The sequence below is a fragment of the Bradyrhizobium sp. 35 genome, from assembly GCF_023073215.1.
GTDB classification, from domain to species: Bacteria; Pseudomonadota; Alphaproteobacteria; order Rhizobiales; family Xanthobacteraceae; genus Bradyrhizobium; species Bradyrhizobium canariense_D.
Map to the genome: position 1 here is coordinate 1 of NZ_JADPJC010000108.1, position 109,618 is coordinate 109,618.

121 protein-coding genes, 2 tRNA genes and 2 pseudogenes (1 of these 125 cut by a window edge) are annotated in these 109,618 nt (G+C 62.5%); 94 read left to right on the plus strand and 31 right to left on the minus strand.

Features of this window, described 5'->3' with window-relative positions; translation table 11 throughout:
- Nucleotides 1-480: 480 nt before the first annotated feature.
- On the minus strand, nt 481-1,266 hold the full coding sequence (locus IVB36_RS21290; RefSeq protein WP_018456438.1) for an SDR family oxidoreductase: 786 nt from the start codon (nt 1,264-1,266) through the stop codon (nt 481-483).
- Nucleotides 1,267-1,400: 134 nt separating this feature from the next.
- Here IVB36_RS21290 and IVB36_RS21295 point away from each other — a divergent pair, with 134 nt between their 5' ends.
- On the plus strand, nt 1,401-2,099 hold the full coding sequence (locus IVB36_RS21295; RefSeq protein WP_018456439.1) for a histidine phosphatase family protein: 699 nt from the start codon (nt 1,401-1,403) through the stop codon (nt 2,097-2,099).
- 67 nt (nt 2,100-2,166) lie between these two features.
- The gene (locus IVB36_RS21300; RefSeq protein WP_018456440.1) at nt 2,167-2,934 is read left to right on the plus strand and encodes an SDR family oxidoreductase; all 768 of its coding nucleotides are present in this window, start codon (nt 2,167-2,169) and stop codon (nt 2,932-2,934) included.
- Between the two features lie 165 nt (nt 2,935-3,099).
- Here IVB36_RS21300 and IVB36_RS21305 read toward each other — a convergent pair whose 3' ends face one another.
- The gene (locus tag IVB36_RS21305; protein WP_018456441.1) at nt 3,100-4,335 is read right to left on the minus strand and encodes a serine hydrolase domain-containing protein; all 1,236 of its coding nucleotides are present in this window, start codon (nt 4,333-4,335) and stop codon (nt 3,100-3,102) included.
- 162 nt (nt 4,336-4,497) lie between these two features.
- Here IVB36_RS21305 and IVB36_RS21310 point away from each other — a divergent pair.
- The 13 genes from IVB36_RS21310 to IVB36_RS21370 all read left to right on the plus strand — a co-directional run bounded on the left by IVB36_RS21310 (nt 4,498) and on the right by IVB36_RS21370 (nt 23,550).
- Nucleotides 4,498-4,573, plus strand: a tRNA-Trp gene (locus IVB36_RS21310).
- A 233-nt stretch (nt 4,574-4,806) separates the two neighbouring features.
- Nucleotides 4,807-5,034 (plus strand): hypothetical protein, encoded by a 228-nt coding sequence (locus tag IVB36_RS21315; protein WP_198293367.1) that lies wholly within the window; start codon nt 4,807-4,809, stop codon nt 5,032-5,034.
- A 617-nt stretch (nt 5,035-5,651) separates the two neighbouring features.
- Complete coding sequence (gene secE / locus IVB36_RS21320; RefSeq protein ID WP_007602984.1) at nt 5,652-5,843, plus strand: preprotein translocase subunit SecE; 192 nt, start codon at nt 5,652-5,654, stop codon at nt 5,841-5,843.
- Entirely contained in the window at nt 5,843-6,397 is a 555-nt protein-coding gene (nusG, locus tag IVB36_RS21325) for a transcription termination/antitermination protein NusG (protein ID WP_007602985.1), read from the plus strand. The genes secE and nusG overlap by 1 nt, the downstream gene beginning before the upstream one ends.
- Before the next feature lie 130 nt (nt 6,398-6,527).
- A complete protein-coding gene (rplK, locus tag IVB36_RS21330) occupies nt 6,528-6,956 on the plus strand; it encodes a 50S ribosomal protein L11 (protein WP_018456444.1) in 429 nt (142 codons plus the stop codon).
- Between the two features lie 6 nt (nt 6,957-6,962).
- Nucleotides 6,963-7,655 carry a 50S ribosomal protein L1 gene (rplA, locus tag IVB36_RS21335; RefSeq protein WP_007602988.1) on the plus strand — a complete coding sequence of 231 codons (693 nt, stop codon included), beginning with the start codon at nt 6,963-6,965 and terminating at the stop codon, nt 7,653-7,655.
- A gap of 90 nt (nt 7,656-7,745) precedes the next feature.
- Complete coding sequence (locus IVB36_RS21340; protein ID WP_018456445.1) at nt 7,746-8,693, plus strand: 2-hydroxyacid dehydrogenase; 948 nt, start codon at nt 7,746-7,748, stop codon at nt 8,691-8,693.
- Nucleotides 8,694-9,270: 577 nt separating this feature from the next.
- A complete protein-coding gene (gene rplJ / locus IVB36_RS21345) occupies nt 9,271-9,789 on the plus strand; it encodes a 50S ribosomal protein L10 (RefSeq protein ID WP_026233178.1) in 519 nt (172 codons plus the stop codon).
- Nucleotides 9,790-9,843: 54 nt separating this feature from the next.
- Nucleotides 9,844-10,221: a 50S ribosomal protein L7/L12 gene (gene rplL / locus IVB36_RS21350; protein WP_007602994.1), complete on the plus strand. Its 378-nt coding sequence runs from the start codon at nt 9,844-9,846 to the stop codon at nt 10,219-10,221.
- Between the two features lie 482 nt (nt 10,222-10,703).
- The gene (gene rpoB / locus IVB36_RS21355) at nt 10,704-14,819 is read left to right on the plus strand and encodes a DNA-directed RNA polymerase subunit beta (protein ID WP_018456447.1); all 4,116 of its coding nucleotides are present in this window, start codon (nt 10,704-10,706) and stop codon (nt 14,817-14,819) included.
- Between the two features lie 128 nt (nt 14,820-14,947).
- Entirely contained in the window at nt 14,948-19,144 is a 4,197-nt protein-coding gene (gene rpoC, locus IVB36_RS21360; protein ID WP_247392940.1) for a DNA-directed RNA polymerase subunit beta', read from the plus strand.
- Nucleotides 19,145-19,335: 191 nt separating this feature from the next.
- On the plus strand, nt 19,336-21,396 hold the full coding sequence (locus IVB36_RS21365) for an FAD-dependent oxidoreductase (protein ID WP_018456449.1): 2,061 nt from the start codon (nt 19,336-19,338) through the stop codon (nt 21,394-21,396).
- A gap of 132 nt (nt 21,397-21,528) precedes the next feature.
- Complete coding sequence (locus IVB36_RS21370; protein ID WP_018456450.1) at nt 21,529-23,550, plus strand: ABC transporter ATP-binding protein; 2,022 nt, start codon at nt 21,529-21,531, stop codon at nt 23,548-23,550.
- Here IVB36_RS21370 and IVB36_RS21375 read toward each other — a convergent pair.
- Nucleotides 23,478-24,716 carry an NAD(P)/FAD-dependent oxidoreductase gene (locus tag IVB36_RS21375; protein ID WP_085351283.1) on the minus strand — a complete coding sequence of 413 codons (1,239 nt, stop codon included), beginning with the start codon at nt 24,714-24,716 and terminating at the stop codon, nt 23,478-23,480. The two genes, IVB36_RS21370 and IVB36_RS21375, sit on opposite strands and share 73 nt — an antisense overlap.
- Before the next feature lie 640 nt (nt 24,717-25,356).
- Between IVB36_RS21375 and rpsL the strand changes: the two genes are divergently transcribed.
- From rpsL to IVB36_RS21540, 33 genes are all read left to right on the plus strand, one after another.
- Nucleotides 25,357-25,728, plus strand: coding sequence for a 30S ribosomal protein S12 (gene rpsL, locus IVB36_RS21380; protein WP_007603006.1), 372 nt, complete (start codon nt 25,357-25,359; stop codon nt 25,726-25,728).
- A 15-nt stretch (nt 25,729-25,743) separates the two neighbouring features.
- Entirely contained in the window at nt 25,744-26,214 is a 471-nt protein-coding gene (gene rpsG, locus IVB36_RS21385; protein ID WP_007603009.1) for a 30S ribosomal protein S7, read from the plus strand.
- 30 nt (nt 26,215-26,244) lie between these two features.
- A complete protein-coding gene (fusA, locus tag IVB36_RS21390) occupies nt 26,245-28,317 on the plus strand; it encodes an elongation factor G (RefSeq protein ID WP_026233180.1) in 2,073 nt (690 codons plus the stop codon).
- Between the two features lie 40 nt (nt 28,318-28,357).
- A complete protein-coding gene (tuf, locus tag IVB36_RS21395; RefSeq protein ID WP_018456453.1) occupies nt 28,358-29,548 on the plus strand; it encodes an elongation factor Tu in 1,191 nt (396 codons plus the stop codon).
- A gap of 82 nt (nt 29,549-29,630) precedes the next feature.
- Nucleotides 29,631-29,939 (plus strand): 30S ribosomal protein S10, encoded by a 309-nt coding sequence (gene rpsJ, locus IVB36_RS21400; RefSeq protein WP_002712302.1) that lies wholly within the window; start codon nt 29,631-29,633, stop codon nt 29,937-29,939.
- 51 nt (nt 29,940-29,990) lie between these two features.
- Nucleotides 29,991-30,704: a 50S ribosomal protein L3 gene (gene rplC, locus IVB36_RS21405; RefSeq protein WP_007603016.1), complete on the plus strand. Its 714-nt coding sequence runs from the start codon at nt 29,991-29,993 to the stop codon at nt 30,702-30,704.
- Nucleotide 30,705: 1 nt separating this feature from the next.
- Nucleotides 30,706-31,326, plus strand: a complete 621-nt coding sequence (gene rplD / locus IVB36_RS21410; protein ID WP_247336076.1) for a 50S ribosomal protein L4 — start codon at nt 30,706-30,708, stop codon at nt 31,324-31,326.
- The gene (locus IVB36_RS21415; protein ID WP_007603019.1) at nt 31,323-31,625 is read left to right on the plus strand and encodes a 50S ribosomal protein L23; all 303 of its coding nucleotides are present in this window, start codon (nt 31,323-31,325) and stop codon (nt 31,623-31,625) included. Before rplD ends, IVB36_RS21415 begins: the two co-directional genes overlap by 4 nt.
- Before the next feature lie 12 nt (nt 31,626-31,637).
- Nucleotides 31,638-32,471, plus strand: coding sequence for a 50S ribosomal protein L2 (rplB, locus tag IVB36_RS21420; protein ID WP_007611609.1), 834 nt, complete (start codon nt 31,638-31,640; stop codon nt 32,469-32,471).
- Nucleotides 32,472-32,483: 12 nt separating this feature from the next.
- Nucleotides 32,484-32,762, plus strand: coding sequence for a 30S ribosomal protein S19 (rpsS, locus tag IVB36_RS21425; RefSeq protein ID WP_007603021.1), 279 nt, complete (start codon nt 32,484-32,486; stop codon nt 32,760-32,762).
- 10 nt (nt 32,763-32,772) lie between these two features.
- Entirely contained in the window at nt 32,773-33,159 is a 387-nt protein-coding gene (gene rplV / locus IVB36_RS21430; RefSeq protein WP_007603022.1) for a 50S ribosomal protein L22, read from the plus strand.
- A gap of 18 nt (nt 33,160-33,177) precedes the next feature.
- Entirely contained in the window at nt 33,178-33,903 is a 726-nt protein-coding gene (rpsC, locus tag IVB36_RS21435) for a 30S ribosomal protein S3 (RefSeq protein ID WP_007603023.1), read from the plus strand.
- A gap of 32 nt (nt 33,904-33,935) precedes the next feature.
- Complete coding sequence (gene rplP / locus IVB36_RS21440) at nt 33,936-34,349, plus strand: 50S ribosomal protein L16 (protein WP_007603024.1); 414 nt, start codon at nt 33,936-33,938, stop codon at nt 34,347-34,349.
- Nucleotides 34,350-34,354: 5 nt separating this feature from the next.
- On the plus strand, nt 34,355-34,561 hold the full coding sequence (gene rpmC / locus IVB36_RS21445) for a 50S ribosomal protein L29 (RefSeq protein ID WP_007603026.1): 207 nt from the start codon (nt 34,355-34,357) through the stop codon (nt 34,559-34,561).
- A gap of 13 nt (nt 34,562-34,574) precedes the next feature.
- Nucleotides 34,575-34,823 carry a 30S ribosomal protein S17 gene (gene rpsQ / locus IVB36_RS21450; protein WP_007603028.1) on the plus strand — a complete coding sequence of 83 codons (249 nt, stop codon included), beginning with the start codon at nt 34,575-34,577 and terminating at the stop codon, nt 34,821-34,823.
- Nucleotides 34,824-34,906: 83 nt separating this feature from the next.
- Nucleotides 34,907-35,275: a 50S ribosomal protein L14 gene (gene rplN, locus IVB36_RS21455; protein WP_007603030.1), complete on the plus strand. Its 369-nt coding sequence runs from the start codon at nt 34,907-34,909 to the stop codon at nt 35,273-35,275.
- Nucleotides 35,275-35,589, plus strand: coding sequence for a 50S ribosomal protein L24 (gene rplX / locus IVB36_RS21460; RefSeq protein WP_007603031.1), 315 nt, complete (start codon nt 35,275-35,277; stop codon nt 35,587-35,589). The genes rplN and rplX overlap by 1 nt, the downstream gene beginning before the upstream one ends.
- Nucleotides 35,582-36,139 carry a 50S ribosomal protein L5 gene (rplE, locus tag IVB36_RS21465; RefSeq protein WP_007603032.1) on the plus strand — a complete coding sequence of 186 codons (558 nt, stop codon included), beginning with the start codon at nt 35,582-35,584 and terminating at the stop codon, nt 36,137-36,139. Before rplX ends, rplE begins: the two co-directional genes overlap by 8 nt.
- 46 nt (nt 36,140-36,185) lie before the next feature.
- Nucleotides 36,186-36,491, plus strand: coding sequence for a 30S ribosomal protein S14 (rpsN, locus tag IVB36_RS21470; RefSeq protein WP_007611604.1), 306 nt, complete (start codon nt 36,186-36,188; stop codon nt 36,489-36,491).
- Nucleotides 36,492-36,505: 14 nt separating this feature from the next.
- Entirely contained in the window at nt 36,506-36,904 is a 399-nt protein-coding gene (gene rpsH / locus IVB36_RS21475) for a 30S ribosomal protein S8 (RefSeq protein WP_007603034.1), read from the plus strand.
- 16 nt (nt 36,905-36,920) lie between these two features.
- Nucleotides 36,921-37,454: a 50S ribosomal protein L6 gene (gene rplF / locus IVB36_RS21480; RefSeq protein WP_007603035.1), complete on the plus strand. Its 534-nt coding sequence runs from the start codon at nt 36,921-36,923 to the stop codon at nt 37,452-37,454.
- A gap of 11 nt (nt 37,455-37,465) precedes the next feature.
- The gene (gene rplR, locus IVB36_RS21485; protein ID WP_007603036.1) at nt 37,466-37,828 is read left to right on the plus strand and encodes a 50S ribosomal protein L18; all 363 of its coding nucleotides are present in this window, start codon (nt 37,466-37,468) and stop codon (nt 37,826-37,828) included.
- A 47-nt stretch (nt 37,829-37,875) separates the two neighbouring features.
- Nucleotides 37,876-38,463, plus strand: a complete 588-nt coding sequence (gene rpsE, locus IVB36_RS21490; protein WP_007603037.1) for a 30S ribosomal protein S5 — start codon at nt 37,876-37,878, stop codon at nt 38,461-38,463.
- A gap of 25 nt (nt 38,464-38,488) precedes the next feature.
- Nucleotides 38,489-38,695 (plus strand): 50S ribosomal protein L30, encoded by a 207-nt coding sequence (gene rpmD, locus IVB36_RS21495; protein ID WP_018456457.1) that lies wholly within the window; start codon nt 38,489-38,491, stop codon nt 38,693-38,695.
- A gap of 72 nt (nt 38,696-38,767) precedes the next feature.
- A complete protein-coding gene (gene rplO / locus IVB36_RS21500; protein ID WP_027518586.1) occupies nt 38,768-39,253 on the plus strand; it encodes a 50S ribosomal protein L15 in 486 nt (161 codons plus the stop codon).
- 152 nt (nt 39,254-39,405) lie between these two features.
- Nucleotides 39,406-40,737 (plus strand): preprotein translocase subunit SecY, encoded by a 1,332-nt coding sequence (gene secY, locus IVB36_RS21505; protein ID WP_007611601.1) that lies wholly within the window; start codon nt 39,406-39,408, stop codon nt 40,735-40,737.
- Between the two features lie 264 nt (nt 40,738-41,001).
- Nucleotides 41,002-41,895: an adenylate kinase gene (locus IVB36_RS21510; protein ID WP_204511513.1), complete on the plus strand. Its 894-nt coding sequence runs from the start codon at nt 41,002-41,004 to the stop codon at nt 41,893-41,895.
- Nucleotides 41,896-42,080: 185 nt separating this feature from the next.
- The gene (rpsM, locus tag IVB36_RS21515) at nt 42,081-42,449 is read left to right on the plus strand and encodes a 30S ribosomal protein S13 (RefSeq protein WP_018456460.1); all 369 of its coding nucleotides are present in this window, start codon (nt 42,081-42,083) and stop codon (nt 42,447-42,449) included.
- Nucleotides 42,450-42,571: 122 nt separating this feature from the next.
- On the plus strand, nt 42,572-42,961 hold the full coding sequence (rpsK, locus tag IVB36_RS21520) for a 30S ribosomal protein S11 (RefSeq protein WP_007603045.1): 390 nt from the start codon (nt 42,572-42,574) through the stop codon (nt 42,959-42,961).
- Nucleotides 42,962-43,072: 111 nt separating this feature from the next.
- On the plus strand, nt 43,073-44,104 hold the full coding sequence (locus IVB36_RS21525; protein ID WP_007603046.1) for a DNA-directed RNA polymerase subunit alpha: 1,032 nt from the start codon (nt 43,073-43,075) through the stop codon (nt 44,102-44,104).
- A gap of 135 nt (nt 44,105-44,239) precedes the next feature.
- Nucleotides 44,240-44,656, plus strand: a complete 417-nt coding sequence (gene rplQ, locus IVB36_RS21530) for a 50S ribosomal protein L17 (RefSeq protein ID WP_247362361.1) — start codon at nt 44,240-44,242, stop codon at nt 44,654-44,656.
- Nucleotides 44,657-44,815: 159 nt separating this feature from the next.
- Nucleotides 44,816-45,604: an SDR family oxidoreductase gene (locus tag IVB36_RS21535; RefSeq protein WP_247297052.1), complete on the plus strand. Its 789-nt coding sequence runs from the start codon at nt 44,816-44,818 to the stop codon at nt 45,602-45,604.
- A 9-nt stretch (nt 45,605-45,613) separates the two neighbouring features.
- A complete protein-coding gene (locus IVB36_RS21540; protein ID WP_247392941.1) occupies nt 45,614-45,907 on the plus strand; it encodes a DUF1330 domain-containing protein in 294 nt (97 codons plus the stop codon).
- A gap of 31 nt (nt 45,908-45,938) precedes the next feature.
- On the opposite strand, the gene IVB36_RS21545 is transcribed toward IVB36_RS21540, so the two are convergent.
- On the minus strand, nt 45,939-46,952 hold the full coding sequence (locus IVB36_RS21545; RefSeq protein WP_247377504.1) for a zinc-binding alcohol dehydrogenase family protein: 1,014 nt from the start codon (nt 46,950-46,952) through the stop codon (nt 45,939-45,941).
- Between the two features lie 81 nt (nt 46,953-47,033).
- The gene (locus IVB36_RS21550; protein WP_247377506.1) at nt 47,034-48,647 is read right to left on the minus strand and encodes an OprO/OprP family phosphate-selective porin; all 1,614 of its coding nucleotides are present in this window, start codon (nt 48,645-48,647) and stop codon (nt 47,034-47,036) included.
- A gap of 310 nt (nt 48,648-48,957) precedes the next feature.
- Here IVB36_RS21550 and IVB36_RS21555 point away from each other — a divergent pair, with 310 nt between their 5' ends.
- The 7 genes and pseudogenes from IVB36_RS21555 (at nt 48,958) to IVB36_RS21580 (ending at nt 53,754) form a co-directional block, all read left to right on the plus strand.
- Nucleotides 48,958-50,364: a DegQ family serine endoprotease gene (locus IVB36_RS21555; RefSeq protein ID WP_247362368.1), complete on the plus strand. Its 1,407-nt coding sequence runs from the start codon at nt 48,958-48,960 to the stop codon at nt 50,362-50,364.
- The gene (locus IVB36_RS21560) at nt 50,361-51,695 is read left to right on the plus strand and encodes a replication-associated recombination protein A (RefSeq protein WP_247362371.1); all 1,335 of its coding nucleotides are present in this window, start codon (nt 50,361-50,363) and stop codon (nt 51,693-51,695) included. Before IVB36_RS21555 ends, IVB36_RS21560 begins: the two co-directional genes overlap by 4 nt.
- Nucleotides 51,696-51,758: 63 nt before the next feature.
- Nucleotides 51,759-51,899: pseudogene (locus IVB36_RS40510) on the plus strand (type II toxin-antitoxin system RelE/ParE family toxin); the annotation flags it as partial.
- Nucleotides 51,900-51,957: 58 nt separating this feature from the next.
- On the plus strand, nt 51,958-52,107 hold the full coding sequence (locus tag IVB36_RS40515) for a type II toxin-antitoxin system RelE/ParE family toxin (RefSeq protein ID WP_345946252.1): 150 nt from the start codon (nt 51,958-51,960) through the stop codon (nt 52,105-52,107).
- Nucleotides 52,107-52,397, plus strand: coding sequence for a helix-turn-helix domain-containing protein (locus tag IVB36_RS21570; RefSeq protein WP_018456469.1), 291 nt, complete (start codon nt 52,107-52,109; stop codon nt 52,395-52,397). The genes IVB36_RS40515 and IVB36_RS21570 overlap by 1 nt, the downstream gene beginning before the upstream one ends.
- Nucleotides 52,394-52,543, plus strand: coding sequence for a hypothetical protein (locus tag IVB36_RS21575; RefSeq protein WP_247392942.1), 150 nt, complete (start codon nt 52,394-52,396; stop codon nt 52,541-52,543). Before IVB36_RS21570 ends, IVB36_RS21575 begins: the two co-directional genes overlap by 4 nt.
- Nucleotides 52,540-53,754, plus strand: a complete 1,215-nt coding sequence (locus IVB36_RS21580; protein WP_247362374.1) for an RluA family pseudouridine synthase — start codon at nt 52,540-52,542, stop codon at nt 53,752-53,754. The genes IVB36_RS21575 and IVB36_RS21580 overlap by 4 nt, the downstream gene beginning before the upstream one ends.
- Nucleotides 53,755-53,804: 50 nt before the next feature.
- Here IVB36_RS21580 and IVB36_RS21585 read toward each other — a convergent pair whose 3' ends face one another.
- Entirely contained in the window at nt 53,805-54,251 is a 447-nt protein-coding gene (locus tag IVB36_RS21585; protein WP_247392943.1) for a hypothetical protein, read from the minus strand.
- A 74-nt stretch (nt 54,252-54,325) separates the two neighbouring features.
- Between IVB36_RS21585 and IVB36_RS21590 the strand changes: the two genes are divergently transcribed.
- From IVB36_RS21590 to IVB36_RS21610, 5 genes are all read left to right on the plus strand, one after another.
- On the plus strand, nt 54,326-55,120 hold the full coding sequence (locus IVB36_RS21590; protein ID WP_247362379.1) for an ATP12 family protein: 795 nt from the start codon (nt 54,326-54,328) through the stop codon (nt 55,118-55,120).
- A 57-nt stretch (nt 55,121-55,177) separates the two neighbouring features.
- Nucleotides 55,178-56,776: a flagellar hook-length control protein FliK gene (locus IVB36_RS21595; RefSeq protein ID WP_247392944.1), complete on the plus strand. Its 1,599-nt coding sequence runs from the start codon at nt 55,178-55,180 to the stop codon at nt 56,774-56,776.
- Complete coding sequence (locus IVB36_RS21600) at nt 56,773-57,033, plus strand: EscU/YscU/HrcU family type III secretion system export apparatus switch protein (RefSeq protein WP_085351295.1); 261 nt, start codon at nt 56,773-56,775, stop codon at nt 57,031-57,033. Before IVB36_RS21595 ends, IVB36_RS21600 begins: the two co-directional genes overlap by 4 nt.
- Before the next feature lie 69 nt (nt 57,034-57,102).
- On the plus strand, nt 57,103-57,921 hold the full coding sequence (locus tag IVB36_RS21605; protein ID WP_085364670.1) for a penicillin-binding transpeptidase domain-containing protein: 819 nt from the start codon (nt 57,103-57,105) through the stop codon (nt 57,919-57,921).
- Nucleotides 57,922-57,983: 62 nt separating this feature from the next.
- Nucleotides 57,984-58,640, plus strand: coding sequence for a carboxymuconolactone decarboxylase family protein (locus IVB36_RS21610; protein WP_247362381.1), 657 nt, complete (start codon nt 57,984-57,986; stop codon nt 58,638-58,640).
- A gap of 146 nt (nt 58,641-58,786) precedes the next feature.
- On the opposite strand, the gene IVB36_RS21615 is transcribed toward IVB36_RS21610, so the two are convergent.
- The 3 genes from IVB36_RS21615 to IVB36_RS21625 all read right to left on the minus strand — a co-directional run bounded on the left by IVB36_RS21615 (nt 58,787) and on the right by IVB36_RS21625 (nt 61,000).
- The gene (locus IVB36_RS21615; protein WP_247392945.1) at nt 58,787-59,782 is read right to left on the minus strand and encodes a dienelactone hydrolase family protein; all 996 of its coding nucleotides are present in this window, start codon (nt 59,780-59,782) and stop codon (nt 58,787-58,789) included.
- 79 nt (nt 59,783-59,861) lie between these two features.
- Entirely contained in the window at nt 59,862-60,455 is a 594-nt protein-coding gene (locus tag IVB36_RS21620) for a hypothetical protein (protein WP_247392992.1), read from the minus strand.
- 140 nt (nt 60,456-60,595) lie between these two features.
- Nucleotides 60,596-61,000: a DUF4260 domain-containing protein gene (locus IVB36_RS21625; protein ID WP_247362385.1), complete on the minus strand. Its 405-nt coding sequence runs from the start codon at nt 60,998-61,000 to the stop codon at nt 60,596-60,598.
- A 149-nt stretch (nt 61,001-61,149) separates the two neighbouring features.
- Here IVB36_RS21625 and IVB36_RS21630 point away from each other — a divergent pair, with 149 nt between their 5' ends.
- Both IVB36_RS21630 and IVB36_RS21635 read left to right on the plus strand, forming a co-directional pair.
- Nucleotides 61,150-62,682: an acyl-CoA carboxylase subunit beta gene (locus IVB36_RS21630; protein WP_007603066.1), complete on the plus strand. Its 1,533-nt coding sequence runs from the start codon at nt 61,150-61,152 to the stop codon at nt 62,680-62,682.
- A gap of 124 nt (nt 62,683-62,806) precedes the next feature.
- A complete protein-coding gene (locus IVB36_RS21635; protein WP_247336092.1) occupies nt 62,807-63,154 on the plus strand; it encodes a hypothetical protein in 348 nt (115 codons plus the stop codon).
- A 10-nt stretch (nt 63,155-63,164) separates the two neighbouring features.
- Here IVB36_RS21635 and IVB36_RS21640 read toward each other — a convergent pair whose 3' ends face one another.
- Nucleotides 63,165-63,317, minus strand: coding sequence for a hypothetical protein (locus IVB36_RS21640; protein WP_018456483.1), 153 nt, complete (start codon nt 63,315-63,317; stop codon nt 63,165-63,167).
- Nucleotides 63,318-63,413: 96 nt separating this feature from the next.
- A complete protein-coding gene (locus IVB36_RS21645; RefSeq protein WP_247362387.1) occupies nt 63,414-64,061 on the minus strand; it encodes a glutathione S-transferase family protein in 648 nt (215 codons plus the stop codon).
- A gap of 128 nt (nt 64,062-64,189) precedes the next feature.
- Here IVB36_RS21645 and IVB36_RS21650 point away from each other — a divergent pair, with 128 nt between their 5' ends.
- Together IVB36_RS21650 and IVB36_RS21655 are read left to right on the plus strand one after the other, a co-directional pair.
- A complete protein-coding gene (locus IVB36_RS21650) occupies nt 64,190-64,504 on the plus strand; it encodes a hypothetical protein (protein WP_247362390.1) in 315 nt (104 codons plus the stop codon).
- Nucleotides 64,505-64,633: 129 nt separating this feature from the next.
- The gene (locus IVB36_RS21655) at nt 64,634-64,912 is read left to right on the plus strand and encodes a twin-arginine translocation signal domain-containing protein (protein WP_018456486.1); all 279 of its coding nucleotides are present in this window, start codon (nt 64,634-64,636) and stop codon (nt 64,910-64,912) included.
- 147 nt (nt 64,913-65,059) lie between these two features.
- Here IVB36_RS21655 and IVB36_RS21660 read toward each other — a convergent pair whose 3' ends face one another.
- From IVB36_RS21660 to IVB36_RS21670, 3 genes are all read right to left on the minus strand, one after another.
- Nucleotides 65,060-65,311: a hypothetical protein gene (locus tag IVB36_RS21660; RefSeq protein WP_247362394.1), complete on the minus strand. Its 252-nt coding sequence runs from the start codon at nt 65,309-65,311 to the stop codon at nt 65,060-65,062.
- 203 nt (nt 65,312-65,514) lie between these two features.
- Nucleotides 65,515-66,522, minus strand: a complete 1,008-nt coding sequence (locus IVB36_RS21665) for an alpha/beta hydrolase (RefSeq protein ID WP_275995258.1) — start codon at nt 66,520-66,522, stop codon at nt 65,515-65,517.
- 198 nt (nt 66,523-66,720) lie between these two features.
- On the minus strand, nt 66,721-67,419 hold the full coding sequence (locus IVB36_RS21670; RefSeq protein ID WP_018456488.1) for a winged helix-turn-helix domain-containing protein: 699 nt from the start codon (nt 67,417-67,419) through the stop codon (nt 66,721-66,723).
- A gap of 193 nt (nt 67,420-67,612) precedes the next feature.
- On the opposite strand from IVB36_RS21670, the gene IVB36_RS21675 reads away from it, so the two are divergent.
- Genes IVB36_RS21675 through IVB36_RS21685 form a run of 3 tightly spaced genes read left to right on the plus strand, consistent with a single transcriptional unit; the run spans nt 67,613 to nt 69,170 of the window.
- Nucleotides 67,613-67,921: an NIPSNAP family protein gene (locus IVB36_RS21675; RefSeq protein ID WP_007603076.1), complete on the plus strand. Its 309-nt coding sequence runs from the start codon at nt 67,613-67,615 to the stop codon at nt 67,919-67,921.
- Between the two features lie 37 nt (nt 67,922-67,958).
- Nucleotides 67,959-68,309 (plus strand): antibiotic biosynthesis monooxygenase, encoded by a 351-nt coding sequence (locus IVB36_RS21680; RefSeq protein ID WP_007603077.1) that lies wholly within the window; start codon nt 67,959-67,961, stop codon nt 68,307-68,309.
- A gap of 51 nt (nt 68,310-68,360) precedes the next feature.
- On the plus strand, nt 68,361-69,170 hold the full coding sequence (locus tag IVB36_RS21685; protein WP_247392946.1) for an isocitrate lyase/phosphoenolpyruvate mutase family protein: 810 nt from the start codon (nt 68,361-68,363) through the stop codon (nt 69,168-69,170).
- 57 nt (nt 69,171-69,227) lie between these two features.
- On the opposite strand, the gene IVB36_RS21690 is transcribed toward IVB36_RS21685, so the two are convergent.
- Nucleotides 69,228-69,620, minus strand: a complete 393-nt coding sequence (locus tag IVB36_RS21690; RefSeq protein ID WP_247392947.1) for a hypothetical protein — start codon at nt 69,618-69,620, stop codon at nt 69,228-69,230.
- A 163-nt stretch (nt 69,621-69,783) separates the two neighbouring features.
- Between IVB36_RS21690 and IVB36_RS21695 the strand changes: the two genes are divergently transcribed.
- Nucleotides 69,784-70,434 (plus strand): trimeric intracellular cation channel family protein, encoded by a 651-nt coding sequence (locus tag IVB36_RS21695; RefSeq protein ID WP_247362400.1) that lies wholly within the window; start codon nt 69,784-69,786, stop codon nt 70,432-70,434.
- Between the two features lies 1 nt (nt 70,435).
- Here IVB36_RS21695 and IVB36_RS21700 read toward each other — a convergent pair whose 3' ends face one another.
- Complete coding sequence (locus tag IVB36_RS21700) at nt 70,436-71,662, minus strand: c-type cytochrome (RefSeq protein ID WP_247362403.1); 1,227 nt, start codon at nt 71,660-71,662, stop codon at nt 70,436-70,438.
- Nucleotides 71,663-71,941: 279 nt separating this feature from the next.
- On the opposite strand from IVB36_RS21700, the gene IVB36_RS21705 reads away from it, so the two are divergent.
- The 9 genes from IVB36_RS21705 to IVB36_RS21745 all read left to right on the plus strand — a co-directional run bounded on the left by IVB36_RS21705 (nt 71,942) and on the right by IVB36_RS21745 (nt 85,102).
- Nucleotides 71,942-75,433 (plus strand): indolepyruvate ferredoxin oxidoreductase family protein, encoded by a 3,492-nt coding sequence (locus tag IVB36_RS21705; protein ID WP_247392948.1) that lies wholly within the window; start codon nt 71,942-71,944, stop codon nt 75,431-75,433.
- 404 nt (nt 75,434-75,837) lie between these two features.
- The gene (locus tag IVB36_RS21710; protein ID WP_247392949.1) at nt 75,838-76,995 is read left to right on the plus strand and encodes a thiolase domain-containing protein; all 1,158 of its coding nucleotides are present in this window, start codon (nt 75,838-75,840) and stop codon (nt 76,993-76,995) included.
- Nucleotides 76,995-77,384: an OB-fold domain-containing protein gene (locus IVB36_RS21715; RefSeq protein WP_018456495.1), complete on the plus strand. Its 390-nt coding sequence runs from the start codon at nt 76,995-76,997 to the stop codon at nt 77,382-77,384. Before IVB36_RS21710 ends, IVB36_RS21715 begins: the two co-directional genes overlap by 1 nt.
- Before the next feature lie 207 nt (nt 77,385-77,591).
- Entirely contained in the window at nt 77,592-78,452 is an 861-nt protein-coding gene (locus tag IVB36_RS21720) for a MaoC family dehydratase (protein WP_247362408.1), read from the plus strand.
- Nucleotides 78,453-78,602: 150 nt separating this feature from the next.
- Nucleotides 78,603-79,481 (plus strand): SDR family oxidoreductase, encoded by an 879-nt coding sequence (locus IVB36_RS21725; protein WP_018455294.1) that lies wholly within the window; start codon nt 78,603-78,605, stop codon nt 79,479-79,481.
- Between the two features lie 28 nt (nt 79,482-79,509).
- Nucleotides 79,510-80,463, plus strand: a complete 954-nt coding sequence (locus IVB36_RS21730) for a dihydrodipicolinate synthase family protein (protein ID WP_247392950.1) — start codon at nt 79,510-79,512, stop codon at nt 80,461-80,463.
- Between the two features lie 4 nt (nt 80,464-80,467).
- Entirely contained in the window at nt 80,468-81,283 is an 816-nt protein-coding gene (locus IVB36_RS21735) for an NUDIX hydrolase (RefSeq protein WP_247392951.1), read from the plus strand.
- 80 nt (nt 81,284-81,363) lie between these two features.
- On the plus strand, nt 81,364-82,290 hold the full coding sequence (locus tag IVB36_RS21740) for a DMT family transporter (RefSeq protein ID WP_247392952.1): 927 nt from the start codon (nt 81,364-81,366) through the stop codon (nt 82,288-82,290).
- Nucleotides 82,291-82,414: 124 nt separating this feature from the next.
- The gene (locus IVB36_RS21745; RefSeq protein WP_018455290.1) at nt 82,415-85,102 is read left to right on the plus strand and encodes a PAS domain S-box protein; all 2,688 of its coding nucleotides are present in this window, start codon (nt 82,415-82,417) and stop codon (nt 85,100-85,102) included.
- Nucleotides 85,103-85,198: 96 nt separating this feature from the next.
- Here the strand turns inward: IVB36_RS21745 and IVB36_RS21750 are convergent, their stop codons facing one another.
- Nucleotides 85,199-85,549, minus strand: coding sequence for a GrlR family regulatory protein (locus IVB36_RS21750; protein ID WP_018455289.1), 351 nt, complete (start codon nt 85,547-85,549; stop codon nt 85,199-85,201).
- Between the two features lie 255 nt (nt 85,550-85,804).
- Between IVB36_RS21750 and IVB36_RS21755 the strand changes: the two are divergent.
- Nucleotides 85,805-86,153: pseudogene (locus IVB36_RS21755) on the plus strand (hypothetical protein).
- A 73-nt stretch (nt 86,154-86,226) separates the two neighbouring features.
- On the opposite strand, the gene IVB36_RS21760 reads toward IVB36_RS21755, so the two are convergent.
- On the minus strand, nt 86,227-86,610 hold the full coding sequence (locus tag IVB36_RS21760; RefSeq protein WP_085351313.1) for a VOC family protein: 384 nt from the start codon (nt 86,608-86,610) through the stop codon (nt 86,227-86,229).
- Nucleotides 86,611-86,788: 178 nt separating this feature from the next.
- On the opposite strand from IVB36_RS21760, the gene IVB36_RS21765 reads away from it, so the two are divergent.
- The 4 genes from IVB36_RS21765 (at nt 86,789) to IVB36_RS21780 (ending at nt 89,757) form a co-directional block, all read left to right on the plus strand.
- A complete protein-coding gene (locus tag IVB36_RS21765) occupies nt 86,789-87,358 on the plus strand; it encodes a hypothetical protein (protein ID WP_247362418.1) in 570 nt (189 codons plus the stop codon).
- Between the two features lie 158 nt (nt 87,359-87,516).
- Nucleotides 87,517-88,062, plus strand: coding sequence for a hypothetical protein (locus tag IVB36_RS21770; RefSeq protein WP_247362420.1), 546 nt, complete (start codon nt 87,517-87,519; stop codon nt 88,060-88,062).
- A 150-nt stretch (nt 88,063-88,212) separates the two neighbouring features.
- Nucleotides 88,213-88,289: transfer RNA gene (locus IVB36_RS21775), tRNA-Arg, on the plus strand.
- A gap of 223 nt (nt 88,290-88,512) precedes the next feature.
- Nucleotides 88,513-89,757: a site-specific integrase gene (locus tag IVB36_RS21780; RefSeq protein WP_247392953.1), complete on the plus strand. Its 1,245-nt coding sequence runs from the start codon at nt 88,513-88,515 to the stop codon at nt 89,755-89,757.
- Nucleotides 89,758-89,776: 19 nt separating this feature from the next.
- On the opposite strand, the gene IVB36_RS21785 is transcribed toward IVB36_RS21780, so the two are convergent.
- Nucleotides 89,777-89,992, minus strand: coding sequence for a helix-turn-helix domain-containing protein (locus tag IVB36_RS21785; protein WP_247392954.1), 216 nt, complete (start codon nt 89,990-89,992; stop codon nt 89,777-89,779).
- Complete coding sequence (locus IVB36_RS21790; RefSeq protein WP_247392955.1) at nt 89,952-90,185, minus strand: hypothetical protein; 234 nt, start codon at nt 90,183-90,185, stop codon at nt 89,952-89,954. Before IVB36_RS21790 ends, IVB36_RS21785 begins: the two co-directional genes overlap by 41 nt.
- Here IVB36_RS21790 and IVB36_RS21795 point away from each other — a divergent pair.
- From IVB36_RS21795 to IVB36_RS21825, 7 genes are all read left to right on the plus strand, one after another.
- Nucleotides 90,169-90,813, plus strand: a complete 645-nt coding sequence (locus IVB36_RS21795) for a hypothetical protein (RefSeq protein ID WP_247392956.1) — start codon at nt 90,169-90,171, stop codon at nt 90,811-90,813. The genes IVB36_RS21790 and IVB36_RS21795 overlap by 17 nt on opposite strands.
- A 170-nt stretch (nt 90,814-90,983) precedes the next feature.
- Nucleotides 90,984-91,274: a hypothetical protein gene (locus IVB36_RS21800; protein ID WP_247392957.1), complete on the plus strand. Its 291-nt coding sequence runs from the start codon at nt 90,984-90,986 to the stop codon at nt 91,272-91,274.
- Nucleotides 91,275-91,276: 2 nt separating this feature from the next.
- A complete protein-coding gene (locus IVB36_RS21805; protein WP_247392958.1) occupies nt 91,277-93,718 on the plus strand; it encodes a primase-helicase family protein in 2,442 nt (813 codons plus the stop codon).
- The gene (locus IVB36_RS21810; protein WP_247392959.1) at nt 93,696-94,235 is read left to right on the plus strand and encodes a hypothetical protein; all 540 of its coding nucleotides are present in this window, start codon (nt 93,696-93,698) and stop codon (nt 94,233-94,235) included. The genes IVB36_RS21805 and IVB36_RS21810 overlap by 23 nt, the downstream gene beginning before the upstream one ends.
- Nucleotides 94,236-94,346: 111 nt before the next feature.
- Nucleotides 94,347-94,589: a hypothetical protein gene (locus IVB36_RS21815; protein ID WP_247392960.1), complete on the plus strand. Its 243-nt coding sequence runs from the start codon at nt 94,347-94,349 to the stop codon at nt 94,587-94,589.
- Nucleotides 94,590-94,640: 51 nt separating this feature from the next.
- On the plus strand, nt 94,641-94,907 hold the full coding sequence (locus IVB36_RS21820) for a hypothetical protein (RefSeq protein ID WP_247392961.1): 267 nt from the start codon (nt 94,641-94,643) through the stop codon (nt 94,905-94,907).
- 335 nt (nt 94,908-95,242) lie between these two features.
- Entirely contained in the window at nt 95,243-95,473 is a 231-nt protein-coding gene (locus tag IVB36_RS21825; RefSeq protein WP_247392962.1) for a hypothetical protein, read from the plus strand.
- 72 nt (nt 95,474-95,545) lie between these two features.
- On the opposite strand, the gene IVB36_RS21830 is transcribed toward IVB36_RS21825, so the two are convergent.
- On the minus strand, nt 95,546-95,782 hold the full coding sequence (locus IVB36_RS21830; RefSeq protein ID WP_247392963.1) for a hypothetical protein: 237 nt from the start codon (nt 95,780-95,782) through the stop codon (nt 95,546-95,548).
- 415 nt (nt 95,783-96,197) lie between these two features.
- On the opposite strand from IVB36_RS21830, the gene IVB36_RS21835 reads away from it, so the two are divergent.
- A complete protein-coding gene (locus IVB36_RS21835) occupies nt 96,198-97,175 on the plus strand; it encodes an ABC transporter substrate-binding protein (protein WP_247392964.1) in 978 nt (325 codons plus the stop codon).
- Nucleotides 97,176-97,628: 453 nt separating this feature from the next.
- Here the strand turns inward: IVB36_RS21835 and IVB36_RS21845 are convergent, their stop codons facing one another.
- Entirely contained in the window at nt 97,629-97,799 is a 171-nt protein-coding gene (locus tag IVB36_RS21845; RefSeq protein ID WP_198288278.1) for a hypothetical protein, read from the minus strand.
- A 175-nt stretch (nt 97,800-97,974) separates the two neighbouring features.
- On the minus strand, nt 97,975-98,343 hold the full coding sequence (locus tag IVB36_RS21850; RefSeq protein ID WP_247392965.1) for a response regulator: 369 nt from the start codon (nt 98,341-98,343) through the stop codon (nt 97,975-97,977).
- Between the two features lie 897 nt (nt 98,344-99,240).
- On the opposite strand from IVB36_RS21850, the gene IVB36_RS21855 reads away from it, so the two are divergent.
- The gene (locus IVB36_RS21855; RefSeq protein ID WP_247392966.1) at nt 99,241-99,642 is read left to right on the plus strand and encodes a hypothetical protein; all 402 of its coding nucleotides are present in this window, start codon (nt 99,241-99,243) and stop codon (nt 99,640-99,642) included.
- Between the two features lie 171 nt (nt 99,643-99,813).
- The gene (locus IVB36_RS21860; protein ID WP_247392967.1) at nt 99,814-99,984 is read left to right on the plus strand and encodes a hypothetical protein; all 171 of its coding nucleotides are present in this window, start codon (nt 99,814-99,816) and stop codon (nt 99,982-99,984) included.
- 2,110 nt (nt 99,985-102,094) lie between these two features.
- Here IVB36_RS21860 and IVB36_RS21865 read toward each other — a convergent pair.
- Both IVB36_RS21865 and IVB36_RS40520 read right to left on the minus strand, forming a co-directional pair.
- Nucleotides 102,095-102,304 (minus strand): hypothetical protein, encoded by a 210-nt coding sequence (locus IVB36_RS21865; protein ID WP_247392968.1) that lies wholly within the window; start codon nt 102,302-102,304, stop codon nt 102,095-102,097.
- Nucleotides 102,305-102,628: 324 nt separating this feature from the next.
- Nucleotides 102,629-104,515: an AAA family ATPase gene (locus tag IVB36_RS40520; RefSeq protein WP_247392969.1), complete on the minus strand. Its 1,887-nt coding sequence runs from the start codon at nt 104,513-104,515 to the stop codon at nt 102,629-102,631.
- Between the two features lie 316 nt (nt 104,516-104,831).
- Here IVB36_RS40520 and IVB36_RS21875 point away from each other — a divergent pair, with 316 nt between their 5' ends.
- Both IVB36_RS21875 and IVB36_RS21880 read left to right on the plus strand, forming a co-directional pair.
- On the plus strand, nt 104,832-105,485 hold the full coding sequence (locus IVB36_RS21875; RefSeq protein ID WP_247392970.1) for a hypothetical protein: 654 nt from the start codon (nt 104,832-104,834) through the stop codon (nt 105,483-105,485).
- Nucleotides 105,486-105,534: 49 nt separating this feature from the next.
- A complete protein-coding gene (locus tag IVB36_RS21880) occupies nt 105,535-106,095 on the plus strand; it encodes a hypothetical protein (RefSeq protein WP_247392971.1) in 561 nt (186 codons plus the stop codon).
- An 18-nt stretch (nt 106,096-106,113) separates the two neighbouring features.
- On the opposite strand, the gene IVB36_RS21885 is transcribed toward IVB36_RS21880, so the two are convergent.
- The 6 genes from IVB36_RS21885 to IVB36_RS21910 form a co-directional block, all read right to left on the minus strand.
- Entirely contained in the window at nt 106,114-106,380 is a 267-nt protein-coding gene (locus tag IVB36_RS21885) for a hypothetical protein (RefSeq protein ID WP_247392972.1), read from the minus strand.
- Entirely contained in the window at nt 106,377-106,769 is a 393-nt protein-coding gene (locus tag IVB36_RS21890; protein WP_247392973.1) for a hypothetical protein, read from the minus strand. Before IVB36_RS21890 ends, IVB36_RS21885 begins: the two co-directional genes overlap by 4 nt.
- Before the next feature lie 139 nt (nt 106,770-106,908).
- Complete coding sequence (locus IVB36_RS21895) at nt 106,909-107,235, minus strand: hypothetical protein (RefSeq protein ID WP_247392974.1); 327 nt, start codon at nt 107,233-107,235, stop codon at nt 106,909-106,911.
- Nucleotides 107,236-107,709: 474 nt separating this feature from the next.
- Entirely contained in the window at nt 107,710-107,862 is a 153-nt protein-coding gene (locus IVB36_RS21900) for a hypothetical protein (protein ID WP_247362422.1), read from the minus strand.
- Nucleotides 107,863-108,016: 154 nt separating this feature from the next.
- Nucleotides 108,017-108,982, minus strand: a complete 966-nt coding sequence (locus IVB36_RS21905) for an AraC family transcriptional regulator (RefSeq protein ID WP_247362424.1) — start codon at nt 108,980-108,982, stop codon at nt 108,017-108,019.
- Nucleotides 108,983-109,419: 437 nt separating this feature from the next.
- Nucleotides 109,420-109,618: the 3' portion of a hypothetical protein gene (locus IVB36_RS21910; RefSeq protein WP_247362426.1), read on the minus strand. The gene runs 74 nt beyond the window's last position; the window shows 199 of its 273 coding nt (coding positions 75-273); its start codon lies off the right edge, out of view; the stop codon is at nt 109,420-109,422.

Here is a 109,618-nt window from a genome sequence, read left to right on the forward strand (position 1 = left end):
TGCATCGCTCCCCGGGGAGAGCACGGCATAAGCCGTAAAACCGCTGCGCAGGGAAGGCCGGACGTTTTGGCTTCACCTGTATGCCGCTGTGCAGATTTTTTACTGCAACTTCGCACAGTGGACCGCGGGTGCCAGCCGGCGCCCGGTCTTCCCTGCGCCCTCTTTCATTCGAGGGTGAGGCGACCAAGCAAAGCTCGGGCGAACAAGCCGCGAGAGGGCGAAGGTGTGTCTGCGAACGGGAATGCGAATGGAAGCGCGACCCTGCCACCCACAGACTCCGTCATTGCGAGCACAGACTCCGTCATTGCGAGCACAGCGAAGCAATCCAGGCTGACGCCGCGGAAAGACTCTGGATTGCTTCGCTGTGCTCGCAATGACGATGCTGAAGCAGTTGCGCGCCAAAACTTCTGTCTCGTGCCCCGGACGCAGCGCAGCAGCGTGAGAAAGCTGCAGCGCCTCCGGGACGCGAGAGTGCGTGAACTAAACCGGCTTCCCCGTATACGGCATCGACGCCGTCAGTCCGCCGTCCACCGGGAAGGCCTGGCCATTGACGTACGACGCCTCGTCGCTGGCCAAGAACAGTCCCATCGCGGCGAGCTCGTGCGGCTGGCCGGGGCGCTTGAGCGGATTGAGCTGGCCGATCTTGTCGGCGGTGCCGCGCTCCTTGGCGCGGTCGAAGATCGGCTTGGTCATGCCGGTCTCGATCAGGCCCGGGCACACCGCGTTGATGCGCACACCGGTGCCGGTGAGCGAATAGGCGGTGGTCTGCACCAGGGAGATGACGCCGGCCTTGCTCGCGGCATAGGGATGTCCGCTGGCGCCGGCCTTGAGGCCCGCGACGGACGCGGTGAGCACGATCGCGCCGGACTGCTGCTTCACCATGTGCGGCATCGCATGCTTCACCGCGAGAAACGGCCCGATCAGGTTGATGCGCAAGACTTCCTGCCATTGCTCGACGGTCTGCTCGCCGAGCGGAACGAGTCCGCCGGAGACGCCGGCATTGGCCCAGATCACGTCGAGCCGGCCGTGCGTCTTCACCGCCTTGTCGATCACGGCCATGACGTCCTTTTCGGAGCCCGCATCCGCCATCATGGCTTCCGCGACACCGCCGGCCTTCTTCACCTCGTCGACCGTCTCCTTCACCGCCTCGCTGCGATCGACCGCGATTAGCTTGGCGCCTTCCCTGGTGAACAGCAGCGCGGCCGCGCGGCCGATGCCGCTGCCGGCACCGGTGATGATGACGGATTTGCCTTGCAGACGGCCCATGCGGTTTCTCCCTTTGGTTCGCGCGCGACGCTTGCCGCGCGACGGAATTTCAAACAAGATTTCAAACGGTAAAGTGTCTTGAGACACGTTCGCTACTGACGTACAGCGACATCAGACGGGATGGAAGGGTTTCGATGGCAGGTGCAGACAAGCCCAAAGTGGTCACGACACGCTGGTGGTGGGTCCGTCACGCGCCCGTGCGCAATGACGGTGGCAACATCTACGGTCAGTCCGATCTCGCCTGCGACACCAGCGATACCTACGTCTTCAATGCTGTTGCCAAGGTGCTGCCACGCAAGGCGGTCTGGTATTCGAGCAATCTGATGCGCACCCATCAGACCGCCGAAGCGATCTGGGCGGCCGGATTCCCGAGGCCTGCATCGATGAAATGGGAGGCGGACCTCGCCGAACAGAATCTCGGTCGCTGGCAGGGCATGAACCGCGCCGAGTTCATCGCCAGCCGTCCCGTCGGCTCGAGCTGGTTTGCCGACATCAACGAGCCTGCACCCGGCGGCGAAAGCTTCATGGACCTCTACAACCGCACCCGCCGCACCATCGAGCGGATCAACAATGAGGCCGCCGGGCAGGACGTGATCGCGGTCGCACATGGCGGCACCATCAAGGCGGCGCTGGGGCTGGCGCTCGACAATCAGCCGGAGCGAGGGCTCGCGTTCGATATCGACAATTGCTCGGTGACGCGGCTCGACTATTTCGCAAGCCCCGAACGCAATGTCTGGCGGCTGCCGATGGTGAACCAGCAGCCGTGGATCGCGGACGATGCGCATGCGGCGATGCATCAACCCGCGGGACCGGAAGTCAAGAAGCTCGCCTGAGCAATTGCCCGGTGGCGCGGACGCGGCGTAAGCTTCAAGCAATCAAAACGTACTCTGGGAGAGAAACATGACCTTGTTCGACATGAAGGGGAAAGTCGCCGTCATCACTGGTTCGACGCGCGGCATTGGGCTTGCGATCGCCGAGCGCATGGCCGAGCACGGCGCCAAGGTGGTGATCTCCTCGCGCAAGGCCGACGTTTGCGACCAGGTCGCCAAGAGGATCAACGACAAGTTCGGCAAGGGCACGGCGGTGGCGATCGCCGCCAACATCTCGTCGAAGGAAAATCTGCAGAACCTCATCGACGAGAGCAACCGCGCCTTCGGCAAGATCGACGTGCTGGTCTGCAACGCCGCGTCGAACCCGTATTACGGCCCGCTCGCCGGCATCTCGGACGATCAGTTCAGGAAGATCCTGGACAACAACATCGTCGCCAACAACTGGCTGATCTCGATGGTGGTGCCGCAGATGATCGAGCGCAAGGATGGCTCGATCATCATCGTCTCCTCGATCGGCGGCCTGAAAGGCTCGACCATCCTCGGCGCCTACGCGATCTCGAAAGCCGCCGACATGCAGCTCGCGCGCAATTTGGCCTGCGAATATGGCCCGCACAATATCCGCGTGAACTGCATCGCGCCCGGCCTGATCAAGACCGATTTCGCGAAAGCGTTGTGGGACAATCCGGAGAACCTGAAAGCCTCGACTGCGCGTTCGCCGCTGCTGCGCATCGGCATCCCCGACGAGATCGCGGGCGCCGCGGTGTTCCTGGGCTCGAAGGCCGGCGACTTCATGACCGGCCAGACCATGGTGATCGACGGCGGCGCGACGATCAGTTGAGGCCCCAATAGGTGTCATCGCCCGTGAAGGCGGGCGATCCAGTACTCCGCGGCCTTCGTTGGAGAGCTCGCTCTCGCCACATCCGCCCCGGAGTACTGGATGCCCCGGTCAAGCCGGGGCATGACAGCGAAAATGTGATGCAGCGCCGCGCATAGCGGCGCCGCCTCAATCCACCGCCGCGTACACCAGATCCCGCACCAGCGTACGCGTATGATCGCGCTGCCCCGGGCCCTGGCTCATGAACACGACGAACAGATCCTCCTTCGGATCGATCCAGAAGAACGTCCCCGCGATGCCGCTCCAGAAAAACTGGCCGACGCTGCCGGGGAAGGGCGCGATGCCGGCTTCGCGGCGCACCGCGAACCCGAGGCCGAAACCATGGCCAGGCGACAGCAGCGTGCCGTTGGTCACGACGTTCGGGCCGAGATGATCGGAGGCCATCAGCTCCAGCGTCTTGCGGCCGATGATCCTGTTGCCGTCGAGCGTGCCGCCATTGCGCAGCATCAGCGCGAAGCGGGCATAATCCATGGTGGTGGAGACGAGGCCGCCGCCGCCGGACTCCATGATGGGCTGCTCGAGCATGTTGAACAGCGCGACCTTGTCGCCGGTCCAGGGATCGGCCGCGAATGGCTCGGCGAGCCTGTTGGCATTGACCTCCGCTGTCGCAAAGCCGGTCTCGGCCATCTGCAAGGGCGTGAGAATGCGCTCGGTGAGGTACGTGCCGAGCGACTTGCCGCTGACGACCTCGATGATGCGCCCGAGGATGTCGGTGGAGCGGCTGTAGTTGAACTCGTCGCCGGGGTGACAGACCAGCGGGAAGCTCGCGACCAGGGCGGCGTGCTCGGCATTGGTGATCTTGCGGCTGCGCACCCGCGAGTCCTGATAGATCTTGTGCACGGGGCCGTCGCCCTGGTGCTCGTAGGTCAGGCCGGAGGTGTGGCGGAGCAGGTCCTGCACCGTCATCGGGCGCTTCGGCGGAACCAGTTCCAGCTTGCCGCCGCTGACCACGCCGACCTTCTGGTTGGCGAACTCCGGGATGAATTTCGCGACGGGGTCGGCAAGGAGCAGGTGGCCGTCCTCGACCAGCGTCATGACGCCGACCGACACGATCGGCTTGGTCATCGAGAAAATGCGGAAGATCGAATCATGCGCCATCGGCGCCGCGCCCGTCGGGCTCTGTTTCCCGAGCGCCTCAAACCATCCGACCTGACCGTGCCGTGCCACCAGCACGGTGACGCCCGGCACGGTTCCCTTGTCGATCTCGCGCTTGAAGGCGTCCGACATGGTCTCGAGGCGAGGGCGCGACAGCCCGAGCGTCTCGGGGCGGGATTCCGGCAGGGGCGGGGTCTTCGCGGCGATCGAGGGGCGAGGGGCGGCTGTCGCGGACGCTTGGGCAGTCATGGGTACTCCCGGTGCTTATTATTGTTCGGAGCGGACTGTGGCCCAGAAGGCGCGGCACAAACAAGCGAAGCCAGCGCGCTTCACCCTTGCAATCCGGCCTTGCAATCCGGCCGCCCCTTGTGCTTCAAAGCGGCCTGATCCGCGCGGCAACGCAGGGTCCGTAGGAGTGTAGCTCAATTGGTAGAGCACCGGTCTCCAAAACCGGGGGTCGCAGGTTCGAGCCCTGCCACTCCTGCCAACCAATCAAACACTTAACTGGGATGTGGGCGATTAGCCGTCGGCTGGATATTGCTGGATGGCGCAGCCCTAGGCGATGATCTGCCGTTTCCAGATCGCCTCCGAAGGGCGATGTCGGCCACGGAATCTGCGCCGGAAGCCACGGCGTCCTCTGCTCCACGATATCGGCGACGAATGCCTCGGCCTGACGCCGAAACGCCCAACCTTGCCGCGAGACAATTCCGTGGGTTGTCCTTGCTGATGGAGAACGACCTCCGCCTCCTGCTCGGCAAAAGGCGGTGGCAATTCGATGGTCAGCGCGCCCAGCTCGAACGCGTTGCTCAGCCCCTCGCGCCAGACGCCTTTGGATCCATTCGCGAGCTGCAGCGCGCAGGCGACGCCGTCGAGTCGAGTGTCACGGTCGCCGCGCCCGAGCTCTCGATGTTGCTTTCGGCGACTGCCGGCGGCGATCCGAGCACGTAGCGCGCGAGGTTGATGATATGGCTGAACACGTGTCGTAGCCGGCTCGCATCGTGCCCGGCAGTTCGGCGGCGGAATTGAAATTCCCGAACGTCGGCAAGACGTCCTGACGTTCGTATTAGTTGAAGAGCTTGTCCTCAGCCATGCCGCGACCCTGCGGCCGACTGGAGGCGGCTATTTCGCCGAGGGCGGAAAGTTCGTTGTGCCGTTGCCGAGCATTTCGACGATCGATCGGGCCGACTGACCTTGAGGGGGTCGCCAAAAGGGGCTGCAGGTGAGGGGGCCCCGGTGGTCTCGTTCTGCGAGGAACCGGCTGAGGCGCTGGGACTGCGCTTTGCAGGCGGCAGATAAGCCCTTGATCGGCCTGATCTCTGGTCGTTCGCCCGCGGAGATCGTTTTGGGCGCGCGGGCCCTCTCTATCTTGACCTTTGGTCCCATCCGAAGTAGATACCGCGCACTCGCAGCCGGCCCGTTAGACGCGGATTTCCGGCGCGGCTTTGAATCCCCGAACAATCGAGCCCGATTTCCGGCTCATCCTTCGACAGAGGGCTGGGCCAACGGCGGCTGTTCGGATCCCTGAAATTCATTCGCGTCTGTCGACGGACGTTGGACATCAAACGATGGCAGTCAGCCCGTTCAAGTTCTTGCAGGAAGTCCGCTCGGAGACCGCCAAGGTCACCTGGCCGACCCGCCGCGAGACCACGATCACCACCATCATGGTGTTCGTCATGGTCGCCGTTGCCTCGATCTTCTTCTTCGCCGCCGACCAGATCATCCGCGTCCTCATCACCTTCCTTCTGGGCATTCACTGATGGCAACAGCAACGGCTCAATTGTCTGACAAGCGCTGGTACATCGTCCACGCCTATTCGAACTTCGAGAAGAAGGTCGCCGAATCGATCCGCGAGCAGGCCAAGCAGCGCGGGCTCGAGGAGCTGTTCGAGCTGGTGCTGGTTCCGACCGAGAAGGTCACGGAAGTGCGCCGCGGCCGCAAGATCGACGCCGAGCGCAAGTTCTTCCCGGGCTACGTGCTGGTGAAGATGAAGCTGACCGACGAGGCGTTTCATCTGATCAAGAACACGCCGAAGGTGACCGGCTTCCTCGGCGCGGAAAACAAGCCGATGCCGATCTCGGAAGCCGAGGCCATGCGCATTCTGCACCAGGTGCAGGAGGGCGTGGAACGGCCGAAGGCGTCGGTGTCGTTCGAGATCGGCGAGAACGTGCGCGTGGCCGATGGCCCGTTTGCCTCGTTCTCGGGTGTGGTCGAGGAAATCGACGAGGCGCGCTCGCGCGTGAAGGTCGCGGTGTCGATCTTCGGCCGCGCCACGCCGGTCGAACTGGAATTCGGTCAGGTCGAGAAGGTCTGATCGGGTAGGCGTGAGGCTTCGGTCTCGCGTAACAAGAGGCCGTGGGAGGGAGAGGGCGGTCGCCAGCCGCCTCCGACCCAGACCACGAACCTGAAACCGCCGGCCCAGGCCGGCCCAACAGGAGTGATACATGGCAAAGAAAGTGACCGGATACCTGAAGCTTCAGGTCCCGGCCGGTGCGGCGAATCCTTCGCCCCCGATCGGTCCCGCGCTCGGTCAGCGCGGTCTCAACATCATGGAGTTCTGCAAGGCGTTCAACGCCCAGACCCAGAAGGAAGAGAAAAACACCCCGATTCCCGTCGTGATTACGATCTACGCCGATCGTTCCTTCACGTTCGAGATGAAGACGCCGCCGATGTCCTTCTTCCTCAAGCAGGCTGCCAAGATCCAGTCCGGCTCCAAGGCGCCGGGCCGTGACAAGGCGGGTGCGGTGACCAAAGCGCAGGTGCGCGAGATCGCCGAGAAGAAGATGAAGGATCTCAATTGCGATTCCATCGAAGCGGCCATGAAGATGGTCGAGGGCTCTGCCCGCTCGATGGGTCTGGAAGTGGCAGGGTAAGCGGTCATGGCAATCGGAAAACGTTTGAACAAAGCCCGCGAAGGTATTGATCGCGAAAAGCTTTACCCGCTCGCAGACGCCATCAAGATGGTCAAGGAACGCGCGAAAGCGAAGTTCGACGAGACCATCGAGGTCGCGATCAATCTCGGCGTCGATCCGCGTCACGCCGACCAGATGGTCCGCGGCGTTGTGACCCTGCCGAACGGCACCGGCCGTACGCTCCGCGTCGGCGTGTTCGCCCGCGGCGCCAAGGCCGACGAGGCCAAGGCTGCCGGAGCCGACGTCGTCGGCGCCGAGGACCTGGTCGAGAAGGTGCAGAACGGCACGATCGATTTCGATCGTTGTATTGCGACCCCCGACATGATGCCGCTGGTCGGTCGTCTCGGTAAGGTGCTGGGCCCGCGCGGCCTGATGCCGAACCCGAAGATCGGCACCGTGACCATGGACGTCACCGGCGCCGTGAAGGGCGCCAAGGGCGGCTCGGTCGAGTTCCGCGTCGAGAAGGCCGGCATCCTGCAGGCTGGCGTCGGCAAGGCCTCGTTCACCGAGGAAAAACTGGTCGAAAACATCAAGGCCTTGGCTGACGCTGTCTCCAAGGCCAAGCCGGCCGGTTCCAAGGGCACCTACATCCAGCGCGTTGCGGTGTCCTCGTCGATGGGCCCCGGCGTGAAGGTCGAGCCGGGCACCATTCTCGGCTAAGGTTTGCAAATGACATGAGGCGAGGGGCGGAATTGGGCAACCGATTCCGCCCCTCGTCGTTTGTGACGGCGTTCACCGGAAACAAGAACAATGACTGACAAGGTCCTGATCTACTCGCGCTTTCCCAAGACGATGATGGCGCGCTTCGCCGAGCGGTTCGAGCTGCTCGACACCGGCGGCAAGCCGGCGCGGGAGATGTTTTCGGCCGACGCGCTCGGCGATATCCGTGCAGTGCTCACCGCCGGCGGAACGCCGCTGGGCGCGGAGGCGATGGACCTGTTTCCCAAGCTCGGTGCCATCGTCTGCTACGGCACCGGCTATGACGGTGTTGACCTGAAGGCCGCTGCTGCCCGCAATATTGCGGTCGGACATAGCCCGGGTGCCAATGCGGCCTCCGTCGCCGACATCGCGATGACCCTGATGCTCGCGGCGACGCGGCGAATCCTGGTGGCCGACCAGTACGTCCGAAGCGGCGATTGGGCCGCGTCAAAGCCCTCGCCGATGATGCGCCCGCAGGCCGGGATGCCGGGCCGCCGCATCGGGGTCTACGGCATGGGCGAGATCGGCCGCAAGATCGCAGCGCGCTGCGCGTCCTTCGAGAGCGAGATCGGCTATTTCAGCCGCAGCAGGTACGATCTGCCCTATCAATATTTCCCGACCTTGGAGGCGCTGGCCGACTGGTGCAGCGTGCTGATGATCGCGGTCCGGGCAGGAGCCGAGACCCAGCATGCCGTCAGCGCCGATATCCTCAAGCGCCTCGGGGCGGACGGCTATGTCGTCAACATCTCCCGCGGCTCGGTGATCGATGAGAAAGCCCTGGTGCTGGCGCTCACCCAGAAGACCATCGCTGGAGCCGGTCTCGATGTCTATGACAAGGAACCGCACGCTCCTGACGCGCTGACGGCACTGCCCAACGTCGTGTTCTCCCCCCATATTGGCGGCCACACCCTGGAATCGCACGTCGCCATGCAGAACTGCGTGCTGGCGAACCTGACCGCGTTTTTCGAGGGCAAGAAGTTGCCTTACGCGGTCAAATGAGCGGAAACCGGCCCTTTTCGGCCATGGTTAAGCGCGAGCGGCAACGGATTGGAACTGGTGTGAATTTTGCTCTTGGCAAGCAGGCCCCGAGCGGTTAAAGAACCGCTTCCGGACGTGCCGGCCTCGGCTGGCGCGTTCGTGCACGCATTCCGAAAACAAGCGATGGAGATCATTCCTTTTCAGGGCGTCCGTGAGGATTTGCTGGAAAGGGAGGGAAAACCGTCGGGTGTGGGGTGCGGGCAGAGGTCGGGCGGTTCGCCGGCTGACCTTGTCCTGTCCAAGACTGCAGGCGCCCGCGGGGAATTCCGATTTCTCAACGGCTTAATCGCATGGCCTGCATAGACGGGTGAAGACCGGATTTCACTTCGTGGCCACCTTAGGGTCGGTTGCGGAATGGGTTTGGTTCGGACCTCGACACGCCGTGGGCTCTAACGGGCTCTCGGAGGGCAGGCTTTGAATTGTCGTCTTGCCCGGCGTGTCCGATGGGTTTGGCCCTGAGGTTCAGGTTTGGGCGGGACGATGGGTGCAACCCGGCGGTCCCGCTTTCGCGATGACCGCCAACCGGAAAGAGCTTGCTGTGGAACGAGCGGCAAAAAAGGAAGCGGTCGAACAGCTCAATGGGGTCTTCAAGACCACGAGCGTCGCGGTCGTTGCCCAATATTCCGGCCTGACCGTTGCCCAGATGCAGAAGCTGCGCTCGCAGATGAAGCAGGCTGGCGCCTCGGTGAAGGTCTCGAAGAACCGTCTCGCCAAAATTGCTCTTGAAGGCACTGACGTCGTTGCCATCGGCCCCATGCTGAAGGGACCGACCGTGATCGCCACTTCGGACGATCCGGTAGCGGCGCCAAAGGTCGCCGTCGAATTCGCCAAGGCGAACGAAAAGTTCGTCATCATTGGCGGCTCGATGGGAACGACCGTCCTGAATGTCGACGGCGTGAAGGCACTTGCCTCGCTGCCGTCGCTTGACGAACTGCGCGCCAAGATCGTCGGCCTGCTTGTGGCCCCGGCGACCAAGATCGCTCAGCTCGCCAACGCGCCCGCGGGCAAGCTCGCGCGTGTCATTCAGGCTTATGCCTCAAAGAGCGAAGCGGCCTGACGCCCTTCGCAAAACTCAAACCCGAACCAGACTTACATTCAAGGAAACTGAACAATGGCTGACCTGCAGAAGATCGTTGACGACCTCTCGAGCCTCACCGTGCTCGAAGCTGCCGAACTCGCGAAGCTCCTCGAAGAGAAGTGGGGCGTTTCGGCTGCCGCGGCTGTCGCCGTGGCCGGCCCGGCTGGTGGTGGCGCTGCCGCCGCTCCGGCCGAAGAGAAAACCGAGTTCACGGTCGTTCTTGCCGCTGCCGGCGACAAGAAGATCGAGGTCATCAAGGAAGTCCGCGCCATCACCGGCCTGGGCCTGAAGGAAGCAAAGGACCTCGTCGAGGGCGCGCCGAAGCCTGTCAAGGAAGGCGTGAACAAGGACGAAGCCGAGAAGCTCAAGGCCCAGCTCGAGAAGGCTGGCGCGAAGGTCGAGCTCAAGTAAGCAGCGCTTACTGACACGAGATCCCGGTGAGCATCATCGCAACCGGGGTCTCGGTCCGCTCCCTGAAAGGGCGGGCCAGATGCAAAAGGCGTGCGACGGAACGACCCGACGCAGGCCGAACACGAAAAAGTGTGGGGATTTGAGGGTTTGTCCCTCGAATCTGCACTAATGTCGCCCCATATCGGGTCGGCAGCACGAAAGCGCGGTGGGCAGGGATGCCGCATTCCCTGTAAGCCGTTGGGAGAGCAAGCTATTTCGGGCTTTTGCAGTCCGTGAAGAGGTTGGTTGTGACGGGCGGGCGCGCTCCTGCGCCCCGCGCGTCGTTTTGCGTTTTGAAGGTCTGAAGAACAGATTCAGGACATTCCTACCTGAAACTGAGTCTCCGGCCCCCAAGACGGGTTCGAAAAATTCAACCCGGGGAGCGGCGGTCGCCGCGTTCCGGAGGGCGCGCCCAAATCGGGCGACGAAAATGAGAGGCCACGATGGCGCAGCAGACATTCACCGGTCGCAAACGCGTTCGCAAGTTCTTCGGACACATCAAGGAAGTCGCCGAGATGCCGAACCTCATCGAGGTTCAGAAGGCGTCCTATGACCAGTTCCTGATGGTCGACGAGCCCCAGGGCGGTCGATCGGACGAGGGCTTGCAGGCGGTGTTCCGCTCGGTGTTCCCGATCTCCGACTTCTCGGGCACCTCGATGCTGGAATTCGTCCGCTACGAGTTCGAGCCGCCGAAATACGACGTCGACGAGTGCCGCCAGCGCGGCATGACCTTCGCGGCCCCCCTCAAGGTGACGCTACGCCTCATCGTGTTCGATATCGACGAGGAAACCGGCGCGAAGTCGGTCAAGGACATCAAGGAGCAGGACGTCTACATGGGCGACATCCCGCTCATGACGATGAACGGCACCTTCATCGTCAACGGCACCGAGCGCGTCATCGTCTCGCAGATGCACCGTTCGCCGGGCGTGTTCTTCGACCACGACAAGGGCAAGACCCATTCGTCGGGCAAGCTGCTGTTCGCCGCTCGCGTGATCCCATATCGCGGCTCCTGGCTCGACATCGAGTTCGACGCCAAGGACATCGTCTATGCGCGTATCGACCGTCGCCGCAAGCTTCCGGTGACGTCGCTGATGTTCGCGCTTGGTCTCGACGGCGAGGCGATCCTCAGCACCTTCTACAAGAAGATCCAGTACAAGCGGATCAAGGAAGGCTGGCGCGTTCCGTTCGACGCCAATCGTTTCCGCGGCTACTCGACCATCAACGACCTGATCGACGCCGATACCGGCAAGGTCGTGCTCGAAGCCGGCAAGAAGCTCACCGTGCGCGGTGCGCGTCAGATGCAGGAGAAGGGGCTGAAGGCGCTGCGCCTCTCGGATGCTGAGCTCGTCGGCAACTACATCGCCGAGGACCTCGTCAATCCCAAGACCGGCGAGATCCACGCGGAAGCCGGTGAAGAGATCACCGACAAGTCGATCAAGGTTCTCAACGAGCACGGCTACAAGGAGCTGCCGCTGCTCGACATCGACCACGTCAATGTCGGCGCCTACATCCGCAACACCCTCGCGGCCGACAAGAACATGACGCGCGAGGACGCGCTGTTCGACATCTACCGCGTGATGCGTCCCGGCGAGCCGCCGACGCTGGATTCGGCGCAGGCAATGTTCCAGTCACTGTTCTTCGACGCCGAGCGCTACGACCTCTCGGCGGTCGGTCGCGTCAAGATGAACATGCGCCTCGACCTCGATGCGCCCGACACCCAACGCACGCTCCGCAAGGAAGACATCCTCTCCGTCATCAAGACGCTGGTGGATTTGCGCGACGGCAAGGGCGAGATCGACGACATCGACCATCTCGGCAATCGCCGTGTGCGTTCGGTCGGCGAGCTCATGGAGAACCAGTACCGCATCGGCTTGCTCCGCATGGAGCGCGCGATCAAGGAGCGCATGTCTTCGGTCGACATCGACACGGTCATGCCGCAGGACCTGATCAACGCCAAGCCGGCGGCCGCCGCCGTGCGCGAGTTCTTCGGCTCCTCGCAGCTCTCGCAGTTCATGGACCAGACCAACCCGCTGTCGGAGATCACCCACAAGCGCCGCCTGTCGGCACTTGGACCGGGCGGTCTGACCCGCGAGCGCGCCGGCTTCGAGGTCCGCGACGTGCATCCGACGCATTACGGCCGCATCTGCCCGATCGAGACGCCGGAAGGTCCGAACATCGGCCTGATCAACTCGCTCGCGACCTTCGCGCGCGTGAACAAGTACGGCTTCGTCGAGACGCCTTACCGCAAGGTCAAGGACGGCCGCGTCACCGACGAGGTCGTGTACCTCTCGGCGATGGAAGAGGGCCGCTACACGGTCGCGCAGGCCAACGTGCCGCTCGATCCGAAGGGCCGCTTCACCGAAGATCTCGTGGTCTGCCGTCACGCCGGCGAAGTCTTGCCGGTCACCCCGGACAAGGTCGACTACATGGACGTGTCGCCGAAGCAGCTCGTTTCGGTCGCGGCCGCGCTGATCCCGTTCCTCGAGAACGACGACGCCAACCGCGCGCTGATGGGCTCGAACATGCAGCGCCAGGCGGTGCCGCTGGTTCGCGCCGAAGCGCCGTTCGTCGGCACCGGCATGGAAGGCGTGGTTGCGCGTGACTCGGGTGCTGCGATCGCGGCGCGCCGTTCGGGCGTGATCGACCAGATCGACGCCACCCGCGTCGTGATCCGCGCCACGGAAGATCTCGATCCGACCAAGTCGGGCGTCGATATCTACCGGCTGATGAAGTACCAGCGCTCCAACCAGTCGACCTGCATCAACCAGCGTCCGCTGGTGAAGGTCGGCGACATTGTCAAGAAGGGCGACATCATCGCCGACGGTCCGTCGACCGATCTCGGCGAGCTCGCGCTCGGCCGGAACGTGCTCGTCGCGTTCATGCCGTGGAACGGCTACAACTTCGAAGACTCGATCCTGCTCTCCGAGCGGATCGTGAAGGAAGACGTGTTTACCTCAATTCATATCGAAGAATTCGAGGTAATGGCCCGCGACACCAAGCTCGGACCCGAGGAAATCACCCGCGACATTCCGAACGTCTCGGAAGAAGCGCTGAAGAACCTCGACGAAGCCGGCATCGTGTACATCGGCGCGGAAGTACGCGCCGGTGACATCCTGGTCGGCAAGATCACGCCGAAGGGCGAAAGCCCGATGACGCCGGAAGAAAAGCTCCTGCGCGCCATCTTCGGCGAGAAGGCTTCCGACGTCCGCGACACCTCGCTGCGCGTTCCTCCGGGCGTGCAGGGCACCATCGTCGAAGTGCGCGTGTTCAACCGGCACGGCGTCGACAAGGACGAGCGTGCGCTGGCGATCGAGCGGGAAGAGATCGAGCGTCTGGCCAAGGACCGCGACGACGAGCAGGCGATCCTGGACCGCAACGTCTACAACCGTCTTGCCGAGCTGCTCGAAGGACGGCAGGGCATCGCCGGTCCGAAGGGCTTCAAGAAGGACACCAAGATCACCCGTGCGGTGCTCGAGGAGTACCCGAAGTCGCAGTGGTGGCTGTTCGCTTCGCCGAACGACAAGCTGATGGCCGAGATCGAGGCCATGCGGAAGCAGTACGACGAGTCGAAGAAGGGGCTGGAACAGCGCTTCCTCGACAAGGTCGAAAAGCTTCAGCGCGGTGACGAATTGCCGCCCGGCGTGATGAAGATGGTCAAGGTCTTCGTCGCGGTGAAGCGCAAGATCCAGCCCGGCGACAAGATGGCCGGCCGCCACGGCAACAAGGGCGTGGTGTCGAAGATCGTGCCGATCGAGGACATGCCGTTCCTCGAAGACGGTACGCATGCCGACATCGTGCTCAATCCGCTCGGCGTGCCATCGCGCATGAACGTCGGACAGATCCTCGAGACCCATCTCGGCTGGGCCTGTGCCGGCCTCGGCAAGCGTATCGGCCAGACGGTCGATGCCTATTTGTCGAAGCAGGACATCCGGCCGCTGAAGGAAACCTTGAAGAAGGTCTACGGCGAGGACGAGACGATCAAGTCGCTCAACGACAACGAGTTGATCGAGCTCGGCCACAATCTGAGCCGCGGCGTTCCGATCGCGACGCCGGTGTTCGACGGCGCCAAGGAAGCCGACATCGAGGAGATGCTGAAGCTTGCCGGTCTGGACGCTTCGGGCCAGTCGACCGTCTATGACGGCCGCACCGGCGACGCCTTCGACCGCAAGGTGACGGTGGGCTACATCTACATGCTCAAGCTGCACCATCTCGTCGACGACAAGATCCACGCGCGTTCGATCGGTCCGTACTCGCTCGTTACCCAGCAGCCGCTGGGCGGCAAGGCGCAGTTCGGCGGTCAGCGCTTCGGCGAAATGGAAGTGTGGGCGCTCGAGGCTTACGGCGCGGCGTACACGCTCCAGGAGATGCTGACCGTGAAGTCGGACGACGTCGCCGGCCGTACCAAGGTGTACGAGGCGATCGTGCGTGGCGACGACACCTTCGAGGCCGGTATTCCGGAATCGTTCAACGTGCTGGTCAAGGAAATGCGCTCGCTCGGCCTCAACGTCGATCTGCACAATTCCAAGGTCGGACCGGGGACGGCGGAAGCGGCCGAGTAATACGACCCTCATGCCCGGCCTGAATGGCCGGGCATCGGCGCCCAGTCCTGGAATCGCGAGGGCAGGGCGCCCCGCATAGTGATTTTCGAATTTGCTGCCGGAGGCGACCGGCACGCGAGGAGAAGACGATGAACCAAGAAATTATGAATCTCTTTAATCCGACGACGCCGGCTCAGGTCTTCGACCAGATCCGGATCTCGATCGCGAGCCCCGAGAAGATTCTGTCCTGGTCGTACGGCGAGATCAAGAAGCCGGAAACCATCAACTACCGTACCTTCAAGCCCGAGCGCGACGGCCTATTCTGCGCCCGCATCTTCGGGCCGATCAAGGACTACGAGTGCTTGTGCGGCAAGTACAAGCGCATGAAGTACAAGGGCATCATCTGCGAGAAGTGCTCGGTCGAGGTCACGCTGTCGCGCGTCCGGCGCGAGCGCATGGGCCATATCGAGCTCGCGGCCCCCGTCGCCCACATCTGGTTCCTGAAGTCGCTGCCCTCGCGCATCGGCCTCCTGCTCGACATGACGTTGAAGGATCTCGAGCGGATCCTCTATTTCGAATATTACGTCGTGCTCGAGCCGGGCCTCACCGCGCTGAAGGACCGTCAGCTCTTGTCGGAAGACGAGTATCTGAAGGCGCAGGACGAATACGGCCAGGATTCCTTTACCGCCATGATCGGCGCGGAAGCGATTCGCGAGCTGCTCAAGGGCATGGACCTCGAGAAGCTCGAGCTGACCTTGCGTGCGGAGATGCAGGAGACCGACTCCGACATCAAGCACAAGAAGCTCGCCAAGCGCCTGAAGATCGTGGAAGCGTTCCGCCACTCCGGCAACAAGCCGGAATGGATGATCATGACGGTGGTTCCGGTGATTCCGCCGGACCTGCGTCCGCTGGTGCCGCTGGATGGCGGCCGCTTCGCGACCTCGGACCTCAACGATCTCTACCGCCGCGTCATCAACCGCAACAACCGCCTGAAGCGGCTGATGGAGCTGCGCGCGCCGGACATCATCATCCGCAACGAGAAGCGCATGCTTCAGGAGGCTGTCGACGCGCTGTTCGACAACGGCCGCCGTGGCCGCGTCATCACCGGTGCCAACAAGCGTCCGCTGAAGTCGCTCGCCGACATGCTCAAGGGCAAGCAGGGCCGGTTCCGTCAGAACCTGCTCGGCAAGCGCGTCGACTATTCGGGCCGTTCGGTGATCGTGGTCGGTCCCGAGCTGCGCCTGCATCAGTGCGGTCTGCCGAAGAAGATGGCGCTCGAACTGTTCAAGCCGTTCATCTACTCGCGGCTTGACGCCAAGGGCCTGTCCACCACCGTGAAGCAGGCCAAGAAGCTGGTCGAGAAGGAGCGGCCCGAGGTCTGGGACATCCTGGACGAGGTCATCCGCGAGCATCCCGTGCTGCTCAACCGCGCACCGACGCTGCATCGCCTCGGCATCCAGGCGTTCGAGCCCGTGCTGATCGAGGGCAAGGCGATCCAGCTCCACCCGCTGGTCTGCGCCGCGTTCAACGCCGACTTCGACGGCGACCAGATGGCCGTGCACGTTCCGCTGTCGCTGGAAGCGCAGCTGGAAGCGCGCGTCCTGATGATGTCGACCAACAACATCCTGCATCCGGCGAACGGCCAGCCGATCATCGTGCCGTCGCAGGACATCGTGCTCGGTCTCTACTACGTCTCCATCATGCGCGAAGGCCTGCCCGGCGAGGGCAAGATCTTCGGCGAGATGGCGGAGCTCGAGCACGCGCTGCACGCGAAGGTCATCCACCTCCACACCAAGATCAAGTACCGGTGGGAAGGCATCGACGAGACCGGCAAGATCTCCAGGCGCTGGATCGAGACCGCCGCCGGCCGCGTCATGCTGGGCAATTTGCTGCCGAAGAACCCGCGCGTTCCGTACGAGATCATCAACAAGCTGATGACCAAGCGCGAGATCTCCGGCGTCATCGACCAGGTCTACCGCCACTGCGGCCAGAAGGAGACGGTGATCTTCTGCGACCGCATCATGGCGCTCGGCTTCTACAACGCGTTCAAGGCCGGCATCTCGTTCGGCAAGGACGACATGGTCGTGCCGCACTCCAAGTGGAAGATCGTCGACGCTACCCGTACGCTGGCGAAGGATTTCGAGCAGCAGTACAACGACGGTCTGATTACCCATGGCGAGAAGTACAACAAGGTCGTCGACGCCTGGTCGAAGGCCACGGAAGAAATCGCCAAGGCGATGATGAAGGAGATCTCCTCGACCAAGAAGACGGCGAGTGGGGCGGATGCCGACATCAACTCGATCTACATGATGGCTCACTCCGGTGCCCGCGGTTCGCCGGCCCAGATGCGCCAGCTCGCCGGCATGCGCGGCCTGATGGCCAAGCCGTCGGGCGAGATCATCGAGACGCCGATCATCTCGAACTTCAAGGAAGGCCTCTCGGTGCTCGAGTACTTCAACTCGACCCACGGCGCCCGCAAGGGCCTCGCGGACACCGCGTTGAAGACCGCGAACTCCGGCTATCTGACCCGTCGTCTCGTCGACGTCGCGCAGGATTGCATCATCACGCAGGACGATTGCGGCACCAAGCTCGGCATCAAGATGCGCGCCATCGTCGATGCCGGCACCGTGGTCGCTTCGCTCGGCTCGCGCATCCTCGGACGCACGGCCTGCGAAGACGTGCGTGACAGCACGGGCAAGGTGATCTTCAAGCGCGGTACGCTGATGGAAGAGAGCCATCTGGATGCCATCCATCAGGGCGGCGTCCAGGAGGTGAAGATCCGCTCGGCGCTGACCTGCGAGCTCGTCAACGGCATCTGCGGCAAGTGCTACGGCCGCGATCTCGCTCGCGGCACGCCGGTCAACCACGGCGAAGCGGTCGGGGTCATCGCGGCCCAGTCGATCGGCGAGCCGGGCACCCAGCTCACCATGCGCACCTTCCACATCGGCGGTGCGGCGCAGCTGAACGAGCAATCTTTCGTCGAATCCAACTTCGACGGCAAGATCGTGATCAGGAACAAGGCCATCGCCCGCAATAGCGAAGGCCACCTGGTCGCGATGGTTCGCAACATGGTGATCGCGATCGTCGATGCCGACGGCACCGAGCGTGCGACGCACCGTATTCAGTACGGTTCGCGCCTGCACGTCGACGAGGGCGACATGGTCAAGCGTGGCCAGCGTATCGTGGAATGGGATCCCTACACCCGTCCGCTCCTCACCGAGGTCGAAGGTACTATCGGCTTCGAGGATCTGGTCGAGGGACAGTCGATCTCGGAAACGCTCGACGAGGCCACCGGTATTGCCAAGCGCGTGGTCATCGACTGGCGCTCGATGCGCGGCGGCGGGGACCTGCGTCCCGCCATCGTGATCAAGGGCAAGGACGGCAAGGTGCTCAAGCTCGCCCGTGGCGGCGATGCCCGCTACATGCTGTCGGTCGATGCCATTCTGTCGGTCGATGTCGGCGCCAAGGTCCAGGCGGGCGACATTCTCGCCCGTGTCTCGACCGAAAGCGCCAAGACGCGCGACATCACCGGCGGTCTGCCGCGGGTGGCGGAACTGTTCGAGGCTCGGCGTCCGAAGGATGCGGCGATCATCGCCGAAATCGCGGGCACCATCCGGTTTGGGCGCGACTATAAGAACAAGCGTCGCATCTCGATCGAGCCGATGGACAAGACCGAAGAGGCGCGCGAGTACCTGATCCCGAAGGGCAAGCACATCCACCTTCAGGACGGCGACGTCGTCGAAAAGGGCGACTTCATCGTGGAAGGCAATCCGGCGCCGCACGACATTTTGGCGGTCAAGGGCATCGAGGAACTCGCGGCCTATCTGGTCAACGAGATCCAGGAGGTCTATCGGCTCCAGGGCGTGCTCATCAACGATAAGCACATCGAGGTGATCGTCCGTCAGATGCTCCAGAAGGTGGAAGTCACCGACCAGGGCGACACGGACATGATCTCGGGCGAGCAGATCGACAAGATCGAGTTCGACCAGATCAACGCGAAGGCCAAGGAAGAGGGCAAGAAGATCGCCACGGGGACGCCGGTTCTGCTCGGCATCACCAAGGCGAGCCTTCAGACCCGCTCCTTCTTCTCGGCGGCCTCGTTCCAGGAGACCACCCGAGTCCTCACGGAAGCGGCGGTCAACGGCAAGGTCGATCCGCTCGAAGGCCTCAAGGAGAACGTCATCGTCGGCCGGCTGATTCCGGCAGGCACCGGCGCCTCCATGGCGAAGATCCGCGAAGTCGCTGTGAAGCGCGACAAGATGATCCTCGACGAGCGCGAGAAGCAGGCGGCGGTCGTGCCGCCGGCGCCGGAAGTGGAGCCGATGGCGCTGCCACCTGCGGAATGATCGTTCATCCGTAGGAATACCGAGGACACTGAAAAGGCCGGCGAAAGCCGGCCTTTTTGCTGCTTTGTTTCCCTGTTGCGGTGCAGGATCAACCTTTGTTCATCTTTCCTTCAGGCGCAAAAGCGCTTCTGCTAGGAGAGCTTAGACCGGTGGTCCCGTGAAGGGGGCGGGCCGGAGACCACGGAATTCTCATGCTTGATCTCGCAATCGTAGGCGGCGGCCCCGGCGGGCTGATGAGCGCTTGGTATCTGAAGCGCAAGCTTGGCGACCTCTGCCGCGTCACCATCTACGAGGCATCCGACCGGCTCGGCGGCAAGATCGTCACGCGCAAATTCGATTCCGCGCCCGCGATGTACGAGGCCGGCGTTGCCGAGATCTACGACTACTCGATGACCGGGCCGGATCCGTTGCGCGAGTTGATCCAGCATTTCGGCCTGCAGACCATTCCGATGGATGCCGAGCAGGTGCAGTTCGGCGGTGAGCTCCTCAACGACGTCGCGGGCATGCGCCGCAAATACGGTGCCAAGACCGCAGCCGCAATCGAGGCGTTCCGTAAGCGCTGCGCCGAGGCGATGACGCCGATCGAGTACTACGAGGGTGTCGGCGCGCACGACAACGAGAATCCCTGGGCCTACAAGACCGCCGAACAGGTGCTCGACGAGGAGGTCGAGGACGAGACCGCAAAGCGATTCTTCAAGGTGATGGCGCGCTCGGACCTCGCGACCGAGAGCCACAACACCAACGGGCTCAACGCGCTCAAGAACTACCTGATGGATGTCGACGGCTATATCGGCCTCTATTCCATCCAGAACGGCAACGAGCAGCTCATCGAGTGCCTCCAGTCGGAGGTCAATGCCGACATCCAGCTCAATCACCGAATCCTCACGGTCGGCAAGGCGCCGACCGGCCGCTATCAACTCAAGATGATGAACGGCAAGGGGCCGGAGACGCGCGACTTCGACCTTGTGCTGGTCTGTCTGCCGCATTCCTGGCTTGGGACCGTCGGCTGGGAAGGCGAACAGCTCCGCAAGTCGATGGTCAAGCACGTCGCGTACTTCGACCGTCCTGCGCACTATTTGCGTGTCTCGATCCTGTTCGACACGCCGTTCTGGGGCGACAAGATCGCCGGCGCCTGGTTCATGTCGGAAGCCTTTGGCGGTTGCTGCGTCTATAACGAGGGCGCCCGCCATGATGTGGGCAAGCACGGCGTGCTGAACTGGCTGATTCCGGGCTCCGATGCGCTGGCCTTTGCGAATCTCTCCGACCGGGAGCTGATCGATGCCGCGCTGAAATCGCTTCCGGCATCGCTCGGCGATGCACGCGCGCATTTCATGGAAGGCAAGATCCACCGCTGGCTGTCCTCGGTGAACGCGATTCCGGGCGGCTTGCCCGTGCGCGACGTCATGACCAACCACCGGCCCGAGCCGAAGGAACATCCCGGAATCGTGGTGGTCGGCGACTATCTGTTCGACTCGACGCTGAACGGCCTGCTCGATTCCTCGGACGCGGCGACCGACATCATCTTGACCGAGATGATGCGCTTGCGCCGCGAGCGTTCCCAGGACGACAAGCCGCTCTCGGACAAGATCGATCGTGCCTATTTTGACAATTATCGCGGCCAGGGCCCCTACAGCGAGGTGTGGCAACACTTCACGGATCCCGACTATCTCACAAAACTGATCGGCATCGTCTGGGGCAAGGCCAAAGGCACGAAGCTCTTGATCGCGGGCTCGGCCAGCGGCGAGCTTGTCGGCGCGCTACGTGATCGCGGCATCGATGCCTTCGGTATCGAGAACAACCGCACCATTCACGCCAGAACGCCGAAGGCGCTGAGGAAGTACAACAAGCTCGGTTCGATCACCGACATGCCGTTCAAGGATGGTGCGTTCGACTTCGTGTTCGAGACCAGCCTCTGCCATGTTTCCCCGAAGCAGGTGGTCCGTGCGATCAGGGAGCTGAACCGTGTGGTCAAGACCGGGCTCGTGTTCGGCTCGATCACCTCGGACATGGCGCCGGCACTGATCGACCGCTACGACCTTCTGCGCGGCGTCAAGAAGCTCGGCACCTGGTGGGAATGGTCCGAACTGTTCTTCGGCAACGGCTTCGAGCTGTCGATGCACCGCAAGGACTGCACGGACGCGCTCTGGGAGACGACGCTCGCCGCCAACAAGGGACCGGGCCAGTGGTACGCCGACGCCGATTCCTTGCGCTATTCCTTTTTCGACAAGGTCGAGGATGAGGAAGACGACTAGCCGCCTGAAGCGGGCGCCTTCGCCAATTGTTTTGCCGAATTCATCTTGATCGCATAGAATCGATGCAGTAGCGGTTGGCGCTATTTCCTGCTTTCTCTGCGGTCATGCCGGCCGTCAGCATCGGTTGGTTTCATGGCGTCCAAGCCCCTCCCGCCCGACAAACAGAAGCTCGCCGCGGAAGAGGCGGCCGAGCTCGACGACAAGCTTGTCCCTACCGCCAAGCCGGACCTTGAAGACGACGAGGACGATGAAGACGAGGAGGATGGCGGGCTGGAGCTCGATGACGACGATGAGGACGAGGACCTCGTCGTCTTTACCGCGCGCGAGGCCGCCGGCGCGCTCGCGACCATCCTGGGTTTCGTCAAACCCTTCCTGTTCAACTACAAGCAGATGCTGTCCTTCGTGGCGTTCGGCGTCTTCGTCGAGACGCTCTTCAACGTCATCATGCCGCTCAGCCTGAAGTACCTGATCGACGACGCGCTCGGCGAGGAGGATTTTCAGGCGCTGTACAAGATCCTCGGCGTGCTCGCGGTCGCGGGCATATTCACCTCGATCGTCGCGGTCTGGTACGAGCGCTGGGATGCGCGGCTCGCGGCGTGCATCATTTCCGACGTCCGCAAACGGCTGTTCGAGCACGTCCAGGACCTGCCGGCGGCCTATTTCGGCCGCACCAAGCGCGGCGAGATCCTGTCGCGCTTCTCAGTCGACCTCGCGGCCTTCGAGGGTTCGGTCAAGACCTTCGCCAACAGCGCGGCATTGCCGTTCCTGGAGCTGATCGCGGGCATCATCCTGATGGTGTTCCTGAACTGGCAGCTCGCGGCGGTTGCGCTGCTGGTGTTCCCGATCACGCTGATCGGTCCCCGCATGCTGACGCCGAAGGCTGTCCAGGCGAATTACGAGCAGAAGCTCAATGAATCTGCGCTGCTCGGCATGGTGCAGGAGAACGTGGCGGCGCAGGCCGTGATCAAGGCGTTCAGCCTGCAACGCCGGATGTTCGGCTTCTTCAAATTCCGCAACGACGAGACGCGAAACAGGATGGCCTCGGCGGCGTTCCTGTCGACCATGGTGGAGCGGACGGTCACCATCTCGGTGCTGCTCTTGCATCTCGTCGTGCTCGCGATCGGCGCATATCTGGCGACGAAGGGGCAGATTACCATCGGCACCTTCGTCACCTTCGAGAGTGCGTTCTGGGAGGTGTCCTACAACATCGCCCATGTGATGCATTTCATCCCCGTGTCGATCTCCGCGGCAGCCGCGATCCGTCATATGCAGGAGTTGCTCGACGAGCCCACGCGCAGCGCCGATCGTGCCGGCGCGCCCGATCTGCCCCGCATCACCAACGACATCACCTTCGACCACGTGACGTTCCAGTACGAAGGCAGCCAGACGCCAGTGCTGGACAATCTCAGCCTCAAGCTCAATGTCGGCAAGCGCATTGCCATCGTCGGTCCGTCCGGCTCCGGCAAGAGCACGCTGCTGAATCTGATCCTGCGGCTCTATGTGCCGGACGAGGGGCGCGTCACCATCGACGGCGTCGACGTCCGCAAGGTGACGCTGGACTCCCTGCGCCGGAGCATGGCGGTGGTGTTCCAGGAGAATATGCTGTTCAACATGTCGATCCGGGAGAACATTCGGCTCGGCAAGGAGGGCGCGACCGATGAGGAGGTGGAGGAGGCGGCCAAGAAAGCCGAGATCCACCGTTACATCATGAGCCTGCCGCAACGTTACGACACGCCGGTGGGCGAGCGCGGCGATACCTTGTCGGGCGGCCAGCGCCAGCGCATCGCGATCGCGCGCGCGGTCATCCGTAATCCTTCCGTGCTGCTGCTCGACGAAGCCACTTCGGCGCTCGACCAGACCACGGAAGCTGCGATCAACCGCACGCTGCTGAAGGTCGCCAAGGGCCGCACCATGATCTGGTCAACCCACCGCCTGACCTCGGTGGTCGAGATGGACGAGATCATCGTGATTTCAGGGGGCAGGGCGATCGAGCGCGGCTCACATGCCGAGCTGCTCGCCAAGAACGGCACCTATCGCAAGCTGTGGAACGACCAGATCCACCAACCGCATGGCGCGCCGGCTCACGTCGACGAGGACAGCGACGAAGACGACGAGGATGAAGACGACCTCGACGAGGACGATGAGGAGGAGTGACCGAGGAAGTTCGGCTCCAGATCGAAGGCTGCTCCAAGCGGCCGCAATAGTCCCTGAACCGACCAGGCAATGAAGCGTGCCCAGCGCTGCGCCGTCCAATAAGGGCTTGTCGCAATGGAGACTGAGCGGAAATCGAAGGCCTTCGCGGCCGACCAATCGTCGCACTCCCGCTTGACCGGGTCTGCGTAGAAGGCGGCGATCTTGCTTGTATCCATCCCGTCGGAGGCCAGCCACTGCGGGATATAGACGTTGCAGAGCCGCTCGACGTCGGTGAAGACCTTGTCGCACCCGGTGCCGGCGGCCGGGCAGGAGGTCGAGAAGGCATCGCCCACCAGCACGAGACCCGGCTGGCCGCTGGCATCGTTCACATAGAGATCGACCGGACGGATTTTCAGCTCACTGGGAATGTCGAATGGTCCGGTGATGTGCTTGAGCCGTGGCAGCGCAGCGTTCAACGTCTCGGCCGGCGCGCGGCGCAGCTCACGCAGCCAGGGATCGTCGAAGCTGCGATAGACGAACAGATTGGCGCGCATCCGCGTCCCGATCGGAAAAAGCGTGAGGTAGGGGATGCGGTCGCTCGGCCGTTCCGAGAAATAGGTCAGCGCAGGGAAGTCGAACGAGTCCCGTCCCGCGGGCACCACGTCGAACCCGATCGAAATCGAATGGCAGGCACTGACGACTTTTCGGGCGATTCCCAGCTGGTGGCGCAGGCCGACATTGAGTCCGTTGGCGAGCACGACCAGCCGGGCGGAGACCATCGCGTCGTTGGAGAGAGTGACCTTCTGCCGCTCCGCACTCGTCTCGACCGAGACAGCCTTGGCGCAGATGCGCTCGACGCCGGCAGGAATTTCGTCGCGGACAGCGTTGACGAGGGAATCGTAGAGGATGTTGAACTGCCGGCTCGGCGCCTTGTCGAGAAGGCGGCCGAAGCGCGCGATCCAGTTCTCACCCACAAAGGTCGCGCGGTGCAACACCGATTCGGCGATTCCCGTCTGCAGGAATCGCCCAACCTGCACGTGACCGCTGAGTTTTTCGACCCGAAAGTCCGCCGAATAGCTCTCATGCGGATCGATCAGGATGGTCGAAATGCCGCTACGGCCGAGCATCGCGGCGGCGGTCGAGCCGGACAATCCCCCGCCGATAATGGCAATGTCGGTGTACCGCATGGCGCTAATCTCTGCCCAAGGCGGCACATTGGCGCTCCAACAGGAAAGAAAGCCTTAGCCAATGGTTATAAAAGTATATTTAACCCGGGTATAAATAGGTTTCGAGGTGGCGCGACGCGCTCTTCGTTTCCATCTCACGAAGGCGCAGCGAGCGGCCCAAGAAGCGATTTCGGCAGGTGCGGGAAGCGCTTCTGACTGACGTTTCGCCTTGACTTGACCGACTCCCACTTATAGAACCCCCTCACTTAACGACAGGCGGTGAGCATCGCCAACGTCGGAACGGGCCACCTGTTTGATCCCCTGGGATCACCAAGACAGGCACCAACCTCGACGAATGCCGCTCAAACGCTGTCGATCATAGCTAGGCAATGCCAGTGCGATTTTAGTTCTCTTGAGCATGTTCTCTCGAGATCGAATTCGGATGCATGACCTCGGTGCGCGGGCCGCAGCTTCAAGCTGACCGGTTCAACTACTGCGGTCCTCTGTGGCGTCGAAGCGCTTTCCGCCCGTTGACGGGTGGTTGGCGCGATTTCGCTTTGTGCGGATTGTTCCGCGGAAGGCGGCCTCGTCGGGCGGGTAGCTCGAAAGAATTTGCGGACCCGGTGACGGGCCGCGGCAGAACACAAAGGGTAATGCCAGGATGCCGACGATCAACCAGCTGATCGCTCAACCGCGGGAAGTGCAGAAGTCGCGCAAGAAGGTGCCGGCGCTGCAGCAGTCGCCGCAGAAGCGCGGTGTTTGCACACGCGTTTACACCACGACCCCGAAGAAGCCGAATTCGGCGCTTCGTAAGGTTGCCAAGGTGCGCCTGACCAACGGCTTCGAGGTGATCGGCTACATCCCCGGTGAGGGCCATAACCTCCAGGAGCACTCGGTGGTCATGATCCGCGGCGGTCGCGTCAAGGACTTGCCCGGCGTGCGCTACCACATCCTCCGCGGCGTTCTGGATACCCAGGGCGTCAAGAACCGTAAGCAGCGCCGTTCGAAGTACGGCGCCAAGCGTCCGAAGTAAGCGGGAACCAGGTCCATGTCTCGTCGCCATTCTGCCGAAAAGCGCGAAGTCCTTCCCGATCCGAAGTTCGGGAATATCATCGTCACGAAGTTCATGAATTCGGTAATGTACGCCGGAAAGAAGTCGGTCGCCGAAGGCATCGTCTACGGCGCGTTCGGCCTCATTGAAAGCAAGACAAAGCAGAACCCGCTCGGCGTGTTCGAGCAGGCGCTCGAGAACGTCATGCCGACGATTGAAGTGCGCTCCCGCCGCGTCGGTGGCGCGACCTATCAGGTTCCGGTCGAAGTTCGCTCGGTGCGCCGTCAGGCGCTGGGCATTCGCTGGCTGATCTCGGCTGCGCGCGATCGCAACGAGAAGACGATGACCGAGCGGCTCTCTGCGGAGCTCCTGGATGCGTCGAACAACCGGGGTAACGCCGTCAAGAAGCGCGAAGACGTGCACCGGATGGCGGAAGCCAACCGCGCCTTCTCGCACTATCGCTGGTAACGGCGACACACGGAATCTAAGGAACACTCCATGCCCCGCGTTCATGCCATAGAGAATTACCGCAACTTCGGTATCATGGCGCATATCGATGCCGGCAAGACCACGACCACCGAGCGCATTCTCTATTACACCGGCAAGAGCCACAAAATCGGCGAAGTGCACGAAGGTGCCGCGACGATGGACTGGATGGAGCAGGAGCAGGAGCGCGGCATTACGATTACGTCGGCCGCGACCACCGCGTTCTGGGAAGGCAAGCGTCTCAACATCATCGACACTCCCGGCCACGTCGACTTCACCATCGAAGTCGAGCGCAGCCTGCGCGTGCTCGACGGCGCCGTGTGCGTGCTCGACTCGAACCAGGGCGTCGAGCCCCAGACCGAGACGGTCTGGCGCCAGGGCGACAAGTACAAAGTTCCGCGCATCGTCTTCGCCAACAAGATGGATAAGACCGGCGCTGACTTCTACAAGTGCATGCAGGACATCGTCGACCGCCTCGGCGCAAAGCCGATCGCGATCCAGCTTCCGATCGGCTCCGAGAACAACTTCAAGGGCCTGGTCGACCTCGTTCGCATGAAGGGCGTGGTCTGGGAAGAAGAGAAGCTCGACGCCAAGTTCGTGGACATCGATATTCCCGAGGACATGGTCGAGAAGGCCAAGGAATATCGCGAGAAGTTGTTGGAAGCCGCCGTCGAGCTCGACGACGAAGTTCTCGCCGCTTACCTCGACGGCAAGGAGCCCGATGAGCCGACGTTGAAGCGCTTGATCCGCAAGGCCGTGCTGACTGGCGCGTTCTTCCCGGTATTGTGCGGCTCGGCGTTCAAGAACAAGGGCGTGCAGCCTCTGCTCGACGCAGTCGTGGATTATCTGCCGTCGCCGGTTGACGTGCCCGCCATCAAGGGCGTCGATGAAGACGGCAACGAGGTCGTTCGCCTGCCGGACGATAAGGAGCCGCTGGCTCTGTTGGCCTTCAAGATCATGGACGACCCGTTCGTCGGCACCATCACCTTCTGCCGCATCTATTCCGGCACGCTGCTGTCGGGCACCGGCGTCATCAATTCGACGCGCGACCGCAAGGAGCGCATCGGCCGCATGTTGCTGATGCATGCGAACAACCGCGAAGACATCAAGGAAGCCTATGCCGGCGACATCGTCGCACTGGCTGGCCTGAAGGAAGCGCGCACCGGTGACACGCTGTGCGATCCCGACAAGGCGGTGATCCTCGAAAAGATGGAATTCCCCGAGCCCGTCATCGAGATCGCGATCGAGCCTAAGTCCAAGGCCGACCAGGAAAAGCTGGGCGTGGCGCTGGCGAAGCTCGCCGCGGAGGATCCGTCCTTCCGCGTGTCGACCGATCAGGAGTCCGGCCAGACCATCCTCAAGGGCATGGGCGAGCTCCATCTCGACATCAAGGTCGACATTCTCCGCCGCACCTACAAGGTCGATGCCAACATCGGCGCGCCGCAGGTGGCGTTCCGTGAGCGCGTCACCAAGAGGTCCGAAGTCAAGTACACCCACAAGAAGCAGACCGGCGGTACCGGACAGTTCGCGGAAGTGTCGATCATCGTGGAGCCGAACGAGCCCGGCAAGGGCTACGAGTTCGAGTCCAAGGTCGTCGGCGGTGCGGTGCCGAAGGAATACATCCCCGGCGTCGAGAAGGGCATCAACAGCGTGCTGAGTTCCGGCGTGGTCGCGGGCTTCCCCGTGGTCGACGTCAAGGTTCAGCTCGTCGACGGCAAGTATCACGACGTCGATTCGTCGGCGCTCGCCTTCGAAATCGCATCGCGTGCTGCATTCCGCGAAGCCTTGCAGAAGGGCAAGTCCGTCCTGCTCGAGCCGATCATGAAGGTCGAAGTGGTGACCCCGGAAGATTACACCGGCTCCGTCATCGGCGACCTGAATTCGCGGCGCGGTCAGATCCAGGGTCAGGACATGCGCGGCAACGCCAACGTCATCAACGCGATGGTGCCGCTCATGAACATGTTCGGTTACGTGAATAACCTGCGCTCGATGAGCCAGGGTCGCGCAACCTTCACCATGCAGTTCGACCACTACGCAGAAGCGCCGGCCAACGTGTCGGCAGAAGTCCAGAAGAAGTTTGCCTGATTGTCGTCGGTCTCGAACTGACGATTGAACGGAGAGTCAAATGGCCAAAGCAAAGTTTGAACGTAACAAGCCGCACTGCAACATCGGCACCATCGGTCACGTCGACCATGGCAAGACGTCGCTGACCGCGGCGATCACCAAGGTCCTCGCCGAAGCCGGCGGCGCGACGTTCACCGCGTACGACCAGATCGACAAGGCGCCGGAAGAGAAGGCGCGCGGCATCACGATCTCGACGGCGCACGTCGAATACGAGACCAAGAACCGCCACTACGCGCACGTCGACTGCCCCGGCCACGCCGACTACGTGAAGAACATGATCACCGGCGCCGCCCAGATGGACGGTGCGATCCTGGTCGTGTCGGCCGCCGACGGTCCGATGCCGCAGACCCGCGAGCACATCCTGCTCGCCCGCCAGGTCGGCGTTCCCGCGCTCGTCGTGTTCCTCAACAAGTGCGACATGGTCGACGATCCGGAACTGCTCGAGCTCGTCGAGCTCGAGGTCCGCGAGCTGCTCTCGAAGTACGAATTCCCGGGCGACACCATCCCGATCATCAAGGGCTCGGCGCTTGCCGCCCTCGAAGATTCCGATAAGACGCTCGGCCATGACGCCATCCTCGAGCTGATGAAGCAGGTCGACGCTTACATTCCGCAGCCGGAGCGTCCGGTCGATCTGCCGTTCCTGATGCCGGTTGAAGACGTGTTCTCGATCTCGGGCCGCGGCACCGTCGTGACCGGCCGTGTCGAGCGCGGTATCGTCAAGGTCGGCGAGGAAATCGAGATCGTCGGTCTGCGCGCCACGCAGAAGACCACGGTCACCGGTGTCGAAATGTTCCGCAAGCTGCTGGATCAAGGCCAGGCCGGCGACAACATCGGTGCGCTGCTTCGCGGTACCAAGCGCGAGGACGTCGAGCGCGGCCAGGTGCTGTGCAAGCCGGGTTCGGTCAAGCCGCACACCAAGTTCAAGGCTGAGGCCTACATCCTCACCAAGGAAGAGGGCGGCCGCCACACTCCCTTCTTCACCAACTACCGTCCGCAGTTCTACTTCCGCACCACCGACGTGACCGGTGTCGTGCATCTGCCGGAAGGCACCGAGATGGTGATGCCGGGCGACAACATCGCGATGGAAGTGCACCTGATCGTGCCGATCGCGATGGAAGAGAAGCTCCGCTTCGCGATCCGCGAAGGTGGCCGCACCGTCGGCGCCGGCGTCGTCGCCTCGATCATCGAGTAATTACGAGAATAGGGATCGGCGAATAGCGAATGTGACATTCGCTATTCGCTATTCGCCACCCCATTGAAGAAAGACCACGGCAATGAACGGCCAAAACATTCGCATCCGTCTCAAGGCGTTCGACCATCGTATCCTCGATACGTCGACCCGCGAGATCGTGAACACGGCGAAGCGCACCGGCGCGCAGGTCCGCGGACCCATTCCGCTGCCCACCCGCATCGAGAAGTTCACCGTCAACCGTTCGCCGCACGTCGACAAGAAGAGCCGCGAGCAGTTCGAGATGCGCACTCACAAGCGCCTGCTCGACATCGTCGATCCGACCCCGCAGACCGTCGATGCTTTGATGAAGCTCGACTTGGCCGCCGGTGTCGACGTCGAGATCAAGCTCTAAGATTTGGATCACGTTCGCCACTAGCGGACAGAAAGAACAGGAAGCACGCCGATGCGCTCCGGAGTGATCGCACAAAAGGTCGGGATGACGCGGGTCTTTACAGAGGCCGGCGAACATATCCCCGTGACCGTGCTGAAGCTCGGCAATTGCCAGGTCGTAGGCCACCGCACCGAAGAGAAAAACGGTTATGTCGCGCTCCAGCTTGGTTCTGGCAGCCGCAAGACCGTGTACATGCCCAAGGCGGAGCGCGGCCAGTTCGCGGTCGCGAAGGTCGAGCCGAAGCGGCAGGTCGAGGAATTCCGCGTCTCCGCGGATCAGATGATCCCCGTCGGTGCCGAGATCCTGGCCGACCACTTTGTCGTCGGTCAGTTCGTCGACGTCACCGGTACTTCGGTCGGTAAGGGTTTTGCCGGCGGTATGAAGCGCTGGAACTTCGGCGGTCTGCGCGCCACTCACGGCGTCTCGGTCTCGCACCGTTCGATCGGTTCGACCGGTGGCCGTCAGGACCCGGGCAAGACCTGGAAGAACAAGAAGATGCCCGGTCACATGGGCGTCGACCGCATCACCACGCTCAACCTTCGGGTCGTCCAGCTCGATGTCGAACGCGGTCTGATCCTCGTCGAAGGCGCCGTTCCCGGCTCCAAGGGCGGCTGGATCCGCGTGCGCGACGCCGTCAAGAAGCCGCTGCCTAAGGAAGCTCCGAAGCCCGGCAAGTTCAAGGTTGCTGGCGAAGCGGACGCTGCTCCGGCTGCGCAGGAGGCGTGAGATGGAATTGAAGGTCACGACCCTCGAAGGTAAGGAAGCCGGCTCGGTCCAGCTTTCCGACACCATTTTCGGCCTCGAGCCGCGCCAGGACATCATTGCACGTTGCGTGCAGTGGCAGCTCAACAAGCGCCAGGCCGGTACGCACAAGGCCAAGGGCCGCGCCGAGATCTGGCGCACCGGCAAGAAGATGTACAAGCAGAAGGGTACCGGTGGTGCTCGTCACGGCTCGGCCCGGGTGCCGCAGTTCCGCGGAGGTGGCCGTGCCTTCGGTCCGGTGGTGCGTTCGCACGCCACCGACCTGCCGAAGAAGGTCCGTGCGCTCGCCCTCAAGCATGCGCTCTCGGCCAAGGCCAAGGACGGCGATCTCATCGTGATCGACAAGGCCGCGCTGGAAGCTGCCAAGACCAAGGCGCTGCTCGGTCATTTCTCCGGTCTGGGTTTGACCAACGCGCTGATCGTCGACGGCGCCGAGCTCAACAACGGCTTCGCCGCTGCGGCCCGCAACATCCCGAACATGGACGTGCTGCCGATCCAGGGCATCAACGTCTATGACATCCTGCGCCGTCGGAAGCTTGTTCTGACCAAGGCCGCCATCGATGCGCTGGAGGCGCGCTTCAAATGACGAAGAACATCGAGCCTCGCCACTACGACGTGATCCTGTCGCCGGTCGTGACCGAAAAGGCCACGATCGCCTCGGAGCACAACAAGGTGCTGTTCAAGGTGGCCGCGAAGGCGACCAAGCCGCAGATCAAGGAAGCGATCGAGAAGCTGTTCGACGTCAAGGTCAAGAGTGTCAACACGCTGGTCCGCAAGGGCAAGACCAAGATCTTCCGTGGCAATCTCGGCTCGCAGTCGAACTCCAAGCGCGCGATCGTGACTCTCGAAGAGGGTCACCGGATCGACGTGACCACCGGTCTGTAAGGTCGTACGACGATGGCACTGAAGACATTCAATCCCACGACGCCGGGCCAGCGCCAGCTGGTCATGGTCGATCGTTCGGCCCTCTACAAGGGCAAGCCGGTCAAGGCGCTCACCGAAGGCAAGCACTCCTCCGGCGGCCGTAACAACACCGGTCGCATCACCGTGCGCTTCCGCGGCGGTGGTCATAAGCGAACGTTGCGTACCGTCGATTTCAAGCGCGACAAGGTCGATGCGCCCGCGACGGTCGAGCGGCTGGAGTACGATCCGAACCGCACCGCATTCATCGCGTTGGTCAAGTACGAAGACGGCACCCAGGCCTATATCCTGGCGCCGCAGCGTTTGGCCGTCGGTGATTCCGTCGTCGCCGGCAACTATGTCGACGTGAAGCCGGGCAATGTCATGCCGCTCGGCAACATGCCGGTCGGCACGATCATCCACAACATCGAGGTCAAGATCGGGAAGGGCGGCCAGCTCGCCCGTTCCGCGGGCACCTATGCCCAGCTCGTCGGTCGCGACCAGGACTACGTGATCATCCGCCTGAACTCGGGCGAACAGCGCCTGGTGCACGGCCGTTGCCGCGGCACGATCGGCGCGGTGTCGAACCCGGATCACATGAACACGTCGATCGGCAAGGCCGGCCGCAACCGTTGGCTGGGCCGCAAGCCGCACAACCGCGGCGTTTCGATGAACCCGATCGACCATCCGCACGGCGGTGGTGAAGGTCGTACCTCGGGCGGCCGCCACCCGGTTACTCCGTGGGGCAAGCCGACCAAGGGCAAGAAGACCCGCTCCAACAAGTCGACCAACAAATTCATTCTCCTAAGCCGCCACAAGCGGAAGAAGTAAGGAACGCCGGACATGGTTCGTTCAGTCTGGAAAGGCCCGTTCGTCGAGGGTTCTCTGCTCAAGAAGGCAGATGCCGCGCGCTCGTCCGGCCGTCACGACGTCATCAAGATCTGGAGCCGTCGCTCGACGATCCTGCCGCAATTCGTCGGCCTGACCTTCGGCGTCTACAACGGTCAGAAGCACGTGCCGGTGGCCGTCAACGAGGAAATGGTCGGTCACAAGTTCGGCGAGTTCTCGCCGACCCGCACCTTCCATGGCCACTCCGGGGACAAGAAAGCCAAGAAGGCTTGAGGATTAAACGATGAGCAAACCTAAGCGCGAACGGAGCCTCGCCGAGAACGAGGCCAAGGCGGTCGCCCGGATGCTGCGGGTGAGCCCGCAGAAGCTCAACCTGGTCGCCCAGCTCATTCGCGGCCGGAAGGCGGCTGCTGCGCTCGCCGACCTGCAGTTTTCGCGCAAGCGGATCGCGGTTGACGTGAAGAAGTGCCTGGAATCGGCTATTGCCAACGCCGAGAACAACCACGACCTCGACGTCGACGATCTCGTCGTGGCGCAGGCCTTCGTCGGCAACGGCCTCGTGATGAAGCGCTTTGCCGCCCGCGGCCGTGGCCGTTCGGGCCGTGTCTACAAACCATTTTCACAGCTGACGATCATCGTTCGTCAGGTCGAAGCCGCAGCAGCGGCTTAAGGGACGCAGGAGAACACGATGGGTCAAAAGATCAATCCGATCGGTCTGCGTCTCGGCATCAACCGGACCTGGGATTCCCGCTGGTACGCCGGCAAGCAGGAATACGGCAAGCTGCTGCACGAGGACGTCAAGATTCGTGAGATCCTGCACAAGGAGCTCAAGCAGGCAGCCGTTGCCCGCATCGTGATCGAGCGTCCGCACAAGAAGTGCCGCGTCACCATCCACTCGGCTCGTCCGGGCGTGGTGATCGGCAAGAAGGGCGCCGACATCGACAAGCTGCGCAAGAAGGTCGCGGACATCACGGCGTCCGACGTGGTCATCAACATCGTCGAAATCCGCAAGCCGGAGCTCGATGCGACGCTGGTGGCCGAGTCGATCGCGCAGCAGCTGGAGCGCCGCGTGGCGTTCCGCCGCGCCATGAAGCGCGCCGTGCAGTCAGCGATGCGTCTCGGTGCGGAAGGCATCCGCATCAACTGCTCGGGACGTCTGGGCGGCGCGGAAATCGCGCGCATGGAGTGGTACCGCGAAGGTCGCGTGCCGCTGCACACGCTGCGCGCAGACATCGACTACGGGGTTGCGACCGCGTTCACGACCTTCGGCACCTGCGGTGTCAAGGTCTGGATCTTCAAGGGCGAGATCCTCGAGCACGATCCGATGGCCCAGGACAAGAGAATGGCCGAAGGTGAGACTGGTGGCGGCGGCGATCGCGGCGGCCGGCAGCGCCGGGACAACGCTGCAGCCTGACGCCAGCACAGAGAATTTGAGGGCTTGAAGCCATGATGCAACCTAAGAAAACGAAGTTCCGGAAGGCGCATAAGGGCCGTATCCACGGCGTTGCGTCTTCGGGCGCGACGTTGGCGTTCGGCCAGTTCGGTCTGAAGGCGACCGAGCCTGAGCGCGTCACCGCGCGCCAGATCGAAGCCGCTCGCCGCGCGCTGACCCGCCACATGAAGCGCGCCGGCCGCGTCTGGATCCGCATATTCCCCGACGTTCCCGTGTCGAAGAAGCCTGCCGAAGTCCGCATGGGTTCCGGCAAGGGCGCGCCGGAATTGTGGGTCGCGCGCGTCAAGCCGGGCCGGGTGCTGTTCGAGATCGACGGCGTCAACACCCAGACGGCGCGTGAAGCGCTGACCCTGGCGGCAGCCAAGCTGCCGATCAAGACGCGCTTCGTCGAGCGCATTGCGGAGTAATGGCCATGGCCCAGATGAAAATCGAAGACATCCGCGCGTTGAGCCCCGATCAGCAGGACGACGCCATCCTGAACCTGAAGAAGGAGCGCTTCAACCTGCGCTTCCAGCGCGCCACCGGGCAGCTCGAGAACACCTCGCGCCTGCGCGAAGCCCGCCGTGACATCGCCCGGATCAAGACCGTCGCCGCGCAGACGCGCGCGAAGAAGAAGTAAGAGGCTTACGAAGATGCCGAAACGTACTTTGCAGGGCGTGGTCGTCAGCGACAAGCAAGCCAAGACCATCGTGGTGCGCGTCGATCGCCGCTTTACGCACCCGATCTACAAGAAGACGATCCGCCGTTCGAAGAACTACCACGCGCACGACGAGAGCAACGAGTTCAAGCCGGGCGACATGGTGTGGATCGAGGAATCGAAGCCGATTTCGAAGTTGAAGCGCTGGGTCGTGATCCGGGGCGAACACAAGAAAAGCGCCTGATCTGTTGGCTTTAGCCGACTGACTTCAGGTTAATGTTGAGCGCCGGCTGGGCTGGCGCAAAGAGAAGAGGACGAGGTGCATCAATGATTCAGATGCAGACCAACCTCGACGTGGCCGATAATTCTGGCGCACGCCGTGTCATGTGTATCAAGGTGCTCGGGGGCTCCAAGCGCCGCTACGCCACGATCGGCGACATCATCGTTGTCTCGATCAAGGAAGCTATTCCGCGCGGCAAGGTGAAGAAGGGCGACGTGATGAAGGCCGTCGTGGTGCGCGTCCGCAAGGACATTCGCCGCGCCGACGGTTCGGTCATCCGCTTCGACCGCAACGCCGCCGTTCTGATCAACAATCAGTCCGAGCCGGTCGGTACCCGTATCTTCGGGCCCGTGCCGCGCGAGCTGCGCGCCAAGAACCACATGAAGATCATCTCGCTCGCGCCGGAGGTGCTGTGATGGCTGCGAAGATCCGCAAGGGCGACAAGGTCGTCGTGCTGACCGGCCGCGACAAAGGCCGCACCGGCGAGGTGTTCGAAGTGCGTCCCGACGCCGGTACGGCGCTGGTGCGCGGCATCAACATGGTCAAGCGTCACCAGAAGCAGACGCAGGCCCAGGAGGGCGGCATCATCTCGAAAGAGTCGCCGATCCAACTGTCCAACATCGCGTATGTCGGCAAGGACGGGAAGCCGACCCGCGTCGGATTCAAGATTCTGGCGGACGGCAAGAAGGTCCGCATCGCCAAGAGCTCGGGAGCTGAGATCGATGGCTGAGGCCGCTTACACACCGCGCCTGCGCGCGGAATACGACGCGAAGATCCGGACGGAAATGACCGAGAAGTTCGGTTATGAGAACGTCATGCAGGTTCCGCGCCTGGACAAGGTCGTGCTGAACATGGGCGTTGGCGATTCCGTCAACGACCGCAAGAAGGCCGAGAACGCCGCTGCGGAATTGACCCAGATCGCCGGCCAGAAGGCGATCGTGACCTATTCGCGGATCGCGATCGCGACCTTCAAGTTGCGTGAGAACCAGCCGATCGGCTGCAAGGTCACGCTGCGCAAGGCCCGTATGTACGAGTTCATCGATCGTCTGGTGACGGTCGCGCTGCCCCGCGTCCGCGACTTCCGCGGCTTGAACCCGAAGAGCTTCGATGGCCGCGGCAACTACTCGCTCGGCCTCAAGGAACACATCATTTTCCCCGAGATCGACTTCGACAAGGTCACGGAATCCCGCGGTATGGACATCACCGTCTGCACCACGGCCAAGACCGACGACGAGGCGAGGGCCTTGTTGACCGCATTCAATTTCCCGTTCCGGCAGTGAGACGCTGACCTAAAGCCTCTCAAACGCGGATACCCAGGAGCCAAGCATGGCAAAGAAGAGTTCAATCGAGAAGAACAACCGGCGCAAGCGGATGACGAAGAACGCCGCCCCGAAGCGCGAGCGGTTGAAGGCGATCATCGCCGACAAGACGTTGCCGATGGAGGAGCGGTTCGCTGCGACCCTGAAGCTGGCGGAAATGCCGCGCAACTCGTCGGCGACCCGCATCCGTCTGCGTTGCGAGCTGTCGGGCCGTTCGCGCTCGAACTATCGCTTGACCAAACTGTCCCGCATCGCAATGCGGGACCTTGGCTCCAAGGGCATGGTCCCGGGCCTCGTGAAGTCCAGCTGGTAAGGAGGGTCGTTTAGATGTCTACGCACGATCCAATCAGCGATCTGATCACCCGCATCCGTAACGCGCAGATGCGCTCCAAGAACAAGGTCTCCACGCCTGGCTCGAAGATGCGCGAGAACGTGCTCGAGGTGCTGAAGAGCGAAGGCTACATCCGCGGTTACGCGACGCTCGAGCATTCCTCGGGCCGCAGCGAGATCGAGATCGAGCTGAAGTATTTCGACGGCGAGCCCGTTATCCGTGAGATCGAGCGTGTCTCCAAGCCCGGACGTCGCGTGTACGCCTCGGTGAAGAACCTGCCGCGGGTCAATAACGGACTCGGCATTTCGGTGTTGTCGACGCCGAAGGGAATCATGGCTGACCACAGTGCGCGTGAAGCGAACGTGGGCGGCGAAGTTCTCTTCACGGTGTTCTGAGAAGGATTTTTGATCCATGTCACGTGTTGGCAAAAGACCGGTAGCGGTGCCGTCGGGTGTGACCGCGACCGTCGACGGGCAGACCGTCAAGATGAAGGGGCCGAAGGGCCAGCTTCAGTTCGTCGTCCATAACGACGTCGAGGTGAAGCTCGACAACGGCCAGGTCAAGGTGAACCCGCGGGTCGAGACCAACCGCGCGCGGGCCCTGTACGGGACCGCTCGCGCCCAGGTCGCGAATCTGGTCGAGGGTGTCACCAAGGGTTTCGAGAAGAAGCTCGAAATCACCGGCGTCGGTTACCGCGCCGCGCTGCAGGGCAAGAACCTGCAGCTCGCGCTCGGCTACAGCCACGATGTGGTCTACGCGATCCCGGAGGGGATCACGATCACCGTGCCGAAGCCGACCGAGATCACGGTGACCGGCAGCGACATTCAGCGCGTCGGCCAGGTCGCCGCCGAGATTCGCTCCTATCGTCCGCCGGAGCCCTACAAGGGCAAGGGCGTGAAGTATGTTGGCGAATTCATCTTCCGCAAGGAAGGCAAGAAGAAGTAACGGAGCCGGTCATGTCGAAAGCCAAGGTTACGAATGCCCGGCGCAAGCGCAGTGTACGACTGAAGCTGCGCCGCTCGGGTGGCGGCCGTCCGCGCCTGTCGGTGTTCCGCTCGTCCAAGCACATCTACGCCCAGGTCATCGACGACCTGAAGGGCGAGACGCTGGCCTCTGCCTCGTCGCTCGAGAAGTCGATGCGCGATGGCGGCAAGACCGGCGCCGACATCGATGCGGCGAAGGCGGTCGGCAAGCTGCTGGCCGAGCGCGCCGCCGAGAAGGGTGTCAAGGAAGTCGTGTTCGATCGCGGCAGCTATCTCTATCACGGGCGCGTCAAGGCTCTTGCCGACGCGGCGCGTGAAAGCGGGCTGAGCTTCTAACAGAATTTGAGGATTGAGGCGTAAGCCTCTGAAGGACTGGAAAAACCATGGCAGAACGCGAACAACGTGGTGGACGCGATCAACGCGGCGGCGGACGTGAACGCAGGGAAGAGCGCGACAGCGAGTTCGTTGACAAGCTCGTCCACATCAATCGCGTCGCCAAGGTCGTCAAGGGCGGCAAGCGCTTCGGTTTCGCAGCGCTGGTCGTGATCGGCGACCAGAAGGGCCGCGCCGGCTTCGGTCACGGCAAGGCGCGCGAAGTGCCCGAGGCGATCCGCAAGGCAACCGAATCCGCCAAGCGCAACCTGACCCGCGTGTCGTTGCGCGAGGGCCGCACGCTGCATCACGACATCGCCGGCCGTCATGGCGCGGGCCGTGTTTACCTGCGCGCAGCTCCGGCCGGTACCGGCATCATCGCCGGCGGTCCGATGCGCGCCGTGTTCGAGACGCTCGGCGTCCAGGACGTGGTTGCGAAGTCGATCGGCTCGTCGAACCCGTACAACATGGTTCGCGCGACCTTCGATGCGCTGAAGCATCAGGATTCGCCGCGCTCGGTCGCTGCCCGCCGCAACATCAAGGTGTCCACCCTCCAGTCCCGCCGTATCGGTGGTGACGCCGAGGCGGTTGCCGAATAACGGAAGCTTTTCGGAGTAGACGCCTATGGCCAAGAGTGCCGTTACGACCGCAAAGACGATCAAGCTCGAGCAGACCGGCAGCGCGATCCGCCGCCATCACTCGCAGCGTTCGACGCTGATCGGGCTCAAGCTCAACAAGATCGGCCGCATCAGCGAACTGCCGGACACCCCGGCGGTCCGCGGCATGATCTTGAAAGTTCACCATCTCGTTCGCATTGTCGACGAGAAGTAAGCAAAGGCGCACGATCCCGAAGCGGGACCCGTTTTCGGTGAAGGTCATGCGCAAGAAACAAGGAGCAGGGCGATGAAGCTCAGCGATATCGCCGACAATGCCGGCTCGCGCAAGAAGCGTATGCGCGTCGGCCGCGGCATTGGTTCGGGCAAGGGCAAGCAGGCCGGCCGCGGTGGCAAGGGCCAGACCGCGCGTTCGGGCGTGCGCATCAAGGGTTTCGAAGGCGGCCAGATGCCCTTGCATCGCCGTCTGCCCAAGCGCGGCTTCAACAACATCTTCCGCGTGGAGTTCGCCGAGATCAATCTCGACCGGCTCCAGGATGCGGTCGATGCCAAGAAGATCGACGCCGGCAGCGTCGTGAACGTCGAATCCCTGGTCAAGGCCGGCGTGCTGCGCCGCGCCAAGGGTGGCCTGCGGCTGCTCGGCCGCGGCGAGTTCAAGGCCAAGCTCAACATCGAAGTGCACGGCGCCTCGAAGACCGCGATCGCGGCAGTCGAGAAGGCCGGCGGCTCGGTGAAGATCCTCGCGCCTGCCAAGGAAGAAGGCGAGGCGGCGTAACAACTGCGTCATCGGCCCGCGGCTCGCGGGCCTTTACGCACGCGGGACGATGGACTTATCGAAGCCGTAGCCCCAGATAATGTCCGGTGTCCGGTATAATGTAGCCCGGCCGCGGGCATAACGGCGCAATAAGCGGCGGGAGAAAGTCCAAGATGGCCTCTGCAGCGGAACAACTGGCAGCCAATCTCAATTTCGGTGCGTTTGCCAAGGCCGACGAACTGAAGAAGCGCATCTGGTTCACCCTGGGCGCGCTGCTCGTTTATCGGCTCGGGACCTACATCCCGTTGCCCGGCATCGATCCCAACATCTGGGAGCAGGTGTTCCGCTCCCAGGCGGGCGGCATCCTCGGCATGTTCAATATGTTCGCTGGCGGCGGCATTCACCGCATGGCGATCTTTGCGCTGAACATCATGCCGTACATCTCCGCCTCCATCATCATCCAGCTCCTGACCACCGTCTCGCCGCAGCTCGAGGCGCTGAAGAAGGAAGGCGAGTCCGGCCGCAAGCTGCTGAACCAGTACACCCGTTATCTCACGGTGATCCTGGCCGCGTTCCAGTCCTACGGCATTGCGGTGGGCCTCGAAGGCGCTGGCAACGTCGTCAGCGACCCCGGCATGTTCTTCCGCCTGTCGACGGCGATCACGCTGACCGGCGGCACCATGTTCCTGATGTGGCTGGGCGAGCAGATCACGTCGCGCGGCATCGGCAACGGCATTTCCCTGATCATTCTCTCCGGCATCGTCGCCGAGCTGCCCGCGGCGCTCGCCAACATGCTCGAGCTCGGCCGTCAGGGTGCGATGTCGACCGGCCTGATTCTGGTCGTCATCATCATGGCGGTGGCCGTGATCGCCTTCATCGTGTTCGTGGAGCGCGCCCAGCGCCGGCTCTTGATCCAGTATCCGAAGCGCCAGGTCGGCAACAAGATGTTCGAGGGGCAGTCCTCGCATCTGCCGCTCAAGCTCAACACCTCGGGCGTGATCCCGCCGATCTTCGCGTCCTCGCTGCTGCTGCTGCCGACCACGGTCGCGAACTTCAACGCGGGCAGTGGGCCGGAATGGTTCCAGTGGATCAACACCCAGCTCGGCCACGGCCGTCCGCTGTTCCTGATCATGTATCTGGCGCTGATCGTGTTCTTCGCCTTCTTCTACACCGCGATCGTGTTCAATCCGACCGAGACCGCGGACAATCTGAAGAAGCACGGCGGCTTCATTCCGGGTATCCGCCCGGGCGAGCGTACCGCGGAATATATCGACTACGTGCTGTCGCGGATCACCGTGCTCGGCGCGGTGTATCTGGCGATCGTCTGCTTGATTCCGGAAATCCTGATCTCCTACGCGTCGGTGCCGTTCTACTTTGGCGGCACTTCGCTGTTGATCGTCGTCAGCGTCACCATGGACACGGTGGCGCAGGTGCAGGGCTATCTCCTGGCGCATCAGTACGAAGGCCTGATCCGGAAGTCGAAGCTGCGCGGCCGCCGCCGTTAAGCGCGGCGTCCCTCGGGCGGCGCGATTGCGCCGCCGATTCGCCGCGCGTGCAATGCGCGCGGACGGCGAGCCGGCCATTCGGTCGCCTCGGCAGAGTCGCTCTTCCTGTCGTGCAAGCATTGATCTCAAAGGCTTCTTGGCGTCTGGCCATTTGCTCCCCTATGATATGGGTAGCGGTGCGGCGCTGATTATGATTTGCACTGTAACTGGACTTCAAAACACGGGCGCGCGACGTATCGCGCACCAATCGGGGGGCGTACGCCGATGAGAATTATACTTCTGGGGCCACCGGGATCGGGCAAGGGCACCCAGGCGCAGCTGCTGGTGCAGCGCTATGGCATCGTCCAGCTCTCGACCGGCGAGATGTTGCGTGCAGCGGTGGCGGCCGGAACGCCGGTCGGGCTCAAGGCTAAGGAGATCATGGCCAGCGGCGGTCTCGTGCCAGACGATGTCGTGGTGGGGATCATCTCCGATCGGATCGATCAGCCGGATGCCAAAAACGGTTTCATCCTTGACGGTTTCCCGCGGACCGTGCCGCAGGCCGAGGCGCTGGATGAGCTGCTCAAGCACAAGCACCTCAAGCTCGATGCCGTGATCGAGCTCCGCGTCAACGAAAGCGCGCTCCTGAATCGCGTCGAGACTCGCGTCGCCCAGATGCGCGAGCGCGGGGAAGAGGTCCGGCTTGATGACACCCCGGAGGTCCTGACCAAGCGACTCGCCAGCTACCGCAGCCAGACGGAACCGCTGATTCACTACTATTCCGAGCGGCGCAAGCTCTCGACCATCGACGGCATGATGGCCATCGATGAGGTCACCCGCGCCATCCATCGCCAGCTCCTGGCGCTCGGGGCGGTCGAGCCCAAGACGCATGGCAAGGCACATGGCAAGACGCGCGCCCGGAGTGCGACAAAGGCGGCCCCGGCCAGAAAGGCCAAGGCGGCGAAGAAATCGGCCAAAAAGTCTGCGAAAGCGGCCAAAAAGGCTGCCAAATCCGAGAAGGCGGCCAAGAAGGCTACGAAGGCGGGCAAGAGAATCGTCAAGAAAGCCGCCAAGAAGGCAGGAAAGAAGATGGCAGCCAAGAAGACCGCCAGGAAGGCTGTCAAGAAAGGTGCCAAAAAGGCCGCAAAAAAGGTCACGAAAAGGCGAGCTAAGCGCTAGCAGCGGTTGACGAAGCCCCCTGAATCCCCTAATAAGCCCGCATCCAAGTCGGATAGTTTCAAACGATGCCGGGCCCCAGGAAGACCAGGGGTGGGCGTCGTGTTCGCGTTTGTGAACACCTGCCCGAGAAACCAAGCACTTAAAGCCCGATTCCTGACGAGGGATTGGCGACAGGAGAGAAGGCCGTGGCCCGTATTGCCGGCGTGAACATCCCGACCAACAAGCGCGTGCTGATCGCGCTCCAGTACATCCATGGCATCGGTCAGAAGATCGCCGGTGAGATTCTGGAGAAGGTGAAGATCCCGGTGGATCGTCGCGTCAATCAGCTCAGCGACGCCGAAGTGCTCCAGATCCGCGAAGTGATCGACCGCGACTATATGGTCGAGGGCGATTTGCGTCGTGAGGTCGGCATCAACATCAAGCGTCTGATGGACCTCGGCTGCTATCGCGGCCTGCGCCATCGTCGCGGTCTGCCGGTGCGTGGCCAGCGTACCCACACCAACGCGCGTACGCGCAAGGGTCCGGCCAAGGCCATTGCCGGCAAGAAGAAGTAAGTTTTCGCATCCAATCACGGCGTGTGGCGACCCGGGGATGACCCGTTCGCCACGCGCCTTTCGTTCCACAGGTGTAGCCGCTGGCATTACGGCGGCGTTGAGATCTTCAGGAAAGGTAGTCTATGGGCAAGGAAGCCACCCGCGTTCGTCGTCGTGAGCGCAAGAACATCGCCTCCGGCGTCGCGCACGTGAACTCGTCGTTCAACAACACGACCATCACCATCACCGACGCGCAGGGCAACACGATTGCCTGGTCCTCCGCCGGCACGATGGGCTTCAAGGGCTCGCGCAAGTCGACCCCGTATGCCGCACAGGTTGCCGCCGAGGACGTGTCGAAGAAGGCGCAGGAGCACGGCATGCGCACGCTGGAAGTCGAAGTCGCCGGTCCCGGTTCGGGCCGCGAATCGGCGCTCCGGGCGCTGCAGGCCGCGGGCTTCACCGTCACCTCGATCCGCGACGTGACCACGATCCCGCACAACGGTTGCCGTCCCCGTAAGCGTCGGCGCGTTTGATACCAGATTGCGGGCGCATTGGCGCCCGCGATGATTTTTTGCAAAGCCGTGGAAATGATCTGCGGCCTTTCTCCAACGCCAGTGCCTGCAACAGCAGTCTGACTGGCCTGTATGGGTGAAACAGTGACGATCCAGAAAAATTGGCAAGAACTGATTCGGCCGAACAAGCTGCAGGTACAGCCCGGCAGCGATCCGACCCGTTTCGCGACCATCGTCGCCGAACCGCTCGAGCGCGGCTTCGGCCAGACGCTCGGCAACGCGCTACGCCGCATCCTGCTGTCCTCGCTCCAGGGCGCGGCAGTGCAGTCGGTGCACATCGACGGCGTGCTGCACGAGTTCTCCTCGATCGCGGGCGTCCGTGAGGACGTCACCGACATCGTGCTCAACATCAAGGACATCTCGATCAAGATGCAGGGCGAAGGCCCCAAGCGCATGGTCGTCAAGAAGTCCGGACCGGGCGTCGTCACCGCCGGCGACATCCAGACCGTGGGCGACGTCGTCGTGCTCAATCCCGACCTGCAGATCTGCACGCTCGATGAGGGCGCCGAGATCCGTATGGAGTTCACGGTCGCAACCGGCAAGGGCTACGTTCCCGCCGAGCGCAACCGCCCCGAGGACGCACCGATCGGCCTGATCCCGGTCGACAGCCTGTACTCGCCGGTCCGCAAGGTCTCCTACAAGGTCGAGAACACCCGCGAGGGCCAGATCCTCGACTACGACAAGCTGACCATGACGATCGAGACCAACGGCGCACTGACGCCGGATGATTCCGTGGCCTACGCGGCGCGCATCCTGCAGGATCAGCTCAACGTGTTCGTCAACTTCGAAGAGCCGCGCAAGGAAGTCGCCCAGGAGATCATCCCGGACCTCGCCTTCAACCCGGCCTTCCTCAAGAAGGTGGACGAGCTCGAGCTGTCGGTGCGCTCGGCCAATTGCTTGAAGAACGACAACATCGTCTACATCGGCGACCTCGTGCAGAAGAGCGAAGCGGAAATGCTCCGCACTCCGAACTTCGGCCGCAAGTCTCTGAACGAGATCAAGGAAGTGCTGGCCCAGATGGGTCTGCACCTCGGCATGGAAGTGCCGGGCTGGCCGCCGGAGAACATCGACGAGCTCGCCAAGCGCTTCGAGGATCACTACTGATCCGAACGACGACAGGCTGAACGACAACAGGCTGAGGCGCGAATTCATCGCGCCTTAGCGGGCGAACGCAGGCAGCCCACCTGAGCAACTGGTCCGACGAACCGTCGCGACGAATGAAATTCAAGGAATAGATAAATGCGTCACGGCAAGGTTCATCGCAAGCTCAACCGCACCGCTGAGCATCGCCGCGCGATGTTCGCCAACATGTGCGCCGCGCTGATCAAGCACGAGCAGATCGTCACCACGCTGCCGAAGGCGAAGGAATTGCGTCCGATCGTCGAGAAGCTGATTACCCTCGGCAAGAAGGGCGGGCTGGCCATGCGCCGTCAGGCCATCTCGGAGATGCGTGACAAGGATCAGGTCAGGAAGCTGTTCGACACGCTCGCGCCCCGCTACAAGGATCGCCAGGGTGGCTACACCCGCATCATCAAGGCCGGCTTCCGCTACGGCGACAACGCCCCGATGGCCGTGATCGAGTTTGTCGATCGTGATGTCGATGCCAAGGGCCTGGATTCCGGTCCGGTGCGGGAAAAGGAAGCCGAGGCGGCATAAGCCGACCGGCAGAGAGTTTTCAGAAAGCGGCGCCTTCGGGCGCCGCTTTTTTATTGGCCGTCCTGTTGGTTACGTCCCGCTCCTCACGCGTCGGTGAGTGCCGATTGCTATCGTGCCGGCAGCGCCCAATATCTCCGCAAGCATCAACGGAGATCACGCATGAACATCGACCTATCCGGAAAGACCGCCCTCGTCACCGGCTCGACTGCCGGCATCGGCCACGCCATCGCCAAGGGCCTTGCCGGCTCGGGTGCGAGCGTCGTGATCAACGGACGCGGCCAGGACAAGGTCGATGCGGCCGTGCGCAAGCTGGAAGGGGCGGGCGGAAAGGTCCGCGGCATCGCCGCCGACGTCTCGACCGCGGCGGGCTGCAAGGCGCTGGCCGCGGCGCTGCCAGACGTCGACATCCTCATCAACAATGCCGGCATCTTCGAGCCGAGGGACTTTTTCGACATTCCGGACGAGGACTGGAGCCGCTTTTTCGAGGTCAACGTGATGAGCGGCGTGCGTCTCTCGCGTGCGTATATGAAAGGCATGCTCAAGCGCAACTGGGGCCGAATCGTCTTCATCTCCTCGGAGTCCGGGCTCAACATTCCCGTCGAGATGATCCACTACGGCATGAGCAAGACGGCGCAGCTCTCGGTCGCGCGGGGCCTGGCGCAGCTCACACGGGGCACCGGCGTCACCGTCAATTCCGTGCTGCCGGGCCCGACAATGTCGGAGGGCGTCGAGACGTTCGTGAAGGATCTTGCCAAGCAGAACGGCCAGTCGGTCGATGAGGCCGCGGCCAATTTCGTCAAACAACATCGCCCAAGCTCGCTGCTCCAGCGCTTCGCCAGCGTCGATGAGATCGCCAACATGGTGGTGTATGCGGCTTCGAAGGAAGCCTCGGCGACCAACGGCGCGGCGTTGCGTGCGGAGGGCGGCATCATCAATACGATTGCCTGAGGCCTGCGGATGCCGGCCTATGTGATCTCCGAGGTCGAGGTACGCGACAGAGCCGCGATGGAAGCCTATCGCGAGCTGGCCGCAGCAACCATCGTGCAATATGGCGGCCGCTATCTCGTGCGCGGCGGCGCCGCCGAATTGGTGGAGGGCGGCCCGCCGCCCAAGACCATCATCATCGTGGAGTTCCCATCGATGGCGCGGGCGCAGGAATGGTATGCCTCGGCCGAGTACGCCGAGGCGCTGAAGCTGCGGCACACGGCGCTGGAGCGTCGGCTGCTGTTTGTCGAGGGCGTGGCACCGTAGACAAGCCCGGGCATGACGGAGTGAGTGGCCGCTACCACCCCTCCAGCACGATCTTGCCGCGCGACTTGCCACTCTCGAGCAGTGCATGCGCGCGCTTGAGGTTGGCCGCGTTGATGGTGCCGAAGGTCTGGTCGAGCGTCGTGCGCAAGACGCCCTTGTCGATGAGGTCGGCGACGTCGTTGAGCAGATGATGCTGCGCGATCATGTCGGCGGTTTGAAAGGAGGAGCGCGTGAACATCGATTCCCAATGCACCGAGATGGCCTTGCCCTTGAACGCGCTCACAGTGAATTCCGGGGGATCGTCGATCAGGCCGAATCTGCCCTGCGGCGCCATGAACTCGGCGATGCTCTTGTAGTGCTGGTCGGTGAATGTGAGGCTCGCCACCAGCGCGACGGGCGGCAGCTTGAGCTTCTCGACCTGCTCTTTCATCGGTTGGCCGTGGTCGATCACCGCATGCGCGCCGAGACCGAGGCACCATTTTTGCGACTCCGGCCGCGTCGCGGTCGCGAGCACCGTCAGCCCGGTGAGGCGGCGGGCGAGCTGGATCAGGATCGAGCCAACGCCGCCAGCGCCGCCCGTGATCAAGAGCGTGCGCGGATCGACACTCTTGCCGGGCACCGCACCGAGCCGATCGAACAGCAATTCCCAGGCGGTGATGGAGGTGAGCGGGAGGGCGGCGGCCTGCACGAACGACAGGCTCTTCGGCTTGTTGCCAACGATGCGCTCGTCGACGAGGTGGAATTCAGAATTGGTACCCTGGCGCAGGATCGAGCCGGCGTAAAATACCTCGTCGCCTGGCTTGAACAGCGTGACGTCGGGACCGACGGCGTCGACAACGCCGGCCGCGTCATAGCCCAGAATCTTGGTCTCGCCCTCGGGCGGGGCTGCGCGCTTGCGCACCTTGTAATCGACCGGATTGGCCGAGATCGCCTTCACAGCCACGCGGATATCACGGCCCTTGGGTTCGGGCTTGGCGGTCTCGAAATCGAACAGCGCGTCCTGATCCTCGATCGGAAGCGACTTCCTGTAGCCGACGGCCTTCATGGCTTGTCTCCTTCAGATAGTGTTGCAGATGCCGGGTCCCGGGTTCGCGTTTTCGCGCGCCCCCGGGATGACAAGCGAGACCTAGAACGCGAACTGCGTCCGCATCGCGACCGCATCGAACTTCGAACCGACATCAGCGGTCGAGATCGGCGTGGCCTGCCTCGATACCGTGCCATGCAGATAGTCCAGCATGAAACGGACGTTGCCGTTGACATACCAGTTCAGCGCTGCCGTGTAGACGGTCTGCCGGCCGCCTGCGATGCCGGTTGCGGTCCCGAGTTGATCGTTGAGGTCGATCGTGGAGAAGCGTCCCGCGACCTCCCACGCGCCCCAGCCGCCGCCCTCGAGGGAGAACGGGTGTGCCGGCTTGACGCCGCCATAGGCCGCATTGGCCGCATTATAGCTGCGACCCTCGCCCGTCAGCACGTAGCCGGCTTGCGCATAGCCGCCCTGAAATTTGAGGCTTGGCGCACCCAGCGGCGGCAGGCCGGTATTGGCGCTGCGATCGATGTTGTACCAGAAATACTCGCCTTGCAGGATCAGCGGTCCATAGGTGGCGGCCGCTTCGACGCTGTAGACCTGCGCGCCGGAGGCATTGGCGATTGCGCCGGTCGTAGCCAGCGCCGTGGGATCGATGCGCAGTTCCGGACGATCGTTCAGCGTCACCGTCTGTGCACCCGTCACCAGATTGCGCGTCGGCTGGATCAGCCATTCGGCATTGCCGCCGAGATGGACCGAGTAGTCTTTGCCGCTGACGACTTGGCCGGCGACACGCGCGACCGCGCCGTATTGTTCCGTGGTGCCGTTCGGCGCAACGCTCGACGCTGAGTGGATCGCACCGGTGGCGGGACCGGTGACATAGGCGCCAGCCCAGAACACGTCGTTGTACCAGCGCGTGCCGACCGCCGAACGGAAGTCGCCCGCAGCGATGCTCGTGGCGACGATCCCCGCCGAGGCGCGTTCCATGAACATGATGTCGTTGGAGCTCGTGGCCTCATCGAGGGTGTAGGGCAGGTCCATGATGCCGCCTTCGATGGCCATCTTGCCGCCGAACGGTTTCAGGCCGGTATAGCTGAGATAGGCGTTCTCGATGCCGGAGACGCCGCCGCCGGGCAGCGAACCCGGAGCTGCGCCGCCAAAACCGTCGGAGGAGCCGCCGAAGTCGTAGACCAGCGCGAAATTCCAGTCGTGGAAGAACTTGCCGGCGACACCGATGCGGGCGCGGCGGACGTTCTCGCCGCTGTCGAGCTTTTGCGGCACGGTCGCCGCCGTGTTGGGCCGATAGTCGTAGCCGCCGACATCCCAATGCACACGGCTTGTGATCCCGACGCAGTTAGCCCCATCGGCAGTGCAGATGGTCGGTCGGTTGTTCGGCATTGTCACGACGACGCCGGATGCGGGCGCCGGTCCCTTGAGCGGGATCGCCGCGTTGGCGTTGGCGACGGCGGCCTTCGCTTCGGAACGCGCTTCAGCTTTCGCCTCCGCCTTCGCCTCAAGCCTGGCCTTCGCTGTGGCCGCGGTATTCGCGGCGGTCTGGCTCTGGAGCTTGTCGAGCTTCTGCTCCAGCATCTTCAGCTGCTGCTTCAGGAGCGCGATCTCCTGGTCGCTGCTGCTCGCCGATTGGGCCTGGGCCTGCGAGGCTGCCAGTGCGGCGGCGAGACCCATCGCCGTGGCTGCAATTCTTGTCCTGCTCACGTCATGACTCCATCGTTTGACGAACTTCCCCAAGTCGCTGGCGGAGAGCCTAGGTTTGATCGATGACTACCCCGCGACGCTGCGGCCGGTTGCGCGGTTCCCACTGGTGTAAATTCGCCGCAACCGAATCCGCCTTGCACCACCATGCAAGATGACGCACATCATGCCAATCCACAGCCCCGGCAAATTGCTGTTTCGCACGCACAGCTTGCAGGCCGGACACGCCAAAGGGGGTCGAATATGCCGCCGGGCGCCCTTCTAATGGGGGGCGAACGCGCCTATATTCCGGCGTCTTTTCCAAGAGGTAGGAATGTTTCGATCGACCTGGAGCGCCGTCGCCACGGCACTGTGCATAGCCTTTTCGGCCAACTTCAATCCGGCCGCTGCGCAGGACCGCCGAGTGCCGTCCTCGCCCGCCGAACTGCGGCTGTCCTATGCGCCGATCGTGCAGCGGGTGCAGCCGGCGGTTGTCAACGTCTACGCCGCCAAGGTGGTGCAGAACCGCAACCCGCTGCTCGACGACCCGATCTTCCGCCGGTTCTTCGGCGTGCCCGGTCAACAGCAGGAGCAGGTGCAGCGCTCGCTCGGTTCGGGCGTGATCGTCGATGCGTCGGGGCTCGTTGTCACCAACGTCCACGTCATCGAAGGCGCCGACCAGGTCAAGGTGTCCCTGTCGGACAAGCGTGAGTTCGAGGCCGAGATCGTGCTGAAGGACTCTCGCAGCGATCTCGCGGTGCTGCGTCTGAAGGACACCAAGGAGAAGTTTCCGGCTCTCGAATTCACCAATTCGGACGAGCTGATGGTAGGCGACGTCGTGATGGCGATCGGCAATCCCTTCGGCGTCGGCCAGACCGTGACCCACGGCATCATCTCGGCCTTGGCGCGCACGCAGGTCGGTATCACCGACTACCAGTTCTTCATCCAGACCGACGCGGCGATCAATCCTGGCAATTCCGGCGGCGCGTTGGTCGACATGAACGGCAGGCTCGCGGGCATCAACACCGCGATCTATTCGCGCTCCGGCGGCTCGCAGGGCATCGGCTTCGCGATCCCCGCCAACATGGTGCGCGTCGTCGTCGCCTCCGCCAAGGGCGGCGGCAAGGCGGTGAAGCGGCCCTGGTTAGGGGCGAAATTGCAGGCGGTGACGCCGGAGATCGCCGAGAGTCTCGGCCTGCGTTCGCCGACCGGTGCGCTGGTCGCAAGCGTCGTTCCGAACGGACCGGCGGCCAAGGCCGGGCTGAAATCCTCCGACCTGATCGTCTCGATCGACGGCCAGACCGTGGATGATCCCAACGCCTTCGACTATCGTTTCGCCACACGGCCGCTTGGCGGCACCGCGCAGATCGACGTGCAGCGCGGTGGCAAGCCGATCAAGCTGACGGTGGCGCTGGACGCCGCGCCCGATGCCGGCCGCAACGAGCTCGTCATCACCGCGCGCTCGCCTCTCCAAGGTGCGAAGGTCTCGACCATCACCCCGGCGTTGGCCGACGAGCTGCATCTGGATGCCGACACCGAAGGCGTCGTGGTCACCGATCTCGGCGGCGACAGTGCGGCCGCGAATGTCGGCTTCCAGAAGGGCGACGTCATCCTGGCGGTCAACAACCAAAAGATCAGCAAGACCAGCGATCTCGAGAAGGCGGCGGCCGAGCGCCAGCGCATCTGGCGCATCACGCTGGTGCGTGGCGGCCAGCAGATCAACGTCACGCTGGGCGGATGAGTCCGAAGCGACCACAGGAGACGCCAACTCTCTTCGCCGCGGCGGGGCTCGATCACGAGGCTCCGCATCCGCTGCCGGATCGGCTGCGGCCGCGCGCGCTCTCGGAGGTCGTCGGCCAGGATCACATTCTGGGTCCCGACGGCGCGCTGACGCGCATGCTGGAAACGCGTACGCTGGGCTCACTGGTGTTCTGGGGCCCGCCCGGCACCGGCAAGACCACGGTGGCGCGGCTGCTCGCGGACGCCACCGATCTGCATTTCGAGCAGATCTCTGCGGTGTTCTCCGGGGTCGCCGATTTGAAGAAGGCCTTTGAGGCCGCGCGTGCACGCCGCGAGATGGGCAAGGGCACGCTGCTGTTCGTCGACGAGGTCCATCGCTTCAACCGCGCCCAGCAGGATTCGTTTCTGCCGGTCATGGAAGACGGCACGGTGGTGATGGTCGGCGCCACCACCGAAAACCCGTCCTTCGAACTCAACGCGGCGCTTTTGTCACGGGCGCGCGTGCTGGTGTTTCGCTCGCTCGACGCGGCCGCGATCGAAAAGCTGTTTGCGCATGCCGAGGAGGTCGAGGGCCGCAAGCTGCCGCTCGACGAGGAAGCGCGCGCCGTGCTGGTGCGCATGGCCGATGGCGACGGCCGCGCGTCGCTGACGCTCGTCGAGGAAGTCTGGCGCGCCGCGCGCAAGGACGAGATTTTCGACGCCGCGCAGTTGCAGGAGATATTGCAGCGCCGGGCGCCGATCTACGACAAGTCGGCCGACGGCCATTACAATTTGATCTCGGCGCTGCATAAGTCGGTACGGGGCTCCGATCCCGATGCCGCGCTGTATTATCTCGCGCGCATGCTCGATGCCGGCGAGGACCCTCTGTTCCTGGCCCGCCGCGTCGTGCGCATGGCAGTCGAGGATATCGGGCTTGCCGATCCGCAGGCGCTGGTCATCGCCAACGCGGCCAAGGACGCTTTCGACTTCCTCGGTCATCCCGAGGGCGAGCTCGCGATCGCGCAGGCGGTGGTCTATCTCGCCACCGCACCGAAATCGAACGCCGTCTACACCGCCTTCGGCAAGGCGATGCAGGTCGCAAAGCAGGCCGGCTCGCTGCTGCCGCCGAAACACATCCTCAACTCGCCGACCAAGCTGATGAAGTCGGAAGGCTACGGCGCATCTTACGAATACGACCACGACACGCCCGACGCCTTCTCCGGCCAGGATTATTTCCCGGAAGCCCTGGGCCGCCAGACCTTCTACGACCCGCCCGAGCGGGGGTTCGAGCGGGAGATCCGCAAGCGGCTGGATTATTGGGCGAAGTTGCGGAAGGAGCGGGGTGGGAAGTAGGTTCTGCGTCGCTGAGAAGGCGCTTGCGTTTACGTGTCAAAAATGACACATAAGCGCAGCCGAATGATCGATCGCACGAAGAAGCTTCCCGCGAGATTCTACGTCAGCTCGACAGGTCGAAATCCTGTTCGCGAGTGGATATTGGATTTGCCTTCTGAAGATCGAAAAACTGTCGGGAAGGATATTCAGAAAGTCGAATTCGGTTGGCCGATCGGACGCCCGCATTGTGCCCCGCTGGGGGATGGATTGTGGGAGGTTCGAAGTGATCTCGACGAGCAACCGGATTGCGCGAGTGATCTTCTGTTTGGAAGACGGTCAGATGATCCTGCTCCACGGCTTTATCAAGAAAACGCAGAAAGCGCCAAAGCGGGATATTGACCTTGCGCTGAAGCGCAGGCGAGAGGTGACGTGATGACGAAAAGCAAAGCGCACGTGAGCAAAGAAACGTTCGACGAGTTTCTTACCGAGCAAGGTATACTTGGGACTTGTGAGGAGCGTGCTCTCAAGGAGCTTATCGCTGAGCAATTGACGGAGGCGATGAAGACGCAGGGAATCACGAAGACGGCGATGGCCGCACGCATGAGGACCAGTCGTCGTCAGCTCGATCGGCTCCTTGATCCCGCGACCCCCTCGGTGACGCTGGATACACTGCAACGCGCCGCAAGTGCGGTTGGCCGTACTCTACGAGTCGAATTGGTATGACTTCGCTCGTGCCAGGCGCCGTCCTGATGAACCTGCAACAGCAATATGACCTGCGGCTGGCGGAGAACGAGATGGGCGCGGAAGTCGCGTCACTGCCTCGGCGCGCCGATACACAGTTGACACCAAAGCTTGGAAACACCGCATGAGCCGCCGCATCAAGAGAATGAACCCGAAACCTCGCGAGCGCGATGAGCGCAAGGAGGCGCGTCCGTTCAAGGCGCGCAGCGCGAAGCCTGCTGGGCTGCGGCCTGGCGGCAAGCCGGGCACGAAGCCGCCGCGCTTTGCGAGCGAGCGCGTTGACCGGCGCGCGCCCAAAGCCGAACCGGAAAAGGCTGCACCGGCAAAGCCCGTCGAGGCATTGCTGCCGACCAAGGTGCAGACCGTCAAGGTGACGGCCGACGAGAACAACATGCGCGTCGATCGCTTCCTTGAAGCGCACTTTCCCGGCCTGTCGTTCTCCCACATCCAGCGCGTGGTTCGTAAAGGCGAGCTGCGCGTCGACGGCAAGCGCGTCGACAGCAAGGACCGCCTGGAGGAGGGCCAGAGCGTCCGCATTCCGCCGCTGAAGCTCGACACGCCAAAGGCACCCAACCCGCAGTCGGAGGCGGCGCAAAAGACGCTTGCCGCGCTGAAGGAGATGACAATCTACGAGGACGACGACGTTCTCGTGCTGAACAAGCCGGCCGGACTTGCCGTGCAGGGCGGCTCTGGCATGACGCGACACATTGACCAGATGCTGGAGGTGATGCGCGATTCCAAGGGCCAGAAGCCGCGCCTCGTACACCGCATCGACAGGGAGACGTCGGGCTGTCTCCTAGTCGCCAAGACCCGCTTTGCCGCCTCGCATCTGACCGGCGCCTTCCGTTCGCGGTCGGCGCGAAAGACCTATTGGGCGCTGGTGCCGGGGCTGCCGAAGCCAAAGCAGGGCCGCATCTCGACCTTCCTTGCCAAGGAGGAGAGCGAGGACGACACCATCATGCGCATCGCCCAGCATGGCGATGAGGGCGCAAGCCACGCGGTGACATATTATGCGGTGGTCGAGACCGCCGGCAACAAGCTGACCTGGGTGTCGCTGAAGCCGGTGACGGGGCGCACCCACCAGCTGCGCGCCCACATGGAACATATCGGCCACCCCATCGTCGGTGATCCCAAATATTTCAACATCGAGAACTGGCAACTGCCGGGCGGCCTGCAAAACCGGCTGCACCTGTTGGCGCGCCGCATCGTCATCCCGCATCCCCGCGGCGGCTTCATTGATGCCACCGCGCCGCTGCCGCAGCACATGCAGCAGTCATGGAACCTGCTCGGGCTCGATGCGAGCCGGTTTGATCCGATCGAGAACGCGCCGGAGGAGTAGTTGAGTTTGCTATTGGGTTGCTTCGCTGCGCCCCGAATCATGAAACCCGCTCAATTCCGAAACTGCTCCAGAAACATCCGCAGGCTATCGTGCGGGCTCTGGACATCCGTGATCAACCAGCCCTCGGGTCCGCTGACCAGGATGAAGTTCAGAGTCACCGGCCGGCCGCGATTGTCGAAACTCGCCGCGACATAGGTCTTGTCGTATTGCCTGCGAACGACCGCGATCGCGACGGGGCCGAGCTTCCAGCTCGGGCTCTGCACTAGGAAATCGTAGGGCTCGACCCGCGGCGCGGACCACACCTTGCACAAGGAGGGGTCGAAGAATTGCCGGGCGGTGGCGCCATCCCGCGGCAGGCCTTTTGAGAGCTCCGGCGCGCCCTGGCCGTAATGAGCGTAGACGTTGCGGACCACCGATTCCGGAGCCCGAAAGCCGGCCTGCGCCGCGGCCGGCCATAACCCGGCAAGGAGAGCCGCAATGCCTGCAAGTTCCCTCATACCTGCCGCTCGCTTTATCGGTCGTCGCTCTTACCTTACAAGCCTAGCATTGAGTGATCAGGGCCGAAAACCAGATGCGCGAATTGTTCGATGAAGCTGCGGGGCGATCCCCGCTTGATCCGCAGGAGTTGGTCCGCCAGGCCTCGCGCGTGCCGCTGCGCAAGCGCTTCTACAAGGAGGTGGGGGTCGCTGAGGCTGAGGGCGGCTTTGCCATCACGCTTGACGGCAAGGCGATCCGCACGCCGTCCGGCCGCCAGGTGATCATCCCTGCGCGCGTGCTAGCCGACGCAGTGGCTGCCGAGTGGGCGGATCAGAAAGAGACGATCAATCCCATGACGATGCCGCTGACGCGGATCGCCAATAGCGTGGTCGAGGGCGTCGTCGACCGCGTCGATCTCGTCAGCGACGACCTCGCAAAGTATCTCCAGTCCGATCTGCTGTTCTATCGCGCCGGCCATCCCGAGGGGCTCGTCGCCCGCGAGGCCGCGCATTGGGACCCCGTGTTGTTCTGGGCCGCGGAGACGCTGGGAGGGCATTTCATCCTGTCGGAAGGCGTCATGCCTGTGACGCAGCCGGAGGCGGCCGTCCAGGCCGCGCGTGCGGCGCTGCCGAGGGATGCCTGGTCGGTCGCCGCCCTCCACGTGATCACCACCCTGACCGGCTCGGCCCTGCTGGCGCTGGCGCTGGCCCATGGCGTGCGCGATGCCGGCCAGGTCTGGGCGGCGGCTTATGTCGATGAGGACTGGAATGACGAGAAATGGGGCGTGGACGAGGAAGCGGTCGGCCGCCGCGCCGCCCGCCTCAGGGACTTTCAGGCCGCCGTGACGGTTTTGGCCGCTGTGAACCCGCCGGCGGCCAAAGGTCCTTAACGAGAGGTTTACGAGGGCGGCCTTAGGGTAGGGCCTACGCTCCCCGGGCCCCTCGCCATGCCGACGCCGATAAGCTCGATCGTTCCCGTCAGTGCCGCCAGCCCTGTTGCTGACGCGGTGACTCCCGATCTTGTGCTGCAGGCCGGCAGCGTCGTCGACGCAAGAGTCGTCAGCGTGCTCGCCGATAATCTGGTGCGGATCGCGATCGCCAACCTGTCGATGGATGTGATGTCCGAGGTGGCGCTGGCACCAGGCCAAAATCTCCAGCTTGCGGTGTCGCAGAACGGCGGCACCATCCGGCTCGCCGTCATGGGCGGGGCAGGCGAGGCGAGCGCCGATCAGGTCACGCTGACGCCGGCTGTGGCCTCGCTGGTTGACAGCCCGCCGATTGCTCCGTCGGCGAGTGCGGGACGCAACGTGCTGACGCCATCGGAGCAGGTCGCCGTTACCGTAGCTTCGGCCGAGGCGGTCACAAAGCAGGGCAGCCAGGCGCCGCTGTTCGCCAATCTGGCCGCGGTCGTCACCGGCAGCGATCTTCCGGCGGGGCTGAAGCAGGCGATGCTAGGCGTGCTGGCGCAGCAGACGCCGCTCAACACCGGCCTCGATGGCGGCGACATTGAATCCGCATTCCAAAAATCCGGCCTATTCCTCGAAGCCTCGCTCGCCGAGGGCGCGACGCCGTCCTCCGGCACGATGCCAGACCTGAAGGCGGCATTGCTGGTGCTGCGCCAAACGCTGACGACGCTCGAGGCGATCGCGCCACAGGCGCAAGGTGCCGCCCTTCCGGCTGGTACCGTGGCGACACCGCAGCTCGCTGCCGCGGAGACGCAAGCCGCATTGCCCGCAACCGAACCCGAGATCGCCCAATCACCGCAAATGCCGCGCAGCGTCAATCTCGCAGCCTCTGTGTTGGCGGACATCGCTGGCGGTGCTCCGCAGGCCGCGGTGCCGCGGGGCATGACCGCAGGCCTTGCCGCCAGCCTCCTGCAAGAGATCACGCAAAGCCTGCCGCGAATGACGGGAAACGTGCCGGGCTCGAACAAGGCCGTACCCGAGGGACATATTTTCGAAGCCGCCGCGCGCGCGACGCCACCACCGGTTCGCGGCGCGCTGCCGTCGCCGCAATTCATTGCCTCGCCGTCACTCGTACCGGATACGCCTCTTGCCGCGACCGTGCATCGCCTGCTCGACGACACCGATGCCGCGATCGCGCGCCAGACCTTGCTCCAGGTTGCTTCGCTCCCCGATCGCACCGACGCCAGCGGTCACAGGATCGATCCGAGCGTGCCGCAGTGGAATTTCGAGATTCCGTTCGCAACGCCGCAGGGCACTGCAATGGCGCAGTTCGAGATCTCGCGCGACGGCGGCAATGAATCCGCCGATCCCGCCAGGCGCACCTGGCGTGCGCGCTTTACACTCAATGTCGAGCCCGCCGGCCCCGTGCACGCTTTGATTACGCTCAACGGTGACAAGACCTTCGTGCGGATGTGGGCGGAGCGGCCGACGACCGCACAGCAGCTTCGCGCCGGAATCGGCGAGCTCAACCAGGCACTGACCAGGGCCGAGCTCAAGCCCGGCGACATCCTGGTCCGCGATGGCACGCCGCCACAGCCCGCACCGGCCCGCGCCGGCCACTTTCTGGATCGCGCTACATGAGCGACCCGTCGAAGCTTGCGATTGCGCTGCATTACGAGAGGGGCAGCAACGCGCCGGTCGTCGTCGCCAAGGGCAAGGGCACGATCGGCGAAAAAATCGTCGAGATCGCCAAAGCCAACGACATCCCGATCGAGGAGAACGAGATCCTGGCCGGTGCGCTCTCCAAGGTCGAACTCGGCGAGGAGATCCCGCCGGACCTCTACAAGGCCGTCGCCGAAGTGCTGGTGTTCGTGCTGCGGCTGTCGGGCAGGCGGTAGCTGTCATCGTTTCACCACGTTAGCGGCTGCATGGTCGCGGCCATCTTCATCGCGTAACGGACACCGCCAGTGCTCACCCGCCGTTCCACTCTCGGCCTTCTCGCCGCAACCGCGATCCTGCCATCGCGTGCATTCGCTCACGTCGCGCCACCGCGAAATGAAATCCGTGACAGCCTCGCAAAGCGCTTCACTGACCTCGGCACGGCGGGGACGTTCGTCGGCTACAAGGTCGAGGACTATCTGGTCGTCGCCAGCGACAAGGAACGTTCGGGCGAGGCGAAGCTGCCGGCTTCGACCTTCAAGATTCCGAACTCGTTGATTGCGCTCGAAACCGGCGTGGTCACTGACCCCGACAAGGACGTATTTCCCTGGGACGGCGTGAAGCGTCCGATCGAGGCCTGGAACAAGGACCACACGCTGCGCAGCGCGATTCTCGTCAGCGCGGTGCCGGTCTATCAGGAGATCGCGCGCCGGATCGGGCAAGAACGCATGCAAAAGTACGTCGATCTGTTCGACTATGGCAATCGCGACATCGGCGGCGGCATCGACCAGTTCTGGCTCACCGGCGCCTTGCGCATCGATCCGGTCGAGCAGGTCGATTTCATCGACCGGCTGCGCCGCCGCGCATTGCCGATCTCGAAACGCAGCCAGGATCTCGTCGCTGACATCCTGCCGGTGACCAAGGTCGGCGATAGCGTCATTCGCGCCAAGTCCGGGCTGCTTGGCGCCGAGCGCGGCGAGCCATCGCTTGGCTGGATGGTGGGCTGGGCCGAGAAGGGCGAAGCGCACACCGTGTTCGCGCTCAACATGGACTGCAAGGAGCCGCGCCTGGTCGGAGAGCGCATGCCGCTGACGCAAGCCTGCCTTGCCGAGATCGGCGCTATCTAGCGATACCGCGCTGGCGCCGCTCGACTAGCATCCCCCGGGTCAAGAAAAACCGGGAGGAGAACATGAACTCAACGCCACTCTGGCTGCCGTCGCTCACGCTTGCCGCCGCAGGCGGCTGGCTCGCCGCCACGATGTTTGCCGGTCCCGTCACCAGCAGGGAGCCGCGCTTTCCTCAGCTCACCATGGACCAGCTCGACGCCAAGCAGAAGCCGCTCGGCGAGCAGATCATGAAGGTCTCGAGCGTCGGCATCGGCGGTCCCTACAACCCGATGATCCGCAGCCCGGTGCTCGGCCAGCGCCTGTTCGACCTGTTCCATTATCTGCGCTGGGAAACCTCGGTCCCGACAAAACTCAACGAGTTCGCCATCCTGATCATCGGGCGGCAATGGCGCTCGCAGGTCGAGTGGTACGCCCATGCGCCGCTCGCGGCGAAGGCGGGCCTGTCGCCCGACATCATCGCGGAGCTGAAGGCCAATAAGCGGCCTGCGAACATGGCCGAGGAGGAGGCCGTCGTCTACGACTTCGTCACCGAGCTCACCACGACGAAGAAGGTCGGCGACGAAACCTATGCGCGCGCGAAGAAGGTCTTCAACGACCAGCAGATCGTCGACCTCACCGCGCTCGCCGGCAATTACGTGATGGTCGCGATGTTGCTCGCAATGGCCGAAGAGACCGTGCCGCCGGACAAGCAGGAGCCGTTCAAGCCGGGCGAGCCGTAGCGGAGGCAGTTTTGTTGCGGCCATCCATCGAGACGCCCGCTTCGCAGGCTCCTCAGGATGAGGACTTGTTTGCGGTAAGAAGACAGACCCTCATTGTGGGGAGCCCGCAAAGCGGGCGTCTCGAACCATGCAGGCCGAGATGCTTCTCAACCCAGCTTGAACAGCGCCTGCAAAAACTCCTCCAGGGCTTTACGTGACTCGGCGGCAGTCGATGGATTGCCGCCGACATGCGGATTGAGCTCGACACAGGAATCCTGGTAGGTGAACGGCGCTTTCGTATCGCCGTTCATCAGGACGCCGCCATCGCCTTCGCGGATCTGGCAGTTGCGCACCGTCTGCGCGCCCGTGGACACGGCAATCGTATTGACGCCGAGCAGCCCACTGTCAAAACCATGCGCACTATCAGGATATTCGGTCAGCACCACGTCGCGGCCGGCCGTCTTGAGCCGCTCGACGAAGGCCTTGCAGCTCTTGACGGGATTGTAGTCGTCGGGCGTGCCGTGGAAGATGCGGATCGGGCGCGCGGCGATCTCCGTGTCGTTCTGATAGGTGGTCGAGCAGTCGGGGTAGAAGGGAATGTAAGCGGCGAACTGGATGCCTGACTTGTTCCAGAGCTTGTGGAAGCGGTCGAGGCTCGCATAGAGCGTCGCCTGTCCGTCACGTGAAAAGCCCATCAGCACGATGCGATCAGGATCGACGCGCGGATGTTTTGCGAGGATCTCGAGCGAGCGGTAGATGTCGATGACGAGGTTGAGCCGGCCGAGGAGGGCCTGGTTCGGACCCACCACCGTCAGCCCGCGGCCCGTAAAGCCGTCGATCACGAAGGTCGAGATGCCCATGGCGTTGAACGCGTGCACCCAGGCTTCGGTCGTTGCGCCGACGCCGCTCGAGCCGTGCATCAGCACCACGACGGCGAGTTTTCCGCTGCCTTGCGCCACACGCAGTTCGCCGGCGACCGTCACCGGCTTGCCGGCCGCGGCGTCACCGCTGAGGAATTGCTGATCGGAGAGGGTGAGCGAGGGGATCGGATAGATCTCGGCGCGGGTGGCGACTTCCCTGGGAAGCGATTGTGCGTGGGCGCCCATGTCGACGAACAGCGTTGAAATGCAGAGCGCCATGGCGACGCGGTATGCCAACGGCATCGGATCCTCCCCCGTGATTTTCAGTGAGTAAAACAACAGGCCCGCGCGCTGTCAATTTGACGCAGGCCGGCGGTTCGCCTCAGGCGGTGTCAGGCTTCTTCACCGTCAGTGCCTGGTCGATCGCAAAACCGCCAATCTCGCTCATCGCCTGCGAGATCACGTCGCCCTTGCGGGCAAAGCCGGCGGAGAGGAAATCGAACTGGGTGCGCGCCAGCCGCAGCACCTCGATTGGCACGGAGATGACGGTCTCGTTGAAATGGTCGATCGAGGCGTGCAGCGTCTCCAGCTCGCTTGTGACTTGGCCGATATGGCTTTCCGCATGCTGCATCAGGCCGAGCAGCTTGCCGCGCTCGGCATCGAATGCCGCGCGCTCGGCCGCCGCGGCCGCGGTGACTTCGGCAAGCTGGCTGCGCAGCCCGTCGATTTGCTTGACCATGGCGTCGGACGCCATCTCTCCGGCCTCGCGCAATTTGCTGTTGCGCGTGTTCTCTTCGTGCTCCCGGTGATAGAGGCGTTCCGCCGACATCGCCCGCTGCGTCAGCGACTCGATCAGCGCGGCGGCGCGCAGCAGCATTTCGCCGTTCCGCCCCGACACCATGCTGGCCATGCGCCGCAGGAAGTCGGTGGTTTCGGACGACGAGTTCGGCGGCAGGGGAACGACCGTCGCGGACATGAGGTGATGCTTGCAGCCGGAAATGATGACCGCCGCCGTACCGACTGAGCTCACGCAACATTCGGCGCCTGATCGTAAGCCTTGAGCAAGCCTGAATCGCCGCGCCCGGTCAACCGGGCGGGACCAGATTTGCAATTGCGTCAGCCGCTCTTCTGCTGGCCGATCCGCCCGAGATGGGTGAAGCCGAACCCGGCCGAGTATTTGAGGCCATAGCCCAGTGCCCGGTCGATGCCGATATGGGCGAGCCAGATCAAGGCGATGGACAGTGTGAGCGGCGAGGCGAGGCCGAAGCCGAGCGTCAGCAGCGCGACCGGCGCCATGTAGCTGTGGGCGGCGTTGTAGACCATCGCGCCGAGTTTGGCGTCGGCAAGATAGGCGAGAAAGCTCAGATCGGGGACAAGGAAGAGCAGGGCAAAGACCAGCCAGGAGCCGTCCCAGGTCCAGTAGAGCATCACCATCCCCACAAACAGGGTCAGGCCCTCCAGCCGCAGCAGGATGTTGACGCCGCCCGTCGCCGCGCCGGTCTCCGCCGTTCCTTCGGTCATGCTCGCCTCCTACGCAAAACTTTGAAATTCCTTGCGCTTTCCCGCTGCGGCAAGGCAGCCCTGCTGGGCCGAAAGCCGCTTCCCGGCCCGCAAAATGCCGTGTTAGAACCCCCGGCAATCGCATTTAGGCTAAGAACTGGCGGGAGCAAATGAAGAATATCCTGGACGCCCTTGAAGACCGTCGTGCCGGCGCAAAGCTCGGCGGCGGGGAGAAGCGCATCGAGGCGCAGCACGCCCGCGGCAAGCTGACCGCGCGTGAGCGCATCGAGCTCTTGCTCGACAAGGGATCGTTCGAGGAATTCGACATGTTCGTCGAGCACCGCTCCACCGAATTCGGCATGGAGAAGAACAAGGTGCCCGGCGACGGCGTCGTCACCGGCTGGGGCACCGTCAACGGCCGCAAGACGTTTGTCTTCGCCAAGGACTTCACAGTGTTCGGCGGCTCGCTGTCCGAGACCCACGCACTGAAGATCACCAAGTTGCAGGACATGGCGATGAAGGCGAGGGCGCCCATCATCGGCCTCTACGATGCGGGCGGCGCTCGCATCCAGGAAGGCGTCGCTGCCTTGGCCGGCTATTCCTACGTGTTCCGCCGCAACGTGCTCGCCTCCGGCGTAATCCCGCAGATCTCCGTCATCATGGGCCCCTGCGCCGGCGGCGACGTCTATTCGCCTGCGATGACCGACTTCATCTTCATGGTGAAGAACACCAGCTACATGTTCGTCACGGGCCCCGACGTGGTGAAGACCGTCACCAACGAGGTCGTCACCGCGGAAGAGCTTGGCGGCGCTTCCGTGCATGCCACGCGCTCCTCGATCGCCGACGGTGCCTTCGAGAACGACGTCGAGACGCTCTTGCAGATGCGGCGCCTGATCGACTTCCTGCCGTCCAACAACACTGACGGTGTGCCGGAATGGCCGAGCTTCGACGACATCGGCCGCGTCGACATGTCGCTCGACACGCTGATCCCCGACAATCCGAACAAGCCCTACGACATGAAGGAGCTGATCCTGAAGGTCGTGGACGAGGGCGACTTCTTCGAGATCGCGGACGCTTTTGCCAAGAACATCGTCACCGGCTTCGGCCGCATCGCGGGCCGCACGGTGGGCTTCGTCGCCAACCAGCCCATGGTGCTGGCCGGCGTGCTCGACTCCGACGCTTCGCGCAAGGCGGCGCGCTTCGTGCGTTTCTGCGATGCCTTCAACATCCCGATCGTCACCTTCGTCGACGTGCCGGGCTTCCTGCCGGGTACCGCGCAGGAATATGGCGGCCTGATCAAGCACGGCGCCAAGCTCTTGTTCGCCTATTCGCAGTGCACCGTGCCGCTGGTCACCATCATCACCCGCAAGGCGTATGGCGGCGCCTTCGACGTCATGGCCTCCAAGGAGATCGGCGCCGACATGAACTACGCCTGGCCGACCGCCCAGATCGCGGTGATGGGCGCCAAGGGCGCGGTCGAGATCATCTTCCGCGCCGACATCGGCGACCCCGACAAGATCGCCGCAAGAACCAAGGAATACGAAGACCGCTTCCTCTCCCCCTTCATCGCCGCCGAGCGCGGCTACATCGACGACGTCATCATGCCGCACTCGACCCGCAAGCGGATCGCGCGGGCGCTGTCGATGCTGAAGGACAAGAAGGTGGAAACGCCGGCGAAGAAGCACGACAATTTGCCGTTGTGAGGGCGAACTTGTAGCCCGGATGAGCGTAGCGGCATCCGGGTTTGTCTATCCAAGTCCCGCATGTCGCTTTGCTCATGCGGGCTACCGATTCTGTTTCTGAGTTGGCATCCTCGATCCAAATCCAATGACCGAAGACGATCCGACCGACGAGATTTCAGACATCGAAGCGCGGATCGAGGCTTTGGCCGAGATCGCCGAGCGATGCCGCAAGTACATCCTGGCGTCCAAGCTCGCGATCGGGGGCGGCGGCGCGCTGTTGTTGATCACGATCTTCGGTTTGCTTGGGATGGGTCAGACCGCCGCGCTCGGATCGATCGCTCTGGTGCTCGGCGGGATTGTCTCGCTCGGTTCGAACGTCAGCACGCTGCGGCAGACGGAGAGCGCGATTGGGGATGCGGAGGCGCTTCGGTCTCAACTGATCAGCCGCATTGACCTTCGCGTGGTCGCCGATACGCCGATGAAGCTCGTGTAACCGAGCAGCCTTACGCCGCAGCCCTGCGCGACAGCACCTGCAGCTCCTCGCGGCATTCGGCTGCAAACGCCTGAAGCTGCTCCGCGGTTTGCCGGTCGAGGATCGCCTTTGCCAGCCGTTCGGCGCGGGCAAGCTGGTCTCTGAGATATGCGATGCGGGCCATGTGTCACCTTCCGCAGGGATGATTTGATCGCCGTAACCCTACGGCCATCGCCGGATTCATTATGTGAGGCACGTCACATCTCACGCGGGCGCGGCGTCAGCGGGTCGCGTCCGCCGCCGCAAAATGCGCCATCTGGTCGGCGTGGGCCTTGGCGAAGGCCGGGCGGGCGGTGGCGCGCGCGACGTAGGCGCGGCAGGCGGGACTGTCTGCGAGGCCATCGAACTGATGGACGATGCGCAGCACGTCTGACATCAGGATGTCGGCGACGGAGAACGTGCCTGCCAACCATTCGCGGTTGGCCAGCACCGCCTCCATGTGCTTGAGGCGGAGTTTTAGGAAGTCGTCGACGAATTTCCACGCGGCCGTATCGCTCGGATGACCCATGAACTTCGACATCGTCCAGGGCAGGCTCGCCATCTCCACCGAATTGAGCGCGGCGAACAGCCATTCCGTGGCTTCGTTGCGGCCGCGCGGATCTGATGGCATCAGCTTCGCGCTGAGGCCGCCGAGATGCAGCAGGATCGCGCCGCTCTCGAAGATCGAGAGATCGCCGTCGGTCAGCCACGGCACCTGCCCGAACGGCTGGTGCGCAAGATGCTCGGCGCCGCGCCCGTCGAACGGCGCGCTCGCGACGCGATAGGGCAATGCGGCTTCTTCGAGCGCCCAGCGCACCCGAAGATCGCGCACGAAACCGCGCGGGGGCGGGGGAACCCAGTCGAAGGTGGTGAGCGTGAGGTCGGGCATGTGGTGTCTCCGTCTGCTGTTCAGGCATAGGACGGGTGAGAGATGCGCGTTCCGACACCGGTGCCGTCCTTTTTTGTCGTCGCCGACGTAACCGGCTAGTCTCACCCCAAACAACAGGAGGAAATCCGATGCCGTCAGCCTTCTTCGTCGTCCGCGCCGTCGTCACCGATGCCGGCAAGCGCGCCGCCTTCGACAGATGGTACGAGACCGAACATCTGCCCGACGCGATGAAGGCGTTCGGTGTGAGCAAGGCCTGGCGGTTCTGGAGCCTCGACGATCCGTCACTGCATCAGGCGATGTATCAGTTCGAGAGCGAGGCTGCGCTGCATGCCATGTTGAAGGGCGATGCGCTGACGCAGCTGGTAGCCGATTTCAACCGCGATTGGCCCGACGTGACGCGCACGCGCGAGTTGCTGGTGCTGGCGCAGGAGTTTGGCAAGTAGCGCCCGGGCGGCGGGCTGTCACCGTCGGACTCGCAGCGAAGCTGAACGCGCGATTCAGCTTCGGTTCATGTCGTCACCACGACACTCGCCTCTGCATCACTGGCACGACCATCCAGGAGGAAAGAAGTCATGGAGCGCCGGAACTTTTTAAAATTTGCAATCGGTGTCGCGGCCGGAGCTGCCGCGTTCACGACCGCCGCAAAGGCTGCGCCGCTGGCGCCGCAGCCGCTCGGTGACCCCCGCATGCCGCAAGGCAATCCCGACGCTCATCCCGCAGTCACCAGCAGCGAAGAGGCCGCGCAGTTGAAGCCGGAGCAGGTGCACTGGCACGGCCGCCATCGCCATTGGGGTTGGCGCCGCCGTCACTGGGGCTGGCATCGCCGGCGATGGCACCGCCGCCATTGGTAAGCTTCGCGCACCAGGCTTGAACGGGGACCGCGATCGGCGGTCCCCGTTCTGATTCGAAACATCCCGGTGCGACGTCAGGCGTTCAAAAAGAAAATGGCCGCGCAGGCTTTCGCCGCGCCGCCATTTCGCAATGCGAAAAAAACGAGATCAGAACGGGCGGCAGCGGCCGGCGTACCAGCGGAAGCCGTAGGGGCACACACGCGCGCGCGGCACGACGACGACGGGGGCCGGCGCAACCATGATCGGACCCGGGCGGACAACGACCGGACCGCGCATCGGGCGGCAGCCGCCATAGGCGCCGCGATACCAGCCGGGGCCGCAACCGCCGGCGGCGCTGGCCGCCTCGCTGAAACCAACGACCGCGCTGGCGAGCATCACGGCGGCAAACAGGTATTTCATTTGATCTTCCTTCTCGTCCTTGGGTGTAGGTTTTGGGGGCAGGTAGGGGGGCTTGGCGCTTTTCGGCGCACCATGAATTAAAAGACACGATTCGACACGTTAAAATCCCAACATGCCGACACGACGCCAGCCAAATCTGCCAATCATGACCTGAATGCGGCATGAACATTCCCCGCACGCGGCTCCGGACGACAGCAATGACGCTAGCGGCCGAGAAAACCTAGCACCAGCTCCCTGTACTTCTCAGGCGCCTCCAGGAAGACGAGATGGCCAGTGTCCGGGATCACCTCGGCCTGCGCATTCGGCATCTTCGCCGCGAGTGCCTTCGCCAGCTCGGCGTTCTCTCCCATTTTCGCGCGCAGCGCCTCCGGCGCGTTCGGCCGGCCCGGAGCGTTGTGGTCGTCGGCGCCCATGATGAATAGCGTCGGCTCGGTGATCAGTGCGATCTCGTGCGCCACCGGCTCGCGATAGATCATCTGGCCGGAACTGACGAAGGCGCGCAGCCAGCGTGGATAGTCCGGGCTGCCCTTGATGTTGAAGCGGGCGTCGATGAACGGCGTGATCGCCTCAGCCGGCAGCTTGATGGCATAATTGGTCTGAAGCTGCTTGCGATAGCCATCGGCCGTGAGCTTGTCTTCGGTCTCGATCATCTTCTCGGTCGGCGTCGGCGGCACATAGAGGCGGTAATCTTCCAGTCCGATCGGGGCCGTCAGAACAAGGTGGGCGACGCGGTCGGGAAAGGCGCGGGCGATGCGGACGCCCAGCATGCCGCCGAGCGAATGGGCCACGATCTCGGCCTTGTCGATCTTCAGATGATCGAGCAGCGCGATGGTGTTGCGCGCCAGAGTGTCGAAATGGAGCTCGCCCGTCGGCTTGGAGGATTTGCCGAAGCCGATCTGGTCCGGCACCACGACGCGGTAACCGGCCTCGCTCAGCATCTTGATAACAGGCGCCCAGTAGCTCGACGGGAAATTGCGCCCGTGCAGCAGCACGACGGTGCGGCCGTTCGGCTGCGCAGGCGGCACGTCCATATAGGCCATGCTGAGCTGCTCGCTGTCATTGATCAGAGGCAGCAGGTGCACGGGATAGGGATAGGCAAAGCCTTCGAGCGCGATGCCGTAGGGTTCGCGCGGGGCGGTGTTGGCGGCGTGGGATGTAAGAGGAGCGGCGAGAAGAGCCGTGCAAAGCACGGCCGGGAGGAGGCGGATCATTGAAGGCTCTGAGTCATGTTAGCGCTAGGAGACACATTCTCCGTCATGCCCCGGGCTTGACCCGCCTGCGCGGCCGAAGCCGCTTCGGCGAGGCGAATGCCAGGGCATCCACGTGGTGCCGCGCAAACTGCACTAAAGATTGGGATGGCCGGGTCAAGCCCGGCCATGACGACGAGAGACGCTTACACGCGCTTGTGTTCAGTCCTTCGCAGTCCCGAACAAGGCGGCAAACTGCTTCTCGCCGGTGCGCGTAAAATTTACCACGCGGCTGCCGGGCGTGGCGTCGCGAGCGGCCCATTTCAGCTCGGCGAAACGCTGCATCATGGCGGCGCCCAGCGTGCCGGCGAGATGGTGACGCCGCTCGCTCCAGTCGAGGCAGGCCTTGCAGACCGGCCGGCGCGGATGGGCGAGCATGTCGGGCGAGATCTGCAAATGCTTCGCCAGGAAGCGCTCGCCCTCGGCCGTCAGCTCGATCTCCTGCTTCTTCTGCCTGACCAGGTTTTGCGCGCGGAGGGTGTCCAGCATCTGCACGCCGAGATCGCCGGCGAGATGGTCGTAGCAGATCCGGGCACGCCGCAGCGCCGGATCCTTCGGCCCGGTGCGCACGCGCATATGGCCGGTCCGCGCGGCGAGGCCCGCAAGCCCCTCCAGCACCCCGGCGACATCGTCGTCGGTGAGGCGGTAGTAGCGGTGGCGGCCCTGCTTCTCCGGCTCGATCAGGCCACCGGCCTCGAGCTTGGAAAGATGCGAGCTCGCGGTCTGCGGCGTGATGCCGGCCTCCTGCGCCAGCTCGCTCGCGGTGAGCGCGCGGCCGTTCATCAGCGCCGTGAGCATATTGGCGCGTGCGGGATCTCCGACGAGCGAGGCGATCATGGCGATGTCAGGACCTGATTTCATGCTTCGATGGTAGCCGAAGCATTGCGGTCGGGCAAGCGCGTAGCGTGGGTTGCTCGTTATTGCGAGGAGCCCGTGACAAAATTGCGAAGCAATTTTGCACTGGCGACGAAGCAATCCAGGCTGCCTCCGCAGAGGGATTCCTGGATTGCTTCGCTGCGCTCGCAATGGCGGTGTGGAACCAGAGGAGCCCATCATGTCTGTCACCGTCTTCATCCGCTACCAGCTTGATCCCTTCAAGCGCGCGCAGTTCGAGGAGTATTCGAAGCGCTGGCTCACCATCATCCCGAAATGCGGCGGCGATCTGATCGGCTATTTCATGCCGCACGAGGGCACCAACAATATCGCGTTCGCGCTGATCACCTTCGAGAGTCTGGCTGCGTATGAGGCCTATCGCGCCCGGCTGCGTCAGGATACGGAAGGTATGGCCAACTTCCACTTCGCCGAGGAGCACAAATTCATCCTCGCGGAAGAGCGCACGTTTCTGCGCCAAGTGGTTTTGTAAGTGGTATCGTAGGCCATCAACTCAAGGAGAGACGCCCATGATCGCCGTGATCTTCGAGGTCTGGCCGAAGCCGGAACACCGCCAGGATTATTTCGACCTCGCGGCCGACCTCAAGCCGATCCTGCAAACCATCGACGGCTTCATCTCGGTCGAGCGTTTCGAGAGCCTGACCGACAAGGGCAAGATCTTGTCGGTGTCGTTCTGGCGGGACGAGGCGGCCGTGCAAGCCTGGCGCAACACGATGGAGCATCGCCGCACTCAGGCCAAGGGCCGCGCAAAGATCTTCGCCGACTATCATTTGCGTATCGCCAGCGTCATCCGTGACTACAGCATGAATGATCGCGAGCAGGCGCCGAAGGACAGCCGCGCGGTGCACGACGCGCACTAGCGCTCGCGGCGGCACGTCCCCATCTCTGCGCGGCCAACAAGGGAGAGAAACATGCATGTGACAACTGCTGACAAGCGCGCGACCTTCAGAAAGATGCACGAGAGCGGCTGCTTCATCCTGCCCAATCCGGTCGACGTCGGCAGCGCGAAAGCGTTGCAGCATCTCGGTTTCAAGGCGCTGGCGTCGTCGAGTGCGGGCTTTGCCTGGACCATCGGCAAGGCCGACAACAAGGTCTCTGTCGAGGATGTCTGTCAGCATCTGGCAGCATTGAGCTCCTCCGTCGATATCCCCGTGAACGCGGATTTCGAGGGCGGCTTTGCGGTCGAGCCGGACAAGGTCGCGGACAATGTCGAGCGCTGTGTGCGCACCGGGGTTGCCGGCTTGTCGATCGAGGACTCCACTGGGGACAAGGACAAGCCGATCTACGAGCGCGCACTCGCAGTCGAGCGCATCAAGGCGTCGCGTAAGGCGATCGGCGATAGCGGCGCTCTGCTGGTTGGTCGCTGCGAGGCTTATCTGTGGGGCGTGACCGACCTCAAGCTCGTCATCGACCGGCTCACCGCTTACGCCGATGCCGGTGCCGACTGCCTTTACGCGCCGGGCCTGAAAACGCGCGAAGACATCGCGGCGGTGGTGAAGGCTGTCGCACCCAAACCGTTCAACCTGTTGATCGGCGGCTCCGGGCTGTCATTGCAGGAAGCTGCCGATCTTGGCGTGCGCCGGATCAGCGTCGGCGGTTCACTCGCTCGCGCCGCTTGGGGCGGCTTCATGCGGGCCGCGAAGGAAATGGCGGAGAAGGGGACCTTCGCGGAGCTGGCGAGCGGCTATCCCGGCGGCGAGCTCAACAAGATGTTCAGCTAAGACAAACGAAAGCGGCGGGATGTGAATCCCGCCGCTGTCGCATATTGTTGCAATTCGTTACTTCGCGCCGTCAGCCGGTGCCGGCGTATCTGGGGCCGGCTTGCTCGGCGCGGCGCCCGTGGTTACGCCCGGCCCGGTATTGGTGCGCGGCGTCACGTCGCGCATGCCGGGAGGTGCGGCCGGATTGGTAGCCGGTGCCTGCTGGGCGGTCTGCGTCGCCGGCGTGGTGCTGGCCTGGTTGCTGGTGCCAGTGTTGTTCAGGCCGTAGAATACGGCACCCACCACCAAGGCGATTGCCACTGCGAACAGGGCTACCTTGCCGCTGGAGGCGGGGCCTTCGCCAAGCTCCGGGTCGACCTGAAGCTGGGCATCCCGTCGCGCCGCATTGCGATACTCATCATCGGCGAGATTCGGGCGGTACGGATCGTTGATAAAACGGTCGTCAGCCATCGATTGGTTCTCCTCGATTATTGCGGCGGGACAACCCGTGGATGCGAGATTCTGTTCCGCCCTCGTTAGTGCTTTCGTCGCATGTTGCGCCCGCGGGGAAATCGGGAACCTGTTCGCTGGGGAACCTGAAGCGTAAGCTCCGCTGACGGAAGGGAATAAAACGATGTGGGGCTTGCCGCCGAGCGATAGCGTGCTGCATCTGTTGTCGCTGGTTGCGGTCGCGGCGCAAGGCATGACCGCCGCGCTCGCTGCAGGCCGCCGCAGCATGGATTGGCTCGGCGTCTGCTTCCTCGGCTGCATCACCGCGCTCGGCGGCGGCACCTTGCGCGATCTCTTCCTGGGGCATTATCCGCTGGCCTGGGTGCAAAATCCCATCTACCTCGCACTCGCCGGGGGAGCTGCCTTCCTCACCATTCTGATAGCGCGGCTGGTGCACCGGTTGAAATTGGCCTTCATCGTGCTCGATGCCATCGGCCTCGTCGTCTTCACCATGACCGGCTGCGACATCGCCTGGCAGATGGATGCCACGCTGCCGATCGTCATCGTTTCCGGGATGGTGACCGGTTGTGCCGGCGGCGTCTTGCGGGACGTGCTCTGCAACGACGTGCCGCTGCTGTTTCGCTCCGAGCTCTATGCCAGCGTCTCGGTGGTGACGGGACTGTTCTATGCCACCGCGTTCGGTCTCAAGCCGAACGCCGAGCTCTGGACCATTTTGACATTCGCCCTCGGCATCAGCTTCCGCCTGCTCGCGGTGCGCTACAAATGGGAAATGCCGAAATTCGTCTTCACGGAAGAGGAGGAGCGGGAGCCTTGAGCTACGGCTCCTGCTTCCGCGCCCTCGCCACCTGCGCCGGCGTCACCAGCGGCGCGGCGTTGCCCCAGGAATTGCGGATGTAGTTCGTCACCGCCGCGACCTCTGCGTCGGACAGCTGGTTGGAATAGGCCGGCATCTCCCCGGTGTTGGGCGCGCGCGGGGTCGTCACGGTGTGGGCGCCGTCGAGGATGATGCGCAAGGTCGAGGACGGATTGACCGATTGCAGCAGCGCGTTGGCGGGCAGCGGCGGATAGATGCGCGGTGCGCCGGATCCGTCGGCCTCGTGGCAGGCGATGCAGAACTTGGCGTAGATGGCCTTGCCGGCCTTCATCTCGGCATCGTCAGGCGGCGTCACGATCGTCTCACGCCGTGCCGGCGGCAGGTTCTTCAGGTAAACCGCGATCGCGCGCACGTCGGCATCGCTCATCTTCGAAGTCGAATTGACGACCACCTCCGCCATCAGCCCGCTGGCATGGCTCCTGGCGTTGCGCCCGCTCTGAAGATATTCCGTGATGTCTTCGACACTCCACGATTTCAGCCCGGTGCGGGCGGCGCCATCGAGCCGTGGCGCGTACCAGCCGCCCACCTCGTTGCCCGCGAGGGCCTGCGCCTGCTTGTCCGCGCCAAAATAGTTCTTCGGCGTATGGCAGGCGCCGCAATGACCGAGCCCGGTGACGAGATAGCCGCCCCGATTCCACGCCGCGCTCTGGCTCTGGTCCGGTTCGAATAGGCCGGGTTTGAAATAGACCATGTTCCAGATCCGCATCAGGCCACGATAGCCAAACGGCCAGCGTAGTTCCGGCGGCTTGTTGCGGCTGGTGACGGCCGCGAGCGTTCCGAGATAGGCCCGGATCGCCAGCGTGTCGTCCTTCGTCATCCGCGTGAAATAGGGGTAGGGGAACGCCGGGTAATAGTTGGAGCCGTCTGGGGCGACACCGGTGCGCACGGCGCGAGTGAAATCGGTGTCGGTCCAGGCGCCGATGCCGGTGTCGCGGTCCGGCGTCAGGTTCGGGGCATAGATCGCGCCGAATGGTGTGTCGATGCGCTTTCCGCCCGCGAACGGTTTGGCGGGATCGGCGGTGTGGCAGCCGGCACAGTCGCCGGCCTCCACCAGCGACTTGCCGTAGGCGATCAGCTCCGGTGACGGCTCGGCGGCGCCGGCCGCGCTCGCAACCGCACTGCACAACGCCAGGCCCACGAGAGCCAGGCCAGTGAGAATCGTCCGCATCGAAAGCCTCTCCTGCGACCCATCGACGCCGTCCCGGATGACGGGGCGTCAATTCGTTGCGCGACGGCGGGGGTATGGTGACACAAAATGAAAATCGCGGATGCCAATGCAGCCACGAAATTGCGATTTTTACCCGGCGCTCCCTTTGGTCCAGAATTGTGATGCGGAGCGTGAAATATCCGACATAGAGTGGCGGAAATGGTCGGCGCGCCCTAGCTAAAAACAACGGGCAGGCAACGGCTTAAGCAGCCAACGCTCAAAAGGGCGGAAGAGGACATAATGGGCATCAACCAGGGTCCGATCAGTCTCGATCAGAAATACACCCAGGACACCGGACATATTTTCACGACCGGCATTCAGGCTCTGGTCCGCCTGCCGATGGCCCAGATCCGGCGCGACCGTGCCGCGGGATTGAACACCGCCGGCTTCATCTCCGGCTATCGCGGCTCGCCGCTCGGCGGCTATGACCAGCAGCTCTTCGCCGCGCGCAAGCATCTCGAGCAGTACAACATCAAATTCCAACCCGGCGTGAACGAGGATCTAGCCGCGACCGCGGTCTGGGGCTCGCAGCAGCTCAACCTCTCGCCCGGCGCCAAGTATGACGGCGTGGTCGGCATCTGGTACGGCAAGGGCCCCGGCGTCGATCGCTGCGGCGACGTCTTCCGCCACGGCAATGCCGCGGGCTCCGCCAAGAACGGCGGCGTCTTGTGTCTCGCCGGCGACGACCACGGCGCAAAATCCTCGACGGTCCCGCATCAATCCGACCACGCCTTCATGTCGGCGCTGATGCCCTATCTCTACCCGTCGAGCGTACACGAGATGATCGAGATGGGTCTTCTGGGTATCGCGATGTCGCGCTACTCGGGCTGCTGGGTCGGCATGAAGGTGATCACGGAGACGGTGGAGACCACCGCCGAGATCGACCTCACCGACGAGATGACGCCGTTCGTGATCCCGACCGATTTCGAGATGCCCGAAGGCGGCCTCAATCTGCGCTGGCCCGACGACCGCTTCGCCCAGGACCGCCGCCTGCAGGACTACAAGGGCTTTGCCGCGATCGCCTTTGCACGCGCCAACAAGGTCAATCGCATCACCATGGATTCGCCCAACGCCCGCTACGGCATCATGGCGTCCGGCAAGAGCTACGAGGATATCCGGCAGGCGCTGCGCGAGCTCGGGATTACGCCCGAGGTCGCCGCCAAGATCGGGCTTCGATTGTACAAGATCGGCATGCCCTGGCCTCTGGAGCCGGAAGGCGTCAGGCAATTCGCCGTGGGCCTCGAGGAAATCTTCATCATCGAAGAGCGCCGCGAGATCGTCGAGAACCAAGTGAAGCAGGAGCTGTTCAACTGGCGCGACGATGTCCGTCCCCGCATCATCGGCAAGATGGACGACCACGACAAGCGCTTCCTCCCCTTTGCCGAAGAACTCAGCGTCGCCTCACTGGCCAGCTCGCTCACCGAGCGGCTGCTTCGACTTGATCTCAATCCCGAAATTGCAACGATGCTGCGCGCCAAGGCCGATTGGTTCAACGGCCGCCAGGCGTCGCAAATGCAGGCGACCGCGCCTGTCGCCCGCACCCCCTATTTCTGCTCCGGCTGCCCGCACAACACCTCGACCAAGGTGCCCGAAGGCAGTCGCGCCTTTGCCGGCATCGGGTGCCACTTCATGGCACTGTGGATGGATCGCTCCACCGAGACCTTCACCCACATGGGCGGCGAGGGTGTGCCGTGGGTCGGCGTTGCCCCCTTCACAAAGGAAGAGCACGTCTTCGCCAATCTCGGCGACGGCACGTATTTCCACTCCGGCAGCCTCGCGATCCGCCAGGCGATCGCCTCCGGCGCCAACATCACCTATAAGATCCTCTACAACGACGCGACCGCGATGACCGGCGGCCAGCATGTCGACGGGGAATTGTCGCCGCAGCAGATCACCTTCCAGCTACACAGCGAAGGCATCCGCGAGATCTATCTGGTCTCAGAAAATCCCGACGCCTATCCGGCGAACGAGATCGCGCCCGGCGTCAAGACCGCGCATCGTGACGAACTCGACGCGGTCCAGAAGACCCTGCGGAAGGTCAAGGGCGCGTCCGCGATCGTGTTCGTGCAGACTTGCGCCGCCGAGAAGCGGCGCCGCCGCAAGCGCGGCACGATGGAGGATCCGGCGCGCCGTGTGCTGATCAATCCTGCCGTGTGTGAAGGCTGCGGCGATTGCTCGGTGCAATCGAACTGCATTTCGGTCGAGCCGCTCGAGACCGAGTTCGGCCGCAAGCGCGCCATCAACCAGTCGACCTGCAACAAGGATTATTCCTGCGTCAAAGGCTTTTGTCCGTCCTTCGTCACCGTCGACGGCGGCAAGATGCGCAAGCGCGCGCCGGCGGGCGTCGGCGATATCGGCGATCTGCCCGAGCCGGCATCGCGCCCCAACCTGGACAAGCCCTACAACATCGCTGTCGGCGGCGTCGGCGGGACCGGCGTGCTGACCATCGGCGCGCTGCTCGGCATGGCCGCCCATATCGAGGGCAAGGCCTCGATGATCCTCGATATGTCGGGCCTGGCGCAAAAGGGTGGGGCGGTGCTGAGCCACGTCCGCCTGTCCGATCATCCGGCAGAGGTGACCTGCTCGCGCATCGTCACGGGCACGGCCGATGTCGTGCTCGCCGCCGATGAGGTGGTCGCGGTTGCCAAGGACACCATCTCACTCTGCGACACCAGCCGCACCCGCGGCATCATCAACAGCCACGTCATTCCCACCGCCGACTTCGTTCTCAACCGCGATTTCAACTTCCAGACCCGCAAGCTGAACGGGCTGCTGGAAACCGCGCTGCACAAGGACTCGGTATTCTTCGACTTCACCAAGCCGGCCGAACAGCTGCTCGGCGACAGCATCGCCACCAACATGATGATGATGGGCTACGCCTATCAGAAGGGCCTCTTGCCGTTGTCAGCGGAGTCGATCGAGCAGGCGATCGAGGTCAACGGCGTCTCGATCAAGATGAACAAGGAAGCCTTCCGCCTCGGCCGCCTCGCGGTCGCCGATCCCGCACGGCTTGCCGGCATGCTGAAGGGAACGGATGAGGTCGTTGCGCCCAAGTCCCTGGACGCAATGACGCTCGACGAGGTCATCGAGCATCGCACCAGGCATCTCACGGCGTACCAGAACGGCCGCCTCGCGAAACGCTACCGCAAGCTGGTCGATCAGGTCAGCGACGTCGCCAGGCAGGGCGGCTATGACGAGGCGCTGACCCGCGCCGTTGCGGTCAACTACGCCAAGCTGCTGGCCTACAAGGACGAATACGAGGTCGCGCGCCTCTACACCGATAGCGCCTTCGAAAAGCAGCTCCGCGACCAGTTCGAAGGCGACTTCAAGTTCAACTTCAACCTGGCCCCGCCCATTCTGAGCAGGGGCGTCGATGCGCTCGGCCGCCCGAAGAAGCGCGCCTTCGGCCCGTGGATGCTTCCGGTGTTCCGCGTGCTGGCAAAATTTAAGTTCCTGCGCGGCACGCCGCTCGACATCTTCGGTCGCAGTGCCGACCGCAAGCTCGAGCGCGATCTGATCGCCGGCTACGAGAAGGACGTCGCCACCGTGCTCGGCCTGCTGTCGCCGCTGACGATCGATACCGCGGTGGAGCTGCTCTCGCTGCCCGACCGCATCCGCGGCTACGGCCCGGTGAAGGAGAAGGCCGTAGCAGACGCCAAGGCCCGCTACGCCCAGCTCGCCGCCGACCTCGCGAACCCGCCGCCGGCGCCGAGGCAGATCGCGGCGGAGTAGAATTTTCGTGGGGTGGACTCGCTAATCCACCCTGCAAATTCCTGTTTGAAATCAACCACCGTTCTACTGTGCATGGGGTTGTTTTCGCGAAAAAACATTTTTCGATAAAACGAAATCACTTGTGCCGTCGGGCAAAACAGCTTTAGGGTTCTGCCCGTCGTTCCCATCATTGCGAGCGCAGCGAAGCAATTCCAGAGTGCGTCCGCGGAAAGATTCCTGGATTGCTTCGCTGCGCTCGCAACGACGACTGCGGCAGCAGGGCCTTCCACCGCACCTCGGATGATGCGGCGGCCATTTGCGCCAGCCCGCTGCCCTCTCGCCCGACGGAATATTTCCGCGCTTGCCAACAGGGCGGCAGCGGTTCAGAAAAAACCGGAAGTGAGAAACGCCAGCGGAGACCTTATTTGACCATCAAGGGCAAGGCCTACATTGCCGGGATCTACGAACACCCGACCCGGCACGCGCCGGACAAATCCACCGCGCAGCTCCATGCCGAGGTCGCCAAGGGCGCGATCGAGGATGCCGGGCTCAGCAAGGACGACGTCGACGGCTATTTCTGCGCGGGCGACGCCCCGGGCGGCGCCTGGCCGATGGTCGATTATCTCGGCCTCAATACCAAGAAACTGCGCCATGTCGATTCAACCGAGACCGGCGGCTGCTCCTACATCATCCATCTCGGCCACGCCGCTGAAGCGATTGCCGCGGGCAAGTGCTCGATCGCGCTGATCACGCTGGCCGGCAAGCCGCGCACCGGGGCGATGCCGCCGCGCGCGGCCGGCGCCGAGGCCGATTTCGAGACGGCTTACGGCGCGACCACGCACAATGCCTACGGCATGTGTGCCATGCGCCACATGCACGACTATGACACCACCAGCGAGCAGCTCGCCTGGATCAAGGTCGCGGCCTCGCACCATGCGCAATACAATCCGCATGCGATGCTCAAGGACGTCGTGACCGTCGAGGACGTCCTGAACTCGCCGATGATCTCTGATCCCTTGCATCGCATGGATTGCTGCGTGGTCTCCGACGGCGGCGGCGCGCTGATCGTGACCACGCCTGAAATCGCCAAGAGCCTGAAGAAGCCTTTGGTCAAGCTGATCGGACATGGCGAGGCGATGAAGGGCCCGCGCGGCGGCAAGGATCTCGACCTCACATACTCCGCCGGCATCTGGTCCGGCCCGCGTGCCTTCGAGGAAGCCGGCATCACGCCGAAGGACATCAAATACGCCTCGATCTACGACAGCTTCACCATCACCGTCCTGATGCAGCTCGAAGACCTCGGCTTCTGCAAGAAAGGTGAGGGCGGCAAGTTCGTCGCCGACGGCAATCTGATCTCGGGCGTCGGCAAGCTACCGTTCAACACCGATGGCGGTGGCCTCTGCAGCAACCATCCCGTCAATCGCGGCGGCATGACCAAGATCCTCGAGGCCGTGCGGCAACTGCGCGGCGAGGCGCATCCGAAGGTGCAGGTCAAGAATTGCGATCTCGCCATCGCCCACGGCACCGGCGGCCTTTTGGGTGTTCGCCACGCCGCCTCGACGGCCATTCTGGAGCGCGTGTGATGAGCGAAGCCAAGAAATATCCGGCCCCGGTGACGAACCCTGAGACAGCCGCGTTCTGGGATGCGGCCAAAGAGGGCAGGTTCATGATCAAGCGCTGCACCGCGTGCGGCGAGGCGCACTATTTCCCGCGTGCGATCTGCCCGTTCTGCTACTCCGACAAGACGGTGTGGGAGCAGTCTTCGGGCGAGGGTACGATCTACACCTACAGCTTGATGCGGAAGTCGCCGACCGGCCCTTACGCGATCGGCTACGTCACGCTGAAGGAAGGCCCATCGCTCCAGACCAATTTCGTCGATTGCGATCTGACGACGTTGAAGATCGGCCAGAAGGTGAAGGTGGTGTTCAAGCCGACCGACGGCGCGCCGCTGCCGTTTTTTACGCCGGCGTAGTCGCTTTCTTCCCTTCTCCCCTTGCGGGAGAAGGTGGCGCGAAGCGCCGGATGAGGGGTCTCTCTCCACCGAGAGATTGTTCGATGCGGAGCGAACCCCTCACCCAAACGAGTTTGTTGCGAGCACCTTGGAGCCCTCTCCCGCAAGGGGAGAGGGCGCATCAATGGGCGCCGCCACCGCTGAAACTGCCGGGAGGAATTAACAAAAATGTCCGCCAGATACGAAGAACTCAAAGGCCTCAAAAACCTCGGTCAGAAATATGCCTACACCGACCGCGAAGTGATGCTCTATGCCTACGGCATTGGGCTTGGCGCCGATCCGATGGACGAAAACGAGCTCGCCTTCGTCAACGAGGGCACGCTGACGCCGCGACCGCTCAAGGTGGTGCCGACTTTTGCATCCGTCGCCGCGTGGGGCGCGGGGCCTGGCGAGATGAACCTCAACCGCGTGATGGTGGTGGACGGCGAGCGCGACATCACCTTCCACCAGCCACTACCGGTCGCCGCGCATATCACCGCCGATTCCTCCGTGGTCGAAGTCTACGACAAGGGCAAGGACAAGGGCGTGGTCATCAGCCATCAGACCGTGCTCAAGAACGAGAAGGGCGAGAAGCTGGCAACTCTGGTCGCCTCCCGCTTCGCCCGCGGCGACGGCGGCTTTGGCGGGCCGAACCTGACCCAGCCGGATCCGCACAAGAGCCCGTCCCGCGCACCCGACACGACCATCGACATCGTGACGCGTCCCGACCAGGCGCTGGTCTATCGTCTCTGCGGCGATCGCAACCCGCTGCACTCCGACCCTGAGTTCGCGAAGAAGGCCGGCTTCCCACGTCCGATCCTGCACGGCATGTGCACGTACGGCATCACCTGCCGCGGCGTGCTCCAGACCTATGCCGATTACGACGCTTCCGCCTTCCGCCAGCACGTCGCGCGGTTCTCCTCGCCGGTCTATCCCGGCGAGACCGTGACCATGGACCTCTGGAAGGACGGCAGCGTGATCTCGTTCGAAGCCAAGGTAAAGTCGCGCGGCGTCACTGTGATCAAGAACGGCAAGACGGTGCTGGGGTGATGATGCCGCTCGACGCGCTCTGAGTTATTTCGTCATGCCCGGGCTTGTCCCGGGCATCCACGTTCTTCGCGCGGTTGGCGATCAAGTTCGTGGATGGCCGGGACAAGCCCGGCCATGACGGAGCAAAAGAACAAAACAGGGAGAGCCACCATGGGACTACTCGACGGCAAGGTTGCGCTGATCACCGGCGCGGGCGGGGGGCTCGGTGAGGCCTACGCAAAGCTGTTCGCGCGGGAAGGGGCCTCCGTCGTCGTCAACGACCTCGGTGGGCCCCGTGACGGCTCCGGCGCCGACACATCGATGGCGCAGCTCGTGGTGGATGCGATCAAGGCCGAAGGCGGCAAGGCGGTCGCCAACGGCGCCGACATCTCCACCATGGAAGGCGGCCAGTCGGTGTTCGACGACGCCATCAAGCATTTCGGCCGCGCCGACATCCTCGTCAACAATGCCGGCATTCTGCGCGACCAGACCTTCGCCAAGGCGTCTGAGTCCGACTGGGACAAGGTCATCAAGGTGCATCTGAAGGGCACCTTTTGTTGCACCATGCCGGTGTTTCGCTGGATGCGGGAAAACGGCGGCGGCGTCATCGTCAACACCTCCTCGACCTCGGGCCTGATCGGCAATTTCGGCCAGAGCAATTACGGCGCGGCCAAGGGCGGCATCTGGGGCCTGTCCAACGTGCTGGCGATCGAGGGACGCAAATACAACATCCGGATCTGGACGCTTGCGCCAGGCGCGCTGACTCGCATGACCGCAGACCTGCCCCGCTATAAGGAGAACCCCGGCGCGGCGCTGGGGCCGGACGGCATCGCGCCGGCCGTGCTATACATGGTCAGCGACTTGTCCGGCGACCAGACCGGCAAGGTGCTGGGCGTGTCCGGGCCCCGCGGCGTGCGCGAAATGCGGATGATGGAAATGGACGGCTGGAAGCCGCCGCACACGGGCTGGAAGGCCCAGGACATCGCCGATCATGCCAAGGAGATCTTCTTCTCCGAAGAGCAGATCAAGATGGGGGCGCGGCGGTTTTAGCCATCGACAGAGAGAAACAAGGACAACGATGAAACTTACCGCCGACGCCAAGGGCACCTTCGCAATCGCGCCGACGCCGTTCCACGATGACGGCCGGATCGACGAGCGCTCGATCGACCGCCTGACCGATTTCTACGAGGAGGTCGGCTGCGATGGCGTCACTGTGCTGGGCATCCTCGGTGAGGCCCCGAAGCTCGATGCCGCCGAGGCCGAACAGGTGGCGGTACGCTTCGTCAAGCGCGCCAAGAAGATGCAGGTGATCGTCGGCGTCTCCGCGCCGGGCTTTGCCACCATGCGGTCGCTGGCGAAGGCCTCGATGGATGCGGGCGCGGCCGGCGTCATGATCGCGCCGCCGCCGTCGTTGCGGACCGACGACCAGATCATCGGCTATTACAAGCAGGCGGCCGAGGCCATCGGCCCCGACGTGCCCTGGGTGCTCCAGGACTATCCGCTGACCTTGTCGGTGGTGTTCACCCCGGCCGTGATCCGCAAGGTCGTCACCGACAATCCGAACTGCGTGATGCTCAAGCACGAGGACTGGCCGGGGCTGGAAAAGATCTCGACACTGCGCAGTTTCCAGAAGGACGGCTCGCTGCGGCCGCTCTCGATCCTCTGCGGCAATGGCGGGCTCTTTCTGGACTTCGAGATGGAGCGCGGCGCCGACGGCGCCATGACCGGCTATGCCTTCCCCGAACTCCTGATCGACATCGTGCGGCTTTCGAAGGAAGGCAAGCGCGACGCCGCCCATGATCTGTTCGACGCACATCTGCCGCTGATCCGCTACGAGCAGCAGCCCGGCGCGGGCCTCGCCGTGCGCAAATACGTGCTGCAGAAGCGCGGCATCATCGCCTCCAGCGCCCAGCGCAAGCCCGGCGCCACCATCACGCCGGCGGCGAAGGCAGAGGTCGAGTACCTGCTGTCGCGCGTCGCCCGCGTCGACAAGCGCGCCAATCTCGGCCCGCAATCCAGCGCCGCAGGTTAATCGAATGGCCGAGGCATCAGCATCACGCCCTGCGTCGACGATCCTCCTGCTGCGCGACGGCGCGAAGGTCGACGGCAAGAGCCGCGACGAAATCGAAGTCTTCATGATGGTCCGCCATCATCAGATCGAGTTCAATTCGGGCGCGCTGGTGTTTCCGGGTGGCAGCGTCGATGCCGGCGATCAGGAGATCGTCAAGCGCTCCGACTTGTATTCAGGCGGCGAGGGCCTGAGCGAAGCGGACCGCGGCTTTCGGATCGCCGCGATCCGTGAGACCTTTGAGGAAAGCGGCATCCTGCTGGCGCGCTCGAAGGACTCGGGCACGCCTGTTGACGCCAAGCGCGCCGGCGAAATCGCCGATGCGCATCGCGTCGCGCTCAACGAGCACATGATCACCTTCCTGAGCATTCTGGCCGACAACGGCCTCCAGCTCGCGCTCGATACGCTGGTGCCTTACGCACACTGGATCACGCCCGAGGGGATGCCAAAACGTTTCGACACTTGGTTCTTCCTTGCGGCGGCACCGCCCGACCAGCTCGGCGCGCATGATGGCCGGGAATCGACCGACTCGATCTGGGTCTCGCCACGCGAGGCGGTGGAGGGCGGCGAGAGCGGCCGCTTCAAGCTGCCGTTCCCGACCACGCGCAATCTGATCCGGCTCGCCAAGCAGGGCAGCGTGAGCGCCGCGCTCGAGCACGCCCGCGGCATGTCCGTCGTGACGGTGATGCCTGTCATGACCAAGACCGAAACCGGCCGTCAGCTCCGCATTCCCCGCGAGGCCGGCTATGACGGTGAGGTGTTCGAGGTCGGGGCCATCGGCTAGGACACTTCGATACAAAGCGAAGTATCGGCGAGGGCAGACGCGCTAGGTTCCGTCCCTGACAACGGGATCGAGCGCGCGACATGGACAACCGACAGGGCAATCGGCAGGACAACAACATCGCCGTCGAGCTGGCGCTGCTGCTGGCGCTCGCAACGCTCTGGGGCGGCTCCTACACCTTCATCAAGCTCGGCGTCGCCACCATTCCGCCGATTACGCTGATCGCGGCGCGCACCACGATTGCGGGCCTGCTGCTGCTCGCGATCATGTGGGCGCGGGGCATCAGGCTGCCGACGGATGCCGCGACCTGGCGACGCTTCGCCTTCCAGGCCGTGCTCAATAGCGTGATCCCCTGGACATTGATCGCCTGGGGCGAGCGCCACGTCGATGCCGCGCTTGCGACCATCCTCAACTCGGCCGGCCCGATCTTCACCTTCCTGCTCACGGCCGTTGTGACGCGTCACGAGGCGACGACACCGCGAAAGCTGGTCGGGGTGGTTGCCGGCATGGCCGGCATCCTGCTGATCGTCGGCGTCGATGCCTTCCACGATGTCGGAAGCGGCCTCGTCGCGGAGGCCGCTATCGTTGCCGCCACCATCTGCTACGCCTGCGCCGCGATCTTCGGTCGCGGCTTCAAGGGCCTCGATCCCATGGCGCCCGCGGCCGGCTCGTTGCTGGCGGGGGCGGCGGCGCTGATCCCGGCCTCGCTCATCGTCGAGCAGCCCTGGACGCTGTCGCCCTCGCTGAGTTCCGTGCTGGCGCTGCTCGCGCTGGCGACCTTCTCGACCGCCGCGGCCTTCGTGATCTATTTCCGCCTAATCCAGACCCTGGGCTCGGTCGGCACCACCGCGCAGGCCTATCTCCGCGTGCCGATCGGGGTTGCCATCAGCGTCGCCTTCCTCGGCGAGAGCCTGAGCCGGACCGCCTGGATCGGCCTTGCCTGCGTCGTCCTCGGCGTCGCCGCCATGACCATCCCGGCGCGGCGGCCGGCCGGCGTCAAAACGTCATAAAACCGGGGCCAAGGAGGCCGGCAGGGCTTCAACATTAAGGATATTCGGCGGCCAGACGCATGTTCCCCCGGGACTGCAATACGTCGTATATTGGAGCTCCAATGGCCCGGTCCCCACATCACCAATGTCCGCCGAATTGACGCCGACCCCTGAGAAAAAGCGAACATTCTCGCTCTCCATCGGCCAGCTCACGTTCGGCAGCTTCCTTCTGGTGCTGGCGGTGATCATCGTCACCTCGACCGCGAGCGTGATCGCGATCCGGCACATCGACACGACCTTCGCCGAGCTGCAGCGGCTGCAGAGCGTCGGCGACCTCGCCGAGGACATCGACCGCCGCATGAACGAGCTGCGGCTCGCCGCGCGCGACTTCGTCACCGACCCTGGCGCCGGCATCCAGTTCAAGCAGGTGGGCGAGGCGGCTTCGACGCTCAGTGACATCCTGAAGAAGACCCGCATCGAGCTCGTGCCCGAGCAGCAGGATATGATCGACGGCGTCAGCGAGCGGCTTGCGACCTATCGCAGCGGCCTGGAGCGGATCTCGACCTTGATCGACCGCCGCGCCCAGCTGCTTGCCGGGCTGCCGCCGCTCCGCGACCAGTTCGACGCAGCTGTCTCCGGCACTGCGGACCGAGAGCTGGCGTCCCGCCTGTCGGAAGCGCAGAGCCGGATCGCGCTTGGGTTGCTTGCCCGCAACCCGTCCGCGGCCGAGCAGGCGGCGCAGAGCATGCGGGCGATGGGCGTCACTGATCCCAAGCTCAGATCGGCGGTCAACGAGTACGCCGAGGCGATCATCGCGGTCGCGGTCCGTGAACGGCAGATCGCCGACATCGACCGCGAGGTGCTGGGAACCGAGGGTCGGCTGATCGGCCGCGTCACCGAATTGCTGCGCGAGGTCAGCGCCCGGCGCGGTCACGTGCTGTCGCGCGACTTTGCCCGCACGTTGACGGAGGCGCGCTGGCAGAGCATCGTGCTCGGTACCATCGGTGTGCTGATCGGCATTCTCGCGGCCGGCTTCGTGGTGCGGCGGACGGTCCGTCCGCTCGCCCAGATCGCGCGGTCGATCCGCGCGCTCGCAGCTGGCGAGAAGAACACCTCGATCCCGTCCGCCGATCTCGACAACGAGATCGGCGACATCGCGCGGGCGGCCGAAGTGTTCCGCCGTGCGCTGGAGGAGGCCGACACGGCACGCGAGGCGGCGGTGCGCGCACTGACCGAGCAGCGGCTCGCCGAAGAGAGCTACCGGAAACTGTTCGAGGGCTCGGTCGACGGCATCTATGTCACGACGCCGGCCGGCGACCTCCTCAACGCCAATCCGGCGCTGGCGCGGATGATGGGCTATGACAGCCCCAAAGACCTCATCGACAGCATCAACGACATCGCCCACACCATCTACGTCAATCCCGAGGCGCGCGTCGAATATCAGCGGCTGATGGCACGCGACGGCATGGTGCGCGAGTTCGAATACCAGGTGCGCCAGCGCGGCGGCGACATCCTGTGGCTGTCCGACAGTGCCACCGGCGTCCGCGACGAGGCGGGCAACATCGTCCGCTATGAGGGCACGCTGCGCGACATTACCGACCAGAAGCGCGCGGAAGACGCCATTGCCGAAGGACGGCGCCTGCTCCAGCAGGTCATCGACACCGTGCCAGCGGTCATCAACGTCAAGGACCGCGACCTGCGCTACGTGCTGATGAACCGTTACATGGCCGGCATCTTCGGAATCGAGCCCGGCGATGCGCTCGGCCGCACCACGGCCGACCTGATGTCGCGCTACGGCGCGGCCAAGTCCGACGAGAGCGACAAGCGCGTGCTGACGCTGCGAAAGGGCCTCGGCTTCTACGAAGAGGAGTACATTGATTCTTCCGGCCACATGCGGCAATGGCTCGTCAACAAGCTGCCGTTGCTCGATGCCGAAGGCGAGATCGAGCGGATCGTCACCGTGGCGCTCGACATCGGCGAGCGCAAGCGCGGCGAGCAGGAGATGCGGAAAGCCAAGGAATCCGCCGAGACCGCGCTGCGCAATCTGCGCGAGACCCAGGCCTCGCTGATCGAGGCGGAGAAGCTGGCGGCGCTCGGGCGCCTCGTCGCCGGCGTCGCGCACGAGGTCAACAATCCCGTCGGCATCAGCCTCACGGTCGCCTCCGCGCTGGAGCGCAAGACCGCGATGTTCACCGCCGAAGTCGAACGCGGCGAGCTGCGCCGCTCCACGCTCAACGACTTTCTCCATACCAGCCGCGACGCTTCCTCGCAGCTCGTCGCCAATCTCAATCGCGCCGCCGAGCTGATCCAGTCGTTCAAGCAGGTCGCCGCCGACCGCAACTATTCGGACCAGCGCAGCTTCGATCTCGGTGACCTCACCGAGCAGGTGGTGATGAGTCTGCGGCCCGGCCTTCGCAAGCACAATCTGACGCTCAACGTCGAGTGCCAGCCTGATCTGACCATGAACAGCTATCCCGGACCCTACGGCCAGGTGCTGACCAATCTGTTTCTCAACGCGGTGGCGCACGCCTTCCCGGACGGCCGGCCGGGGACCATCGACATCCAGGTGCGCGAGTCCGGCAAGGACAATGTCGAGATCATCTTCTCCGACAATGGCTGCGGCATGTCGCTCGACGTCCGCCGCCGTGCCTTCGATCCGTTCTTCACGACGCGGCGCGATCAGGGCGGCACCGGCCTCGGGCTGCACATCGTCTACAGCATCGTCACGAACAGGCTCGGCGGACGGCTCGATCTGGATTCCGAACCGGGCAGCGGCACACGTATCCAGATCATCCTGCCGCGCGTGGCGCCGCTCGAGCAGGCCGCCGAATAGCTTGCGGTTTTCGAGCGAAGTGGATGCCGTTCGCGTGATGAAAACGCGTCGAATCAACAATTGAGAGCTTTGGTTGATTCAATCAGAACCGAAGTCCTAGTCGACCTCCGCAAGCTTGTGCAGCGTCGCGCCGAAAATCTGGCTGGCCTTGCCGACCAGCGCGGTGCCCGTCATGTCCCCGCGCGTCTCCGTGAACGTGCCGCTGACGCCGATGCCGACCGCGGCAGGCCCGCCGAACAGCGGATTGTCGTCGCCCCGCGGCGAGGTGTGACGCTGGACCAGCACCTCACCCTTGAAGGTGTTGTCCTTCACCGTGTAGCTGCCGGTGTAATAGAGGTACGCATCGCCGCCAAGAATCTTGCCGTCGCGAAAAAGAATCACGCCGCTGCCCTTGCCGACCCGACCATCGAGCAGGTTCACGTGAATCGAATAGAGGCCGTTCTTCATAACGTCCCGAGGCCGGCCGCCATCGCCCAATGGCGTAACCGGTAGAGCATTTATGCCAAAGCGGATGTGCCCACGCAACGCGGGAGTTTGGCCGCCGGCCTTGTGAGCCTGCCGTGAGCCGTAGTTGTCCCGGCTTGTCTATGACACCGCCATGACGGTCTGATCATGAAGCGAGGCCAGTCGTTGGGAATCAAGTTGGCCCGCGAAATGCATAACATTGTTGCACTGGCCGCGGGGTGCTGGAGCAAGACAAACGTGAGCAACTGGATCGATTCCGGCGGCGAGAAGCCGCGTCTGTACCGTGTGCGTCCCACGATTTGCGAAACACGACAACGGCGGATCGGCGGCGCGGCACGCTGGCGAAGCGTGGCGAGCCTCGCTTGCGCCCTGGCCCTGATCGCACTCGCAGCCCCCTTCGGGCAGGCGCGCGACCGCGGCCAGTTCGTCAACACCCATGCCCCGAATTGAAGGCCTGGTTCGATGGACTGCGAAGCGGCAAGGGGTCTTGCTGCTCCGATGCAGACGACTCGGCGCTCTCGGATACCGACTGGGACGCACCATGGTCTGGCCGATCTACGGCTACATGGGCGTCGCCGTCCGCTGATTCATGCCCGGTAGCATGACTTAGGCGCACCGGGCGGCACGACGACCGGTGAGCCGATGCGACGCGCGCCTTATCAGGTGTATTTCTTGTCGCGCTCGAGCAGCTCGATGGAGATGCCTTCGGGTCCGCGGATGAAGCAGATGCGCACGCCGGGGCGGATCGTGGTCGGTTCGCGTGTGAATGTGACGCCCTTGGCCTTGATCTCGGCGGCGACGGCGTCGATGTCCTTCACCGTGAGACCGAAATGGTCGAGGCCCTGATGCGGGTGCGGCGGCGGCGGGTTAACCACGTTGTCGCCCTCGAGTGGAGCAATGAAGATCCTTGCGCCTCCAAGATTCACGTCGATCCGTCCGGGCGCTTGCACGATCTCGCCACCAAGGATGTCCCGCAGCCAGGCCGCCGTGGCCTCCGGATCAGGGCTGCGCAGATGGACGTGATCCCAAGTGACGACTGGCATTTCATGGTCTCCCGACGGGTCTTGATGTTGCAGCGCATGTTAGCGGCCTCGGCCGCCGACCGCCACCGCTCTTCCCGATTCGACAGTGCGCGGGAACCTTAGTTCGTCTTCCGGATTAAGGTAAGCAGTGGCGGAATCCGTTGTCGAACGTGCTCCGGCCGCGGGCGGTGAGGCAACCATGAACGCTGGGTTTGACCGCATCGGGTTAGGGCGATTCGCCGGGACCGGCGAACGACTGGCGCGGGCGGTGACGATCGCGAGCGTTTCATTTGGGCGAGGCCTGCTCTGGCTGTTGGCGGCCACCATCGTCGGTTGCGGCATCTGGATGCTGCTCCCTCTTTCCAGAGGCAACGGCGCCGAACCGGTGAGGTCTGACGTGGCAGCGGTGGAGACGGCGCCTTCACGCGATGCGGCCGCCGTGTCGCCGGCTTCCGAAGCTCAGATTCCGACAATGGCAGAACTCGGTCGGATCAGGATTTCATCTCAGACCTGGCGCCGCGGCGGCCTTGGCTCGAAGGCACTGGTGACGCTCACGCTGCGCAACGACAACGACTATGCCGTAAAGGATGTCGAGATCGTCTGCGCTTTTGCGCGGCGCGATGGTAGTCATCTCACCGACCGCAGCCGCGTTCTGGCGGACCCCGTCAGCATGAAGAGCCGCAAGACTTTTGCGCGCATTCCTGTCGGCTTCGTCAACGTCAATGCCGATCAGGCGAAGTGTTCGCTTGTGGCAGCACGCCGGACCTAGGCCGGCCTTTTCCGGTAGCGGAAAAGTTACTGTCCTGGGGCCTTGGCCAAAAATTTGGCGTCGCCATTTGAACCTAACGGCTGGGCCAGGAACCAATCAAATAATCGCCTGTTAAGGCGGAGAGCCCACGCGGGGATGCGGCGGGCGGAGCGTCGCCCATGCCCATCTTTCGGTATTTCATCTTTGTCGGTGGAGCCTTGCTCGCACTGCTGTTCGCAGCGGACTACGTTCTGCCGACTTCGCCCGTGACACAGGCCATCGCAACCGCAAGCAACGAACAGCCGTTGATCCGGATCCGGTCCGATCGCCACCTGCCAGAGCGCGTGGTGCTTGACACCAGTCAGCCGACGCTTGCCGCCCCTGCGGTGAACATCGCCGCCGTCGCGGCTCCCCAGCCGCCCGTGGAGGGCATGTCACCCGCTATGGCCGAGATATCAGCCAAGGCGCGGGTCCGCGAGACGTTCGCCCAATTCACGCCGGCCGCAAAGGCCGACGCCGCTGCGGCCAAGAAGACCGAAACCAAGACGCAAGTTCAGCCGCAGGTTCAGGCGCAGGCCCAGCTTTCTCAGGCCCAGCCCGCTCGGACCCCGGCGCAGCAGCCCAAGCGCAAGGTCGCCAGAACTCATCCGATGCCGCAGCAAGGTGGGCCGATGATGGTGATGGCGCAGCAGCCGCATTTCGGCTTCTTCAACAGCACCTGGTAAGGGCGGGTCTGACCCGTCTCGAAGCGGGGTGGAAGGGCTTTTTATTGGCCGGCCTCTCTGCTAATTCAACCCATCCGAACGTCGCCCGGCCTGCTGGCTCGCCAGCAGCGATCTGGGGCGTGTCGGTTGCGGCCCAATCTCTGGGCCAGGGCGCTCGTAGCTCAGCTGGATAGAGCATCGGATTTCGATTCCGAGGGTCGGGAGTTCGAATCTCTCCGAGCGCGCCAACGCCGACACCGCCGGCCTTCGCTCGCCATCGCTCATCATCACTTGCCAGCCTATAAACAACTGTCCTTGCAGGTTTATTTCCTTCGCTGGCCGTCGCCTGCCACCGCTGGCCATCGCCCATCTGTTTTCGACAGACTGCCCCTTTAACTCCCACTCGGTTTGAGTTAGAAGCTCCCTATATCCTGGCAGCACATTTTCGATGAAGGCGGAGTTAGAAGCGCCATGGGCGATCGAACTGACGGCAAACCAAGGGTGAACGCCAAGAACTACCTGGCTATGCCGGCCGGGGAGTACCCCTGCGGCGACAATCTCTATCTGATCGTCGCACCCACCGGTGGGCGGCGCTGGCTGTTCAAGTACCAGCGCAAAGGCGTCAAAGAGAGCATGGGTTTCGGCTCGGCCAAGGAGGTCACCTGGGGCGACGCCAAGAAGCGGGCGCGGGACGCCCGCCGCATCCTCGGCAATGGCGGCAACCCCAAGGAAGAGCGCGACGAAGCCCGCCGGGCGGAGGGCTGCCCGTTGTTCCTGCCCTACGCCACAGCCTGGCGGGAGACGTATGAGATCAGTCTCAAGCACCAAGCCTCCCGCGCCAAGCTCAAGAACATCGTTGAGAACCACGCCAAGCCGCTGCACCGGCTGCGGATCGACGAGATCGCCACCGAGCAGATTATCCAGTTGGTGCTGAAGCCGATCTACCGGCAGGTCGAGACCGCCCGCGACACCCGGCAGCGCCTGAAGCTGATCTTCGATGCTGCGATCGCCGACGGCTGGCGCAAGGACAACCCGGCGGACTATGCCACCAAGCTGCGCCCAAAGCTCGGCAAGGCCCCGAAGCGCGGGCGAGTGCGCGGCCACCATAAGGCGATGTCGTATGCTGAGGTGCCTGCGTTCATGCAGAAGCTCGCCGCCATTCCGGACTTGAGCGCCCGGGCCTTGGAGGTCACCGCGCTGACGGCCGCGCGCACCGCCGAGACGATGCTCATGCAGTGGCCGCATCTCGATCTCGACCAGGGGCTTTGGGACTTGTCGGCCATCAGCGGTCAGGACACTGAGGGCGGCGACGGCACCAAGAATAGTTATGACAAGAAGACGCCGCTGCCGCGCCAGGTGGTGGCGATCCTGCGCGAGCTGTATGACAGCCGGGTCAGCAACTATGTGTTTCCGGGCCGCGATCTCAAAGGCCCGATGTCCAACATGACCATGCTGAAAAAGCTCAAAGAGGTCTCGGGCGATCCGACGCTGACCGTGCATGGGTTCCGTGGCACGTTCCGGACCTGGGCGCAGGACGAGACCGATTTCGAGGAGGAGATCATCGAGCATTGCATGCACCACATCACGGGCGACAACGCCGAGAAAGCGTACAAGCACGGTCATGCAGTGAAGAAGCGGCGCCTGGTGTTGCAAGAGTGGGCCGACTTCGCCACGAGCCCAGCGGCCGAAGGCGCTACAATGGGTCGTGTCGCTTGATAAACAGGGCCGCGCTGCTTTATTCGCCGACGACCGGCGGCAGGTTGTTCAGGAAGGCGTCCAATTCCGTCTTAGTGATGATGGTGCGGGTTCCGTACTTGCGGGCAACCAACTGCCTGTCGCGGATGGCCTTGTAGATCGACGTTGATCCAAGTGACGACGCTTTCGCCGCCTCCTCAATGGTGAAGGCGAGCCTATCTGATGCGGCTGTTGCGATCTGCTTTGGTGTTTTCATCGTTGTCGTGCGACCCGGATGACAATTTTGGCGCGGCGCGATCCTCGGCACGTCCGCGAACGATCGGTTTGGTCTTGTTCTGCGCCGTAAATTGACGCAGCATTGCTGCCGCGTGAAGGAAAACCGGCGGTGATTTTTCGTGCTGCTGAATAGCGTTTTGGATGTGCCCGCCCCGGATGAACCAGCGCAGCAAGCCATCTCCCATCGGTGCAGAGTCCCGCGAGGAGAAATTCGAACGGCTGTTGAAGGCCATGGACGCGACTGGTCCCTTCGATCGATATGCATTGGAACTTGCACTTAAGAAGATCGAAACGGGCTGGGGTGGGGCGCAGGGCAAAAAGCCCGGGCGCAAGCTGGTGCACCAATATCGCGCGGCAATCACTAAGGTGCTCGCGATTTCCGCCAAGATCGGACCCGATTTCTTTGACAACGACATTGAGAAGGCAGGCTGGTCCCGGCTTAACCCCGATGCAGATGACCGCAAACTGCGCGACATCATGGAGATGCACGAACACGAACCGACCGATGTCGATGCCGTGCTCACGGTGCGCGGACTGGATGTCGATCACTGGCTCAGGACCACGCTCGAAGATTACCGGAAGCGGGACGTGCGGAAAGAGATCACGGAACCGTTCCTTGAGCTGATGGTCGGGCGCGAGATCGAAGCAGACCGCAAAGCGGTGTTCGATGCGCTGTTCGACTGGATCGGCCTCGAAAAGAAGTTTCGTCCCTCCAGCGCCTCTATCAACGCGATTGCGCGAGAGCTGAATGCCCGCGCCAGCTCGTCGGAGTCAGACGCTACGCAGCAGACGAAAAAATGATCGCCGCTTTTCCTGTGCTTTCTGGACCCTCAGCCGCAGAATGAAAAAACCCCGCCGCGTTGGTGCGGCGAGGTCCTTTTCAAAACTGGGGTCGCATCCCAGTCCTGGCTTTCTTTGCACGATCATGATGCCACGGCTGGCGCGACCCCGCAAGAGCGGAGGTTCCACCTATGAATTTGACCCTCGTCCCACGCGGGCGCAAACCCAAGCCGCCGATCCCGTTGCATCGATACATGTACCGTGCGTGCCGGGACATCGAGCACATCACGCGGACCGCGCTGACATGCTCACCGATCGATAGCTGGTCGCAATACCTGCTCACCAACATCATCCGCGCCATGCGCAATGGCGCGGATGAATTGGAGCGTGCCATCGAGCTGCGCGTTGCGGAGGATCGCGCGCTGCATCAGGAGAAGCTGGCCGGGTTTCGGCAGCGCGAAGCTGAGAGCAAGGGGCGGTAACCATGCTGGATGCCGAACGCTTCGACGCCATCCTGAAGCACTTCGAGGATTACGCGGCCTCCACCGCCGAGACCATCGAACGCGCTCCGCTCTTCGAGCCGTGGGAGGAGCCGCCGCCGCGACTTGCAAAAATTCATGTCACGTTCTTCAAGGATTTCGCGGCCAAGACCTACACCACCGACGACCTGACTTTGATCGAATTGCAGGAGCGCATCCAAAACGCTTCTGCGCGAAGGAAGGACGATCTGCCGTGGTTGAAGCTGGCGGAGTTCGGCAAGAAGCGCACCGCCGAAGGCAGCTTGCGCCACAATGCCAACGTGGTGCAGATCACCGGCGTCGAGCTGGACTATGACATTGAGCGGGTCAGTTTCGATGACGCAGTGAAGGCGGTCGAGGCGACGGGCATCCACGCGTTGCTCTATACGTCGGCATCTCACACGCCCGAGAAACCGCGCTGGCGACTCATTGCTCCAACTTCCAAGCCGTTGCCGCCCGAGATGCGGTACAAGTTGGCTGCGCGGCTCAATGGGGTCCTGAAAGCGACGCTTAACGTCGAGGTGATCGCCAAGAGTGACAGCTTCGCGCTCTCGCAGTCGTACTTCTACGGCTGGGTCTGCGACAGCCCAAAGCCCCACCATTGCGCGAAGGTCGTCCACGGTGCGTTTATCGATAAGCGCGACGATCTCGCCGTGTACGAGGCGACCGGTGGTCCCCACGCGAGCCGCAACACCGGCTCGGGCAATGCCGGCTCCGACACCAAGCCCGGCCGCAAGGACAATGAGTTGATGGCGCTGCTGGAGGCCAGCCGCACGCCCGGCGAGTGGCACAATTCTATCCGCGACGCGATTGCGACCATGATCGGCCGTGGCTGGTCCAACAGCGTGATCAGGCTGATGTGCAAGAACTACTGCAGCAATGGCTACAGCGATCACGACCTCGACGCCCTGATCGACGGCGCCCGGAAGAAGTGGGTCGCGCCGGACGAGGAGCCGGTCGACCCGGCCGCCGTCGGCGTAGACGACGTTGCACGACTGAACAAGGCGCACGCGGTGCTGCCCATCGGCGGCAAGACCCGCGTCGTGACGTTCGGCGAGCTGGATGAATTCCCCGGCCGCCAAACCATCGTGATGACCCAGTCCGTCGGCGACTTCGTATCCCTCACCAACAAATACCGGCATTTCTATCTGGACAAGAAGGGCGAATTGAAAAGCGAGCCCATGGGCAGCCACTGGATCGGAAGCCAACGGCGGCGGCAATACGACGGCGGCATGGCATTCATGCCGCAGCACGACGGCGACGTTGGCAACAGGCTGAACCTGTGGCGCGGCTTCGGCGTGAAGGCGGTCAAGGGAGATTGCTCGAAAGTTCTCGACTTCATGCGTGACATCATCTGTAGCGGTGACGAAGCGAATTTTGATTATCTGCGCAAACGCGAAGCCACCATCCTCCAGAAACGCATCCGCACCGAAGTCGCGCTCGGCCTGCAAACGAAAGAGGAAGGCTGCGGCAAGGGCTTCTATGAGAAGACAATGCGGCGGCTGACCGGGCACGCCATGCAGCTTGCGAATCCGAAGCACATCGTCGGTGCCTTCAACCCGCACCTGGAGTCACTGTTGCGGCTGACCGCCGACGAGGCGCTGTTTGTCGGCAACCCCGAACACCGCAACGCCCTGTTCAACCTGATTACCGAACCGGAGATGACAATCGAACCGAAAAACTGCGGCATCTACTCGGCCGCCAGCTATCTGAATATGACGATACTGAGCAACTCCGATCACTTCTTGCCGGTCAGCGATACCGCGCGGCGCTTCTTCATCCCGACCATGTCGGCCGCGCGCAAACAGGACTTCGTATATTTTAGTGCCCTGCAAAAAGAACTCGACAATGGCGGCTACGAGGCGCTGCTCTACCATTTGCTGCACGAAGTCGATCTCACGGACTTCAATGTGCGCGCGGTGCCGCAGACGGAAGGGTTGCGGCAGCAACGTGATCACGGCTTGCAGCCGCTCGATGCATGGTGGTGCGAACTGCTGGACACCGGCACACTGTGGGGAGCCGATCCGTCAGAGCCCAACAAGGCGGTCAGCAATTCCTACGACCGCCTGATCAAGATCGCCGTCAAGTCCCGCTATGGCGATACCAACACCCAGGTCCGGCAAGTCAAACAGCTCGGGCTCTACGATCAAGCAAGGCGGATCGAGCCGCGCCTGCGGAATTTCACCAACGATCGCCGCCTCGGTACATTCCTCAAAGAGATGGGCGGCCAGAACGAACAGAAGGTGCTGCGCAGGCAGGGCTGGACGTTTCCACCGCTGGAGAAGTTGCGCGCTGCATGGATCGAGCGCTTTCCCGGCTGGAAATGGCGCAATCCCGACATCACAGAGTGGTGTGCCGAGGAAGGTGACGATGTGGAAGAGATCGATGAAGCCGACATCGACGCCTGATTGGGCCTTGTTCGACTTTGTTCGACTTGCAAAGGAAAGTGGAACGGCCCAACCCCTTGATCCACAAGCGTTGTTCTACTGTTCTACTTGTTCGACTTCTAAAACTAAAAAAAGAGATGAGGAAAGCGAAGCGGAAGCAGGCGGGGGCTCTCTCTCTCTCTCGTTTCCGGTCGCGATTTTGGCCCAACAAGTCGAACATGTCGAACAAGTCGAACGGCTATTGATATTGCTGGACGTTTTTGTGTTCGGCTTCTGGAACGAAGTCGACCAAGTCGACCACGCCCGCTGCGCAGAATCGACGCCGATCAGGCGCGCGACTATGCCGACCAGCGAGCCGTCTATGACAAGGAAGCTACGCAGGATGTCGCCAAGGAGCGACCAGCCAATAGGCGCCGGCCATCTCAGCCAGGAATTTGCACTCGCCCCAATAGCAGGCAGGCAAAAGCCTTCCGAGCCAACCCGCGCGGAGGGCGTGGCGCAGCGGATCGAAGGCCGGCGACCGGGGGGGGAGGTTTAGAAATGGCCCAGCAAAGCCCCGAGAACCGCACGGGCTGGTCCTTATGCAATGGGATCAAATTCCTAAAAGGGGGTTGCCCGCTGTGACGGCATTTAGCCCGGGAGGTTCACCGTGAAAAAGGCGAAGGCGCACCTAGCACCGACGGCCGCCGCCCAGCGCATGCGGGAACACCGCGCGCGCCAGGCGAAGGGCGCTACGCGAATTGCCATCGATCTCGACTGGAGCGACGTAGATTGGCTTCGCAGCCAGGGCGTGTTGCTGGAATGGGATGAGCGCGATCGGAAAGAACTCTCAAAAGCTTTGAAGCTGGCGCTGCAGAAACTGCACCGCAAGTTACAGCGTAACGAAGGTTGAGGTCGCGATCTGCTATTTGAAGGTCGACTTCGAAATAATGAGGAGACGACAATGGTCGTCAAGTTATCAGCGACGGACCTAGAAACTGGCCGCCGTTTGGTTGCCCGCAAGATGGGGCGCTCGGTGGTTCGCATTTTGCCGGAAGCCGATGATTTGGTTGCCATCAATCGGATAACCAAGCAAATCCGCGAACTGCTCTGGCGCCGCGATAATCCTGCCAACATGCGCGCGTGTCGCGCGCTGGTCCGCGAGCAAGCTCGGCTGTCGCTTGCGTATGAGCGACGCCATGGGAAAGCTCCCAACATCAAGCACGTGTAAATGACAAACCTCCCAACTCTCGAAGAGCGCCGTGCGATCGAAGCGCAGGTTTCGCCCCAGCGGCGAGCCGAGATCGAAGGCCTCGTCAAATCGCTGGCACCAGTGATCGGCGATTTCGTCCTGGCGGCAATCAGGCCGCTGAGACAGCGGATCCAGGAACTCGAGTCGCGCCCGACACTCCGTTACCTGGGCATTTGGGATGCATCGCGGACATATCCGCCGGGGACCTTCGTCACACATGCGGGTTCGATTTGGCATACCGACCAGGAAACCACGGCCGTTCGGCCGGGTGACGGCGCAATTTGGCGACTGGCTGTGAAGCGCGGAGGCTCGAAATGACGTTCGAAGAGGCACAGCAATTGTTTATCGATCGTCGGAACGAGGCATTGGTCAAGCATGGAAATTACCTGCTGCTCGACAAAGGCATGAGCGTTGATGATGCGGCATTTCGCAAATCGATGCTGCGCTATGCTGGTGATCTCGAAGAGTGGCGCATGTGGGCAACGCAGGAAATCGCCATCCGCGCGTTCGGTGCGACGACGGCGCAATCGACGGAACGACACTAGATGCGTCCCTCGCACGTCGTCAGGAACGGCAGCAAAAGCGCCGGCGTCATCGGTTGTTGCGGCGGCTCTGACTCAGTGGCTCCTCCGGACAGCCAAATGGGATCGGGCTTTTGCTTGCTGTTCGCGGACAGCAACGGCGAAAACACGCAGCCCTGGCATGGAAAGTTGGTTGTTATCGTCTACAAAGCCACGGCGTCGAAGACCCTCAACAACCACCGGATCATCGTATCGCGTTGAGCCGCCGCCGAACAACTTGATCAGCAGCCTTTGTTCAAGCCTATCCAAGTCGTCCCAGTTCGCATCGGCCATAGTAGTCCGCCCTGTCCGTTGGGCTATCCACGCTGCGCGCGAGTCAATGCTTAGTAACGGGACGTGATTCGGGCGGCTTGGTGGCGGGGGCATCGTTTGTCCATTGGTCAGCGCCAGCAAGGGCCTCACAGCAGTTCCGAAACATAGGCCTTGCTTATTCCGCTGCTTCTAGTTCGCGCTCTTCTAGAGGCGAGGTGAACCGGACTGCCAAACTCAAGCCACGTCCGCTCCCGGGGGACTGGGAGACATTCTCCGGCCGCGCCATCAGGGCAGGTTTTGACCCGAAGCTGGCATGAGCAACCTGAAATCCTGCAGCGCAACGGTCTCCCTGTATGCCAAGGTGTGCTATCCTGTCTGTCGGAGGCGCGGACTGCGCTCACCTCAATTCAGACCTCTGGCCACGAGGTATGATCCGATGAAACGACGGGAATTCATCACGCTGCTTGGGGGGACAGCAGCTGCATGGCCGCTCGTGGCGCGTGCACAGCTTTCGTCCAAGCGGCCGCTCATCGGAGTTTTGGTGGCAGTCACGCGACCAGGTAATCCGGTGCTTAACGCCTTTGTCCAGGGTTTGCGAGAGCTGGGCTACGTCGAAGGCCAGAATATCGACATCGCATGGCGTTTCGCGGAGGGCCGCATGGATCGATTTCCTCAGCTGGCCGAGGAGTTGGTACGCCTTACGCCTGACGTGATCATGGTCGCTGTCACTCCGGCCGCTGTCGCGACAAGGAAGTTGACGCAGACGATTCCGATTGTTTGTCCATTGCTTGCCGACCCGATCCGCTTTGGTTTGATTGCGAGCGAGTCACGACCAGGAGGCAATGTCACTGGTCTACTGTTTCGCATTGAAGGCCTTGCAGGTAAGCAGATCGAGCTTGCGCGGGAGTTGATTCCAAATATGACCGCAATCGGGTTGCTGGTGAACGTCGCTAGTGGGGTGATTGTCGATCGTCAAGAAGCTGAGAGTGCAAGCCATAGGTTGGGTATCAGGTTGGTTGTCGCCGAAGTCCGGGCGCCCAATGATCTGGATACTGCATTTCAGGCATTGGCAAAGGACGGCGTCCAGGCGGTCATCGTGCTCGTCGATGGTATGTTATTCAACGAACGGGATCGGGTCGCCGCACTCGCTGCGACCGCAAAACTGCCAGCCATCTACGGATTCCGCGACCACGTCGATGCGGGTGGTCTAGTCAGCTACGGGGTCAGCCTGGCAGACAACTTTCGTGGTGCGGCGGCTTACGTTGTCAAAATCCTCAAGGGAGCCAAACCGGCTGATCTGCCGGTCGAATTTGCCACCAAATTGGAAATGGTGATTAACCTCAAAGCGGCGAAAGCGCTCGGCCTCACTGTGCCGCCGACGCTGCTCGCCAGAGCGGACGAAGTGATCGAATAACGGTGCAACTTGCAATGTTGCTGGCTGCGGCGCATGAGTCCGGAAGTGGCCCGAAGGCGAAGTGGTCTCATCGACCGTTGAGGTCTGCTGTTAGTTGCAGATCGGACCTGCCGCTCTGCTCACAGCTCGCGCTCCATCGCCGGGTGACTACGGTTCTTCACCTTGACCCAGTACTTGCTCCGCCCGGCCTGATAGGGCCGGTCTCGACGCTTAGACACCAACCCTTCCAGCCCCAATTTGCAGGCAGCTCGAAGGCCCAAGCTCGCCGCGTTCAAAAGGATTGATGAAGACACCTTCAGGACGCCGCGCCAAGCAGACGTGCCAAGTTGCTCTTTCCGCAGCGACAAGGGCAGCATGCGAAGGTCATCACCTCCTTCGGCGATACAGGATAAATGAAGCCTGCTTGTGCAACCAATCGCCAAGGATTCTACGGCTGTTCTTCAAGGATCAAGTTCACCGTCTCTTCTTGCCTGCTCGCCTTTTTGACTTCAGAACGTCGGCTTGGCTTTTGAAGGCGCGTGCTAAGGCTTGTAGTTCCTGAGATACCTCAGCATCTGCGACTGCCTTTGCAGCGCGCGCGGCCTTTTCAGCTTGCTTCCGCAGTTGTTTGATCTCCTTCGCCATCGAACACTCCGTTGCGCATCGGACGTTTAGCCGCAGATAATCATATCATCCCGCCGCCCGTGGATAAGTCGGGTGTCAGGGTTAGACCGGACCCGGCAGAGCGCAAGGTTGGACCGCCACTCTGGACCCCAAACCGACGTAGCGCCCCCGAACGTTCTTGTTCTGGCTGCGCCTGCTAAGCCTGAGCTTTCGATAGGGCATTCAGCAAGTCATCCTGTGCGAACGGCTTGCGTAAATAGGCGATGCATCCGGCGTCCATCGCCTCATTGCGCGTGGCCTCGTCGTCGCTCGCGGTCATGAAGATGACCGGCCACTTCGATCCCGATGCCGCAAGCCGGCGCTGCAGCGCGATCCCCGAAATTCCCCCGAGGTGAATGTCAAGCAGCAAGCAGGTTGCCGTCTGCACGTTGTCGCTCTCAAGCAACGCCTCGGCCGAGGCGAACGTCCGGCTCTCAATGCCGTGGCACGCCAACAGCCGTGCCACGCTCTTCAGAAGGCTCGCATCGTCGTCGATCACGACCACAACTGTCCGCTGCGCCATCATATCCGTGTCCCAGCCCCGAGGGAGAGCATATTGGGCTCCTGGGTTTCGGAAAACCCTTGATCTGGATCAACGGAAATCTAGTCCGCCCTGAAAACACACGACGAACGGATCGTCGGCTTTAGAAGCACTAGAATAGGACTAGACGCGAACGCAGGATGAGTGGCTTACGCATGTGCACTTCCGGAGATGGCCCATAGCTACCGGTGAGGCCGGGCTGCTACATGTCGGCTCAGAGCGGTAGACCGGAAGTTTGCAGCGGAGTGCTAGACTGACGCTTTTGACCCGCAGCAGGTCGCTTGCGGTGCTCATTCACTTCGGATTTCAGCTCTTCGCCCATGCGGACACCCGCGCCCAAATCATTGTTCGGTCGGCCGCAATCGCAGCGTCTAAACCTTCGTATGTAGCTCTTTAGTCGGATTTGACGTGCACTGAGAAATCCAAATCGGTAAGCATGCGCTTGGGACATGTGGGCGGGTGCGGATGATCAGGGCAGCACGGCAAAACTCTGAAGAGTGCCGCAAACTCGCGGCTGAGTATCGAGCACGCGCCAACATTGAAGGTACGACAAAGCGGGTCGCCAACCTGCTTTTAAACGTGTCCCAAACCTACGCTGGCCTTGCCGCCACCCTCGATTTGCTTGAACAGGTCCAGAACGAGGAGGCACAACGGCTCTCGCATCAGCGTAGGTCAGAGCCACCGGAACCATAGGTGTGTTGTGTGGCCCATCTCTGACCTTCGCGCCGTCCCCGTGTTGGGCTGCTCTCGGCCGCATACCGGACATACGGCTAACGGGATAAGAAGCACCAAGCAGCTCACCGCGACAGCCGGTCTGCTCCCGATGATCTGCGGCAGGCGCGTGAGCTGGCCCTGCTTGCGAGGAGGCCATCGAGACATTCATTGCGCATCGCGACATCGCCGCGCGCTCTGACGCCGTATGGCGGCGTCGTCATGGTGCTGTCCATCGCCTTGCGCATCAAACGCACGCTGGATGCCGCCGAGATCGATAAGATCATCTGGGACGTGGAGGCGCGCAAGGCGTTGGCGCTGAGCATCGGCGCCGGGCCGAGTGGCGCAACGCCGAGGTGGAGGCCGAGCGCTTTCGGGCGGGATGTGAACGCCTCGACGTCGTGCAACTGCCATCATGTGCACGAGATTGCGTGCAGTAATCGCCGGATCGGGAGGGGGCGGCGGATGTACCCGTGCCTGATGATCGAACGGCCCCGGAGTGCTTCACGCGCCGGGGCCGTTTTGGTTGGGTATGGCCTGTGGCTACCGCTGATGACCCAGACCGAGACCTAGCGCGAGCGCCTTCTGTCTCAACGAACCTTCGGACCGCTTCATCAGTTTCGAAAGTTTGGCGACAGGGGTGCGAGCCTTGGAATGCGCTTTGATCAGTTTCACGTCGTCATTCGTGTACTCTTTGCGTTTGGTCTTAGTCGTTTTAACCACTGATGCTCTCCGAGCCGATTGATGGGCGTGCTTAGTAGCACGCCGAACTGCATCATCAAGAGCAGTCCGCGATTTGTCGATGCCTTATGTGATGTCCTGATGGTGCTGTCCGTCGTGTTGCGGATCAAACGCAGGCTAGATGGTGTTGAGATTGACAAGATCATCTGGGATGTTGCTTCCACATTGCAATGATGGTGAACGCCTGTTCAATAAAGTGTCGCCCCTGTTCCCGGAACGGCGACTTTCCCAACGCGTTTGCCAACAGGGACGACGGATATGACCGTAGGTATGATCGCGGATGGCACCATGGTTGGTACAGCCATGATCGAGACCGCGCGGTGGTCATCAGGCGTCACCACACTTGGGACTACGACGACTAACGAAAGACCATCAACGAAAATGGCCCCGACTTTCGGAGCCATTTTTTTGGGTTGCGCTGTCAACCGCGAAGGCCGCTTCTGCGTGCATCAAAGGACAGTGGACTGCTCCGCCTAGGCCAAGCTGGTAGCCGAACAACCTCTGATCGGGCTGCTGAGGCTATGAGGTCCGGGCTCCTGCTCTTCGGGCTGCCTTATTGCTATCCGCGCTGTGCATTATAGTTCAATCGCGGTAAGCCGCCTTCCATTCCGAACTGAAAGCGACGGACGAATGGATGCTTGCGTCGCACTCAACCCCAACAGAGCTGGAGTCGAGGCGTTACGCTTTTACAATGCCCTTGACGAAGCTCGTCCGAAGGTTGCATGCTTTTCCTATTATGGTCGGACGTCTCTTCACGAGTTAATTTTACCGAGTAGGGGTGTGCCAATGAGTAATCCTGATCAGGTCTACAGCCGCACTACTATTTTGCTTGAACGTTTCAACGCTCTCGCTTGTAAGCTTTTTGAGTTGGAGGCGCTCCGGGATCGAGTAGCCTTAGCCGAGCGGAGAACCAGCGGTATGCCCCCGAGCAAAGGGCGAGCGGAGCTTGCTGGGCAAAACGCTGAAATTCGCCTCCATCTGAAGAGTCGGTCGCGATAAAAAGTTAGGTGGCACCCGTACGATTGCGGGCGGCGGCCTCTTGCGCCGATGTTGCCCAGCAGAGCCCAGCTTGCGCAGCATCCAGGCGACCACCGTCGTAAATTCCGAAGTGTTGGCGGGTCCAACGTCAGATTGACCTTGTGCAGGTTAGCTTAGGCCACAATTGAAAACCCCGAAGCCGAAACAATGGAGTGAAGGCGAAATCCAGCGCCTGCTGAAGCTGGTCCGCGATGGCGCTGGCGCTTCGAGAATAGCGGCCGAGCTGGGGCGCCACGTCGGTTCGGTGAGGCGAATGGCGCGGTCGAAAAGGATACTCCTCAAAAGGTAGCCTCCTTCCGGGTCGCGCGAAATAGTTCATTAGCTTGTGTGTGCGTAGATAGGAGCGTGCCGATTACCGCCGTTGCGGCACATTGAAATGGGAATGCCAGGCCCCGGCTGTTTTTCTCCCAACCTGCGGCTGTTTTCGACACGCCCGGTTGGCGGTCTCTTGCAGGAGGGATCGGCTTGGCCTTTTGTGCTACGGTCGCCGTTGAACTCAGTCCAGATGGCAGCGAAGGGCCGTCAGTCTGGTCGGCAGCCGCGCCAGATTTGCTTCGACTCTTGGAGCGCAAAAGCGAGGTCATCACATGCCCGGAGATCGGCACGAGGTCTCCGAGTCGCGTGGCCATCACCGTTTCTTTGATTGTCGCGTGTCGCGCGATTTTGGCGCTCTCGCGGCCTCAGCCTCTTCCACGCGCCTGCGTAGCTCTAGCAATTCGCGATACTGTCGCTCGAGCCGGTCGAGCCATTCGATCTTCTCGCGAGATTTATCGCGACAGTTCGTGCTGCTGTAGGATGAATACCTGATCATAAATTGACGCCTTTGGTTTAAGGCTGTCGCGACAAAAGATCAGAAAAAAAGTTCGCGGTTGATCAACCGTTATCCGCGATACGATAGCAGCGCAACAAACGTCGCCGGTTAAGCTTGATGTCCTGACCGGAAGTTACTTCTGGAACTTTTGAATTCGAGATAACCTACTCGCAGACAAGTCCGTCGTTGGTAACCGCGACGTGCCGACGCGACCGCCGCCGCGCAATGAGAGAGCGGGATGCGGCAGTGCGGAGACGACATATTGCGGATGTTGTCGGCACGCCCCAGCGCATCAGCGTCATCTCGGTCCCGGCTTGCGTGTTGCGGATCACGGGCGCGGGATAAACGGGAAAGCGCGGGGCATCGGCTGCAAGTTACGACGTAGCGATTGACTACGCCGCTGTAGAGCTTGCATAGAGAACGCCGGCCGCCGACCTACTGGACCTCGATTATCCGCTCCTTGGTAGCCCTCAAGCTGCGGACGTAGTACCCTTGTGCCTGAACGGCTGATTTGATTTCGTCGCTGACCTTCAGAACTCTTTTCCTGCTCTTGCGCCACTTATGCGCAGAGTAAAGCACTGGTATAGCGGAGCCTGTACTTAGAACGAGGAAATCGCGCTTGTCATTGCGATAGACATCAAACATCGTTCGCCCCCGCTGATTATATTGAAATAAGAATGAAATATGTATCGGTCGTCTCAAGGGACGAGTTTAGTATCTCGAATGGCCGTGCGGGTTGTAAATTTGCAACGTTACCCACGAATCATTGCGAGATCGAAGCGCTGTCCTGATGCCGTGGCAAAGTCTGCCTTGCTATTCTATCACCGGCCGCGCTGGATTAAGCCGGATGATGATCCCGGTGCGAAAGCGCGAGCGCGCCGAATTGGCGCTGTGCATGTAGCGTTGCGGGTTTCGCGGTGGCATCCGAATCCCGTCTCGCGTCATAGAGACTGTCGCGCGACCAGACAACTACGGATTCAGCCGGGAGCGAAGTGCGTGCAGCAGCCCCTTCGAGGAGGACGAAAATCCGGCGCTTATCTTGGTTGTCTTGTCGCTGGCCAATCGCTCTTGGAAGAAACGTCGGATTTGGCTCTTATTCGGCGAACTAGGCAAAGACAGCTCCGATTGAATGAATTTGAGCGCTTCCTCGTCAAGCAAATCCTCAATGACCTTTATGTTGCCGGATAACTCGCTGATGGTCGCTAGTCGGTTCGCGGAGATGCCATACAGTTGCGAATACCGCTTCTTCTCCTCCAAACCTTGCTTGTCCCCGTCTAAAAGAAACAAGAAATCCAAATTCCAGCCGACATGCAGCGATGCCAGCGCATCGAATGTTCCAGCTCCTAAAGCGGGGATAAACGGCAAATCTGGCATCCCTTGAAGTTTGGCCGCGTACCTTAGTATGTAGTAGTCAGATTTCCCTTCCAGAATGACCGATGACCGATTGATATCAAATCGAGAGGGAGCAACTTCAAGTCGATCAAGAATAGGTTGGAAATAGCTCGTCTGATTTGGATGTTCATTTACGAAGGAACGGTAAGACGCAACTTTTACGTCGAGAGATTCGTCGTCTAAGGAAATCTCATCCAGAATAGAGTTGCCCGGCGCATCGGCCCGGTTCGTAATAATGAATGTTTGCTCTAGCCATTTCGGCTCAATCATATAGTGACTATGAGTCGAATAGATCAGCATGTGGTCATCGCGGGCGATTCCCGGAAAGCAGTCGATCAGTTTTTGCTGGGCGGCGGCGTGGAGATTGGAGGCCGGTTCGTCGAACAAGAACAGAAGCTTGCGATCAGGACCTGCTCGCGAAACCCGAAATTGGGTGAACAGCATAAACGCAAAAAACCATCTAAATCCGAGTGATCGATCATTGATGTCGAACCGACGCGTGCCGTCCCTAATTTGGAACTTGATATAGATGTCGTGTTCTTGGGTCTTTGTGCTTACGCCTCTGTCATCAGTCTTTTCACCTTCGACGATGTCATAGGAGATTACGATTTCTTTTCCGCGAGTATCTTCGCCAAAAATTGTATTCCAGCGCCCGAACACTAAACGAGTGACAGCAACGCTTGCGCGATCCATAACATGTTGAATTTTATCTCTGCCGTCATGTTGCGCCCAGGCCGTAAAGAACTGGAGCCACGAGACGACCAGCTCCTTGCTTCGTATGCGCCCGACTATGTCTCTTTCAATAGTGTGGCCCCGACCGTCGTAGTCGAGGATATCTTGGAAAACGGTACTGTAAAAAGTATCAACTGAGTTTCCGCGGTCTGTCAGGAAAACTCTTTTTGGAAAATTGAAAACGAAAGTTGGAAAATACGCGATATCTGGGGTCAGCTCGTAAATCGCGTCGCGGAGAGCGACGGTTTCTTCATGTGTCGGAAGCCGCCACTTGTGCCGCTTATTCCCTCTGACTGATACGTTAGTGCGCATTGAAAAATAGTTGTTTTGAAAGTCGCCGTTAGCGAATCTTTGCTGCCGCTGGAAAACAAGTTCGTTTGGTAGGTCGTCAACCTCCAGTTTCGCGGTCTCTTTGACGGCTGCGGCGATCTGCTCCTTGTCGCTGTCGTTCAGCGCGACAGTCGCAGTCACCGAAACATCTCCGGTAAATGTCGAAATCAGATGTCGCGGCACCCTATCCTTGTATGGAATACCAATCCCTTTAGCGCCGCCGAGTAGCTCGCCGGTAGCGGATTCGGGTGAGAAGCTGTGAATGGCTTCGAGGACTGTCGTTTTTCCACTCTCATTCAGGCCGACCAGAGCAAAGACCGCTGCACCGCCAACACCATCGAGGTTGATTGTAGCGTCTTTGATCCCTTTGAAGTTTTGTATTCTGAACGATTTGTAGCGCACTGCATCCCCTTGCCAGTCAATTCACATATAGTGCCGTGGCAGCAATTTTCGCGAATCGCTATTGCGACACGATGGCACAATGCAGGGTAGCAACGCGAGGATTGGGAGGCTTGTCCCGGTTATTCACAGGGCTAGGGTGCGCGCACGTGATCGAGACCGGCAACGTGCGTTGGTCATTCGAGCACAGGGCTGAGGCTTGGGCGTGAGGAGGATAACGAACCGGCACTTGCAGCAATTTGGGCGTGAGTTAAGATTGATTCCGCTATAGCAGGGTGCCTCGATGCAATGCTCTCAGTGTCAAGGACCTGCTTATCGGTTGTCGCTGATCTGGGCCATATTGCTCGTTGCTTCTTGCCCGACGCAGGCTGACGACCAGCCGAAGCGCTTCCTCGAAATTCCAACAGAAAACGACAGCCTCACGTTTGATCTGAAAACTGTGCAGTTCCTTTCGCCAGGAAGATTTACGGTCATTTTAACGCGCATCGACAATCCCGACGTGATGAAGCAGCAGCTAAAGTCACTCGGAGTATTGAAGAATTATTGCGGCCAGCGCGATGGGAAATATCCTGCTCCGGCCGACCTTCTTCAACTTGGGCCGCCTGATCTACCGATCGAGCAAATAGAGGTGAAGAGTAGTCAGACCAAAGCTGGTGGCATGACCTACGCCTTCAAAATGGTCTCGTGGAAGTATCCTTACGTCAGGTTGGCAAGCCCGGCTTACTTACATTGCAAGCAATGGGGCCGGTCGGAGAATGAGCTTTACATGGAAGGCCACAACTTGATCGCTAACGGGCTTCGGACGAAAGAGCTATACGATTGCAAGCGAGGCCTGTCAGGATCGTTTATGTACGAAGATGACGATATATCAAAAGCCTTCACGGCACCCGTGCGCAAGGACACAAACGGTCTGGCTTGGTATCGCGCTGTTTGTCGTGCCGTATTGCAAGAAGAACCATATTTGCCGGAGTAGCGGCGGCGAAGTGATGCGGAGCATTACTCCCTCGAATATGCGACAGCTAATGAGCGCCCTCCGCCTTGAATTTTTGTGTTACTCCCTTCATGTCTATACTGAAGCAGGGAACAATGGGGGAGAGAAGGTTATGGTGGGAAAAAGGGCCTTCATGCTCTGCGTGGCAACGGCGGGACTTGCACAGCCTGCACTAGCTGAAGAAGAAATCAGGTTCGCGCCGAAAGCGTTCTTCAACGACGTCGGCGATAATGTCGAGGTCTCAGGGACACTAACCGGACCAGGCGTGGGGTATCCGAACAACACTAATGTTGTGACTTGCTTTAAGGAACGGAAAGAATGCTTCGTGATCACTGTCGAGGCGGAGAAGAATTATGTGTCGCGTGTGACAGGTCCAGGAATCATGCCCGTTACTTTGTGGACGAATGCCGAGATCGTCGCGCAAGATGAATCAATGTGCTCACGCACCACGATTTCGATTGAGCGTAAGCGTGGCGAGGTGTTGTGGGTCCAAGAGCCGATAAATCAGACGAAGACGTGGTGCGCGAAGTCGGAGTCACGGGTGCTGAAGTGGACTATCGGAGACCCGGCCTATTACAAGCGTATGCGGTAAAAGCGCGTCGCGGGTAGGTCATCGTACTAGTGACAAGGCTTTGCCCGACATCAGCGCGGGTCTGCCGTAGCAGTCATCCTTCGTGGGCCAGTCATTCTTCGTGCGCGTTGTGCTCTCCCGGCTGATCATCTTGCCGCGTGTGTCATAGGCCGTCGTCATGCCTTGGCTGTCGGTCGAAGACCGGCCGACGACATTCCCGCGCGCATTATACAGCGCGCGCTGTTGCGCCGACGCCGCGCCGGTCAGCAACGCGAACGCGAGCAGTGCGATTACCGTGTTGGTCATCGCGGCGAACAGGCTTTTAGGGACTCGCATCGAGTACACACGCCCGCACTTTGGGATGGCGCAAAAACCACTCCCGAAGGATCGATTGACTGACGTGAATTGATCACGCGCATATCCTTCTGCACCGTCAACAGCCCGACAGGCGTACCATCAGCATTCAATTCAACGAATACGTGAGCGCCCATGCGGTCGGCGAAAGCAAAAGCTCTGTTTCCGAGTCCGGGGGAGATGCCGATCCGCGCGTATTGACCGTCACTTTGGTTGGTGTCGGGGGAAGAAGTGATGAAAATGCTTCCGCTGAACCCTTCGATTTTGCACCGCAGCACGTCGGCCGAGGCGTCGGTCGCCAGAACCGCGAGCGCGGCCAGTGCGAGCAAGATCTTGGACATGGGATTTGTCATCCGCTGATCGTAGCGCGACCGTTACGGCCGCCGCCAGCCTTCACCGCCATACATACCGTTTGATCGGCAGTCATATTTTTTCGCGGCCGGGTCCGAGGCTCTCATCCAGCGCGGGGCCGAGGACGCATCACCGAACGATCCGGTAAGCCTTGGCCGCCTTCGGTCGCGGCGCTGGCGTATCCTTCGGCCGATGCCGGTGCAGCGCCCGCATCATCCCCATGCGCGCGAACATCGTCGGGCCATCACGCTCGGCGACCAGCAGCAGCGCTTCCATGGCGGCCTGCCATTCCGGGGCATCGTACTCAGCCTTGGGCAGCACCGTAACGTACAGGGCGGCGTCTCGTAGCGTGCGTAAGGGCTGCCGCCCGGGCAGAGCTATCGGATCGTCGAACGCTTGATTCCATCCCACGACGCCCGACATCCCCCAGATGAGCGACGACGAAATCCTGATCATGCGCGCGACCGTGATCGGCGGCGAGCGCTGCCAAGACGACTATGAAGTGCTGTGGCGCGGGCTGTCCATCGGCCGCATCAGGCGGGCCAACGGCCGAGCCGGCGCAGAGCTGTGGGCGTGGAATTGCTGGCTGGCCGGCAGGCCCTGCAAGGCGGATGAAGCCGGAGGCGGCGTTAGCCTCAACGACGCCAAGGCTCAGTTTCGGGAGGCATGGCACCGGATCAGAGTCCGGCGGCCGACGTTGCGAGGGCGAAGGGATACGCCGAGCGCGGGGGATGTCGGCGGAAGTAAGGTGGCGTCCCCGCTATCAGCCGCGTGGCGAAACGGGACATCCCCCTCAAGTTCCCACTCGTGCCATTTATACAAATAAAGACATAAGAGTTTCAACAAGTTATAACATCAGTTATGATCTCTCCGAGCGCGCCAATAGTCAGGCCAGAATATTCGGATCTGGCGGGAGGCCGTGAGCCGCCTCTATTTGCCCTGGATCTTCAGCCCGTTGGGACCGACATTGATTTGCAGGCCGTCGGGCTGCTTCTTCGTCTGGTAAAGATTGTAGCCGAGCACGGCTGCCGTGACGACCAAAGCACCGATGACCAGAAACAATAGGTTGCGGCTGATAGACATTTTTTTCTGAACCACTTGGTTGACGGCGAGAAAAACCCCGCGTGTGAACGCGGGGTGCCTTCAGTGCGCCGCCGGCGCACTGCTTGGATAATGCGGTTCGAAGGAACTGGTTCCGTTGAGGCTCGCCGCGTCGGAAAGGCCGGAGCCTATCTGGTCAGCGTGCCGTCGGGCCGGCTTGCCGGCCCCGTGCCAGCGTGTCGGACGGCGCTTCGTGGAAGGTCGCGCGGTAAGCTGCGGAAAACTCCCCCAAATGGTGAAAGCCTTGGGCGCGCGCGCATGTGGTGACGGTGGCGCCGCCGCCTTTGAGAAGGCGAGACCGGGTCGCCCACAATTTTTTCAGGCGAATGTACTGGTGCAGGCTCATGCCACGCACCTTGCTGACGGCGCCGCCAAGCGTCCGGATCGAGACGCCAAACTCGCCGGCGAGCTCGGCGGTATAGATCGGGGCAGTCGGATGTGCTGCGACATAATCGTCGATCCGCTGCACGAGCTTGATCGACCGCTCGCCCTGGACGGAGGCACTCCGGTCTGAGAGCGAATCGATGCGAAACAGATCGTCGAGCGCGAGCAGCAGGCCTTCCTGGAGATGGGCGGCGACCTCGGTCGTTTCGAACAAGGCCGGCTGCACCGACGCGGTTCGCAGAATGTCGAGCAGGAGCTGCCGTGCGTGGAGCAAAGCGGGGCGGTTCGCGCCATAGGTCCGCAAATCGTCCGCCTGATCAAACCAGCCCCGGTCACTCAGGCCGGGTGAGAAGATGATCATCGCATGATGATTGGTCCGCCGCTCGACGAAATGGCATTCATCGCTGCCGCGGAGCGCGATGAAGAAACGCGCGTCCAGATCCATGCCCTTGGAATTGACCTGAAGGTCGTCCGTCATGGGCAGGATCACCATCCCCCCGGGCATACGATAGGCGCCGTCGAGGATGCGCGCGAACGAGCGCATCATGACGATGCGGCAGCCGGGCAGAGAGACGACAGCGCGGGCCGCCGCGAAATTCCGGACGTCGAGCGGAATGCTTCTCGCATCCTCCATCGACTCGATCGGCCGAAACGCATCGACGTCGGCAAAGCCGATCAATTGAAGCGCCGAGGATGGGGCGAGGGCGTCGAACAACATGCGTGCGACCGGCTGCTGCAATATGACAATCAAATGAACGTCGGAACATCGCCATCAATGGCGAAACATCGCGCTTCAGTAAACCGGATTCCGGGCCGTAGTATTGCGGGCATCATGGCATGAAGCCCGGCGGATCGATGTCGTCTCAACGATCTCGAGTCATCGGCCGGCTGGAGGCGAGGTCGATGAAATGCAGCCGCGTGCAGGCGGGACAGGCGATGGAGGCAAAGCTCTGCGCCTCCTGTGTCTGTTGCTTCTCAAAATGTGTCTGCACATTCATGCCCGTCTGGGGACATCGAAAAACGATCAAATCGACCATCGTCGGAGAATGACGGCGTGGCGGATTGCGTCTTTGATCTAGATCAGTTTTGGAATGACTCCAGACCAACATCCTTGATCTCGCAAAAGCGAAGGGGCCCCGAAGGGCCCCTTTAGAATCACCAGCGGCGATAGCGTGGTCCGTAATAGCGAGGGCCACCGTAAAAGCGCGGTGCATATCGGGGACCGTAATAGGGCCGCGGGGCGTAGTATCCATAGTAGTTCGGGCGCCAGAAGCAGCGTCCCCAGGCGTCACAGACCATGCGGACCTGCTCGACGTCGGAAACCTGCGGCGTCGCAGGAGCAGGCGCGATGGGC

What these genes read in the sequence shown, in the direction of transcription:
- rpsS (WP_007603021.1), top strand. Translation starts at nt 32,484, where the DNA reads ATGGTTCGTTCAGTCTGGAAAGGCCCGTTCGTCGAGGGTTCTCTGCTC.
- rplF (WP_007603035.1), top strand. Translation starts at nt 36,921, where the DNA reads ATGTCACGTGTTGGCAAAAGACCGGTAGCGGTGCCGTCGGGTGTGACC.
- rplO (WP_027518586.1), top strand. Translation starts at nt 38,768, where the DNA reads ATGAAGCTCAGCGATATCGCCGACAATGCCGGCTCGCGCAAGAAGCGT.
- IVB36_RS21510 (WP_204511513.1), top strand. Translation starts at nt 41,002, where the DNA reads ATGAGAATTATACTTCTGGGGCCACCGGGATCGGGCAAGGGCACCCAG.
- rplL (WP_007602994.1), top strand. Translation starts at nt 9,844, where the DNA reads ATGGCTGACCTGCAGAAGATCGTTGACGACCTCTCGAGCCTCACCGTG.
- IVB36_RS21670 (WP_018456488.1), bottom strand. Translation starts at nt 67,419, where the DNA reads ATGAAATCAGGTCCTGACATCGCCATGATCGCCTCGCTCGTCGGAGAT.
- IVB36_RS21570 (WP_018456469.1), top strand. Translation starts at nt 52,107, where the DNA reads ATGACGAAAAGCAAAGCGCACGTGAGCAAAGAAACGTTCGACGAGTTT.
- rplN (WP_007603030.1), top strand. Translation starts at nt 34,907, where the DNA reads ATGATTCAGATGCAGACCAACCTCGACGTGGCCGATAATTCTGGCGCA.
- IVB36_RS21795 (WP_247392956.1), top strand. Translation starts at nt 90,169, where the DNA reads ATGAACCAGCGCAGCAAGCCATCTCCCATCGGTGCAGAGTCCCGCGAG.
- IVB36_RS21750 (WP_018455289.1), bottom strand. Translation starts at nt 85,549, where the DNA reads ATGAAGAACGGCCTCTATTCGATTCACGTGAACCTGCTCGATGGTCGG.
- IVB36_RS21665 (WP_275995258.1), bottom strand. Translation starts at nt 66,522, where the DNA reads ATGATCCGCCTCCTCCCGGCCGTGCTTTGCACGGCTCTTCTCGCCGCT.
- IVB36_RS21615 (WP_247392945.1), bottom strand. Translation starts at nt 59,782, where the DNA reads ATGCCGTTGGCATACCGCGTCGCCATGGCGCTCTGCATTTCAACGCTG.
- rpsQ (WP_007603028.1), top strand. Translation starts at nt 34,575, where the DNA reads ATGCCGAAACGTACTTTGCAGGGCGTGGTCGTCAGCGACAAGCAAGCC.
- IVB36_RS21305 (WP_018456441.1), bottom strand. Translation starts at nt 4,335, where the DNA reads ATGACTGCCCAAGCGTCCGCGACAGCCGCCCCTCGCCCCTCGATCGCC.
- tuf (WP_018456453.1), top strand. Translation starts at nt 28,358, where the DNA reads ATGGCCAAAGCAAAGTTTGAACGTAACAAGCCGCACTGCAACATCGGC.
- IVB36_RS21415 (WP_007603019.1), top strand. Translation starts at nt 31,323, where the DNA reads ATGACGAAGAACATCGAGCCTCGCCACTACGACGTGATCCTGTCGCCG.
- IVB36_RS21575 (WP_247392942.1), top strand. Translation starts at nt 52,394, where the DNA reads ATGACTTCGCTCGTGCCAGGCGCCGTCCTGATGAACCTGCAACAGCAA.
- rplA (WP_007602988.1), top strand. Translation starts at nt 6,963, where the DNA reads ATGGCAATCGGAAAACGTTTGAACAAAGCCCGCGAAGGTATTGATCGC.
- rpoC (WP_247392940.1), top strand. Translation starts at nt 14,948, where the DNA reads ATGAACCAAGAAATTATGAATCTCTTTAATCCGACGACGCCGGCTCAG.
- IVB36_RS21365 (WP_018456449.1), top strand. Translation starts at nt 19,336, where the DNA reads ATGCTTGATCTCGCAATCGTAGGCGGCGGCCCCGGCGGGCTGATGAGC.
- secY (WP_007611601.1), top strand. Translation starts at nt 39,406, where the DNA reads ATGGCCTCTGCAGCGGAACAACTGGCAGCCAATCTCAATTTCGGTGCG.
- rpoB (WP_018456447.1), top strand. Translation starts at nt 10,704, where the DNA reads ATGGCGCAGCAGACATTCACCGGTCGCAAACGCGTTCGCAAGTTCTTC.
- rpsN (WP_007611604.1), top strand. Translation starts at nt 36,186, where the DNA reads ATGGCAAAGAAGAGTTCAATCGAGAAGAACAACCGGCGCAAGCGGATG.
- IVB36_RS21640 (WP_018456483.1), bottom strand. Translation starts at nt 63,317, where the DNA reads ATGGCCCGCATCGCATATCTCAGAGACCAGCTTGCCCGCGCCGAACGG.
- rpsG (WP_007603009.1), top strand. Translation starts at nt 25,744, where the DNA reads ATGTCTCGTCGCCATTCTGCCGAAAAGCGCGAAGTCCTTCCCGATCCG.
- IVB36_RS21895 (WP_247392974.1), bottom strand. Translation starts at nt 107,235, where the DNA reads ATGATCAGGATTTCGTCGTCGCTCATCTGGGGGATGTCGGGCGTCGTG.
- IVB36_RS21695 (WP_247362400.1), top strand. Translation starts at nt 69,784, where the DNA reads ATGTGGGGCTTGCCGCCGAGCGATAGCGTGCTGCATCTGTTGTCGCTG.
- IVB36_RS21555 (WP_247362368.1), top strand. Translation starts at nt 48,958, where the DNA reads ATGTTTCGATCGACCTGGAGCGCCGTCGCCACGGCACTGTGCATAGCC.
- IVB36_RS21770 (WP_247362420.1), top strand. Translation starts at nt 87,517, where the DNA reads ATGCCCATCTTTCGGTATTTCATCTTTGTCGGTGGAGCCTTGCTCGCA.
- IVB36_RS21905 (WP_247362424.1), bottom strand. Translation starts at nt 108,982, where the DNA reads ATGTTGTTCGACGCCCTCGCCCCATCCTCGGCGCTTCAATTGATCGGC.
- rpsL (WP_007603006.1), top strand. Translation starts at nt 25,357, where the DNA reads ATGCCGACGATCAACCAGCTGATCGCTCAACCGCGGGAAGTGCAGAAG.
- IVB36_RS21735 (WP_247392951.1), top strand. Translation starts at nt 80,468, where the DNA reads ATGGCCGAGGCATCAGCATCACGCCCTGCGTCGACGATCCTCCTGCTG.
- rpsC (WP_007603023.1), top strand. Translation starts at nt 33,178, where the DNA reads ATGGGTCAAAAGATCAATCCGATCGGTCTGCGTCTCGGCATCAACCGG.
- IVB36_RS21725 (WP_018455294.1), top strand. Translation starts at nt 78,603, where the DNA reads ATGGGACTACTCGACGGCAAGGTTGCGCTGATCACCGGCGCGGGCGGG.
- IVB36_RS21865 (WP_247392968.1), bottom strand. Translation starts at nt 102,304, where the DNA reads ATGTTTGATGTCTATCGCAATGACAAGCGCGATTTCCTCGTTCTAAGT.
- IVB36_RS21885 (WP_247392972.1), bottom strand. Translation starts at nt 106,380, where the DNA reads ATGACCAACACGGTAATCGCACTGCTCGCGTTCGCGTTGCTGACCGGC.
- IVB36_RS21745 (WP_018455290.1), top strand. Translation starts at nt 82,415, where the DNA reads ATGTCCGCCGAATTGACGCCGACCCCTGAGAAAAAGCGAACATTCTCG.
- IVB36_RS21590 (WP_247362379.1), top strand. Translation starts at nt 54,326, where the DNA reads ATGCGCGAATTGTTCGATGAAGCTGCGGGGCGATCCCCGCTTGATCCG.
- IVB36_RS21370 (WP_018456450.1), top strand. Translation starts at nt 21,529, where the DNA reads ATGGCGTCCAAGCCCCTCCCGCCCGACAAACAGAAGCTCGCCGCGGAA.
- IVB36_RS21800 (WP_247392957.1), top strand. Translation starts at nt 90,984, where the DNA reads ATGAATTTGACCCTCGTCCCACGCGGGCGCAAACCCAAGCCGCCGATC.
- IVB36_RS21780 (WP_247392953.1), top strand. Translation starts at nt 88,513, where the DNA reads ATGGGCGATCGAACTGACGGCAAACCAAGGGTGAACGCCAAGAACTAC.
- IVB36_RS21705 (WP_247392948.1), top strand. Translation starts at nt 71,942, where the DNA reads ATGGGCATCAACCAGGGTCCGATCAGTCTCGATCAGAAATACACCCAG.
- IVB36_RS21625 (WP_247362385.1), bottom strand. Translation starts at nt 61,000, where the DNA reads ATGACCGAAGGAACGGCGGAGACCGGCGCGGCGACGGGCGGCGTCAAC.
- IVB36_RS21540 (WP_247392941.1), top strand. Translation starts at nt 45,614, where the DNA reads ATGCCGGCCTATGTGATCTCCGAGGTCGAGGTACGCGACAGAGCCGCG.
- IVB36_RS21535 (WP_247297052.1), top strand. Translation starts at nt 44,816, where the DNA reads ATGAACATCGACCTATCCGGAAAGACCGCCCTCGTCACCGGCTCGACT.
- rpsJ (WP_002712302.1), top strand. Translation starts at nt 29,631, where the DNA reads ATGAACGGCCAAAACATTCGCATCCGTCTCAAGGCGTTCGACCATCGT.
- IVB36_RS21765 (WP_247362418.1), top strand. Translation starts at nt 86,789, where the DNA reads ATGAACGCTGGGTTTGACCGCATCGGGTTAGGGCGATTCGCCGGGACC.
- IVB36_RS21525 (WP_007603046.1), top strand. Translation starts at nt 43,073, where the DNA reads ATGGGTGAAACAGTGACGATCCAGAAAAATTGGCAAGAACTGATTCGG.
- rplC (WP_007603016.1), top strand. Translation starts at nt 29,991, where the DNA reads ATGCGCTCCGGAGTGATCGCACAAAAGGTCGGGATGACGCGGGTCTTT.
- IVB36_RS21300 (WP_018456440.1), top strand. Translation starts at nt 2,167, where the DNA reads ATGACCTTGTTCGACATGAAGGGGAAAGTCGCCGTCATCACTGGTTCG.
- IVB36_RS21340 (WP_018456445.1), top strand. Translation starts at nt 7,746, where the DNA reads ATGACTGACAAGGTCCTGATCTACTCGCGCTTTCCCAAGACGATGATG.
- rpsH (WP_007603034.1), top strand. Translation starts at nt 36,506, where the DNA reads ATGTCTACGCACGATCCAATCAGCGATCTGATCACCCGCATCCGTAAC.
- fusA (WP_026233180.1), top strand. Translation starts at nt 26,245, where the DNA reads ATGCCCCGCGTTCATGCCATAGAGAATTACCGCAACTTCGGTATCATG.
- IVB36_RS21290 (WP_018456438.1), bottom strand. Translation starts at nt 1,266, where the DNA reads ATGGGCCGTCTGCAAGGCAAATCCGTCATCATCACCGGTGCCGGCAGC.
- IVB36_RS21655 (WP_018456486.1), top strand. Translation starts at nt 64,634, where the DNA reads ATGGAGCGCCGGAACTTTTTAAAATTTGCAATCGGTGTCGCGGCCGGA.
- IVB36_RS21660 (WP_247362394.1), bottom strand. Translation starts at nt 65,311, where the DNA reads ATGAAATACCTGTTTGCCGCCGTGATGCTCGCCAGCGCGGTCGTTGGT.
- rplK (WP_018456444.1), top strand. Translation starts at nt 6,528, where the DNA reads ATGGCAAAGAAAGTGACCGGATACCTGAAGCTTCAGGTCCCGGCCGGT.
- IVB36_RS21610 (WP_247362381.1), top strand. Translation starts at nt 57,984, where the DNA reads ATGAACTCAACGCCACTCTGGCTGCCGTCGCTCACGCTTGCCGCCGCA.
- IVB36_RS21730 (WP_247392950.1), top strand. Translation starts at nt 79,510, where the DNA reads ATGAAACTTACCGCCGACGCCAAGGGCACCTTCGCAATCGCGCCGACG.
- IVB36_RS21880 (WP_247392971.1), top strand. Translation starts at nt 105,535, where the DNA reads ATGAGCGCCCTCCGCCTTGAATTTTTGTGTTACTCCCTTCATGTCTAT.
- IVB36_RS21690 (WP_247392947.1), bottom strand. Translation starts at nt 69,620, where the DNA reads ATGGCTGACGACCGTTTTATCAACGATCCGTACCGCCCGAATCTCGCC.
- rplP (WP_007603024.1), top strand. Translation starts at nt 33,936, where the DNA reads ATGATGCAACCTAAGAAAACGAAGTTCCGGAAGGCGCATAAGGGCCGT.
- IVB36_RS21850 (WP_247392965.1), bottom strand. Translation starts at nt 98,343, where the DNA reads ATGATGGCGCAGCGGACAGTTGTGGTCGTGATCGACGACGATGCGAGC.
- IVB36_RS21650 (WP_247362390.1), top strand. Translation starts at nt 64,190, where the DNA reads ATGCCGTCAGCCTTCTTCGTCGTCCGCGCCGTCGTCACCGATGCCGGC.
- IVB36_RS21580 (WP_247362374.1), top strand. Translation starts at nt 52,540, where the DNA reads ATGAGCCGCCGCATCAAGAGAATGAACCCGAAACCTCGCGAGCGCGAT.
- IVB36_RS21635 (WP_247336092.1), top strand. Translation starts at nt 62,807, where the DNA reads ATGACCGAAGACGATCCGACCGACGAGATTTCAGACATCGAAGCGCGG.
- IVB36_RS21375 (WP_085351283.1), bottom strand. Translation starts at nt 24,716, where the DNA reads ATGCGGTACACCGACATTGCCATTATCGGCGGGGGATTGTCCGGCTCG.
- IVB36_RS21620 (WP_247392992.1), bottom strand. Translation starts at nt 60,455, where the DNA reads ATGTCCGCGACGGTCGTTCCCCTGCCGCCGAACTCGTCGTCCGAAACC.
- rplE (WP_007603032.1), top strand. Translation starts at nt 35,582, where the DNA reads ATGGCTGAGGCCGCTTACACACCGCGCCTGCGCGCGGAATACGACGCG.
- IVB36_RS21835 (WP_247392964.1), top strand. Translation starts at nt 96,198, where the DNA reads ATGAAACGACGGGAATTCATCACGCTGCTTGGGGGGACAGCAGCTGCA.
- IVB36_RS21700 (WP_247362403.1), bottom strand. Translation starts at nt 71,662, where the DNA reads ATGCGGACGATTCTCACTGGCCTGGCTCTCGTGGGCCTGGCGTTGTGC.
- secE (WP_007602984.1), top strand. Translation starts at nt 5,652, where the DNA reads ATGGCAGTCAGCCCGTTCAAGTTCTTGCAGGAAGTCCGCTCGGAGACC.
- rpmC (WP_007603026.1), top strand. Translation starts at nt 34,355, where the DNA reads ATGGCCCAGATGAAAATCGAAGACATCCGCGCGTTGAGCCCCGATCAG.
- IVB36_RS21630 (WP_007603066.1), top strand. Translation starts at nt 61,150, where the DNA reads ATGAAGAATATCCTGGACGCCCTTGAAGACCGTCGTGCCGGCGCAAAG.
- rplQ (WP_247362361.1), top strand. Translation starts at nt 44,240, where the DNA reads ATGCGTCACGGCAAGGTTCATCGCAAGCTCAACCGCACCGCTGAGCAT.
- IVB36_RS21820 (WP_247392961.1), top strand. Translation starts at nt 94,641, where the DNA reads ATGGTCGTCAAGTTATCAGCGACGGACCTAGAAACTGGCCGCCGTTTG.
- IVB36_RS21675 (WP_007603076.1), top strand. Translation starts at nt 67,613, where the DNA reads ATGTCTGTCACCGTCTTCATCCGCTACCAGCTTGATCCCTTCAAGCGC.
- rplR (WP_007603036.1), top strand. Translation starts at nt 37,466, where the DNA reads ATGTCGAAAGCCAAGGTTACGAATGCCCGGCGCAAGCGCAGTGTACGA.
- IVB36_RS21295 (WP_018456439.1), top strand. Translation starts at nt 1,401, where the DNA reads ATGGCAGGTGCAGACAAGCCCAAAGTGGTCACGACACGCTGGTGGTGG.
- rplD (WP_247336076.1), top strand. Translation starts at nt 30,706, where the DNA reads ATGGAATTGAAGGTCACGACCCTCGAAGGTAAGGAAGCCGGCTCGGTC.
- IVB36_RS21830 (WP_247392963.1), bottom strand. Translation starts at nt 95,782, where the DNA reads ATGGCCGATGCGAACTGGGACGACTTGGATAGGCTTGAACAAAGGCTG.
- IVB36_RS21805 (WP_247392958.1), top strand. Translation starts at nt 91,277, where the DNA reads ATGCTGGATGCCGAACGCTTCGACGCCATCCTGAAGCACTTCGAGGAT.
- IVB36_RS21595 (WP_247392944.1), top strand. Translation starts at nt 55,178, where the DNA reads ATGCCGACGCCGATAAGCTCGATCGTTCCCGTCAGTGCCGCCAGCCCT.
- IVB36_RS21760 (WP_085351313.1), bottom strand. Translation starts at nt 86,610, where the DNA reads ATGCCAGTCGTCACTTGGGATCACGTCCATCTGCGCAGCCCTGATCCG.
- rpsE (WP_007603037.1), top strand. Translation starts at nt 37,876, where the DNA reads ATGGCAGAACGCGAACAACGTGGTGGACGCGATCAACGCGGCGGCGGA.
- IVB36_RS21810 (WP_247392959.1), top strand. Translation starts at nt 93,696, where the DNA reads ATGAAGCCGACATCGACGCCTGATTGGGCCTTGTTCGACTTTGTTCGA.
- IVB36_RS21845 (WP_198288278.1), bottom strand. Translation starts at nt 97,799, where the DNA reads ATGGCGAAGGAGATCAAACAACTGCGGAAGCAAGCTGAAAAGGCCGCG.
- IVB36_RS21645 (WP_247362387.1), bottom strand. Translation starts at nt 64,061, where the DNA reads ATGCCCGACCTCACGCTCACCACCTTCGACTGGGTTCCCCCGCCCCCG.
- IVB36_RS21685 (WP_247392946.1), top strand. Translation starts at nt 68,361, where the DNA reads ATGCATGTGACAACTGCTGACAAGCGCGCGACCTTCAGAAAGATGCAC.
- rpmD (WP_018456457.1), top strand. Translation starts at nt 38,489, where the DNA reads ATGGCCAAGAGTGCCGTTACGACCGCAAAGACGATCAAGCTCGAGCAG.
- IVB36_RS21825 (WP_247392962.1), top strand. Translation starts at nt 95,243, where the DNA reads ATGACGTTCGAAGAGGCACAGCAATTGTTTATCGATCGTCGGAACGAG.
- IVB36_RS21560 (WP_247362371.1), top strand. Translation starts at nt 50,361, where the DNA reads ATGAGTCCGAAGCGACCACAGGAGACGCCAACTCTCTTCGCCGCGGCG.
- IVB36_RS21715 (WP_018456495.1), top strand. Translation starts at nt 76,995, where the DNA reads ATGAGCGAAGCCAAGAAATATCCGGCCCCGGTGACGAACCCTGAGACA.
- IVB36_RS21890 (WP_247392973.1), bottom strand. Translation starts at nt 106,769, where the DNA reads ATGTCCAAGATCTTGCTCGCACTGGCCGCGCTCGCGGTTCTGGCGACC.
- rplV (WP_007603022.1), top strand. Translation starts at nt 32,773, where the DNA reads ATGAGCAAACCTAAGCGCGAACGGAGCCTCGCCGAGAACGAGGCCAAG.
- nusG (WP_007602985.1), top strand. Translation starts at nt 5,843, where the DNA reads ATGGCAACAGCAACGGCTCAATTGTCTGACAAGCGCTGGTACATCGTC.
- IVB36_RS21545 (WP_247377504.1), bottom strand. Translation starts at nt 46,952, where the DNA reads ATGAAGGCCGTCGGCTACAGGAAGTCGCTTCCGATCGAGGATCAGGAC.
- IVB36_RS21680 (WP_007603077.1), top strand. Translation starts at nt 67,959, where the DNA reads ATGATCGCCGTGATCTTCGAGGTCTGGCCGAAGCCGGAACACCGCCAG.
- IVB36_RS21600 (WP_085351295.1), top strand. Translation starts at nt 56,773, where the DNA reads ATGAGCGACCCGTCGAAGCTTGCGATTGCGCTGCATTACGAGAGGGGC.
- IVB36_RS21785 (WP_247392954.1), bottom strand. Translation starts at nt 89,992, where the DNA reads ATGAAAACACCAAAGCAGATCGCAACAGCCGCATCAGATAGGCTCGCC.
- rpsK (WP_007603045.1), top strand. Translation starts at nt 42,572, where the DNA reads ATGGGCAAGGAAGCCACCCGCGTTCGTCGTCGTGAGCGCAAGAACATC.
- rplX (WP_007603031.1), top strand. Translation starts at nt 35,275, where the DNA reads ATGGCTGCGAAGATCCGCAAGGGCGACAAGGTCGTCGTGCTGACCGGC.
- IVB36_RS21740 (WP_247392952.1), top strand. Translation starts at nt 81,364, where the DNA reads ATGGACAACCGACAGGGCAATCGGCAGGACAACAACATCGCCGTCGAG.
- IVB36_RS21585 (WP_247392943.1), bottom strand. Translation starts at nt 54,251, where the DNA reads ATGAGGGAACTTGCAGGCATTGCGGCTCTCCTTGCCGGGTTATGGCCG.
- IVB36_RS21720 (WP_247362408.1), top strand. Translation starts at nt 77,592, where the DNA reads ATGTCCGCCAGATACGAAGAACTCAAAGGCCTCAAAAACCTCGGTCAG.
- rplB (WP_007611609.1), top strand. Translation starts at nt 31,638, where the DNA reads ATGGCACTGAAGACATTCAATCCCACGACGCCGGGCCAGCGCCAGCTG.
- IVB36_RS21860 (WP_247392967.1), top strand. Translation starts at nt 99,814, where the DNA reads ATGGGCGTGCTTAGTAGCACGCCGAACTGCATCATCAAGAGCAGTCCG.
- IVB36_RS21900 (WP_247362422.1), bottom strand. Translation starts at nt 107,862, where the DNA reads ATGTCTATCAGCCGCAACCTATTGTTTCTGGTCATCGGTGCTTTGGTC.